Raw genomic sequence first — 108806 nt, 5'->3', positions numbered from 1 at the left:
AGCACCGGCACATAGTCGAGCCTGGCCTTGGACGCCGTCGGCGGATCGGTGATCTGCTGCAGGGCGCGAAGCCCGGAGCGACGCACCGCGTTTTCCTCGCGCACCGTGGTCAGCGCCTCGATGGAAGGCGAGATGCCGTAGGCGTCGCCCTCGTAGCGGCGCCAGTTGAAGATCGAGACCGGGAAAGTGCGGAAGCCCGACTCGCGCACGATCTCCTCCTCGTCCTCGATGACGTGGTAGGAGGCAAACGCCGCGTCGAGATATTGGTAGGAGCCGCCGGAGCGATACATGCGCCGCTCGTCGCGCGGCTGGACGCACTGGATCAGCGAGACCTTTCCCTCGCATTTGGCGGGGTCGTCGACCAACGCCTTGATGCGCGCCGGCAATTTCTCGTAGCCGAGCAGCTGCGCCGCCTGGCGCGCCGTGCGCTCGTAGCGGCGATGAAATGTGTCGACCTGGCCCCAGCGGTTGCGGCTGAGATAACCCTCGACCACGGGAATGGAAGCATAGCGGATCAGCGTGCCCCCAAAACCTTCCTCGGCATAGAGATAGGCCGGGCCGTAGCGCACGACATTCCTGAGGCAGGCCTGCGTCGCCGGCACGAAGTTGGAGTTGGCCGAATAGCGCAGCGCGAACAGGAAATCGCGCAAGGCTTCCGCCCACTCCTTCTCCTCGTCCGTCTCCTCATCGTCCATCTCGGCGGTGGTCAGTCCGTGCCACTTCTCCGACTGCGGGATGATCAGGCTTTCCAGCCCGGCGGCGAGCCGGTTGGCGGCGGAGTTGATGGTGTTGGCGTAGACGCGAGAGCCGCGCCGCTCCTGCCGTTCGGCCTGGCTTTCGCCGCGGCTGGTGCGGCGGCCGGTCCATATGTCGGGCGCATCGGGATCGCAGAACTCCGCCACTGCTTCCCAGACGGGCTCATAGGCGGCGCGTTCGGTCTCGAGTTCGGCCTGTCGCGACAGGATATCGCGGGCGCGGGAATCGGTCATGGGGATCTCGCTTGTTTGGCGGAGCGGCCGGAGCTGCCAATCTCCCCCCTCGTGGGGGAGATGTCCGGCAGGACAGAGGGGGGCGCCGTAGAGCGCCGCTTCTCGATGAAGTCAGCCAGAACACCTGGCCGGGAAACTGGTAAGCGAAACGATGGAGAAGCCGGCGGGACAGCGCCCCCCTCTGCCCTGCCGGGCATCTCCCCCACACGGGGGGAGATAACCTCTTCATGTCATCTTTTGCGCACTTCTGGGTGCTACACACCCGAATGCGGCGGGCACGAGGGAGGTCGAGAATGAGCCTTGCCGGCGCGCTGAAAACCCGAAGCAAACAAGCAGTGAAGCGGCTGATCGGTTACGACAGCCGCAACTGGCTGCGCATCCGCCAGATCGAGGCCTTCACGACCTTCCTCGAGGCGGCCAACCGCAAGTCGCGCGACGTGATCGAGATCTCGCCGGGCTGGAACCGCTACTGGCGGGCGATGTGCCCGGACTACCGGTCACTCGATTTCCCCGACTTCGACATCTGCAAGGATCGCACGGACGAGCAATACTCCATCGTCATTGCCGACCAAGTGCTGGAGCATGTGCAGCGCCCGCTGGCGGCGGCCGCCAACATCCACGCCATGGTGAGGCCCGGCGGCTGGGCGATGGTGGCCACGCCCTTCCTGTTTCGCGTGCATGCCCGCCCGCACGACTACAGTCGCTGGACGCCCGCGGGGCTCAAGCAGCTGATGGTCGAAGGCGGCTTCGCCGAAGACGACGTGCATGCCTTCGGCTGGGGCAACAAGGCCTGCGCCAGGGCCCATATTGGCGGCCCGGTTCGGGCGTACGGGCTCTGGCGGGACCTGAGCAACGACGAGGAGTATCCGGTGATGGTCTGGGCGTTCGCGAAGAAGGGGTGATCGGGTGACGCCCTACGAAATCCACTCTGTGGCATTTTCCAAGCACTTGCTCGGGGACAAGCCCGCTCGCAAATACAGGAAAATGCTTTCTCCCCCACAAGCGGGAAGATAGCGCGCCGCATCAGCGCTCCCGTAGATCTTAAGCGTTGGCAACTAGCGTCGAGGACAGCGCGGCGCCTTTTCTCCCCCTTGTGGGAGAGAAAGCGATTTCAACATCTTAGCGAAGCTAAGTGTTGGAAATCGCAAGAGAAGGGAAAGGCGCCGATGTTGATCAGTGGGATCGCCGCTTCACCAACCGCGCATGCCGTCGCCAATACCACCAATCGAGCACGCGGCGGCGGAAACTGCGTTTCATCGCTGTCATGGCGTCAGACTCCGAGCAGCACGCGGCGCCGGCCGGCAACGTCGCTTGGCGCCAGATCCGTCTTGACCGTGGAGAGGGTGCCCTGGCGCTGCTCGAGCTCAGCCCTGAGCGCCGCTTCCCGCGCCTGCACGTCCTTGTCCTGCATAGTCGGCGCCGGCGGCAATGGCTTCAGTTCCGGCGGTTTTTGAAAGAGACACATGGTTCCAGCTTTCTCTTGTCCAGTCGTAGAGGAAGAAGTCTTCGCCGTTCCTGCCGTAACCCGGCAGGCGGCATCGTTGGGTAGCGCCGAGCCGGTCCAGCCAGCGTAGCGCAAGCTCGTTCTCGGCAAGCGCCCTCGCCTCGACCCGCCAGGCGCCTTTGGCCGCGACCCGGGTCCCAAGCACCGCATGGAAGAAGCGCGTGATTTCCGGCACGCAGCGCTTCATGCGGCGCGTGCCCCAGCTCCAGGCGATCCAAAGGCCGCTCCGCTGCTCGGCCGCGCCGAAGCCGGCCTCTGGATTGCCGTCGAGCTCGGCGACATAGGCAAAGCCCTGCAGCGCCGTCAGCGCCAGCAGCGCCGGCGACCAATGGTCGAGCTGGCAGTCGATCTCGGCCCGGTCCTCGGGACGCAGGTTGGCGGCGATGTAGGAGAGATCCCGCAGCGTTGCGGGGACGATGCGGGTGGGCATGGATGGGCTTTCGTGGTCGAGAGCGAAGCCGTCGCCAGGGGACTCCGTTACCGCAATCTCAGCCCGCGAAGTTGTTGTCCACGAACATTTCGGCAAATTGCTGGGGCGTAAGCGTTACCTTGTTGTTGTGGGCGATTTTGAGATTCTTCTTCCACATATCCCGGATCGCCTCTGGCATCGTGTCGGGCATGTGAAGAGCCTTGGCGATCGCGTCATCCCACCGTCCATCGCCGCCATAGATGGCCTGCAACTTCGGCGCCATGGCGTCCAGGGACTCTTCGGATTCCTGAGACAGTTCTCCAATCGCCTTGAGCACATAAAACTCCAGAAGCCTGAGCAGCGGCTTTCCTTCATAACGCTTGTCGTCCGACATTTACCCCTCACGCATCATAGGTGGCATAATAAATCAGCCTGTCGCAGATCGCCGAGAGGCTGGGCTTTTCCTTCTGCGACGCAATCCATCCCTCTGTAACCTCGATCGCGATGAATATTTCGATGAAGTATGTCAGACCCGCCTTGGCCGCCGCCTTTGGTGGTACCATAGTATCATCGGGCGCGGTCGCAACCATTGCATCAGAGTCTTCGGTCCAAGGCTCCGATACATAGATCGTGTCCTCTTCATCAAAATCCGACAGCCTTTCAACGATATCCAGTAGCTTCATTATTTTCCCCATGATAGCCTCCCCAGATTGAACCAACAAACCACACACGCTATGGGTGCATAGCCTAATGTTTGGCGATGAAGATGTCGATTGCTCAGCAGCGCCGACATCGTTCCGCGAATGTCGCCGGGGGATAACGCCGTGAAAGCAGTCGTGTTCGCACTTGGCTTCTTGATGTTGTGGGCGCCATTTGCTGCGGCCGAGGAAGCCACTAAATGGACAGTTTCCGTCAGCGGCGGAAGCAAAATCGAGATTCCCGCCTTGTTTGCTGACGGGGAGTCTCGATTGCTTGGTGGATTCGCTGAAAACTTAGGCACAGCGTTCGAGCCGGAGAAGTATCCGGGCGTTCAGCTTCGCCAGTACCAAGCCGATACTAATAAAAAGAGCCCCTTCGATTATATCAAGAAGCAGCTCGTAGGTGATACTGACCGAGTTACATATAATCTTGATAAACCATCCGTTGCCGTGATTCCGGTACATCGGCGGATGGCGCAGAAATTTTCTACGGCATGTGCCAGAAAAACCGTCTCGTCACCTGTTTCGATATGCATTGGACCAAGGACAAACAGGCGATGTTTGGGCCAATTGCCGAGCGCATCGGTCGGTCGTTCCACAAGAATCGGTGATCCGCAGATTTTCCACTTCGATGCTCAAACCCTGGGAATCCAACCTCAGAGAATATTCGCCTTTCATGCTTCACACTTAGCCGCTTTAGCGGCGGAGGGTGCCTGAGGCATCACGGCAATTCCTTCAGATAAGGCCTAAGCTTCCTAGCGTAATTTGAATCAGTGGCGTACGCCCGGAACTTACCATGCTGAAGTTCGGTCAGGGCAGATGTCCGTGGCATCGTTAGCCTTGCCGAATCTCCGTTGCATGAAGGCGATGCGATCACGAATGCCTTCTTCGGGCGTGGCATATTTGCGAAAAACTTGTTTAACTCTCACACTGTGGCCATTGATTTCCTCGTGCGTCCAAAGGCGTTGCGTCTCGCCTTTCCAGGATTTTTCGGCCTTTATACCAAAATAGTTGAAGCCAGGAGCATGGTTACCGCTGCCGCTTTCGTGCGCAGGCTGAGCGGCCATCAAACGGGCTTGTGTGTCGGTCAGGCCAGCACTCCTCCCAGCTTGATAGAAGGCGTTAACGAATTTCTTGCGATTGCCTTTAGCGGCGAGGAGATTTGCGGCGAAATTGCAAACCTCAAACCGCTTTCCACCCTCTTCAACACCAAGAGCGGCGACTAGCTTCTCCGGGCTAGGCCTTGCGCTAGCGTGAGTTTCGACGTCAGCGCCATCGTTGCTTGGACGTTCCGCATTTTGTCCGTGCGACGTTTGGGCAAGTTTGCCAAAAACACCAGGAGAGAGATCGGCAAGCCACACATCAGTTGGCAAATCATCCTGAGACGACTGCTTTATTCGTTCATCCGGTGTGAGTTGGGTGACGCTGTCGCTTCTCTCGATCAACCTATCGTAACTATAGGTTTGCTCATGGCCGGAACCATCGTCCTGCCCAAAGCGCCCATTCTCGTGCCCAAAGCGATCGGATCCCGGCGCTTGCCAGCCGGCGCTAGCAAATTGCCGGGACATCGCCAGCTTGACGACCGGATCCGCCGTTCCTGCCAGCAGACCGCTTATCCCGGCCTGGAGGTCTTGCGGCGGCAGTCCGCCGAGGTCTTTCAACACCGATTGCGGCACGGGCTCGGCGTTCTCGACTCCGAGATAGTGTTGGGCGGCAATGGTGAAGGCCAGCGCTTTCTGGACCGTGGCAGGGTGCTGCCAGCCTTGGTCGGCCGCCGCGCGCCGGGCGGCATTGACGGGCGGAAATGCCTTGCCCGCCTCGCCAGCAATTCGATGATGGATAAAAGCCAATTCCAACAAGTCTTGCGATACTTTTTTGAAAAGACCCTTAGAGCCGGCTCGATCACCTCCTCTGGAATTACGGTGACAGTGCACTATTTCGTTCGGCCCATCTAAACAATAGTTAACCTCAAAAAGCTGAGTCGCTTGAGGGATTGAGTGTGCTGATACCGCCAATTCCCATGCTATTCGTCGTCGTAAGGCTCGACAATCGCAACGAAAATGCCCAACGATTCAAGCAGATCAAGAACGCGTTCCGAGATGACGAGGCGGAAGGGCACCGCGATCCCGAAGTCGTCTTGACCCGCCTTTCCATTCACTTTCAACCAAACGAAATGTGGCAGTTCCAGGCCGGGTTGATCCTCTTGAAACTCTTCCGAGGTCGTCACCTCAGCGTCCGCGAACGTCGCGCCTGAAAAGTCCATCTTCTGCAGCGCGCGCTGGGTTTCTTCAGTGACGAGGAAACAAGGAAACGTCGCAACAATCACATCCCCGAACCATGCCTCTACCTTGTAGTGGAGCTTGGTTACGATCGGTGGATGAACGCTCGAGTCGAGAATAGTGCCTTTGCCAATACCACCAGCCACGTGCGGCCGTATCTTAAAATATTGCATCACTCACCTATCGGAGGATTGAACAGATGCCCGTATTTCTTGTCGATGTAACTCACGTAATCCAGAATTTGCTGACGTGTTAGCTGAGGATACGCCTCGTAAAATTCGTCCCACTCGTACCGCAAAATGACCTTGTGCAAAAGGTTATCCAAGCTTTTGGAATGCCACGAAGATTCTGAAGAGAGTGCTCCTCGTTTGCAGCGACGATGCGTGGAAATCTCTCCCATATCTGTCGCTCCGCAGCATGATGTACGACAACTTCTCCCTGCAGATTCGGGTTCGCATCAAGAAATGTTTTGCGGTAGTTTTTGGAGGCAGCCCTCCCGAACGATGCCCCTTGATACTTTACCTTAGAAGGATCTCTTGCGATCGACTTTATGATCTCAAGAACCTCGCCCTTCTTGAGTTTGGCGCCGGTGCCTACACGGTAGGCAGCATCCTCCGCGGCTTTGACCAGAGATTTCGTCTCACCGCTTGGCGAGCCACCGCGGCATCAGCGGCGAGCCCCGACTTGGCGCGCGAACCACTCGTCGCAAACTTCTCGAGCGGCTTGGTAAACTTGGCCGCCCCGTCGCGGACAATCGCCAAGCCTTTTGCAACAGCTTCGCCGGCTGCCTCTGACGCCAAGCGCCCTTCGGCAACAGCCCCCGAGCCGGGGGTGACCGGCAGTTGCTCAAGGAAGTCCCAAGGGGAATCGCGCAGATCCTGCAGAATCAGCCCAATGCCGCGCGGGGCACGGCCAAGGGCCTCAAAGCTCTCGCTGAGGTAATTGCCGAAACCCTCTGCGGCCTGTCGAACTGCAGACTTGGGTTCGCCGGGGGCCGCCGAAGAAGGTGATTGCTCCCCTGTCGCCGCAGTGGTGATCGCATCGATGTCGGTTGGCTGATAAATCCTAGCTTGGTCTAGAGCGGCGGATTTTCATGTGAGTCCATAGCCTGCGGCAGTGAAGTAGTTTCTGCATTCTGTTGGGGAGAACAGATTGCAGATATCGCCGATGGCCTGCCACAGGGCGTCGATGGTTCTGATGGCCTTTGCGCGCAGATGCGCCTTGAGCTTGGCGAAGGCCATTTCGATCGGGTTGAGATCCGGACTGTAGGGCGGCAGGAAGAGCAGCCATGCGCCTCTTGCCCTGATGGCTGCCTCGGCGGCTGGACTCTTGTGGGCGGCGAGGTTGTCAAGGATGACGACATCGCCCCTTGCCAACGTCGGAGCGAGCTGCGTTTCGACGTAGGTCTCGAAGATGCGCCGGTTCATCGGCGCGTCGACGACGAAAGGGGCGGTAAGCCCATGGCAGCGCAGCCCGGCGATGAAGGTCTGCGTCTTCCAATGTCCAAACGGTGCCTTTGAGCGCAACCGCCGACCCTTCAGGCAGCGACCGCGCAAGCGCGTCATCTTCGTCGTGGTTCCGGTCTCGTCGATAAACACCAGCCGATGTGGCTCAAGCCGCATCCGCGGCTGGCGTTTGGCCCGCCACTCCTGGCGCGCCTTGCTGATGTCGGGTCGATCTTGCTCGCTGGCCAGCCGGGTGGCGGGTCGCTGGCGCAAATCAGCACCATGGACAAAATCATAGCAGAGCTGCCCTCACCTGACAAGGCTCTTAGGCAAATTTTCCTAATTATATACTTGACAAAGTACGGCTCAGTTTATAAATTTGCGGCATAAGGGAACGCCGCCATGCAACTCACTCACCCGATCTTCACCGATGCCGAAGCCGCCCGCGTTCATCTTGAGGCGCAGCGCTGGCCGCATGGCCCGAACTGCCCGCATTGCGGCAATGCTCGCGCCGACCGCATTACCAAGATGGAAGGCAAGGCTCACCGTCCCGGCCTGTACAACTGCATGGAATGCCGTGAACAGTTTACCGTCACCGTCGGCACCGTTTTCGAGCGCTCCAAGATCGCCTTGAACAAGTGGCTTCTGGCGACTTTCCTCATGTCTTCATCAAAGAAAGGCATGTCCGCTCACCAACTGCACCGCATGCTCGGCGTCACCTACAAGACCGCTTGGTTCATGGCGCACCGCATTCGCGAAGCGATGGCCGAAGACGTTAACTCGTCCGGCCCGCTTGGTGGCGAAGGCAAGGCCGTAGAGGTTGACGAAACTTACATTGGCAAGCGCGAGACGCCGCGCACGCCGTCGCCGCAGCGTAGGGGCCGTCCGTATCTCAAGTCTGGCGGCAACCAGAAGCGCACCGTTGTCGGCCTTGTCGAGCGCGGCGGTAACGTCCGCATGTTCCATCTCAACGACGCCACGGCTTCAACCGTGCGCGAAGTGCTTGTGCGCAACGTTGACCGCAAGTCGATCCTCTACACCGACGCCTCGCGCCTCTACACGCGCACTGGCGAGGAATACGCCTCGCATAAGACGACCAATCATGCGAACGGCGAATATGTTCGCTACGAAGGTGCCGAGACGATCCACTCCAACACGATTGAGAACGTGTTCTCAGTCTTCAAGCGCGGCATGATCGGCGTCTATCAGCATTGCGGCGAAGCTCACTTGCACCGCTACCTTGCCGAGTTCGATTTCCGCTACAATCGCCGCGCAGCGCTCAAGATCACCGACAACGAGCGCCACGACCAGTTGCTTGCCAAGATCGAAGGCAAGCGCCTTACCTATCGGCGGATTGGTGAAGCCAGTAACGCCTAGGCAGAAGGCGCGCGCTTTGCTGCGTTGGAAAAAACGCTCAAAATAATATCGACCCTACCGCAAATAGGAATCGAGCGCTTGAGGCTAGGCAAAAATATAGCGCTGCAGAACACAGAATTGCAACGCCGTGCGATTTGACGAAATTCTGCGTGGTTGTGCGGTGTGGTAGCGTTGACATAGTAAAAAGCGATATTGCCATCGCGAAGACTGCCCATATCGCTGCATATAGAATGTGAAATTTTTCAAACTCGCCAATCGAAGTACCGGCCAAGGCAACGAACGCGGCAATCCCAGCCAGTATGATGGACGATCCGGTTATGACGGCCCCTAGTTGGGCAAGTATTACCGTCGCCCCTAGGGACCGTTCGTCTGTGTCCCTTTCATTTTCAAAAGCCGGTGCAGATCGCCATGCAGCGTGTGTTGAATAAATAAAATACGTGGCAATAGAAAGGTCGATAACTGGAACAATTACTAAGAACGGAATAAGGTTACTTGGCATTCTTCAAGCTTTCCAAGTCGATAACGTATTTCATATATTCAGCCTTAGTTTGTGGCCATTTTTTTAGAACTTCATCGCTAGCGCTGCCGTCCTTGATCATCTCTGGAAGGGCTACCGCAAGTGGACCTATGCTCTGCCCCAGTGCCATGCGTACCTTTTCACTACCGTACGCCTCCGCAGCTGTGTTCCAAAACGGCTCAGCCAGCGGTGGCTTATTGACAGGCCAGAAACAAAATACGGAGAATGCCGCCCGATAGTCGTCATCCGATGCAGCTTTCCGATCATTCTTAAGGGCTATGGAATTCGCGACTTCGTTTACAGCTGATAGCAGCCCGACATAACGGCCAATATCTTCCAATGAGGCTTGGGCCCAACTGATATGAAGTCGTTCAGCAACCGGAAATTCAGTTGCCAACTGTTGGAGTCGATCCGGAAGAATTATGGGGCCGTCTTCTTGCGCGGCCGCCGTTGACGAAATCGCTATCGAGATCGCGAGTACAACTATTGCCAGTCTCATCGTCTGCCTCCACACCCCAAAATCATATGGTGTGTCGGCCGATATAGAAGAGTCAACGGTTATGTTTTGGGTTGTTTTTTGGCTTCTTGAGCCCCGACCTTGCGGGGAATGTCTTTCTTGTCATGTGGCTTCGGCGGCGTCTTTAGCATCCGCTTCAGCGTCTCGTTGAAGCGCTTCTCGTCTGAATCCTTATCGGGTTTCTCGCCAGCCACCGCCTTTATCCCCAGAAAGCATGGAAACGATTCGGTTTTTCGGGTGGGGACTCTTGTCGCGCCAGAACGAGTCACCTTTCAATAGCCATTCCAGCGCGATGGAGGGGAGTGAGTCGCCCACGAAGCTCTCACACTCCCGCCCCACCGGGCGTCGCTGGATGGCGCACCCCGCTATGGGTGCCTTCCTACCCGAGCCATCCGGGTAGGTCGTAGTGGGGGCGGCTTGGTAGCTGGTCCGGGCTTCCGACCTTGGGTCCAGTGGGTTCGAGTCCCACCGCCTCCACCGCAATCAACATGAATCAAGTCAAGTGATTTGGGAACCCACTTGACTGGATTTCTTTATCCACAGTTCCAGCCTGTCACGCGCCTCTTTGTACCCGAATCGCCCGTACTTTGTCACGTATATAATTAGGCAAATTTTCCTAGCTGCTTGTCTGCAGCCTTGCCGGGAAGCGACTTTCGCTCGCGCACCGATAAATTGTGGAAGTTCCAGAAATTTTTTCTCGGAACCACCTCCGGGCCGAGGGGTTCCACCCTTAGTCGCGACGCGACAGACTCCCGAACAGAGAAACGATCTCGCACAAGAAGGAGAAGATCATGCTCATCAAGATTCTTGCGGCATCGGCTCTGACCATCGGTCTGGCTACGGCTGCGATGGCTCAGAATGCAACGGGCGGTACCGCCGACACGGCGGGCAGCGGCCAGAGCATCACGGTGGACCCCACCACGCCTGCCAATCCGCCGCCTGATCAGATGGCACCCGATACAGGCACGACGGGCAGCATCACCACGGACGGCATGAATTCGAACGCCGATCGGAATTGCCCCGCGACGCCGCAGGGCGCCCAGCCGGATGCAACTCACACGTCGCCTGGCACGGCATCGCCGTCGGTCAACGATAATCATTGCGGCAAGTAGTAACGAGACGCGGCAGTTTCGTCGCGCGAGGGCCGTGGAGTTCCGCTCCACGGCCCTTTGCTTGGAAGGGAACCATGGCGGACGTGAGCCGTTGCAAGGGCGGGCGTGAGCCGTTGCAGAGTTCAGCAAGGAGAGACCCATGGCAGACGATGAAACCAACCAGGGTAAGGATACGAACGCAGCAGCCGCGCGCAACGGCAGCTCGACGTCCCAGGGCGGCGGCACAGAGCGGAGCAATCCGAGCCGCAGCAGCGCTGCCCGCAGCGGCAGCGCTTCGCGTACCAGCGCCAGATCTTCAGCCGCTTCGGAAGCGGCGATGAGGAAGCAGATCGCCGAATTGAAGCGCGAGGTCAGCCGGCTCAACCGCGCGCTTGCCGATCAGGCCGAGGAAGCCGCCAGTGCGACGCAAGGGTGGTACCAGAGCGCGGCCGACCGGGCCTCCGGCCTCTACAGCGGCGCGGCCGACCGAGCTTCTGAATTCTACGGCGGCGCGAGCGATCGCGCCTCACGCGCGGCAAGGCAGTTGCGAAGCCAGGCGCAGAGCGTTTCCGAAACCGTTCAGCAGAATCCCGGCACCGTCTCCACCGCCATGGTTCTCGGCGGCCTCGTCGGCTTGCTGATCGGCATGGCGATGGCGCGCAACTCGGACGCAGACCACGACTGGGCCCGCCCCTGGAGCCGCTAGAGCAATCGTGCCCCGACGGCCGCCGCAGCGCAGGCCGCTGAAGGAGGCCGGGCCCAGAGCCCGGCCTTTCCATAGCGGCGGGTTGGTGTGCCCGGTTGTCGTTGGTGTGCCCGGTTGGGCTGGTCATTAGCCGGACCTTATGGAATCATTCCCCAAGGGGAATCGCGGAGAGCGGGCATGGACAAATCCGCCATGGCATCGGTCTTTCGGATGCGGCATGCGCCAGCAGGTATTTCAGGCGTTCGCAGCCTTGGCCGAGGCCAGGCGGATCCGGTCTTCCATTCGCGCCCGCTTGGCGAGGCCATCCGCTTCATCGCCGAAGCCGACGGCCAATATGATCTGAGCGCCGTGGCCATCTCCTATGGAGATCGCTCGACCCCGCCGCTGGGCGCCCGCGAGATCAAGCAGCTCTGGGCCGAATACGGCGTGCGCCTGATGGAGGCCTAAGGCGCTCCCGGATCGGAAACGCCGCTCATGCGTTTTCAAGCGAGGTCAATGGGAGGAAGCGCCATGAACGTCGCCAATCTGCAACTCGAGGGCCTGCTGATGGCCGTCGCGGCAATCAACCATACCCTGGTGCGCAAGGGGGTGCTGACGGTCGAGGAGATCGACATCGCATTGCGCAAGGCCGAGGCCGTCGAGACAGGCGAGGACCGGTCCGAGGCGATTTCGGCGTCGAACCGCGATGCGATCAACTTCCCGATCCGCCTGCTCGAGCTCGCCAACCAATGCCAGCCGGAAGCGGACATGCCTTCCTTCTCCAAGCTGGCGCGCATGGTCGGGCAGATGAAGGAACCCTATAACGATCAGATGTGAAGTGGCGGCGCCTCACGCCCGGCCCGGCCAACCCTGTCGGACGGCGAGCAACTTGCCCGGCCCATGCACGGCGGCGAAGAAAAGGCCGGCGAGGAAAGTGAAATGATCGACGAAGAAGCCGAACTCGGCCTGGTTGCCGGTCCAGTGCGACGGGCCGTGGAATGAAAAGCCGAGGAAGATCACATAAACTGCCGCGACCAGCGCCGCCGGCGTGAAGAAGGCGCCGGTGAGGAAGGCGATCACCAAAAGCACCTCCAGGATCGCCGCGCACCAGGCGAGAAACAGCGGGAACGGAAACCCGGCGGCGGCGATGTAGCCAGCGGTGGCGCCCATATCCATGAACTTGAAGGTCACGGCCATCGCGAAGACGGCGGCGAAGATCAGGCGAGCGATGAGAATGGCGGCGGTCTGCCAGGCCGATTGCGTTTCCACGTTGTCCCTCCGGTTCGAAGCTGTTGATGCCCCAAGGACGGAGGAAGGGCAATGATTCCGACAGGGGCCGGAATTTTTGCTTCACTTGTTTCCTCACCCCACTGCAGGCCGCGGAGAGTCGCCGCGCAGCAGCCGGTGAGGCGCCGGCGACGCCGGGACGAACCGCCAGACGGCGAGCCCACAGCCAAGCTCGGCGCTCAACGAGGGCGCTCTCCCTCGCGGCTACGCCGCGCCACCTCTCGCCTGTTCGCGCGGGGCGAGGAAAGCTCAGCCCGCCTTCGCCTGCGGCGGGTGGCTGATCGAGTCGCGCACGGTGCCGTAGGCCGCACCCCAGCGGTCGGTCATGTCGCAGCGTATGTCCCAGAGCTCGGGGAAGAAGCGGTGGCGGGCGCCGCCTTCCAGGATCTCCACCGGGCGGCCCTTCAGCGACTTGGCGCCGAGACCGATCGAGCGGTGGATGAGATAGAGGTGGTTGGCGCGGAATTTCTGGAACAGCTCGTCGAACTCGATCAGCGCCTCGGCCACGACATAAGCATCGCCATGATCGTAGTGAGCGTCGTAGACGTCCTCGACGGAAAGCCCGCGGCCGTCGAGATAGGAATGCTTGAAGGCTCGCCAGAGGTCCGGCGGCAGGCGCAGGATAAGCCTGAAGCCTGGCGATTCCTGGCCGCTGCCATTACCGAGCTCGAGGCGGATCTGCTGGTACTCCTTGGGCGACATCGTCTCCAGCAGATCGAGCTGCGCCGTCATCATGCGCACCAGCCGGTGCACGCGGCCCATCAGCGTGACGATGCGGTGCGTGTCCTGCCTCTCCAGATAGTCGAGCACGTCGACCAGCGTGTAGGCGATGAGCTTCATCCACAATTCCTCGACCTGGTGCACGATCTGGAACTGCAGCTCGTCGGCATTGACCATTTGCGAGAGCGGCTTTTGGCAGGCGAGCAGCTGGTCGCATTTGAGATAGACGCCGTAGTCGCGCATTTCGGGCGCCTCGATGCGGGCGTGATAGTCCGACTTGTCCATGGCTCATCCTCCTCGCGCGAGCATGTTCGGCAGGTGGCCCGAGGATAGCGCTTTAAGCTTGAACATTGTTCCTTTCTGTTATCCAATTGACGGGAATTGGAGGACGATTATCGTCCTTTGGCGCGACATTGGAGAACAGACCATGCTTGATGCCCTTGACCGCAAGATAGTGTCAGCGCTCGAGCGCGACGCGCGCATCACCTTCGGCGAGCTGGCCGAAGAGGTGGGACTGAGCAAGACGCCGTGCTGGAAACGGGTGAAGGCGCTCGAGGATCAAGGCATCATCCGCAGCTATTCCACCCGCATCGATCCGGCCGCGATCGGCTTCGACATCGAGGCCTTCATCCAGGTGTCGATCGACTTTGAGGTGTCGGACGCCTTCGAGGCGGCGGTGAGGAAGCACCCGCTGATCCGCCGCTGCTATGCCACGACCGGCGAGGCCGACTATCTGTTGCAGATCGTCACCGTCGACATGCGGGCGCTGGACAGGATGCTGCGCGAGGAACTCAGCCGGCTGCCCGGCGTGCGCCGCACCGTCACCTCGATGGCGATGCGCGAGATCAAGGGCGACATCTCGTTCGCCGATGCAGCGGCGCATGCGCTGCGGTAGTCCGGGCGCGAAAAGATGGAGACGTCGGCGGGACAGCGCCCCCCTCTGTCCTGCCGGACATCTCCCCCACTTGGGGGGAGATCGGATGTCACGCCGGCTTTCGCCAAGTGTAGGAAGATCGCCGGCGGCGGAACTGCTAATCTCCCCCCTTGTGGGGGAGATGTCCGGCAGGACAGAGGGGGGCGCGAAGGAACGCTACGTCAGGTATTTGGATTCCACGTCAGGCTCCCTACGGCCGGCCGGCTCGGGCTGCCGCGCGGCCTTTTCCTTCTCGGCGTCGGCCTTGCGCTTCGGGCACGCCTCGAACTCGTGATCGCGGCCGCCGCAATAGGAGCAGCATTTGGCAGGCTGATCGGGATGGAGCATCGGTGCCATTCCCAAGAATGCACGAAAAGGTTTCCGGTTGCAGCAATTGCGTGAGGTCGCAACCGTTGCTCAGCCCCGTGCCCCCGATTGGTCTTCCATGCAGTTCCGGTCGGAAAACCGGCTGCACGCTTTTCCTGGAATTGTCTTTCAAAGGAGCTCGCCGCTTGCGCGGCGGGCTCCCTTAATCACCGCTCACGCATGCGCGTGGGGATGACGGACGTCCCAGACGGCCCAGGCAGATGCCGCGACCACGAGCACGCCAAGGATGACGTGCGTGAGCATTACGTTCCTGTCCGCCGCGAAGCCCAGCAGCCAGGGCGACACGATCAGCCAGAGCCCGAGCACGAGATTTACCCATTCCTCCCATTCGGCGAACACCGAAAGCGTCGCGAGCGCCAGCGCACCGAGCAGGACGCCAACAATCCAGGCGTTCCACGCGGGCATCATTGCCGCGGTGAATCCGATGACCCAGGGTGAGATGAACAGGCAGATCGCGAGGACCAGGATAACCCAGTCCTTGCTCTTCCTTTCTTCCATCAGTTTGCTTGCCATGACAACCTCCATCGATGAAGCCAGACCAAAGCAACTGCATTCGCGTGCAATGCGCACGCTATGTTACATGATGTAATACATTTTTACGGAGCGACAAGGGAACCTTCCCCGGTAGCCGTATTGCGCGCCGCACAAGCCCCTTACGGCAAATGCCTTCGATTTCCGGAACGGGCCCTCATCCGTAAAAGTCGCTTCCGCTCTCGGCGCCGAGTTGTGGCATGACAATGGCCTCGAGCGGTGCCGTCAGCGACCATTTCAACGCACCGGACGAGCGCTCGAGACTGGAAGAGCCGCTGAGCGACTGCGGGGCCACCCGCTGCAGCACCACCGTGCCAAAACCCTTGCGCGCCGTCTCGTCCGGCTCGCCATTGGCATGGCCATTCGACCTCTCCTGCCAGACAAGGTGAAAGTGGCGCTGCGCCTTCGGGCCGGTCTCGACCGTCCAGGTGATCTCGACGTGCCCGCCCTCGCCCGCCAACGCGCCATATTTCGACGAGTTGGTGCCTAGCTCGTGGAAGGCCATGCCGAGATTCTGCACGGCATTCGACTGCAGCGTCAAAAGCGGGCCGGAAAGCGAGATGCGCTCCTCATGACCGAACGGTTTCAGATGTTCCTGGATGAGGTCGAAGAGACTGGCGCCTGCCCATTCCGAGGTGACCAGCAGATCGTGCGAGCGCGACAGCGCCATGATCCGGGCTCGGATCATCTCCTCGAACTCGCTGGGGCTGGCAGAACGCTTGTTGGTTTCCCTGACCATCGACAGGATCACCGCGAACTGGTTCTTCACACGGTGGTTGACCTCGCGCATCAGGAGCCGGATGCGGCGCTCATTTTCCCTGGCGGCGGTGATGTCGCGCGCGATCGTGGAGGCGCCGACGATCTCGCCCGCAAGGCTCCTGATCGGCGACACCGTTACCGAAACGGCAACGAGCGAGCCGTCCTTGCGCTTTCGCATCGTGTCGAGATTTGCCACGCCCTCGCCCCGGCGGATGCGGCTGATAATGTCGGTCTCCTCATCGTGCATATGCTCGGGGATAAGGAGCAGCATCGATTGGCCGATGGCTTCCTCCGCGCTGTAGCCGAACATGCGTTCTGCCGCGCGGTTCCAGTCGGTGATGATGCTGTTCAGATCCTTGCCGATGATGGCATCGAAGGAAGAATCGACAATGGCGGCCAGACGCGCATTGGCGCTGGCATCTTCAATTTCCCTGCCCCCGGATGTCACCATGGGCATTAGTTAGCGCGGCCGAATCTCATAGCAAGCGGCTAAGCCTTGGAGGGGTCAGGATTTTCGCCATTCCCCTTTGCTGGATCCAGCACGCCGAAATCCTGCGACTTCATGCCGGTCTCGGCGGTCAGGAAACCTTCGGATGCGAGGCCCCTTCGCAGAAGCTCGCGCACGGCGGCCGAGCGGCTCGGCATGCGTTTCTCGAAGCGCCAGTTCTCGACTGCCGCGAGTTCCTCTTCCGTCAACATGATCTGCAGCCTTTGCGGCCGCTCCAATTCAACCACCCTAGCCTCCCGCAGGTCATGACACGAATGAGTATGTCACTCACTGCCAGTAAAAGTAGGATTCGGCTCAAAAGACGTCAAGGTCATGCGAGACAACAAAGGTGGGGGACGCTGGCGGTGCTAACGATATGGCTACACCGCATTTGCCGTTCTATGCTAACTTGTTGATTTTTTTACAGCTTTTCCATTTTTTAGTTGCCAACCGAGCGACGTCGGCGCATTATGGCCGGCAGAGGGATGAACCGCCGCGAAAGGAGGTTTTTCCGATGTTACGAGGATTTTCCGACCGGTTGCGCAACGACGCTCACCACAAGGTCCAGCGGGCTTTGCGGGAAAACGGCATCGTCAACATCATCCAATTGTCGGAAGAAATCAGGCTGATGAATCTCGCCGAGAACATTGCCCGCGAGGATATCGAGAGTCTGGTGATGCAGGTGGCTCAGCTCTATGGCGGAGCCATCGAATTCGACGAAGAGGCGCTGACGGCGCTCGACCTGCCCGACGCCTGCCCGGCTGACAGCCGCAACGACCTGGAAAGGGCGTTGCGGGAACGCTCGCTCCTTTCACCCGAGTCGGCGGATCTGCTGCAGGTGAGCGACAAGGGCTAGGGCAATTCCAGTCACTCGCTGGTCAACTCGTCGAGCAGGCGCAGTCCGTTCTCGTACTTCTCGGGGTCGATGCCCGCTTGGTGCGCCTGCCAGAGATTGTCCTTGAGGTCCGCCTGCTTGACAGGCAGCGCAAGCTCGTTGGACGCCGCACTGCAGACAAAGTCGTGCTCGCTTTCGTCCATTCTTTTCGTCAGCGCGTCAACGGCAGCGACGACCGGAAAGCCGAAGCCCTCGGCCTCGAGCCGATCGAGCGTCCACCCCTCGCCTTTCTCGACCACGTCGTGCAGGTAGGCGACGGTTTTCTCGTCAAGCGTTTCGACCGCATCGGCGACGCGTCTCAGATGTTCGATAAAGGGACGGCCGGTCTTGTCTTTCTGGCCGCGATGGGCCTCTTCGGCGATCTTCGCTGCCTGGTAAAGCATGATCTCCTCGATCTATTGGAAGCCCGCCCCAACGGGACAACGAGACGGGCAGGATTGGGTCCCGACCCGGTCCGCCGGCACGCCTTGCAGGGGACGGCGCGCCATACTGCGGCAGAACATGAGCAGCGTTCAAATGTTCCCTCGTGTCCGGCCGAAAAACAGGAACCCGCGGCCCGCGCAGTCGTTAGCATTTACGCAAACACAAAGGAGGTCTGCACCATGGATTGGAACCGCGTCGAAGGTAACTGGAAGCAGGTCAAGGGCAAGGTGAAGGAACAGTGGGGCAAGCTCACCGATGACGACCTCGACCGCATCGCCGGCAACCGCGAGCAGCTCGAAGGCAAGATCCAAGAGCGCTACGGCATCGAGAAGGATCGCATCCGCCGCGACATCGACGACTGGGCGAGTCGCCAAGGCTGGTAAGATCCGCCGCCGGATGAAATGAGCCCGCAGCCCCGATCGGGGCTGCGGCGTGGAAAGCCAGAATTTTGATTTCAGAACAGGGACGTTATATTAGTTGACTAAGCGATTCGTGGCACGGTGAACCGATGGCCAAGAAGAAATCGAGACCGGCCTTGTCCGTTATCGCCGCAGCCTCGCGATCGGAGGCTTCCGAAGCGATTTATTTTGCCCGCAAATGCGGCCTTACCCCCGATGAAGCCCTGCGGATAATGCGCGAGGCGCTCGTGACCGTGGGGCCCAAGCCTTCCGGCGCCGGAAAGCGGAAGCGCTAGGCGCCATCGCCTCGGGCGATCGGATACCATCTTTCTCAAACCCGCAGCGGACTTCGGCCAGGATCACAAAGTGCTGTGCTCGCCGGCAAAGCCCGGGGTCCAAACCGCTCCGTCCGTGACGCGAGAAAGTTCCGCTTGATGGCAGGGTGACACAACATGTGACCCCGCCGCCAGCGCTTATCCGCAACTCCCAAACCCAGGCCAGCGTTTATAAGCGCGGACCACGCTTTCACTTTCACCTGTCAACGGGAGGGAGAGCTATGGTTTTTCCGGGTTTCCTCAACCCCGAGGATTTGGTCATCCTCGCAGCCGCTCTCGACGACTACTGCCGCACATTTCGCATACCGTCGGACAGTGAGGAGCGGCTTCATGCGGCAAGGCACGCGCTGATTTTGTTTGAGAACGGCTGCCGCGATCCGGTCGAATTGAGTGAAAAGCTGAAGGCCAAACGCAAGTAGCGCAAGCCTGCGCGATCTTTAGGTTCGCCGGCGGCCTGCCCTTGCCGCCAAAATGAAACATACGGCCACCTCGAAAGTTCTTGTCTGAGAGGAGGCGCGCTATGGTTGGAAATGATGGAAAGCAGGTGCAGCAAACGGAGGCCGATGTCCAAATGCTCGCCCACCGGTTGGCAAAGGACGCGGACATTTCGGAAAACGATGCCCTTGAGTTGATCAAGCTAATCGGAACCGACTGGCCTTCGCTGCTGCGCGAAGCTCGGTTCCTCAAAAGCCGACACTGATGCTGCCTCCCGGCCGGGCGTCGCGCGATTCTTTGCGAGCTGCTTCAGCGCCTTGAGAAAGATCGGAGCCGCCAGATCGCATTTGTATTTGGACGGTCCATTGGTCTGGATGACGATCTCAGCCTGCCTTAGGGTCAGGCCGTGCTTTTCGGCGAATTCGAGCGGTTGATAGGCCTGCTCCCAACCTGGCCCTGTCTTTGGCATCGTGACGACTTCCTCCCGCGATTGACACGTGAGGCAACGCATTCGGCTGGACAAGGTTTCAACGGCTCGCACACAGCGGCGAAACTGCTGCCAAGCGCCTGGCCCTGGGTGCATGGAACTTCGGTTGCCGCTGATTGTTGCACCTGAAAGGCGGGCCGGGATGACCATATCGTCGCTGCATCTGCTCAAGGGCATAGGCTATTCGATCTCAACGGTAAGCGTGATGCTGCTGGCGATCGTCAGTTGGGAGCACGTTTCGCAAAATCCGTTGCTGATTGCCTGCCTGCTTGGCGGCGCCGCCACCTCGATCATCGGGATGTTCTGCCGCTGGCTTTCCTACGAAGTCGAAAAGCGTCAGCAGGAGCGACAGGCAGAGAACGGCCAACTCTCGAACCGGCGGCCAGCATCCTCACCCCTGCCGCCAGCGCCGGAACTCCGAGACCAGCACCGTGATCAGGCTGCTGAGGACGATCCATCTGACGACCTCGCCGTCCGGCACGCCCGGTTGCGGTGACCTGCCTGACCTTGACGTTTCGTCGCTGGCCGCCACCACGGGCGCGAGATCCTGCCGGCTGCCGCTCCGCACCGAATAGGCGCGGGTGATCTCGGCACCGAAGAGGAAAATCTGTGCCGAATAGTAAACCCAGACCAGCACGACCATCAGCGCGCCGGCAGCGCCATAGGACGTGCCGATGGCGCTGGTGCCGATGTACCAGCCGATCAGCGACTTGCCGATGGTGAAGAGCAGCGCGGTGACGATGGAACCGACGCCGACGTCGCGCCATTTGAGCCTGCGGTCCGGCAGGACCTTGTAGATCGCCGCGAAGAGCAGCGCGATCAGCACGAAGGAGACGATGGTGTTGATCGCGCTCACGATCAGCTCGCCGAACGGCAGGTGCTGGTTGATGACCTCGCTCAGCGCCGAGATCGCCGTGCTTGCGGCGAGCGACACCAGAAGCATGAAGCCAAGAGCTGCCACCAGCCCGAGGCTTGCCGCCCTCGCCCGCACTAGGCGCGAAAGCGAAACGCCGCTGGGCTTGACCTTCCATATCTCGTTCAACGACTGCTGCATCTCTCCGAAGACGCCGGAGGCGGTGACAAGCAGCGTGATCAGCCCGATGAGGGTGGCCAGCGTGCTGGACCCGCGATGCGCGGCGGTCTCGATCACCGCCGTGAGCAGTTCGGCGCTCTGCGGTCCCATCACCCCCGCGAACTCAGCCGAAAGCGCGAGATGCGCGGCGTCGTTGCCGATGACGACGCCCGCGATCGCTACGACGATCAGAAGGATCGGCGCCAGCGAGGTCGTGGCGTAGAAGGCCATCGCCGCGCCATGGCTCAGCGCATTGTCGTTGACATAGCCGGTAATGCTCTCTTTGAGCACAACCCAGGCTTCCTGGAACCAGCGCTGCATCTTCCTTCCCGTCGGCTGTTTCTCCTCGGCGGCTATTTGGGGCGCGGATCCTCGAGCCCGGCTCCGATGGTCTGGAACGAACCCGCGCGACGCTTCTCGACGGCTTCCGCGAGCGCCAGCGCGGCATTGCGGACTTCCCTCTGCACGGCATGGTCGGCGTCGAGCTCGTCATGGCTCGTCGCATAAGGCTTCCAGTAGCCAATGTAGCGGTCGAGCTCGGCAGCCTCGCCCACCGGATCGAGCTTCATCGAGCGCAGCCAGTCGGCGAGGCTGTGGCGCACCCTTCCGGCACCTTCGGTGTCGCCATGCACGATGACGGAGAACAGCCGGCCGGCGAGATGGCGCGGATAGTCCCAGCCGGCAAGCTCGACCTTCTTGGCGAGCGCGGCATCCTTGCCCTGCGTCAACGAAGGATCGGGATTGCCGCCGTCGGCGCAGACAAGCCGGTCCATCATCAGCTTCACCGGCGAGGAGGAATGATACCAGTTGACAGGCGTGACGATCATGACGCCATGCGCCTCGACCCAGAGCGGGTAGATGTCGTTCATCCAGTCATTGACCTGCCCGAGCGAATGATTGGGGTAGCAGGAGCATGGCCAGTGGCAGAGCGCGGCCGCGGTCGAGAAGCACGCCTTGCAGGGAAAGATCCTGCGGCCGTATTCGGAGGCGAGCCGCGCGAGGTCGAGAACCTCGATCGCAAAGCCCGGTCTTGCTGCAATGGCGCTGCGCGCCAACTCGACAAGACGGAAGCTTTTCGACATTTCGCCCGGGCAGGTGTGCTCGCTGCGCGAGGAGCCGTTTATGAGCAGGATGCGGGACGGCGCGGTCTTGTCCTCGTAGCGGCGCTGTGCCGCTTCGACCGCTTCGTGCGCGGCGAACCAGTCGACGGAGAGATCATAGTCCGGATCGTGGAAGCCCTGTCCCGCCTTTCTGGTGATCGGTGCCTTGCGTTCTTCGCTGTAGGCCTGCCAGGCGATCTCGGCCAGCCTGCCAATGGCATCCGCCTCCGGCTGAAAGGCCGGATCGTAGAATTGTCTCAGATAGCGTGTCTTGAATTCGCTTTCGCCGAGACGCGGGCTCGGCATGCCTTTGCGCGGCTCAGGGCTCTTGCTGAAATCTGTGCTGTTTGCCATGCGCCCACGCCCGAGTTGGGCGGGCCGGGTGGGACAAGAGCTCGACTGCCTTTTCGTTGGCCAGGGTGTGAAGCCGGAGAAACCAAACCCTGTTCTCTTTACCACCAGGTCCGGCTGACGCGGCCCGCTGAGGACAATTCGGCGCGGGCCCGATGGTTCCGTGCTTCGGAGCCGAGAAGATAAGGCACCGAGGCAGGGCGTGCCGGGCCCGCCGCCGGCAAAAAACCGCCCCGGATGGGAGAGCCGGGGCGGCAATTGTGGGAAGCAGTTCGGGTATCCGGGAACTGCACAGGCAGTAACTCGTCCGCGCGGGAAAAGTTTCCTGCCAGACCGATGAGGCGTTCTACTTCGACGTCTGCGGCGGGACCTCGCCCGGCTTGATCACCGGCATCTGGCTGGTGTCGGCCGGCGGAGCGGTAGCGTTCTTGTCGCCGGTGGGCGGAGGCTTCAGCACACCGTCGCAAGGCGCCAGGCTGGCGGTCAGGTTGTTGGACTGATCATTGGCCTGCGCTTTCGGGGCCTGCGTTTTCAGCTGCTCGCCGGTCTGACTAGGGGTCGCATTGGCGTCCGGTTTGACCTGGCAATCCTCGATCTGCGGATTCTCCAGCTGTGTTTGGGCCGCGGCAGTCATTCCCGGCATTTGGCCCGACATCAGAACAATGGCGAAGCCAAGAAGTGCTTTCTTCATCGGAGCCTCCTTATGGATTCGGCAACCGCCGACGATCGGGGAGAGCCGTTCGCCTTGGCAGGCCGACGTCGACTCTGGCCCCGCTCGCCGTGTTTGCCACCGGGTGGCGGTGGGGACCGGGGCATTCGTCATCCCCTTCTCGAGAGACAACGGTATCGAAGAGACAACGCATGCCGGCCGAAAAGGTTGGCTTTCGGTCGAGCCTGCGGTCTCGGAAGGGCGTGGCGCAGGTACATCAAAGTTAAATGCGCGAATGCTGCCGGAGTGCTAGTCGCTCGCAGCTTGGGGGACTCTACGAGGAGAGTCCCATGGAAATTCGAAATCTGATCGGCACACTGTCCAGATCATTTCTGCGCCAGGGTGCCCGGCCTCCCTGGCCGATCCAGTCCTCGCGCGCCGACGTGCCGCTCAGGCCGCGCCCGCCGTACCGCCCGCAGCCGCCCAGCCGGCCGGCGAATAACTAGCTTGCCGCTTCTTCAGCGCCTGCCCGTGCAACCGGTCGGCGGCATCCTCGTTATGACGATCGAAAAAATATGTGGTGGCAACGATGAGACCCTTTCGGACCAACAATTATCTTTTCATTCTGGCGGCAGCGGCGGTGACCGCGGCGCCCTTCGCCGGCCTCGCCTGGCGCGCGCAACAATGGCTTGGATGGTGACCGGGGATGAGTAGATTCCTGCCGCTCACCATCCGCTTCGTCACTGGCGGCTCAATGGTGGTTTCGTCGATCGCCGACGCAAGGAAGGCATTGGACGGAGCCTGGAAGAACAAGGAAGCGCCCGACTATGTCGCGGCGGCACGGCTGGTGAACGACGCCATGGCGGGCATTTGCCGTCCGGCGGTCGCCTTCGACGCTTTCAAGCAGGCCGCCGCCCGGCAGGGCCTGCTGAGGACGGCCGACCCGAGCGCGGCACTCTCGATGCTCGACGCGCTGTGGTCTGGCGACGACCAAGGGCCGCCGCGCTGACGCGTCCTCACCTTGGCTCGTTCCTCATGCTGAGATAGGTCGGGTCGAATTCCGCAATGGCGACCAGACGGTTCCAGTCGAGGATGTCGATCAGGTGGTTGGTCCAGTTGATGACGTTCATGCGCCGCAACGTGCCGATGACCCGATTCATATGGACGACGGACAGACCGAGCACATCGGCGAGTTCGGCCTGCGAAAGCGGCAGATTGAAGCTCATGACCCGCGTCTTCTTCACGGCCTGCAGCCTGACGAAGAGTTCGCATATCAGATGCGCCAGATGCGCGGTCTTGGAGCGGCGTCCCATGGCCACGATCCATTCCCGGTGGATGGCGCCGTCCACCAGCGTGTCCAACCAGAGCAGCCTCGTCAAATGCGGGGCCTTTTCGGTGATTTCCCGCAACTTGCTGTGCTCCGCAGCGATGATATGGCAGGGCGACAGCGCGACGATGCCATGGTCCATGGTCTTCAGGAGAAAAGCGTGCAGATCGACGAAATCGCCGGCAACATGGAGCGCAGTGAACTGCCGGCCGCCGTCCTCCAGCACCTTGTAGCGCGCGGCAATCCCGTCGACGATGAGGGTGCTGAAAGTCGGCCTTGATCCTTCGGCGACGAGATCCTCGCCAGCGACGAAATACTTCTCCACCGATGTGGCGCTGGCCAGCAACGCCTTCTCGCTTTCGGAGAGAGCGTCGTGCTGACCCAGGTTCAGATAAAGGGGTTCCAGCATGCGCGGCCGCCCGTTGTGGATTTTGCAAGGGCCTAACGTTGCAGAGCCGGGCCGGGTTGCAGCGGAACACCACACCGCCAGCCGCCGGCAAGCAGTCCCCGGCCAAAGACGGTCCGTTGGAACCATGATCGCGCGCAGGGATTGAACGTCCAGGTTGCGGCGGATGCTTTCGCGGATGGAACGCTTCTACTTCGATTTGTACAACACCGTGCACACGCAAATGGACAGCGAGGGGCAGCTCTTCTCCTCGCCGGAAAACGCGCGAAAGGAGGCGCTCAGGATCTTGCAGGATGTCGCGCGCGACGAGATGCCGAACAGTGAGAACCTCAAGATCACCATCAAAATGCGCACCGACAAGAGAGGCCAGATATTCGAGGCGTCCCTTACAGTCAAATCCGCCTGGAGCTGACACGGAAGGCGCCCACCGAGAGAAGCCGCGGCCCGAGCAACCATCCCGCCCGGCCGTTCCGCCTGTGGAGCACAAAGCATGTTCGGCGGTTTCGAAAGCGCGGAAGTCGATACGGGCGCGGCACGGACATTCATCCGGACTGCCGGCAGCGGCCCGGCGCTGCTCCTGCTGCACGGCTTCCCCGAAACGCATCTGATGTGGCGCGACGTGGCGCCGAAGCTGATCGACCGCTTTAGCGTCGTCTGCGCCGACTTGCGCGGTTACGGCAAAAGCTCCTGTCCGCCATCCGATCCGGATCATGCGCCCTACGCCAAGCGCGCCATGGCTGCCGACCTCGCGGCGCTGATGACGAAGCTCGGCTTTGTCCGCTTCATGGTTGCCGGCCACGATCGCGGTGGACGCGTTGCGTATCGCCTGGCGCTGGACCACCCGGACCGCGTCGAGAAGCTTGCCGTGCTCGACATCGTACCCACCGCCGATGTCTGGGACAGGGCCGACGCCCGGCTGGCGCTGGGCTATTGGCCCTGGTCGCTCTTGGCGCAAGCCGAGCCGCTGCCGGAGACGATCATGACGGCGGCCGCGGATGCGATCGTCGACAGCGCGCTGGCTGGCTGGGGTTCCTCGCCTGCCGCCTTTCCCGACGAGGTCCGGCAGGCTTATGCCGAGGCCTTGCGCGATCCAGCCCACGCGCACGCCATCTGCGAGGAATACCGTGCGGCAGCGACGCTCGACCGTGAGCACGACCAGGCGGACCGCAAAGCCGGCCGGCGCATCGGCTGCCCGATGCTTGCGCTATGGAGCGGACATGGCGCGCTCGCCGAATGGTACGCACGAGAGGGCGGTCCGCTGGCACTGTGGCGGGAGTGGGCCGACGACGTCAGCGGCGGGGTCAGCGGCGGGACGATGCCCGGCGGGCATTTCTTTCCCGAGGAGGCGCCGGCCGAGACAGCCGCAAGGCTCGGCGAGTTTTTTGCGGCTACAGGCCGTAGGCCAGGGTGAGGTAAATCGCCGGCGCAACGATCAGGCAAAGCGCCATCACAATCACCACGGCATTGCCAAGGCGCTCGGCGCGCCTGGCGATGTCGGTGACATCGTCGTCGTCGTTGAGGAATTGGAGAATCGAGGTGTCGGCGAGGACGGAGAGGCGATTGTCGTTCGCGGGCAGGCTTTCGGGCTCTCGCAGATTGGGCTTTGCAGAAATAAAGGTCAAAACGTCGTCTCGCTTTCGAAGCCGGCCGCGCGACTTCCTGGTTCCAATGATTGTGGATGGTATTGGATGCCCGCCATTTGCGCGGAAACGGCGGGCACCCAAAACGGCGCCGATGAAGGGGACTTCGTCGACGACCGCTACCAACTCGAAGCCTCCGCTTTGGTTGCCGTCGAGGGCCCAATGCGCGAGCCACTCCGACTTCAGTCGTAGGAAAGAGACCGACCGTGGCCCCGGGCCCTGGCGCACGCGCGGACCGGCGACGCACGACAAGGCTGTCGCGGCATGGTCGGGCTAAAGGGATTCACGAAATATTTCGTGGGGGAACATCGATCGCGGGCAGCGGTTCTCATTGCTCAAGGCGGTCGAACCTCCTTGAATCAAACCCCGAAGACCAATCCCCAACAACGGAGCTGCAGATATGCCTAATCAAGGCGGAACTCACCAACAGCACGTCAAAGCAGGCCAGCAGAGCCACAAGAACCGCGACGATCAGCGTCGCGGCCAGCAGCAGGCCGAGGACCGCAACATGCGTCAGCAGGATTCAGGTCAGCACAGGGGCGGCAGCGGCAACTTCGCCGAAGACCGCGAACGTGCATCCGAAGCCGGCCGCAAGGGCGGCCAGCGCTGAGCTCAAGCAGGCGTCCCGCGATCCCTTCGCGGGACGCCGCCCAGAACATCCAATTTGGAACTTCTTCCCGTCCCCTTGGTTCCTCCGAAACCCCGGCGGCTCGGCCGTCGGCAGGACGTTTGAACGGAGGCAACAATGTCCGTGCGCACACTTCACCCCGAACGTGTCGATGAGACACGTATGCAGGCCTATTCGACCTTCGCTCCGCTGCTCATCACCGCGCTGAGCCAGAAGCTGGCGCGCTGCCAAGGCAAGAGCGAGATGGACAAGGTCGAGGCATCCCTCATCCGCGTCATCGAAGAAGCGGACGTCGTCACGGGAGACGTCGAGGCAATGAAGGAGTTCGCGATCGAACTCGTCGTGTCCACGCTGCGCAATGTGCGCGAGCATCCCGACGCCAAACAGGATGTGGAACAGATCGACGGCCGCCGCACGCAAGGACGCTCGGAGAACCCGGACACGCTGGAAGAACAATTGCAGTCCGGTCTCGAAGATAGTTTCCCGGCGAGCGATCCGCCCGCGGTCGTCTCCACCGCCATCAGCGGTGGCGCGAAGGACATCGTCGGCACCGACGAAGTGCTGCGCCGCAAGAAGGAAGCTGCCGAGCGCGGGCACGAAAACGAGAAGGCATAGCCCCGGCCCCGCACGACCGCAGCCGCCCGTTTCAGGCGCCCTGCCTCATCGCGGTCGCCAGCTCGGCGAAGGAACCAGTCCTTTCGCCAAGGGTTGGTTATCGGAAGGAGAAAACGATGGATAAAAGCAAACTTCCACATCGCCCGGGCGCTGGCCGAACGGCACAAGACGCAAGGCTGCCGACCAAGGGCGGCGACGATCCGGACGTGCGGTTCCTGGCCGAGAACACCGACCTTTCACCGAAGCAGGCGCGCGAGCTGATCCGCGAGCACGGGCACGACCGCGACAAGCTGCTTGAAATCGCACGAACCATGAAGGCCGAGGGCTGACCGGCTCTCTGAAAGCGAGGCAATGATGAGCAATTCACCCCGTACCGGACGTCCAGGCACATCCGATCAATGGCCACGTTGGGAAGGTCCGAAAGCCAATCGGCCGAGAGGCTATCTGCCAGCCAAGGACGATCCCGACGAGGATCGCGACGCGGCCGGCGAGAACAACAAGGACCCCGAGCGGTCCGATCTCGGCGACGCGGTCAAAACGAAGAAGGAGCCGTAGCGGCTCCTCTCGGCGCAACAGGAGAAGAAAAATGCCACGCGGAGACAAATCGAAATACACCGACAAGCAGGAGCGCAAGGCCGACCATATCGCCGAGGGCTACGAAAAGCGCGGCGTCTCGGAGAAGGAAGCCGAGCGGCGTGCCTGGGCGACCGTCAACAAGGACGATGGCGGCGGCAAGAAGGCGGGCGGCTCGGGCCGCGGCAAGCACACCGGCCATCCGGCGGCGCACAAGGGCGGCAAGGCCGGCGGCAAAGCGTCAAGCTCGCGCTCGGCGGCCGAGCGTTCTGCTTCCGCCAAGAAGGCGGCGGCGACGCGCAAACGCAACGCGGAGCACCACGTGCATCATTAGGCATGGGTTCACCTTCTCCCTTGCCGGAGACCGGCGGATAGGCGCGCAGCGCCGAGACGATAGGGACGAAACGAGGCGCTGGGAAACTGGCGCCTCATTGCCGCGCGGCGGTCCTTCCAGCAGCATCCGGACGCTTCGCGGCCACCTTCTCCCTCAACGAAAAAGGGAAGATCTAAAGCGGCATCTCCGAAGTCTGCTTGACCGTCTGGCTGGGCACGTCGGTCTTGACGTTCTGCACCCCCTTGATGCGACTTAAGTGCTCCGACTGGAAGCGGCGATAGTCCTCGATGCCCGCCGCCACAACCCGCACCATAGCGTCGCAATCGCCCAGCATCAGATAGCATTCCAGCACCTCGGGCAGCTTGGCCACCTCCCTGGCGAAATGCTCGATCGTGTCCTCGTCCTGCTGCTTCAGCCAGATGCGGGTGAAGAAGGTATGACCGCGACCGATCTTGGCCGGGTTGAGCACCGCGACATAGCGGTCGATGACGCCCGCTTCCTCCAGCAATTTTACGCGCCTCAGACAGGGTGACGGCGACAGGCCGACCTCTCTCGCAAGATCGTTGTTGGCCATGCGCCCGTCGCGCTGCAGGGCGCGCAAAATCCGCTTGTCGATCTCATCCAGCTTCATGGCGTCTGATTCCAATATTGGCTTAATTCTCGCTATCCAATGCCAAATCTTTGCAGAAACCTCGCATCTTCGCAACCCGATTGCGGAGCGTTTCGGCTATGATGGCCAGCGAATAACCGACCATCGAGCAACCGGAGAAGGCCGCCCCGCAAGGCTGGCCGAAGAAGAGCCATGAGCGTTTCCGAGCTAACCCTGGGCCACCCTCCCGCCGAAGCGCGCGGCGCCGAATTCCGGCGGGGCGCCGCCGCCTCGACGCCGGTGCTGCTTGGCATTGTGCCCTACGCACTCGTGCTGGGCGCGCAGGCGGCGCAGAAGGGCTTGAGCGTCGTCGAGGTGCCGTTGATGACGGGCCTCAACTTCGCCGGCGGCTCCGAATTTGCCGCCATCCAGCTCTGGACCTCGCCGCCGCATGTGCTGTTGATCGCCGCCATCACATTGCTGGTCAACAGCCGGCATTTCCTGATGGGCGCGGCACTTGCGCCGTTCCTGCGCCACCTGCCCAAGCGCAAGGCGTTCCCCGCGCTGTTCTTGATGTGCGACGAGAGCTGGGCGCTCGGGCTCGCCGACGCGAAGCGCCGCGCGGCAGGCGGGCTGCGGCCAGCCTTCAGCCTCGCCTATTATGCGGGAACTGCCCTTCCTTTCTATCTTGCCTGGGTGATTTTCACGACCTGCGGAGCGGCGCTCGGGCCGGCGCTTGGCAACGTCGAGCGCTACGGCTTCGCCATGGCCTTTCCGGCTGTGTTCCTGGTGCTGCTGCGCGGCATGTGGAAGGGTTTTGCCGCGGCGCGCCCCTGGCTGGTCAGCCTCGCGGTGGCGGCGGCAACTTATCTCGTCGTTCCGGGCGCCTGGTACGTGGCGGCAGGCGCGCTGTCCGGGCTGGTGTCCGCCTGGCTTCTGGCAGGTGAGAAATGATCGAGCCCTGGACCGTTCTCGCCATCCTTGCCATGGCCGGCGTCACCTATTTGACGCGGATCGGCGGCTATGTCGTGCTCAGGAACCGCACGCTCAGTCCACGCGCCACCGCCGTGATGGAAGCCGCGCCCGGCTGCGTGCTGATCTCGGTGATCGCGCCCGACTTCGTGTCGAAGAATCCGGCCGACCTGGCGGCGCTCGCCATCACATTGCTCGCGGCGACAAGACTGTCGATGCTGCCGACGGTGGTCATCGGCGTGGCTTCGGCCGGGGTATTGCGGTGGGTGATGGGGTAAACGCCGGCGGCCGCCCTCTGCCATGCCGGGGCATCTCCCCCAAGGAGGAGATTGGCTCTCCATCGCATCAACTGCCGTAGACCCCAATTTCGCCAGACGCGATCGAAGCGGCCTTGTCGATCCAGCCCAGATGCTTTTCCAGCGCCGGTCCAGCGGGTCGGGGTCCTGCGGGTCGATGATCGCGGGACCATTGTATCGGGCGAAATGCCGAGCTGATCCAGGCCGAGCTGCTGTTCGATCTCGGCAATCGCGGAGGGTGCTCGCAATTTTAGCCGTGGCTTATTTTGCGACACCCACCCGGGCTTGTGGCTTCTCAGCCGCGGCCCGCGCCACGATCGCCTCCAGCGGCTCTGGCCGGTGCAGGAAATAGCCTTGGCCATAGCCGACGCCCATGCCGACGAGGATCTCCAGCGCGCTTTTCCCCTCGACCTTCTCGGCCACGACGGCGCAGCCCATCGAGCGGGCGATGCCGGCGATTGCCGAGACGATCTCGCGGTCGAAGCGGCTGTCGGCGATGTGCTGGACGAAGGAGCCGTCAATCTTGATCGCATCGATAGGAAAGCGCCGCAGATACTCGAACGAGCTCATGCCGGCGCCGAAATCGTCGAGGCTGACACGGCAATGGCGCAGCCTTGCCCGGCGCACGAATTCCTCCGCTGCGTCGAAATTGGTGACAGCCGCGGTCTCGGTGATCTCGAAGCCGATTGCAGACGGCGGCGCGCCGTTCTCGGCGATCGCCGCGTCGACGAAATCCCAAAGCTGCGGATCGGAGAGCGTCTGCGCCGACAGGTTGAAGCCGAGCGAGACGGCGCCGGAGAGCATCGCCCTGCCATGGCGCGACAGCGCCGTGCGGATGATCCAGCGGTCGAGCCGGGCGGCAAGCCCGAAGCGTTCGGCCACCGGCATGAACTCGCCCGGCAAGATCAGCTTGCCGTTGCGCGCCTCGAGCCGCGCCAGCACCTCGACATGGCGGCTGTCTTGCCAGGGCCTGCCGAGGCGATGGATCTCCTGGCCGAACAGCTTCAACCGGCTGTCCTCCATGGCATCGACCAGATCGGCGGCAAGCCGCGCGGCGTTGAGGCCGCCGGCTCCGGAAGCTGTTTCGGCCGAGAACACGGCGAAGCGGTCGCGCCCGCCGGCTTTGGCGGCGTAGCAGGCATCGTCGGCGCAGGCGAGCGCATCGGTTACCGTCGTCCGGGGATCGCGCACGAAGGCGATGCCGATGCTGGCGGCTAGCCTGCGGGACGACACGGCGGAGCCGAGATCGGCGTCGCGCACCGCCGCGAGCACGGCACGCGCCAGCCGCTCGGCGCAAGCGTCGTTGCAGTTCGGAACCAGCAGCGCGAATTCGTCGCCGCCGAGGCGCGCGGCGTGCGCCGAGGGCGGCAGGCTGGCGCGGATGCCGCCGGCGACGCTCTTCAGCGCGATATCGCCCGCGGCATGGCCGGCATAGTCGTTCAGCGCCTTGAAGTAGTCGAGGTCGACATAGAAGACGGCAAGCGGCAGCCGGTCCGCCGCGCCGATGTTTTCGGCGAGCAGCCGGTCGAAGGCCGAGCGGTTCCACAGCCCGGTCAGCGCATCGTGATGGGCGGCGTAAGCGAGCTCCTCGGCGCGCTTCGTCTCGTCGGTGATGTCGCGCACCGTGCCGAGGATCTGGCCGGCCGAGCCGGCGCCGGCGATCAAACGCACCAGCGACTCGACATGGCGGACCGAGCCGTCGCGCCGGACGATGCGGTATTGCGTGGCGGTGACGCTTTTCGAGCCCGGCGGCGGCAGATGCGCGCGCTCGGTGGCCTCCTTGTCGTCCGGGTGGAGATAGGTGTGCCAGAGATCGGCCGTCACCTCGTCGGTATCGCTGACCAGGCCGAAGATCTCCCTGGTGCGCGGGTCCCAATAGCTCTTGTTGGTGCCGATATCGTAGTGCCAGATGCCGGTGCCGCTGGCGGCGAGCGCGAGCCGCAAGCGGACATTGACCTGCTCAAGCGCGGCCTCGGCCTCCTTCTGCCTGGTGATATCGGTCTGCACGCCCATCAGGCGCAGCGGCTTGCCCTCGGCATCGCGCTCGACGATGCCGCCGCGGTCAAGCACCCAGACCCAGCGGCCGTCCTTGTGCTTCAGCCGTAGTTCCGTCTCGATCGACTCGGTGTCACCAGCGATATGGCGGTCGCCGCTCGCCAGTGCTCGCTCGCAGTCGTCGGGATGAGTGAGCTTCAGCCACAGATCGGAGGTATCGAGCTCGCCCTCGGCATAACCCAGCATCCTCCACCAGGTCGGCGAATAGTAGCAATCGCCCGTCGCGAGATTCCAGTCCCATAGGCCGAGCTGGGCGCGATCGAGCGCCAGCGCCCAGAATTCGCCGTTGCGTTTGTTGTCGTCCGCCATGCCCTCGTTCTTGCCGTCCCCGTTCGGGCATAGTGCATGAAAGCTGACAAGAAAGGGTTACTGGAGTGAAGCTGCCAATCTCCCCTTCTGGGTGCCCTTGGGGGGAGATGTCCGGCAGGGCAGAGAGCGCGAAGGATCGCGGCATTGATTAGCTCGATCAAGCCGGTGACCGATCGGCAGGCATCGCTCTTCGCTGAAAAAGTCGGGGGACAGCGCTCCCCTCTGCCCTGCCGGGCATCTCCCCAAAAACAATGGGCGATGCTAGCCGCCCGCCGCCAGCCTTCGCCTCACCACCGCCGCGTGGAAACGCGCGCCATGCAGCAGGCCTTCATCGTTGAAGTCGTAGGCCGGGTTGTGCAGCGGGGCGGAATTGCCGTTGCCGAGAAAGACGAAACAGCCGGGCACCTCGGTGAGGAAGCGGGCGAAATCCTCCGAGGCGGTCATCGGCTCGGCGGCGATGCCGACGGCATCGCCCGCCAGCACCGTTCGGGCCGCAGCAAGCACATCATCCACCAGCGCCGCGTCGTTGATCAAGGGCACGAACTCGCGCGTGTAAGTAACGTCAGATGCTACGTTATAGGCCTGCGCCGTGCCTTCGGCGATGCGGCGCATCTCCTTCTCGATCGCCGCGCTCACCTCGGGCCGGAAACTGCGGCAGTCGCCAAGGATGCGGGCGAGGCCGGGCAGCGCGTTGCGGGTGCCGTCGGTGATGAGCTCGGTGACCGAGACGACGCCGATATCGACGGGGCTCAGGCGTCGCGAGACGATGGTCTGCAGGTTGACGACCAGCGCGCAGGCGGCAACCAGCGTCTCGCGAGCGTCGTGCGGCCTGGCGGCGTGGCCGCCCAAGCCTTTCAGCACGATCTCGAAATTGTCCTCGGACGACATGATCGGACCGCTCCGGGTTTCGAAGTGGCCGATGGGCAAGCCCGGCATATTGTGCAGCCCGAAGATTTCCTCGAAGGGAAAGCGTTCGATGAGCCCGTCTTCGATCATCGCAAGCGCGCCTCTGCCCCACTCCTCGGCCGGCTGGAAGATGAACCGCACCGTGCCGTCGAAGCCCCCTTCTTCCGCCAGCAGCTTCGCCGCGCCGAGCAGCATGGCGGTGTGGCCGTCATGGCCGCAGGCATGCATGGTGCCGGGCGTCTGGGAGGTCCAGGCTCGCGTCCCTTGCTCGGCGATGCGCAGCGCATCCATGTCGGCGCGCAGCGCAATCGCGCGATTGCCGCTGCCCCTGGCCAGCGTGCCGACAACGCCGGTGCCGCCTATGCCTTCCGCGACTTCGAGCCCGAAGGCGCGAAGCTTCTCCGTCACGAAGGCGGCGGTGCGCTTTTCCTCGAAGCCGAATTCCGGGTGGGCGTGGAGGTCGCGCCGCCAGGCTGTCATCTCGCAATGCAGCTGCTGCTGGTCGAGTTCAGCTATCTTTTCTTCCCCAGCCCTCGTTCCAGGCGAGTGTTCCCGACGTTGCGCTTCGTTTCCATCGATTCCGGAGGAAGCCCGCTTTCCTGAAAATCCTTCAGGCGATCTGCAGCTCCAGCTCCCGCGGCACCGCCCCGACCAGCTCGGTGTAACGGCCGGCGTCGGTCGCGCCTTCCGAATTGATGACGAGCACACGCGACGTCGCATCGAGCCCGAGAGCCGCGCGCATGCCTTTGTCTCCGGCTGCGCGGATCAGCCCGGCAAGCCCCGCGCCGCCGCTCTCGCCGGAAACGATGGCCGGATCGTTGCCCAGGGGCCGGGCCAGCCGGTTCATCACCGCGACCGCGTCGTCTTCGTCAACGGTCATGAAGGCATCGCCGACGCGGGACAGCACCCGCCAGGCGATCAGGGACGGCTCGGCGCATTCCAGCATCGCCATCACCGTCGACCGCTGAGGTGCGATCGTTACGGGACGGCCGGCCTCCACCGAGGCGTAGACGCAAGCCGAGCGCCTCGGCTCGACCACCACGGCCTTCGGCCGCCGCTCGCCGAGCAGAATCGCCATATAGCCGGCAAACGCCGCCGCAAAGCCGCCGACGCCTGCCTGCAGGAAGACGTGCGTCGGCGGTTCGGCCATATGACGCAGCGCCTCGCGCACGATCACCGTGTAGCCCTGCATGACAAGCCCCGGAATGCGCTCGTAGCCGCGCCAGGAGGTGTTGGAGACGATCTTCCAGCCGCGCTCGGCGCCGACCCGGGCGACCTCGCGGACCGCATGATCATAACCGCCCTCGACCTGCACGATCTCGGCGCCGAAGCGGGCAATGGCCGCCACGCGCTCGGCGCTGACGCCGGCATGGACGTAGATGACCGAACGCGCGCCAACGAGGCCCGCCCCCTGCGCGACCGATCGGCCGTGGTTGCCATCGGTGGCGCAGCAGAAGGTCATCTGGGCGGCGATAGCGCGCAGCTTCGGATCGTTGATTTCGCAGATATCGACTTCGCGACCGAAGCGCTTGCCGGCCTCTTCCAGCACCAGCCGCATGACGGCATAGGCGCCGCCCAGCGCCTTGAAGCTGCCAAGGCCAAGACGCTGGCCCTCGTCCTTGACGTGCAGTGCTGCGATGCCGAGGCCATTGGCGAGCGCCGGCAAGGCATAGAGAGGCGTTTCGGCATGGTCGTCGCGCGCCCTGAGATAATGCTCGGCCCGGTCGGCGCCCGCCAGGCCGAGGGCCTCGGCGTCGGCCGGCACCAGCGGCTGGTTGTGTTCGGGGCGCTGGTTGATGAGCAGCATGCTATTCTTTCTTCGATACACTGAACTTTTTTGACGCGCGCGAGAATCGCGCTCCCTGATCTGGCTAGTGATTGAAGTTTGTTTCGATCAGATGTCGCCGGATTCCCGCCTTGGTGGCACGCAACGTTTCGAGATGACTATTTTTGGTGGTGCTTCGCCTGGTAGCACCTGCCGTCGACAACTATAACGTTTGGTTCCGCGATCAGTCGGCTGCCAGCCGGGCGGCGACGCCAAGCAGGACATTGGCGCCGGCAACCAGCTCGTCGGCGGCGGTGGACTCGGCCGGATTGTGGCTGATGCCGCCCCGGCTCGGCACGAAGATCATCGCGGACGGCGCAATACGGGCAATCATCTGCGCGTCGTGCCCCGCGCCCGACGTCATGCGCCGGCAGGATAGGCCGGCGGCTCTGGCGCCATCCTCGATCAGCGAGACGATGCCGGCATCGAACGTCACCGGCTCGAAACGCGCCAGGCTTTCGGCATGGATGGTGACGCCGGCGCTTGCGGCAAGGTCGTCCAGGAAGGCGGCGAGCGCCGCTTCGGCTTCGCGAAGATGCATTTCGTTCGGATCGCGAAGGTCGATGGTGAAGATCGCCCGCGACGGGATGACGTTGATCGCGTTTGGCTCGAAAGCGATGGTGCCGACGGTGGCGACCGTCGGCGTCGGCGAGGCGCTGGCCCGGTCCGCGAGGAAGCTGATCACCCGCGCGGCGGCGACGCCGGCATCCTGGCGCATCGACATCGGCGTGGTGCCGGCATGGTTGGCCACGCCGTCGATGGTTATGCGCTGCCAGGAAATGCCCTGCAGGTTTTCGACTGCGCCGATGGCGATGCCCTCGCGCTCCAGCACCGGTCCCTGTTCGACATGCAGCTCGACATAGACATGCGGCTTGAGGAAGCCGGGCTGATGTCGGCCGGCATAGCCGATGCGCTCCAACTCCTTGCCCAGCACCGAGCCGTCGGTGCCGATCGAGGCCAGCGCCTCTTCGGTATCCCGGCCGCCGGCAAAGACCAGCGAGCCCATCATATCAGGCGAATAGCGCACGCCCTCCTCATTGGTGAAGGCGGCAACAACAAACGGGCGCGCCGGCGCAAATCCTGCCTCCTTCAGGCTCTCGATCGCTTCGAGGCCGGCAAGCACGCCGTAGCAGCCGTCATAGATGCCGGCGTCGATCACCGTGTCGATGTGCGAGCCAAGCATCACCGGTTCCTGGCCGGCATCCGCGTCGCCCTGCCAGATGCCGAAGATGTTGCCGATGCGATCGATGGCGACGTCGAGCCCTGCCTCTTCCAGCCAACCGACAAGGCGGTCGCGGCCAAGCTTGTCCATGTCGGAGGCGGCGACGCGGACGAGCCGGCCCTGCGTATCGCGACCGAGGCTGCCGAGCTCCTCGATACGGCCAAGCAGGCGGTCGGCATTGATCGTCAGATTGCTCATGCCGGCTGCCTCGCCAGCGCAACCTCGTCCGGCGCCATCCCGACCAGCTCGGCATAGCGGCCGGGGTCGGTCGCGCCTTCGGAGTTGATGATGACTACGCGCGACTGGGCATCGAGGCCGAGAGCCCCGCGCATCTTCTTGTCGCCGGCAGCGCGGATCAGCCCGGCGAGCCCCGCCCCGCCGCTCTCGCCGGAAACGATCGCCGGATCAGTGCCTGAAGGTCGCGCCAGGCGGTTCATCACCGAAACCGCGTCGTCCTCGTCCACGGTCATGAAAGCATCGCCGAGCCGCGACAGCACGCGCCAGGCTGCGAGCGACGGCTCATAGCATTCGAGCATCGCCATCACCGTGGGCTTGCTGTGCGCGATCGCGACTGGACGCCCCGCCTTCGCGGTGGCGTAGACGCACGCCGCCCGCGCGGGCTCGACCACGATTGCCGCAGGGCGATCCTCGCCAAGCACGATGGCGAAATGGCCGGCCACCGCCGCGGCGAGGCCGCCGACGCCGGCCTGCAGGAAGACGTGGGTGGGCGACTTCGGCAAGCGCCTCAGCGCTTCGCGCACGATAACCGTGTAGCCCTGCATCACCAGCCCCGGGATGCGCTCATAACCCGGCCAGGATGTGTCGGAGGCGACGGTCCAGCCGCGCTCGGCGGCGACACGGGCGGCTTCCCTGACCGACTGGTCGTAATCGCCGGCGATGCGCACGATCTCGGCGCCGAAGCGGGCAATCGCCGCGACGCGTTCGTTGCTGACGCCCGAATGGACGAAGATGACGGAGCGCGCACCGACCAGGCCGGCGCCCTGCGCTACCGAGCGTCCATGATTGCCGTCGGTCGCGCAGGCGAAGGTCATGCCCGAGGCAATCGCCTTCACGTCGGGCCCATGCAGTTCCGCAACATCGATGGCACGGCCGAGCCGTTTCCCAGCCTCTTCCAGCACCAGGCGGATGACGGCGTAGGCGCCGCCCAGCGCCTTGAAGCTGCCGAGGCCGAGGCGCTTGCCCTCATCCTTGACGTGGAGCGCGGCGATGCCGAGTTCGCCGGCCAGCGCCGGCAAGGCATGCAGCGGCGTCTCGGCATGGTTGTTGCGTGCGGCCAGGAAGCGCTCGGCCTCGGCAGCTCCGGCTAGCCCAAGCGTCGCGGCGTCTTCATCGGTCAGCGGCTGGCGATGGCTCGGGTGGTGGTTAAGCAGGAACATGGATCGGCTTTCTCTGTCTTGTTGGCTGAAATTTATTGCAAGTCCAGCGAGAAAGGCGCTTTGTTTCGGCACCTGAAATGCAATTTTGTTTCGTTTAGATGCCGTCATGTCCATTTTGCCCGACCTCGACGCCTTCGACCGCGCCATCCTCGCCATCCTGCAGAAGGACAACAGCACGCCCCAGCGCATTATCGGCGAGACGGTGAACCTATCGGCGCCGGCCGTGCAGCGGCGCATCAAGCGCATGGAGGAAATGGGCGTCATCCGCGCCAATGTCGCGCTGGTCGATCCGGCCAAGGTCGGCCATCCGATCACCATCTTCGTCGAGGTCGAGGTGGAGAGCGAGCGGGCCGAGCTGATCGACGCCGCCAAGCGCGGCTTCGCCGCGGTGCCGGAAGTGCAGCAATGCTATTACGTGACCGGCGAGGCCGACTTCATCCTGGTCGTCACCGTAGCGACGATGGCCGACTACGAGGCGCTGACCCGGCGATTGTTTTTTGAGAACAACAACGTCAGGCGGTTTCGCACGTTCGTTGCGATGGATCGGGTGAAGGTCGGGCTGGAGGTGCCGGTGGGCGCACCTCACTCAACATGATCCCTCGGGGCATTTCGTATCGCGGCATGATACTCTGCGCTTGATCTCGCAGACGTATCATGCAAAGATACGTTGCGAGGGGCAGTGGATGATACGTTCGTTCACAGACAAGACCACTGAAGCGATTTCGACAGGCAAAGCTCCGAAAGGATTTCCGGCAGATCTCATTCGTGTCGCTCAGCGGAAACTGTTCATGCTGGACAACGCAGCCGAACTCGCCGACCTCAAAGTCCCACCGGGAAATCGGCTTGAAGCGCTGAAGGGCGATCGCGCCGGTCAGTACTCAATCCGTATCAACGACCAATTTCGTGTTTGCTTTCGGTGGACCGATGGAGGAGCGGACAATGTGGAGATCACCGACTACCATTAGCTAAACCAACCAGCTCTGTCCGACAGGAGCGGAACCAATGATCAACCTCGATAAGCCTATTCATCCCGGCGAGATATTGCGGGCCGAGTTCCTTGAGCCACTCGACCTGAAGCCCTACACCCTGGCGAAAAAGCTTCATGTCCCACGTACCCGTATCGAGCGCCTCGCCAACGAGACCACGCCCGTTACGCCGGACACCGCTCTGCGTCTCGCCAAATTCTTTGGCACCACGCCACAGTTCTGGATGAACATGCAAGCCAGTTACGACCTGGCCGTGGAGGGCGCGTCGCTGCAGGAAGAGCTCAAGGAAATTAAACGGTTCGAGGCGGCTGCTTAAGAGCTCTTGCCGCCCTCCCTCCCCAGCAACCGCGCATAGATCTCCCCCACGATCCCGCGCCGGAAGATCAGCACGCAGACCATGAAGATCACGCCGGTCGCTATCGTCACCGGGAAGCCGGAGGTGGCAAGCGTGTTCTCGAGGCCGACGACTAGGCCGGCGCCGACCACCGGGCCGACCATGGTGCCGATGCCGCCAAGAAGCGTCATCAGGATGACCTCGCCCGACATCTGCCAGGTGACGTCGGTGAGGGTCGCGAACTGGAAGACGATCGCCTTCACCGCGCCGGCGAGGCCGGCAAGGGCCGCCGACATGACGAAGGCGGCGAGCTTGTAGCGGCCGACGGAATAGCCGAGCGAAATGGCACGGTTCTCGTTCTCGCGGATCGATCGCAGGATCATGCCGAAGGGCGAGTTGACGATGCGCCAGATGGCGAAGAGGCCGATCAGGAAGATGGCGAGCACGAAGAAATACATGTTCATCGGCACGTTGAGGTCGAGCATGCCGAAGAGATGGCCCCGCGGCACGCCCTGGATGCCGTCCTCGCCTTCGGTGAAGGGCGCCTGCACACAGAAGAAATAGAACATCTGCGCCATCGCCAGCGTGATCATTGCGAAATAGATGCCTTGCCGGCGGATGGCGAGGAAGCCGACCACGAGGCCCATCGCCGCCGCGCCCGCAGTGCCGAGCAGGATGCCGGCCTCGGGCGGCCAGCCCCAGGCTTTCACCGCATAGGCGCAGAAATAGGCGGCGCCGCCAAAGAAGGCGGCGTGGCCGAAGGAGAGCAGCCCGGTGTAGCCGAGGAGCAGGTTGAAGGCGCAGGCGAACAGCGCGAAGCACAGCATCTTCATGACGAAGATCGGATAGATGAGGAAGGGGGCGGCGATGAGCGCCACGACCCCCAGCGCCACAAGCGCCCGTTCCAGCCGGACGGAGGCAGCGGCGCGCTCTGCGTGAAGGGTCGCCTCGCTCATCTTACGCGTCCCTTCCGAACAGGCCCGCGGGGCGGAGCAAAAGCACGATTGCCATGATGACGAAGACCACCAGGTTCGAGGCCTCCGGATAGAAAACTTTGGTCAGGCCCTCGGCGAGGCCGAGCATGTAGCCGGTGACGATGGCGCCGAGGATCGAGCCCATGCCGCCGACCACGACGACGGCGAAGACGACGATGATGAGGTCCGATCCCATCAGCGGGCTGACCTGGTAGACGGGCGCCGCAAGAATGCCGGCCAGCCCGGCAAGTGCTGCGCCCAGCCCGTAAGTGAGCGTCAGCAGCAGCGGCACGTTGACGCCGAAAGCCTGCACCAGCTCGGGGTTCTCGGTGGCGGCGCGCAGATAGGAGCCGAGCCTGGTCTTTTCGATCAGCAGCCAGGTGCCGATGCAGACGATGAGCGAGGCCACCACCACCCAGCCGCGGTAATTGGGCAGGAACATGAAGCCGAGATTGGTGCCCCCGGCAAGCAGGGTCGGCACCGCGTAAGGATTGCCGGAGACGCCATAATAGAAGCGGAACACGCCTTCGATGACCAGCGCAAGGCCGAAGGTGAAAAGCAGGCCATAGAGCGGGTCGAGCCGGTAGAGCCGCGACAGCGCTACACGCTCCACCACGATGCCGAACAGGCCCACGGCCAAAGGCACGATGATCAGCGCCGGCCAGTAGCCGATGCCGAGATGGACGAGCAGCAGATAGCCGATGAAGGCGCCGAACATATAGAGCGCGCCATGGGCGAAATTGATGATGCGCAAGAGCCCGAAGATGACGGCCAGCCCGAGGCTGAGCATGGCGTAAAAAGAGCCGTTGATCAGGCCGACAAGCAGTTGGCCGAGCAAGGCTTGGATGGGGATGCCGAAGATCATGGTCATTTGGCCATCATACCCCCAGCACCTCGTGCAGTTTGTCGGTGTGCGCGGAAAGCTGGCCGACCGGGAAACCTTCCACCACCTTGCCGTGATCCATCAGGTAGAAGCGATCGGCGATGCGGGCGGCGAAGCGGAAATTCTGCTCGACCAAAAGGATGGTCATGCCGCGCTTCTTCAGCGCCGCCAGCAATTCGCCGATGCGCTGGACGATGACCGGCGCCAGGCCCTCGGTCGGCTCGTCGAGCAAAAGCATTTCGACGCCGGTCCTCAGGATGCGGGCGATCGCCAGCATCTGCTGCTCGCCGCCGGAAAGCTTCGTGCCCTGGCTGTTGCGACGTTCCTTGAGGTTGGGGAAGAGCTCGAATATCTCCTCCACGCTCATGCCGCCCTTGGCCACCATCGGCGGCAGGATCAGATTCTCGTCGACGGTGAGCGTGGCGAAGATGCCGCGCTCCTCCGGCACGAAGCCGATGCCCTGATGGGCGACGCGGTGCAACGGCAGGCGGATCAGGTCCTTGCCATTGAAAGTGACGGAGCCTGTCCGCTTGCGGATCAGGCCCATGATGGCGCGCAGCGTCGTCGTCTTGCCGACGCCGTTGCGGCCAAGCAACGTAACCGTCTCGCCGCGCAGGACTTCGAGGTTGACGCCGTGCAGCGCATGGCCCTCGCCGTACCAGGCATGAAGGTCGCGCACGGCAAGCAGCGGCTCACTCATGCTCGGTCCCCATATAGGCGACGCGCACGCGCTCGTCCTGGCTCACAGTCGCGTAGTCGCCGGCGGCAAGCACCTGGCCGCGCTGCATGACGGTGATCCAGTCGCAGAGATCGGCAACGACGGTGAGGTTGTGCTCGACCATCAGCACGGCGCGGTCTTTCGCCAGCGAGCGGATGATGCCTGAGATCGTGCCGACATCCTCATGCCCCATGCCGGCCATCGGCTCGTCGAGCAGCAGAACTTTTGGATCGAGCGCCAGCGTGGTGGCGATTTCCAGCACACGCTTCCTGCCGTAGGAGAGATCGCCCGCCAGCCGATGCGCGGCGTCGTCGAGCCCGACGATGGCGAGCAGCTCGCGCGCTCGGGGCGTCAGCTGGTCCAGCGCCGAGACCGGGCGCCAGAACTGATAGCCCAGTCCGCCCGGACGCTGCAGCGCGACGCGCACATTGTCGAGGACGCTGAGATGCGGAAAGATCGCCGATATCTGGAAGGAGCGTACAAGGCCCATGCGCGCCACCTTGGCCGGCGGCGTGCGGGTGATGTCGGTGCCGAGCAGCTGGATGGTGCCGCTGGTCGGCTGCAGGAATTTGGTCAACAGGTTGAAGATGGTGGTCTTGCCGGCGCCGTTCGGGCCGATCAAGGCATGGATCCTGCCGTGATGGACGTCGAGATCGACATCCTTCACGGCGACGAATCCGGCGAAGTCGCGCCGCAAGCCGCGGGCGGAAAGCACCACCCGCGGCGTCTGGTCGATGCCGTCCCGGCGGACGGCGGTGGCGGTGTCGAGCGTCACTTGCTGACGAGCGGGCAGCCGCTGTCCTCGGCTTTCATGAAGGCCTTGTCGCCGGGAATGGTCGCCAGATAGGTGTAGTAGTCCCAGTCCTTCTTGCTCTCCTCCGGCTTCTTGACCTGGTAGAGATACATGTCGTGCACCATCGAGCCGTCGGCCTGCACCTTGCCGTTCACCGTGAACACGTCGTTGACCGGCATCTCATGCAATTGCTTGGCCACCGCTTCGGTCTCGTCGGTGCCGGCCTTGTCGATGGCCTTCAGATACTGCGTCACCGCCGAATAGGTGCCGGCCTGGACCATGTTGGGCATGCGGTTGGTGCGCTTGAAGAAGCGCTGCGCGAAATCGCGGCTCACATCGTCGCGGTCCCAGTAATAGCCTTCCGTCAGCACAACGCCCTGCGCCGCCTGCAGGCCAAGGCCATGCACCTCGGCCAGCGTGAAGAGCAGCGCCGCCAACCGCTGGCCGCCGGCGACGATGCCGAACTCGGCCGCCTGCTTGATCGAGTTCGAGGTGTCGAGGCCGGCATTGGCTAGGCCGATGATCTTGGCGCCGGAGGACTGCGCCTGCAGCAGGAAGGAGGAATAGTCGGTGGAGCCAAGCGGATAGCGCACCTCGCCCAGCACCTTGCCGCCACTGGATTCCACGAGCTTGGCGGTCTGGTCCTTCAGCGAATAGCCGAATGCATAGTCGACGGTGATGAAATACCAGCTGTCGCCGCCCTGCTGCACCAGTGCGCCGCCGGTGCCGACCGCTTGGGAGTGGGTGTCGTAGGCCCAGTGGAAACCATAGGGCGAGCACTGCTTGCCGGTGAGGTCGGTGGAGGCGGCGCCGGTGACGATGTCGATCTTCTTCTTTTCCTTGGAAAGCCCCTGGACGGCGAGCGCGACGGAAGACGTGGTGAGCTCCATGATCGCATCGACCTGCTCGGTGTCGTACCACTGGCGCGCGATGTTGGAGGCGATGTCCGGCTTGTTCTGGTGGTCGGCGCTGACGATCTCGATCGGCGCGCCCTGCACCTTGCCGCCGAAATCCTCGACCGCCATCTTGGCGGCCTCGACCGACCATTTGCCGCCGAAATCGGCATAGACGCCGGACTGGTCGTTCAAGATGCCGATCTTGACCTTGCCGTCCGAGATTTCGCCAGCCGCCGCCGGCATTGCGGATGCCGCAATGAGCGCGGCGGAGACGAGATAGGATGCTTTCACTGGTAGTTCCTCCCTTGTGGTCAACCACGGGAAACGCGGCGGACCTCGCAATGGTTCAACAGTTCCGTCGGATTGTGGATTGAGGCCTCGATCCCGCCTGCCACTCCTATTCTTGCGGGCCTGCTCCTTTGCGGCTGGGCCGCCGTGCGCCTTGGGTGCACGGGCGCGAGCCTAGCATCACATTTCGCTGGCCGGGAATGCTATTTTCGTAGCATGCGGATGGGTTGGGGGGAGCATGGTGTCCCTTCACCAGGGCAGCAGCTTGCCATCGCTAAAAAGCCGCCGGTCGGACCGTCGGGCAAGGTTGCGGCGCAGACGATGCCGGCCGCGCCTTGCGCGACGGGGCGGCCGCCGGCACCGCCCATGTCGCGACCCAGCCGGGGCAGGTCGAATTGACCAGCAAGCGCCCCCTCCCCGCCAGACACAATCCGGAAACAAGATTCAACAGCCCGGAAAAACTCGCGAAAAGACCGGCTGTCATAAGCGGCACCGGAGCAGCCGAACTACGGCCAGCGACAACCTGATATCGATCTTCGAAAAAGGAATGCCGACTTATGAAAAAGACCCTTCTCTCCGTTCTCGGCCTGGCGGTCGCGCTTGCTTTCGCGGTGCCGGCGCTCGGCACTACCGAAGCCAACGCTGCCGCGACCACGACGGCTGCGACCACGACGACCACCGCGGCTCCGGCTGCGGCCACCGAGACGGCCAAGCCGGACGCCAACGGCCCGCACAAGAAGCATGTCAAGCACCATCGCCGTCACGCCCGCAAGCATCACGTGAAGAAGCACTCGAAGCATCACGCCAAGAAGCATCATGTGAAGCACCACACCAAGAAGCGTACCCACAAGAAGCACGGCAAGAAGCTCGCCGCATAAGGCGCGTCGCCGGCTTTTGGCTTTTCAGCAATTGGCCAAAAACTTCATGACCGGATGATCCCGGACCGCTTCAACAGGGTTCGGGATCATCGCTTCCCGGAAACGCCGTCCCTCAAAGGCGGCGTTTTTGCTTACCAGGTCGCTGGCGCGGTCGTCCGGTCCGGATCGTGCCTTACTTCTTCTGCGGATAGATCGTCTCGCCGCGCTTCAGCATTTCGACGAACGTCTCGATCTTCTTCTTGCGCCCCGCCTCGGTCTTCATGTTGTGGACGCGGAAGGCGAGCGCGAAACGGTTCTGCGCCGAAAGCTTTGCCAGCATCGCTTTGGCCTTCGGTTCGGCATCGATCGCGGCCTGCAGGTCGGGCGGAAATGTCATCTGTTTCGAGCCGCCATAGGCGCGGTCCCAGCGGCCATCGGCTTTGGCCGCCTCGACTTCGCGCAGGCCATGCTCCGTCATGCGGCCCTCTTCGATCAAGCGCGCGACGTTGTCGACGTTGATCCTGCTCCAGATGCTCTTCCTGCCGCGCGGCGTGTAGCGCTGCAGAAAGCTCTTCTCGTCGAGCGACTTGCGCACCGCATCGATCCAGCCGAAGCAGAGCACGACGTCGATCGCTTCCTTCGGCGTGATCGAAGCAAGGCCAGAGCCGACCTTGTGGATCTTGATCCAGACCTCGCTTTCGCCGGCCTGGTTTTGGCTGAGCCAGGCGTAGAAGCTTTCGGCGTCCGAGAACTCGTGGACCTTACTCGAGTCGACCTTGATGGGGGCCATCGGTGTTCCTTCTTGCCTGAGCCGAGGCTCCGATCTCCCCCTTTGTTGGGGAGACGGCCGGCAGACCAGAGGGCGCGCTGTCCCGCCAGCCCTGTCGAGACGCCGCCGCCTTAGCTTATACTCGTGGGAATTTAAGGCCGCGTTTCTTCGCGCCCCCCTGCCCTGCCTGGTTGAATTATCAAAGCCGCGCCAGCCAACCATCGGACTCTCCGATAACACTATCGGTTTCTTCCGTTTCCGCTCCGCCGGCCGGCCTGCCACATCACCGTCCATGCAAAAGAAAGGCATGGACATGGACGAGACAAAAATCCTGATCGTCGGCGGCAGTTCGGGCATGGGGCTGGCGCTTGCCAGGCGCTGCCTCGCCGAAGGCTCCGGCGTCATCATCGCCGGGCGCAATGCAGCGAGGCTGAACGCCGCGCGCGATGAGCTCGGCTGCCCGGCCGCGCTGGAAGCGGCGGTGGTCGACATCAGCCGCGAGGCCGAGGTCGCGGCGCTGTTCGCGCGCATCGGCGGGCTCGAGCATATCGTCAGCACGGCGGTCGACATCGAAGGCGCCTACCGGCTTTTGCCCGAGATCGAGCTTTCGGCGGCGCAAAAAGTTGTCGACAGCAAGTTCTACGGGCCGCTGCTGTTGGCCAAGCATGGCGCGCCGAAACTTTCGGCCAATGGTTCGCTCACCTTCGTCTCCGGCATTGCCGCCTACCGCCCGGCCGCGCGCGGCTCGGTGGTCGCGGCCGTCAACGCCGGGCTCGAAGGGCTGGTGCGGGCCTTGGCCATCGAGCTGGCGCCGATCCGAGTCAATGCCGTCTCGCCCGGCTGGGTCGACACGCCGATCTGGCAATTCGTTGCCGGCGATGCGAAGGACGAGACGCTTGCCGCGATGGCGAAGCGCCTGCCGGCCGGACGGGTCGGACGGCCGGAAGACATTGCGGACGCGATCCGCTTCCTGATGGGCAACGGCTTTACGACGGGAACGACGCTGCATGTCGAGGGCGGGCAGCGGCTGGTCTGACGATCGCGAAGTTTTCGCCCATCGCCGCGAGCAAGAGCTTCAGCGCCGGCGGCTGGACGCGCCGGCGCCGCCAGATCATGACCAGCTCCGCCGAGCGGATCGGGCCCGGCCATGCGATCTCGGCCACCTCGCCGCGATCGAGCGCGGCAGCGACCGCCAGCCGCGGAACAAGGCCGAAGCCGGCGCCGGCCGCCACCAGGCCGGCGATGGCGTCAATGCTGCCAGCCTCGGCCGCGAGCTTCGGTCCGCCGAGGCCCGCCGCGGTGAAGGCCGTGTCGACCATGACGCGGTAGACGCATCCGGTTTCGGTGGCGACGAAACGCTTTTCGGCAAGCTCCGCCAGATCGACATCCGCCCGGTTCTCGCCCGGCGGCGCGATCAGCACCAGCGGCTCGGCCGCGACGGGGCGCCTGGCGAAGCGCTCGTCGGGCTCGCTGGCGCCCGGTCTGTCGAAGCAGAAGGCGACGTCGATCCCACCCTCTCCCAGCCTGCGGCGCAACTCGCCGCTGCCTGCGATTTTCAGCCTGATGTCGATGTCGGGATGAACGGCCTGGAAATCGGCGAGCCAGCCGGGAAGTTTTGCCGAAGCGATCGTCTCGAGCGCGCCGATCGACAGGCTGCCGGCCGTCTCGGCCTTGGTGGCATCGATGGCGGCCCGGGCGTCGTCGGCGAGCGCCAGCAATTCCTCGGCGTAGGCTTGCAGCGCCTCGCCGGCCGGGGTCAGGTCCAGCCCTTGCCGCGACCGTGTGAACAGCGTCGCGCCCAGCTCGGCCTCGAGCGACTGGATCTGGTCGCTGACGCTCGACTGCGCGAGATTGAGCTCGCCCGCCGCGCGCGTGACGTTGCGTGTGCGCGCGACCGCGAGAAAGGTCTTCAGCAGCCTTGGATGCACGTTACTGCAGCTGCGGCTTCTTGAGGAAGGAGTTGCGGTCGGCCGATTTTACGCGAAGCCAGGTCTCACGGCCGTCGCGCACGACGCGCAACGGAATTTCCGCGCCGGCCGGGTTTTGCCAGAGTTTTCGATAGAAGTCGGCGAGACCGTCAACCTCGCCGTCGCGCACGTCGGAGATGATGTCGCCTTGCCGAAGGCCCGCCTTTGCCGCAGGACCACCTTCGGCGACGCTCATCACCACCACCATGCCGTTCGACTCCGCCGAGAAGGCGCCGAGCCACGGGCGCGGCGGCTTGGCGACCTGGCCGCGCTTGACCAGATCGTCGAGGATCGGCGTCAGAAGGTCGATCGGCACGATCATGTTGATGTCGGCAACCTCGCCGGCGCGGCTCATCTGCAGGCGCAGCGAGCCGACGCCGAGCAGCTTGCCGTCACGGTCGAACAGCGCAGCACCACCCCACGACGGATGCGCCGGCGCGGTGAAGATCGCCTCGTCGATGAGATATTCCCAATAGCCGGCGAATTCCTGCTTGGTGACGATGTGGGCGTCGACCTGCTGGCCGATGCCGTCGGCAAGCGTCACGGCGTCGCCGATATTGGCCTTCCTGGCATTGCCGAACTTGACTGCCGGCAGCCCGAGCGGCGCCAGCGCCTGCACCAGGCCGAAGCCGGTCTCCTGGTCATAGGCCAGCGCATGCGCCGCAACCACGCGGCCGTCCTGGTCGGTCAGCCAGACCTCCTCGGCCTCGGTGATGAGATAGCCGATGGTGAGAACCAGCCCGCTGTCGCGGATCACCACGCCGCTGCCCTCGCGGCGCGTGCCCAGCGCATTGGCGGTAAAGGCGTCGTCCGGAACCGTGGCGCGCACGGCCACGACGGAGCGCGAGATTTTTTCGATGGTCATCGTCGATCCTGAATTACGGGTCTTTTTCTATAAGTATGGCCAAAGGGACGCGGTGCAAGGGCATTTGTCCAGGCGGGGCGCTGCTGGCCCAAGCATTAGTTCAACGAAATTTGAACTTTTTTCTTTGACGCCCGCGCAACCGCACCTAAATCTTGCGCAACGAACCCCGCATCCCGCCCACAGCAACAAGGCCTCCCGAGATGAACCAGTACAACCCGCCGAAAGTCTGGACCTGGAACAAGCCGAGTGGCGGCACCTTCGCCTCCATCAATCGGCCAGTCGCCGGGCCGACGCATGAGAAGGAATTGCCTGTCGGCAAGCATCCGCTGCAGCTCTATTCGCTGGCCACGCCCAACGGCCAGAAGGTGACGATCATGCTGGAGGAGTTGCTGGCGCGCGGCCACAAGGGCGCCGAATACGACGCCTGGCTGATCCGCATCAATGACGGCGACCAGTTCGGCTCGGGCTTCGTCGAGGTCAACCCGAACTCCAAGATCCCGGCGCTGATGGACCGCAGCGAGCCGAAGCCGGTGCGCGTGTTCGAGTCGGGCTCGATCCTCACCTATCTGGCGGAAAAATTCGGCGAGTTTCTGCCGACGGAGCGTGCAGCGCGGGCCGAAACCTTCTCGTGGCTGTTCTGGCAGATGGGCTCGGCGCCCTATCTCGGCGGCGGCTTCGGGCATTTCTACGCCTATGCGCCGGAAAAGATCGAATACGCCATCGACCGCTTCGCCATGGAAACCAAGCGGCAGATGGACGTGCTGGATCGGCGGCTGGCCGAAAGCGAGTATCTCGCCGGGCCGGATTACACCATCGCCGACATGGCGGTCTGGCCCTGGTATGGCGGGCTCGCCAAAGGCCGCAGCTACAACGATGCCGCGCAGTTCCTCGCCGTGCATGAATATAAGCACGTGCAGCGCTGGGCCGACGCGATCGACGCCAGGCCGGCGGTAAGGCGCGGCCGCATGGTCAACCGCATCTCCGGCGATCCGGCCTATCAGTTGCACGAGCGCCACGACGCCAGCGATTTCGAGACGAAGACGCAGGACAGGTTGCAAGCGGCGGAGTGAGCTGCTGATCTCCCCGCCTTGCGTGGGAGATGGCCGGCAGGCCAAAGCGGGTCGATGCGCGTGGAGCGCCGACGCCCGACGAACAATAAGAGGGCAAGTTGGCGCATCGTGCGCGCCGACCCCCTCTGTCGCCTTCGGCGACATCTCCCCCTCAAGGGCCTCAAGGGGGGAAGATCAGCTACCTCCCGTAGGTATACGTCACACTGGCCTCCGCCAGCGCCTGGCTCTTCGCCGCGACCGACACCATTTCGGGCGACGGATTTTCCGGCGTGCGCAGCTTCGCCTCACTCAGCGCATAGAGCGTGAAGACGTAGTGGTGCGTGCCGCTGCCGGGCGGCGGACATGGGCCGAAATAGCCGGCGCGACCGACGCCGCCCGTGCCGGAAACCGTGCCCTTCGGCAGGCGCTTGCCGCCTTTGGAGCCGGCGCCTTCGGCGAGGCCCTTGGCGCTTGCCGGGATGTTCCAGGCAAGCCAATGCCAGAATCCCTTGCCGTCGTTGGCGTCGGGATCGAACATGGTGAGCGCGTAGCTCCTGGTGCCCGCCGGCGGGTCCTTCCAGGCAAGCGCGATCGAGACGCTCTTGCCGCCGCATCCGGGCTTGTCGCCGAGATATTTTGCGTCCCACTTGTCGCTGGAAACCGACGGGCTGGAGATCTCGAAGGCGGATGCCTGAGTGGCGAAGGCAGCGAAGGCAAGTCCAATGAGGCCGAGGCGCGAAGTCATGGCTTCACTCCTTCTACTTGATTGCCCAAAGTCTATCCGAAAGGCGCGCCGGAGCCGAGCAACTTTGCGTGACGGGTCAGCAGGCACCGGAGTTGCCGATCTCCCCTACAAGGAACAGATCCGGAGCACTGCCGATGAGCAGTGTCACGCGCGGCGATGCGTGCATGTTATCCCCCTCTCGCCAACGCGGGCGACACGATTTGTTCTTGCCGGCCCTTCCTAAAGGTGCCGCCACCCGATCTCGCTGTCAGGCCAGAATAACAGAGCTATGCGGTTCTTCACGAATTTTTTCAGCCGGAACATCCCCTGGAAAGCTCCGTTGGAAACTTAGTCAACGATGCAAACCAATGGAGATTTCCTGATGATGAAGAAGATTCTCGCAGCTTCCGTTCTTACCCTGGCGCTCGCGACCTCGGGCGCCATGGCTCAGACAGCCGGTGCAAGCGGCGACGCCAGCGGCAGCGTTTCAGGCGGCGTCTCGGGCACGACTGGCGGCGCCTCGGGCAGTGCGACGGGCGGTGCCACAGTCACCACGCCGGCAACCCCTGGCACGGATACGACCACCACGAATTCCACGAATTCCATGAATTCGACGAATTCGACGAATTCGACGAACCAGCCGGCCGGTATGCAGGATCGCTGCAAGGATACGGGCGCCAACGATACCGAGAACAACACGGCCAGCGGCAATACGACCTCGAACATGCAGAACTGCAACAAGTAGCGCCGGATCGCCGACACAAAAAAGCCCCGCCGGTGGAAGCCGTCGGGGCTCTTTCGTTGAGGCCTTGAAGGTGGGACTTCGCTGCCTGCCGATCCAGGGGGTGTTGGATCGGCCGCGACCCTAGCCGAAGAATCGGCGTGGCTATAATCACGGCTGCGCACTACCAATCACGCCTGCGCGAGAAGGAGGTGATAGCCGGCTGTCGATCTCTCTTTGAGGGAAGAGCGCTAGCTCAGCAGCTTCGCCAATCGCGGCACGCCCTCGCCCACCGCGCGGTCGTCGGCCAGCGTGAAGGACATGCGCAGCGTGTTGCGGCCGGTGCCGTCGGCGTAAAAGGCGTTGCCCGGCACGAAGGCGACGCGCGCCTCCTGCACCGAACGCGCCAGCAACGCTGTGGCGTCAGTGCCTTCGGGCAGCGTCAGCCAGACGAACATGCCGCCTTCCGGCCGGCTCCAGGAAATGCCGTCCGGCATGTTTTCCTCGAGGGCGCCGAGCAGCGCGTCGCGGCGACGGCGATAGGCACCGATCAGCTTCTCCACCTGGGCGTCGAAGATGGTCTCGGCAACGCGATGCATGACCATCTGGTTGATCGACGGGCTGTGCAGATCGGAGGCCTGTTTCATCAGCACCAGCTTTTCCACCACATGGCGCGGGGCGCAGACCCAGCCGACGCGCATGCCTGGGGACAGGATCTTGGAGAAGGAGCCGCAATAGAGCGTGCGGGCATTGTCGATGCCGCCCGAGCGGGCGCAATCCAGCGCCAGGATCGGGGGCACCGCCTCGCCGTCATAGCGCAGTGCCCGATAGGCGGCGTCCTCGATGACGGCGATGTCGAGCTCGCCGGCGAGGTCGAGCACCGCCTCGCGCTGCTTGCTATCCAGAGTGTTGCCGGTCGGGTTGGCGAAATCCGGCACCAGATAGGCGAATTTCACTTTGCCGCCGTTAGCCGCGGCGGCCGCGCGATAGGCGTCCGGCGTCATGTTGCCGCCGGCAATGTTCAGCCGGTCGTAACGCGGCTCGTAGGCGTTGAAGGCCTGCAGCGCGCCGAGATAGGTCGGCCAGGTGACCAGCGCGGTGTCGCCGGGCGACAGAAACAGCTTGCCGAGATAATCGAGCGCCTGCTGCGAGCCGGAGGTGATGAAGATGTTGCCCTCGTCGCATCGGATGCCGAGCCTGCCCATATAGCCGGCCAGCCATTTGCGCAGCGGCAGAAAACCTTCGCTGACCTGGTATTGTAGCGCGGCTCCCGCTTCCGCGCCGCCGAGCACGGCCTGATAGGCATCGCCGATGGCCTCGGCCGGAAACAGCGAGGCATCGGGAATACCGCCGGCGAATGAGATGATGTCGGGCTGGTCGAGCAGCTTCAGGAGCTCGCGGATTTCCGAGGCCTTCATGCGCGAGGAGCGCGAGGCCAGAAGGTTCAACAGGGTCAAAGCGCACCTCCCGCAGTGCTTCGTTCAGGGTTTTAGCATTTAGGTCAGCTTCGTTGACCTATTATCAGGCCACGTCCGTCGCGTGAATACACAAAACGGCCATGACGCATCGCTCTGACGACATTTGGCCCACATATCCTGACGGAGATATCTGACACGACGGCGGTCCGCTCATCGCGGGATTGTCGTAATATTAGAATAGGCGCATATTGTCTGAAGCCGAAGCCGTGCTCCGGCTGAACCGCCTGTTGGCCATGGTGCCCGGGCGGTCCGTGACCAGGTCAAATGCCAGTGAAACAACAAGCACCTCGGCTGCTCAAACCATTGAGCAGCCTGAGGCAATGATATTTGGAGGAGATAGCCATGAAGGTCACCATACTGGCAAGTTACGAACCCCATGCCGCCAAAGGGCTGATGCAGGGATCGAACCGCGAAGCTGCAATCCAGGCGCTCTTTGAAAGCGTCGGCGGCAGGATGAGCAGCGTTATGTTCACGCGCGGCATTTACGACGTCGTCGTCAATGGCGAGGTGCCGGATCAGGTCGCCGGGATGGGCATGGCCCTTGCCGTGCGCGCGAGCGGCTCGTTGAGCGAGTTGGTCGTCCTCGAAGAACTCGACATGAAGGCGGTGCTCGCTGCCGCCAACAAGGCTGCCGGCGCCTACAAGCCCGCCGGCTGACGGCCTGGCCAGGCAGCGCGGACGGCGTGTTGGTCGTCCCGTGCTGCCGGCATCACGTCACCGCAGGCCGAGCTTTGCTGACGCATGCCCTTATCCCCAAACCGCTCCGCACTTTGGGCAACATGCATTAGAACGGCAATCGAATCTCGTCGTCCCGGGCCGTATCGGGCCATCCGATGTCCTTGCGGATCTCCGGCGGCAGTTCGTTCAGCTCCCGCGTCGTCCTGCGGCGCCTTCTCGCCTGCGCGAACGCGGCGCGGATTCGGTTAAGGCTCTTAAACATCGCAACCTCCACAAAGCAGCGGCAGAATTGGCGGCCGCCCTCCGGGCGCCGCTTTTGAGGTGCGTCTGTAACCAGGCGATTGCGCGCAAACGGTGAAATGCTTCACGAAGCCGGAGCGGCCTGAAACATTTGTGTGCGAATTAAATTGGGTTTCGACGCCGCGGCATTAGTGGCGAGCGCCAACAGGCGGCGCTGCCGGCTATGACGGGCGCACAATTGCCGACTGCCTTGCTCGCCAAGATAGGCGTCAGGCGTTAGTCCGTACTACCGGAAGGAAGTTGCTGCGCGGTCTGCGCCGAGAGCCGGCCTTTGCGGACGAGCGTCGGCTTCGAATATTCTTTTTTCATGGCGAAATCTCCCCTGCCTCGCCGGAAAATGCGGTACGGCTATCGGACTGTCAAGCAGATGGCAGCCCGGTGAGACCGGCCCGATCGACCACCTTCCCGTCCCTGATCACTTCCCTGCCCGCGCGATACACGGTCCGCTCCTTCGGCACGGCCACCACCGCTTCCGGCACATGCTCGGCCCTGAGCGCGACGAAATCGGCCTTGGCCCCGACGGCGATGCCATAGACTTCGAGCCCCAGCGCCCTGGCGCCGGCATGGCTCACCACGTCGTAGGCGGCTTCCAGCTCGCGATCCTCGTAGAAGCCGGAGCGGTAGCCGATCATGTTGGCGCGGTTCAGCATGTCGCCATCGCCGTAGGGCCACCAGGAATCGCGGATGTTGTCGGAGCCGGCAAAGACCGTGACGCCCGCCTTGCGCAATGCCGCCACCGGCGGGAAAGGATGGTTGCCGGGCGCGTTGGTCATGATGGCGACGCCGGAGGCGGCGAGCAGCTCGCCGGCTTTGGCCAGCGCGTCGGCGGAAATGTCGCCCAGCGCATAGGCGTGGCTGACGGCGACTTTGCCTTGCATGCCCAGTGCCGTGGTCCGCGCGGCGATCTCCTCGATCTCGAACAGGCCGAGGGTGCCGCCGTCATGCAGGTGGATATCGATTCCGGCGCCGTGTTTTTCGGCAAGGCCGAAGACGACGTCGAGATGGCCCTTCACATCGCGGTCAAAGCTTGCCGGGTCGAGCCCGCCGATCAGATCACAGCCGAGCTTCAAAGCCTCGTCCAGAAGCTCGGCGGTGCCGGGCGACGACTGGATGCCGCTTTGCGGGAAGGCGACGAGCTGGATGTCGATCAGCTCGCAATATTTTTCGCGCACGGCAAGGATCGTCTCGACATGTTTCAGCCCGACCGCGGCGTCGACCATGATATGGCTGCGCATCGCGAGGCTGCCATTGCCAACGCAAAGCTCGAGCTGGTTTTTCGCGCGCTCGTCCATCGGCGCGGCCTGCTCGAGGTTCCGCATCTGGAAGGCGACCCGCTCGCGCACGTCGAAGCCGTTGGTGCAGGGAATGTGCGGGCGCCAGACATCGCCATAGAAGGAGGTGTCGAGATGGATGTGGCCCTCGATGAAGGCCGGCAGCACGAGCTGGCCGGCGAGGTCGACGGCGCCTGGCGGCGCGCCGGCGGCATTGGCGGCGGGCGTGATGGCGCTGAAGCGGCCGTCGGCGACGGTGAGGTCGGCCAGGGAGCCGTCGGCGAGTTTTGCGTTGAGAAAGCGGGGCAAGATGCAATCCATCAGCAATGATGCATCAGTCGTCGTCCCTCGGCCGCCAGAGGTCAATGCGGATCGGGATAGAAAGTGTTTCGCCCAAGTTCTCTGTCACCCGCGGTTGGCAGATCGCGCCCGGCCGGCTGCGCCGCCGTTAACCTTAATTCCAAACGGCGGTGGGGAAGTCCCTGTCGCCTGCCTATTCCGCTATCGCGGAAGTTTCGGCACGAGAAAAACATGCCATAGTCCAGGCTGCGGTACGAGGCCGCCTTGGTCGACGCGGACGCCCAAGCACATCCCCAACAATGTCGCCCCCAACGGCCGCGTCGACCTTGTACTGAACGGCGATCTGACCCGGGTCGCCGTTTTGTTTTTGGCCATCAGGCCTGGGACTTTGCGTATTCCGCGACCAGCCCGTCATATTCCTCGAAAGCCGGCAGGGCCGCGTAGCTGTGCAGGGCGGGCGTCTCCGCCCAGGGCAGCTTCTCGCTGGTCCAGGTCTCGACGAAAGGCGTGAACCAGGCGGGGTCGTCCAGCATGGTCGGGCGCAGGTTGACGAACCAGTCGAGCCCCTCCGGCCGGGTGAACATCCAGCTCATGCAGTAGCCGCAGAAATAGTGTTTCGAAGCGCCGCGCAGGCCGCCGATCACCGGCTCGCCCTTGGTGATCTCGAAGCCATCCGCGGGAATGGCGGCGCTCAGCGAATAAGCGCTCGACGACATCTTCTGACAGCCGGTGCAATGGCAGGCCATGGTGAGCAGCGGCTTGGCGGAGATCCTGAGGCGCACGCGGCCGCAGCGGCAGCCACCTTCGGCAGGCAGGGAGGGGATTGGCATGAGCGCTCCTTGGGTTGATTTTCCCTACTCATCCGTCGCCTTCGGCGACACGTTCTTCCCACAAGGAAGAAGGAGGAGCCAAGCCCTCAGCCCCCAATCAGCGCCGCGGTCGTCGTCAGCCGCGCGCCCTGCTCGGCGAAGGCTTTGTTGTGCCGGATGATGATGTCGGGCGCTTTCTCCTCCTCGGAATCGAGCGTCGAATGCGCATCCGAAACGACGGTGACGCCGAGGCCCTGGGCAAGAGCGCCTTTCACCGTGGCGGCAACGCAGAAATCGCTCTGGGCGCCGATGAGCACCACGTCGCGAACGCCCTGCCCCGCGACCCACTGCCCGAGATCGGCGTTGGAGAAGGCATTGCCGACGCTCTTGCCGAAGGTCGGTTCGCCGGCCGCCTGGCCGAGCTGCGGCCATACCGGCCAGCCGGAAGCGCCCGGTGCCAGCGGATCCCCCGCCGGCCCGTCATGACGCACGAAGGCCACCTTGCGGCCGGTTTTGCGCGCCCAATCGATCAATTTTCGCGCGCGCTCGGCAATGACGTCGGCATCATGGATCGGCGGATCGAAACGGCCGTCGAACATGCCGGTCTGCAGGTCGATGACGATCAGCGGAGCGGCGGCCGAGGGAGCGGTGTCTGGCATGGGCGCGAAGATAGCGGAGGTGGGGGGTGGGTCAAGGACGCGGACGAAGCGTGGTCCCCCTGTTGTCGGGGAGATCTGCGATTCCCCCGCCTCAGCCAATCCCGCCGGTCACCACATAAGCCCCGCCAACTCGCCCATCCGGCAGCCTCACGATCGCCGTGACGATCGAGCCGTAGGCGCGGCGCCAGACGCTGTGGAAGCCCTGATGCGTCGCAGCCGGCACGACGGCCCGGCCGGTGTGGCGGTTGCCGCTTCCCTGCATGGCGACCGGTTCGCCGTTGACGTGGACTTTCACGGCTGCATCCGGCCCGGCCTCGCCCGCGTCGATCTCCAGCGCGATCGCGATCTCGTCAGTGTCGTCGCCGGCGTGGATTGTCTCGGCGGTGAGGGCCAGCATAAGCGGCGCTTCGCTGGGGCGGCCCAATGTGCCCCCGCTCGGTTCAAACACATCATCGGCCAGCGGCGGCGTGCGTGGCGGGACGGTGCGGCGCTTGGTGGCGCGCTCGTAGTCGCCGGCCATCGTCAGCAGCGCCACGTCGTCATAGGCCTTGCCGGCAAAGGTGAGGCCGACCGGCATGCCGATATCGGCCATGATGCCCATCGGCACCGTCACCGTCGGGATGCCGAGATGGCGCCAGACCAGATTGCCGTTGGCGACCCAGGTGCCGTTGCGCCAGGCAAGATCGGCGGAGGCCTCGTTGACATCCGCATCGGCCGGGCCGACATCGGCGGCGGCCGGAAGCACCACAGCGTCAAGGCGGTTGGCGTCGAGCCAGATCTCGAAGTCGATGCGGCGCGTCTCTTCCAGCCCCTTGAGCCCGTCCTCGATGGTGGGGATGGCCTCGAGCGGGCTGACCCCGTTCTTCGCCCGCTCGACATAGTCCGCCAGGTCGAAGCCGTCGTCGCCATAGCGGTCGGGCAGCGTGCCCGGCGGCTGTGGAAAGATTTTCGGGCCATCGACCGATGCAAGATCGGGAAGCGCCGGATCAGCATTGGCGCGCAGGAAATCGTCCCACGACCAGATTGACAGGTCCCAGATCTCGCGGTTTGCAAATTCCTCCGGCACCAGGCCGCGATCAACCATGGAGCGCGCGCCCGGACGGTCGCGCTCATAGTTCGATACGACGGGGAAATCGACCTCGACCACCTCGGCCCCGAGTGCCTGCAGGTCATGAGCGGCCTGTCGCCAGAGTTCCAGTACCGAGGCGCGCGTCTCGATCGGCCGGCCGGCGCCGAGATCCTTGCCGATATACATTTTCGGCACGCCGAGCCGCTTGCCCTCAAGCGCGCCTTGCAGGGGAAGCCCGGTATAGCTCGCCGGCCTCAGCGCTGATGCCTTCGGGATCGAAACCCAGGGCTGCACGCGCCAGAAGTCGCCGCGCGTGTCATGGTCGTCGGCGACGATGACATCAAGCAGCTCCAGCATGTCCGGCACGCTGCGCGTATGCGGCACCACCACATCCATGGTCGGCACCAGCGGCCAGTTGCCGCGCACCGAGATCACGCCGCGCGACGGCGTGTAGGCGACCAGCGCGTTGTTGGAGGCGGGCGCGCGGCCGGATGACCAGGTTTCTTCGCCGAGCCCGAAGGCGGCGAAGGACGCGGCCGTCGCCGTGCCCGAGCCGTTCGACGAGCCGGAAGCGAAGGCAGCGGTGAGATAATCCTTGTTGTACGGGCTCTCGGCGCGACCATAGGCGCCGCGCTGCATGCCGCCATTGGCCATCGGCGGCATGTTGGTGAGGCCGATGAGCACCGCGCCCGCGGCGCGCAGCCGGGCAATCGTCAAGGCGTCCTCGCTGGCGATCAGATGCTCGAAGGCCGGCGAGCCGGCCGCCACCGTCAGACCTTTCACCTTGTAGCTGTCCTTGGCGGTGTAGGGGATGCCGTCGAGCGGGCCAAGCGTTTTGCCCGCGCGGCGGCGGCGGTCGGAAGCTGCCGCCTCCTCGAACATCTTTGGATTGAGGATGGGCACGGCGTTGAGCGCTATGCCGTGCCGGTCGTAGTGGGCGATGCGCCGCAGGTACGCGCCGGTGAGCTCGACGCTTGTGACTGTGCCGTCTTCCAGCGCGCGGCGCAGATCGGCGATCGAGGCTTCGACTATATTCATGGCTTGGCGAACCTCTTGTCAGTGACCACGCGTCCGACGAAGGTTGGCTCGAAATTCGTAAGCCGCGATCCGTCACACCCCCCTCTGCCCTGCCGGGCATCTCCCCCGCAAGGAGGGAGATTGGATGTCGCGCAAGCTTTTGCCAAACCGCCGACGTTGCAGGGAGGGCCCCGTAGCCGATCTGCTGATCTCCCCAAAGGTCGGGGAGATGGCCGGCAAGCCAGAGGCGGGCGCTGTCCTGCCGACAATTCAGACGATCGAAGAGGTGCTAGTTCGGTGTTTTGACTTGCGTTCGATCCACCAGTCGTTCTGCCAATCTTCATAGCCGAGAAGCGAGCCCTCCATCCGCTCGAGAGATTCGTTCCAGCCGGTTTTGGCGAACACTTTCGATAATAACAGCAGAAACGCGTCTATCCGCCACTCCTCCCCGGGGAGTGAGAAGAAGGCGCGCCGCCACCCTTGGAAGTCGGGGAAACGGGCGTGCTCGGCTTCGGTAAAGGGAGTATCGATGACATGACGCACCAACCGGCCCGAGCGCACAAACGGGTCGAAGCGAGCCAACGTTTCCGACAGCCATTCCGCCGGATAAGCGTCATGGAAGACTGCCAGCGGCTTGCGACCTTCCAGCATCAGCGGCAGCTCGAAATTCGTATGAACGAGATACGGGACCTCACGGATTGGATGCCAGGACTCGATGCGGTTGAGCCTTCGATCAAGCTCGCGAGGTGGAATGCATATCGCGCCAAGTCGCTCGAGGTCGTCCGGGTCCAAATGCCATGAACCGGATAGCTGTGGACTGTCGCACGCCAGAACCGCGCGAAGCTCTTCCAGGTCTGAGACGCGAATTCGGGCTTCGGCGACCGCCGAACCGGTCGCAGGATCGATCTCCTGCAGGACAAAATAGATGGATTCGGCAGTGTTGCTCACATGGTGACGATGGCTGCTTGGACAATACTTGTACAGGCTTTCTTCAGACAGGCCACATTCCTTCGCTTGCCCCTCTGCCCTGTTGGGCATCTCCCGCAGTTGAGGGGAGGTTGGCTGTCGCGGGCGCTTTCCTCAATCTCCTATTTTGCTACTCCGGCGCGCCGGCGAACAGCACCTTGCCATCCCCGCCTGCCGCCGGCCAGTCGCGGATGGTGCGATCCATGCCGCCGGTCAAAAGCGTGCCGTCGGCGGCGAAGGCGACCGAGTAGATCGGCCCGGTGCCGGGGTCGAACTCGGCGATCTCGGCGCCCGTATCCATATTCCAGATCCGCGCCGTGCCGTCGAGCGAGGCGGAGCCGAGCCGTTTGCCGTCGGCCGATAAGGCGAGCGCATAGACGGTGCCGGAGTGGCCGTCGAAGCGGCGGACCTCCTTGAAGGTGTCGAGATCCCAGAGTTTTATCGTGTAGTCGCCGCTGCCGGTCACCGCATGGTGGCCGTCGGCCAGGAAGAGCGCGCCATAGGCGCCGCGATCGTGGCCGTGCCAGCTGCGCAGCTGCTTGCCCGCAGGGATGTCCCAGAGCTTCAGTTCGCCGTCGATGCTGCCGGTGAGCGCCCTGGCGCCGTCAGGCGAGATGGCGACGGAACTCACCGACCAATCGTGGCCCGGCAGGACATGCAGCACCGTGCCTTTCTGCAAATCCCAGACGACGACGGAACCGGTGTCGTGGCCGCTGACGGCGAGCTTGCCGTCGGGGCTGATCTTCAGTTGCCGGACGCCGCCGTTCGCTCCGGACGAGAAGACATGCAGCACTGTGCCATCGGAAAGCTGGCGCAGCACGATCTCGCCGTCGTCGCCGGCGGTGAGCGCGCTTCTGCCGTCGGGCATGAAGAGCGCGCTGCGCGCCATGTCCTTGTGGACGCCGAGGTCGCGGATCAGCCGCTTGCCGTCGATATCCCAGAGCTTGATCATGCGATCGGTGCTGGCGCTCATGATCTGGTGGCCGTCGGCCGACACCGCCAGCCAGACGACGGCATCGCGGTGGCCTTCCGGCGCGGTCGGCTGGGCTGGGGCGGTGGCCGAGGCGGCGCCAGCGTCTGCGGCGGCGTGGCCGGCGCCAGCGCGGTCTGCTGGGCCGGCGTTGTTGCAGGCTGCGCCGGTGCGGCGGGCTGCGGCGGAGCGACCGCCGGCTCGGACGGTGCGGCCGTGGGCGCCGGCGCGACAGGCGCGGAGGCCGGCTCGGTCTCAGGCTCCGCCGGAGCGACGGCGACTTCCCTGGCCGGCGCGGCCGCATCGCCCTCTGTTTCCCGCCACCGGCCGAACTGGTCGGCAAGGATGACGACAAGGGCAATGAGCGGCACGGCAAGCGCGATGCGGCGCAGCCGCGGGCGCCCGGCCGGCACGGTCGCAGCGTCGCGGCCGAACAGCGGCGCCGAAGGCTGATGCCTTGGCGCGCCCGGCAGCAGGCCGGCAAGGAGCGAAAGCCCGGCGAGAATCGAAAGCATGCCCGCCGCGCCGAAGATCCCGGCGCTCGCCGCGGCCGGGGGCGTGCCCCCCAGCGCCAGATAAAGCTTGGCGAAGCAGGCGAAGCCGACGACGAGCATCGCCAGCGCCAACAGCCTGTCGGTCGATCTTTTCATCGGCATCCCCCAGGCGCCTTCACTCCAACTGGCGGAAGGCGCATCGGCCATTCTAGCCGAGCTTTTCGCCGGGGCTAAGTGCAAGACATCACACGAAGAACGATAAACGTGCTTTGGCGCGGCGTGACTTCTTCAATCCCGCCGCCGGCCGAATTTCGGCTTTACTCATCCGGCCGGCCAATATCTCGATGCTCCGAACCGAAGCGTGATGTCTTTCGCTCCATAAACAAGCGGCACGTGGGCAGAAAGCCACACTCCCCAAGAATAACAAGCTCGACTACCCGCACTGGTTGACAGCAAACGCTCTTATGACATTATCCGCCCGGGATTTTCAGGAGAGCCACAGCATGAAGAAGATTTACGAGAAGCCTGTGTTGGTCCGCAAAGGCAAGCTTTCGATGGTCGTCGCGGGTTCGACACCGGTCCCGGGTTGATTCGGGGACAGCTCGATCAGCTTCATTGATGTTTGAGGCCAGCGGTCATCCTGGCTTGTTGCGTGACAAGGCGGCTGATTATCGTCTTGTCAGTTCGAATGGTTAACGGGGGTTCAATCATGAAGAAGACTTACGAGAAGCCTGTGTTGGTCCGCAAAGGCAAGCTTTCGACAATTGTCGCCGGCGGTCCTTCTACTGTTATCAATGGCGGCGGCGCGCCGAGCTGATCTGCCGGACAATCTGCTGTTGATGCCTGCCGATCCTGGCTCCTTCTTGCGATCCAGGAAATTCGGGGAACCGGCCATGAAGAAAGCATATGAGAGACCAAGGCTGGTCAAGAAGGGCAGGCTTTCGGCAGTCACCGCCAACGGCGCCACTTCGTTCACGTTCTAAGCATTACAGCGCGTTGCACCGAAATTCAGGCAACGCGCTCTAATTCTTCGTTTGATGCAGGTCTTTCTGCCGAAGCTGCGGCATCCTTTGGGCGACATAGTTCGTCTTTGCTTGACACATATCTCGCCCATAAGCCGTCGCCCTTTGGCCGACAGGGATCAGAGCGCCAGCACCAGATCGTCCAGCACCATCTGCCAGTGATGCTTGGTCGACAGACGCACGCGCGTCACCGCCTTCAGCATCGGCGCGTATTGAACCGGTGCCAGCGCCGATAGCGCGACCTCGTCGCGCGCGATCAACTCGTCCCCCAGCCAGCTTTCGACCCACGCGCTCTCCCCTTCCGAGCGCAGCCATGCGGCGCTCAGCATCACCGAATGGAAGCCGAAAGGCGCCGCACGGCCGAACTCTGCCGGATGGCCGCTGCTGGTATAGGCAATATAGGCGCCCGAGACGTTGCCGTTTACGTAGCCTTCGCTGTTCCTGGTGTGGTCACGCGACATGGCGTTGAGATTGTGCCAGTCGAGCCCGGCGTACCCGGAAGGGATCTTGCTCAGGCCGCGCGTGGTGAGGTCGTCGAAGCCGATGGTGCTGAGCGCCGCATCGGGCTGAAGCGCCCCGGGCGCTAGCAAGCCGAGATCGACCGGATAGGCCGACAGCGCGAGGCGCCGGTCGAGCCCGCCGCCGGCGATCACGACCTGATCGGCCTCGGCGGCGAGCGGGAAGCCGAAGGTGGTGGCCGCGCAGAGCGGGTAGCTTTCGAGCAGCTGGCCGTTGCCCATCACGGATAGGGTTGCCGTGGCCGCGGCCGGCGTCCTGCCGCTCACTATGCGCGCAGGGCTAAGGCCGACGGGCCTTGGCAGACCCTCCCCAGCCAAACCGACAAGCGAGCCGGGCGCATCCGTCACGCGCACAGACTGGTTCTCGTTGGCGCCGCTGGCGCGCCAGCCGGGCGGCACGGAGACCGAAAAGCGAAACGTTCCAGGCGAGCGGATCACGGCGCTGCGCCGCGTCGACGACATCGGGAAATTGGCAAAACCGGCAGCGTTGCTTCGCGCCGCGACGATGAAGCGGCCGGACTGGTCGAACAGCCGCACCACGATGCCGGCCATCGGGCGGTCGGCCTGACCATAGGTTCCGTCGCCGTCGACATCCATGAAGACGAAGGATGAAAAGTTCAGCTTGCCGGATGTCGGACCCCAGGCGGTGCGGGGTGCATAGTCGCCGGCCGGATTGGCACTGCCGCGCGCCCTGCGGCGCTTGCGCCGCCAGCGCAAAGCGAGCGCGATGAGGGCAATGGCGCCGGCGATGACAAGGACGGAGATAAAGAGGACGAGGGCGTTGTCAGCCACGGCGGGGAAGCGTTGGCTGGAGAAAAATACTCAAGCTGAAAAGCATAAGGTCCGCACCCCCTCGTAGTCCTGCAAAAGCTAACGCGAGCCGTCGTTGCTGCACAGACATTATTTGCGAGAGACTGGCATCAAACGTAGAGACGCCGGCGGACAGCGCCGCCTTTCCTTTTTTCCGTGGAGAAGGTCAGGTCGCCAGTTCCACCCACACCGGCGCGTGGTCGCTGGCGTTTTCCTCGCCCCGCACCTCCCGATCGATGCCCGCTCCTTTCAGCTTCCGCGCCAGCTTCTTCGACAACAGAATGTGGTCGAGCCGTAGGCCGGCGTCGCGCGGCCAGCGGTTCCGGCGGTAGTCCCAGAACGTGTAGAGCTTCTCCTCCTTCGGGAAGACCTTGCGCAGCGCATCCGTCCAGCCCTGATCGATCAGCGCCGCAAAGGCGGCGCGACTTTCAGGCTGCACCAGCGCGTTGTCGTCATAGGAGCGGGTGGCGTAGATGTCGCGCGGCTCGGGCACAACGTTGAAGTCGCCGGCAAGCACCACCGGCAGGCCGGTGTCGAACAATTCGCTTGCATGCGCCGCGAAGCGCTGGTGCCAGGCGAGCTTGTAGGTGAACTTAGGCCCGGGCTGCGGGTTGCCGTTCGGCGCGTAGAGGCAGGCAATCACGATGCCATTGACCGCCGCCTCGATGTAGCGCGCCTGGCGGTCGGCATCGTCGCCGGGCAGCGCGTCGCGTGTCAGCACCGGCTCGGCGCCGCGAGCCAGGATCGCGACGCCGTTCCAGGTCGGCTCGCCCTTCCACACCGCGCCATAGCCGGCCTTCGCCAGCCGGGTCAGCGGAAACTGCGTGTCGCGGGATTTCAGTTCCTGCAGGCAGACGACGTCGGGCTTGGCTTTGACGAGCCAAGCCAAAAAGTTTTCCAGCCGGCTGTTGATGTTGTTGATGTTGAAGGTGGCGAGTTTCATTTGCCGAAGACGCCTCTTCATTCGTCATCCTCGGGCTTGACCCGAGGATCCATGCCGTGACCATCGCCGTGGAACCCTGCGGGGGCAAAATTCTGAGCTGTTGCAATGCCAGCGTTACGGCATGGATCCTAGGTCTGCGCCGCGTCGCTTCGCTCCTTGCCTCGCCCTATGATGACGAAGCGAGAGGCGCCATCCGAGCTTTTATCGTCTCCGCCACCGTCTTCAGGTGATCCGCCACCGAAAAACCCGACACCGCCTTGCGCGGCTTGAGATCGTGGTCGCCGTCCTCCAGCCAGACCACCTCTATTGCCGCTGACAGGCCGTAAGTCGCGACCTCGTCCTTGGTGCCGAACTCGTCGCGCGTGCCCTGGAAGATCAGCGTCGGCGTCTTCAGGTCGGCAAGATGTTTTGTCCGCAGTTGCTCCGGCTTTCCGGGCGGATGGAAGGGGTAGCCCAGACAAACCAGCCCGGCGATCTCGCCCTTGGCAAACATCTCGTCGGCGACCATCGAGGCGACGCGCCCGCCCATCGACTTGCCGCCGATGATGAGCTTGCCGGTCACGCCTTTGGCGCGCAGATCGGCGATCGCCTTGACATATTCCGGGTTCACGGTCTCGGCGCGCGGCGGCGGCTTGCGATGGCCAAAACGGCGCGCAGCCATGTAGTGGAACTCGAAGCGCGCGACGCGGAAGCCGGCGGTGGCGAGAGCCTTGGCGGTGGCGGTCATCGAGGGAGAGTCCATCGCCGCACCCGCGCCGTGCGCGAGCAGGACGGTGACAGGGGCGGAGTCGGGGCCGTCGAAGAGGAAGTAGGTCATCGGGCGGGCTTCCTGGCAAGGCCGCACTCCGTCTCAAGCGCGAACATCTCGCTCACCGGCCATGTGCAAATCCACGAACTGGATTCCCTTCTGCGCCAATCTTGCCCATTCGGACTCCGCGTCGAGCTCCAGATAGCGCGCCCACAGCCGGCGGGCTTCGGCCAGATTGCCGGCGTCGAACTCCAGCCGGGCCAGATTGAAAACCGGGTCGGCATAGGCCTTGTCGAGCGCGATCGCCTTCTGCAGGTGCCGCCGCGCCGAGGCGACCTTGCCTTCGTCGCCCACCAAGCCGGCGAGGTTGAACCAGGCTTCGACGAAGCCTGGATCGAGCTTTATCGCGCGGGCATAATCATGCGCGGCTTCCGCTGCGCGGCCGGCGCCGCGCAGGCAATTGGCGCGATTGAAGGCGGCGATGGCATCTTTCGGATCGATCGCCATGCAGCGCTGGTAGAGCGTTGCGGCCTCGTCGTGCCGCCCCTCCTCTTCCGCGGCTTCCGCCTCGGCGAACAGCTCCTCCAGCGTGTCGTCTTCCGGTGAGCCGAGGTCGAACAGAAGCTGGCCGTCGAGCTCGCTGCGGCCCTCGTCGAGATAGATCGCGTCCGGCCGGCCATGCTGCGAACCGAGATTGAGCGACTTGGCAGTGAGCGAGGCGACCGGTCCGGAGCGATGCACCGAACGCGCGATCGCGCCCCACGTCGCGCCGCTGGCGATCAGCCCGGCATATTTTCTGGCCAGGATCAGGTCGCGGAATGAATAGGGTTCGCCGTCATGTTCGAAGGCGTCGAACAGCGACAGCATGTCGAGATCGCTGGCGGCAAGCCGCGACTGGTCGATCAGCGACTGCCGGGACAGCGACGACGCCTGAGGCGCCTTCAACAGACCGAGCAAGCGCAGGAAGCCGTTTTCGCTGACCAATTCGCGCCCGGCTTCGCGCTCGGCCTGAACGCGGCGCTCGATGTCGGCATCGCCCGTTCTTGCCGTGGCCGCCTTGGCCAGCAGCGTGCGGCCGAACACGACATGGGTGGTGCGACGGGTGACGCCGCGCCTCAATTCGGCATGGCGGCGCTCGACCTCGCGCGCGGCGAGCCTGAGCGGAAACGCGGCCAGCGGGCCGACGGCGCCGAACACGGCGCCGGGGAGGATCACCGGCCCTCCCGTCACTTCTTGCTCTTGCCGACGGCTTTCAACAGGTTCGCTTTCAGCGGGTTCTCAGGCGCGCCGCCGCCGGCGGCCGCCTTCTTGGCGGGCTTGGCCGGCGCCTCCTCGGCCTTGCTCTTCGACTTGGCCGGCGGCTTGGCCGACTGCGACAGGCTCGCTTTCAGCGCATCCATCAGGTTGATGACATTGCCGCGTTCGGGCGCCGCCGCGATGATCGGCTTGTGGCCTTTGAGCTTCTCGCGGATCATCCCCATCAGCGCCACTTCGTAGCGATCCTCGTAATTCTTCGGATCGAAATGAGTTTCCTTCTGCTTGATCAGCGCCTGGGCGAGATCGAGCATTTCCGGATCCGGCTTGCCGGCCGGGATGTTGCCGAAATATTCAGCCGTGCCGCGCACTTCGTTGGGGTTCCTCAAGGTGCAGACGAACATGCCGTTCTCGCGCGGGCCGATCGTCACCACGCGCTCGCGGCTGGAAAGGACCAGGCGGGCGATCGCCAGCTTGCCGGATTTGCGCATCGCTTCCCGCAGCACCGCGAAGGTCTCCTCGGCCATGGCGCCGTCCGGGGCAAGGTAATAGGGCGAGTCCTGGTAGATGACGTCGACCTCATTCTCGTCGACGAAGGCCTCGATGTTCATCGTGTGGTTGGATTCGATCCGGACCGCGTCGAGATCGGCATCATCGATGATGATGTACTGCTTGTCCTCATACTCGTAGCCCCTGACCAGGTCCGAGCGTTCGACCAGGCCGAGTTCGGGATCGACCGGCTTCATGTTGATGCGGTTGTGGGTCTTCTTGTGCAACTGGTTGAACGAGATGCGCTCGCTCGCGCTGGTGGCCGGATAAAGCCGGACCGGACAGCTGACGAGGCTGAGCTTGAGGTAACCTTTCCAACTTGCCCTGGGCGCCATGATGAACTCCTACGCGGCCATGCACTGACAGTTACTTTTTTGGAAGCATGATTTTAGCCGAACACCGGTCCGACTTTTCGCGATCATGCTCCCGGCGCTTCGTCCGAAGGACGGTTGGCGCTCCGGAAATCCTACACCGACCCTTGATGGTACATGCAAATTGCTGACGAAGTGTTCTTGGGCCGGTTGGCGCGAAGGATAATTCAAATTGTAGGAAGCGTCGATGGAGATGGATTGGGCTTGGGACTGGGCGAAAGTCTAGCAAGGAGCGAAGCGACGCACCCTAGGATGACGAGAAATGGGACGGCAGATCCCTGGCGGCCTCGTCGATCTCCGCCCATGGATCGCCCGAGGTCTCCAACAGTCCCGGCAGCGAGGCGTAGTTCAGATCCTCGGGCGCGTCGATCGCCTCCAGATCGGTCCAGCTCATCGGGGTTGAGGCCGGCAGGTTGGTGCGGGCGCGCAGCGAATAGGGAGCGGCGGAGGTGTGGCCGCGGGCGTTCCGGTGGAAGTCGATGAAAATGCGCTTCTTGCGGTTTTCCTTGCCCATGACTGTGACGAAAGTGTCGGGCGCGCTTGCCGCGAGCAAAGTGGAAATGGTGCTCGAGGCCTGGTGCAGTTTCTTCCAGTTCTGCTTGCGCGTCACCGGCACGGTGATGTGGATGCCCTTGCCGCCGGAGGTCTTTGCAAACGGCACCAGGCCGAGGCTCTCCAACCCGCCCTTGATGTGGACGGTCGCCTCGACCACCTCGCGCCAGGAAATCCCCTCGCCCGGGTCGAGGTCGAAGACGATCTGGTCGGGCCTGTCGAGCTTGGTGCGCTGCGTGCCCCAGGTGTGGAACTCGACGACGCCGAACTGCGCCAGCGCCAGATAGCCCTTGGCGTCCTCGACCGAGAGGTAGGTCTTGGTCTCGCCTTCCGAACTGATGCTCTCGAACACCGCCACCGAGGGCGGCATGCCGGTGAAGGCGTGGCGCTGGAAGAAGCAGTCCTGCGGCCGTCCCGTCGGGCAGCGCACCAGCGACACCGGGCGGCCGATGATGTGCGGCAGCATGAAATCGCCGACCAGCGCGTAATAGACGGCAATGTCGAGCTTGGTCGGCCCGGTCTTGCCGAACAGCCGCCGCTCCGGATTGGTGACCCAGATGGTGGCGAGGTCGGACTCGGCGATCAGCCGCTTGCGCTTGACCGCAACCGGCGTCGTCAGGCCGCCGACATCGCGCAGGCCGCGGAAGACGCCGTGGCGGATCGCATTGTCGGCGGTGCGGTTCGAATAGCGGACGCGTGCCGACAGCAGCGGCTTCACCCAATGCATCTCGCGCATGATCTCGCGCGGCACGCCTTCGGGCGGCGTGGCGCCGGCGGTCAGCCGCTCCAGCCGGGTCAGCAGGTCGGTCGCCATGTCGCGGTCGAAGCCGGTGCCGACCTTGCCGCGATAGTGCAATTCGCCGTCGACGAACTCGGCCATGCCGAGCGCCGCAAGCCCTTCCGCCCGGTCGGAGACGGTGTAGCCGGCGATGACGAAATCATCCGTCTTTTGCGCCTTGACTTTGGTCCAGCTCTTGGTGCGGCCGCTCATGTAGATGGCATCGGCGCGCTTGGAGACGACGCCTTCCAGCCCAAGGTCCGAGGCCTGGTCGTAAAGCCCGCGGCCATCGCCCTCGACGTGGTCGCTGTACTGGATGGCGGAGTTGGCCGCCTGGCCGGCGAGCAGTTCGGCAAGCAGCGCCTTACGCTTCTGCAGCGGCGCCCTGCGCAGGTCCCAGCCATCGAGATGCAGGAGATCGAAGGCGTAGAAATGCAGCTTCGAGCCGGCGCCCTGGGCCAGCGCGTCCTGCAGCAGCGCGAAGCGCGAGATGCCCTTGTCGTCCAGCACCATGATCTCGCCGTCGATGATCGCCCGGCTGACCGGCAGGCGCGAAAAGGCTTGCGAGAGGTCGCCGTAGCGCTTGGTCCAGTCGAGGCCGCCACGGGTGATCAGCCGCACATGCCCGTCCACGACATGCGCCATGGTGCGGTAGCCGTCGAATTTGATCTCGTGCAGCCAGAGCGTGCCGGTGTCCTCGCCACCGGGCGGCTCGCTCACCTGCGCGGCGAGCTGCGGCTCGATGCGGCTTGGCGGGTCTGCCTTGACCGCGCCGGGCAGCGCGCCGGGTTTCAGCGAGCCAGGTTTCGGCGGCAGGCGCTGCGGCTTTTTCGGCGGCGCGGCCAGTTCCTCGATGCGCCGGCCCGACTTGACGCTTTCCGGCCGCGCTTCGAGAATGTCGAGCTCGGTGTCGGAGGCGAGATCGCGCTCCTTGAAAAGCAGCCAATTCTTCTTGTTCTCGTCCTCGCCGGGCTTGGGCTTCAGCCGGGTCAGCATCCAGCCGCCATTGAGCTTCTGGCCGGCGAGCCGGAACTTGAAGGCGCCGGTGCGCAGGCTTTTGTCCACATCCTCCATCGGCGCCCAGGTGCCAGTGTCCCAGACGATCATCGGCCCGCCGCCATACTCGCCCTCGGGGATGACGCCCTCGAAGTCGATATATTCGATCGGGTGATCCTCGGTCTCGACCGCGAGGCGCTTGTCGGCCGGGTTGAGCGAGGGGCCGCGCGGCACCGCCCAGCTCTTCAGCACGCCGCCGACTTCGAGGCGCAGATCGTAATGATCGGCGGTGGCGTGGTGCTTGTGGATAACGAAGCGGTTGCTGACTTCGCCTGCCGTGCCGCCCGCCGGTTCTGGGGTGCGGGAGAATTCGCGCTTGGCGCGGTAGGTTTTGAGTTGGGGAGCCGGCATGGGTTAGGTGCCGAAGCGCGTAGCCGACAGTGGCAAGGGCTGCGATCCTTCGCGCCCCCGAGCCCGCGCGGTCGTCATCCTCGGGCTTGACCCGAGGATCCATGCGGTGATCTTTACCGCGGAGTGCAGCCGAGCAGAACTTGGACCGTCGTGACGCGTCCACGTCACGGCATGGATCCCAGGGTCTCCGCGACGTCGCTTCGCTCCTGCTCCGCCCTGGGATGACGAAGGCACTACACTCAATCGTCGGTCGCCGGCGTCAATTCCAGCTCGGCCGGCGTCAGACCCTGCCGCAGCTGCGAGAGCCGGAACTCGTCGACCCAATAGGCTTCACCGTCGACCAGCACACGGGCGCTGTAAGTGCCGCCGGAAAAGCTCTGCGCGGTGACATAGACCTTGTGGCGGTCGAGCGCCTTCTTCACCGCGGCGCGGCGGGAATTTTCTCTGGCGACGGGACTGGCCATGGCTCACTCTGTACACGCTGGCGCTGAACAGTCTCTAAGGATGAATGAGAGCGGGGGGCGAGTCAATTTGGCGGGGCGACCGGAGCGCCAATCTCCCGTCAAGCGGGGGAGACGGCGGCAGGCTAAGACCAGAGAGGCACGCAAGGGAACGAGGCGTTTGAGCCAATAAGGGCCGCCGCTTTGCTGCTATGGATTTCCGAACAAAAAACTACGATGCGCCGGCGGGACAGCGCCAACCTCTGCCCTGCCGGCATCTCCCCCACAACGAGGGGGAGATTGGCTGTCGCGAGCGCCGCGCCCTATCTTGGAGTGCAACGAGGGAAGCAACATGTCCCACATCCGGGCGATGACGAAGAACGATCTGCCAGCCGTCTCGCGGCTGCTGGGAGGATCCTGGCGGCGGACCTATTCGCCGATCATGGGTGAGGAAACCGTGGCCCGGCTCTCCGACGAAAAACATGCGCCCGACAAGCTCGCCGAAGAGCTCGCCGACGACAACAAGATGTCGTTCGTGGCCGAGCGGATCGACGGCTCGATCGCCGGGTATGCGATGGCGGCGATGGACGAGAGGGGCGATGTCATGCTCGACCGGCTGCATGTCGAGCCGGAAGAGTTCGGCAGCGGCCTCGCCGTCGACCTCTTGCACGCGGTGCTTGCAGCCCATGCCGGCATTCCAAGCATCGCGCTGGAGGTGATCGAGGGCAATGAGCGGGCGATCGCCTTCTACCGCAAGCACGGCTTCGAGTTGGTCGAGCGCCGGCCGGCCGCGCATGGCGTCGGCGGCCATGCCTCGCTGATCATGCGCAGGATGCTGCCGATGGCTTGAGGCCGCGCTGGACGCATCGCCTCCCGGCCTGTAGTTTCGCGGCTGCTAATTTCTTACCGGAGACAGATGGATGAGCCTGGGCAAGAAGAAACTCGGCAGCCAGGGGCTCGTCGTCTCTTCCATCGGCCTCGGCTGCATGGGTATGAGCCAATCCTACGGCCCGGCCGATGAAGCGGAGTCGATCGCGACGATCCACCGGGCGATCGAGCTTGGCTGCACCTTCCTCGACACGGCCGAGGTCTACGGGCCTTTCATCAACGAGGAGCTGCTTGGACGCGCGCTGAAGGGCCGGCGCGACGAGGTGACGATCGCGACAAAATTCGGCTTCCGCATCGTCGACGGCAAGCAGGATGGCACCGGGCGTGACAGCCGGCCGGAGCATATCCGCGACGTGGTCGAGGCTTCGCTCATGCGGCTCGCGACCGACCGCATCGACCTGCTCTACCAGCACCGCGTCGATCCTGATGTGCCGATGGAGGATGTCGCGGGCGCAGTCGGCGAGCTGGTTGCGGAGGGCAAGGTGCGCTTCTTCGGCCTGTCGGAGGCGGGAATTTCCAACATTCGCCGCGCCCATGCCGTGCACCCGGTCTCGGCGCTGCAGAGCGAATATTCGCTGTGGGAGCGCAACCTCGAGCCCGAGATCATCCCGGCGCTTGCGGAATTGGGCATCGGCCTGGTGCCGTTCGCGCCGCTCGGCCGCGGTTTTCTCGCCGGCGACGTCAAGCGGGCGGAAGACTATCCCGAAGGCGATTTCCGGCGCGGCGACCCGCGCTACCAGGGTGAGAATTTCGACGCCAATGTCGCCGCGGCCGCCACGGTCCGCGAGATCGCCGTCGCCAAGGGGGTCAAACCCGGCCAGGTGGCGATCGCCTGGCTGCTGGCCAAGGGGCCGGAATTCGGCATCGACATCGTGCCGATCCCCGGCACCAAGCGACGGACTTATCTGGAGGAGAATGTCGCCGCCGCCGGCATCAAGCTCGATGCCACCGAGATGTTGGGGCTCGACATGGCGCTGACGCCTGAGAAGGTATCGGGGCCGCGGTATAACGAGCGGACGATGTCGATGGTGGATCGGTAGGGGTGAGGTAATCTCCCCGCTCTGGGGCCCTCAAGGGGGAGATCAGCTCGGTCGATCCTACTGCTTATTGCAATCCGCCAGCGCCGCCATCGCCTTCTTGGCCTCGGCCTCGCTGGCGTATCTCTTCTTGCCCAGATCGACGACCAGCGTTCCGTCGGGCTTCTTCGGCACGATCTCGCACTGTTTCGAAACGGCGTCCCTGGCGACCCACCATTCCTCGGCCGCGACAGCAGGCAGGCTGGCAATGCCGGTAGAGAGGATAGCGATAGCGATGGTGCGAACCATTCCTGGCCTCCATTGTCGGTTTGCTGGAAAACAGGCCGGCGCTGCCGGCGCCGTTCGTCGACGGAACAGCACACTGCCTTGGGCAAACGCCCTCCCGGGCCTTCTGTTCCGGCGGTCGGCCATGATCTCGGGAGTCACACGCCCGCATGCTGGCGTCCAATCTAACTTTTTGTGAGGATATCGGCGCTAACCTTCGCGCGAGGCAACCAGAGGTTTCACGTGCACGCCCTCGTCGACGATTTTTCCGAGTACCATGTCCCGCCGCGACGCATCCTGATGCACCATCCGCGGCATGGTTCATCGCTGAAGATGCTGTCGCAGGAGCGGCTGGTCGAATTGAACTTCCTCGACCTGCCGCATGTCGAGGAATTCTATGCCGAGTACGATGCCTTCGCCGCGTTGGTCGCAAACCATGTCGAGACCCTCTACCTCGAGGACGTGCTCGGCGATCACGTGCCGTACCGATCCGAGTCATCCGTCAACCCCAACCTGATCTTCATGCGCGACAGTTCAGTGACCCTGCCTTGGGCGCCGACGAAATTCATACCCACACGCCCTGCTCTGCCCAGCCGGGCTGCCGAGGCCGGGATCGTCAGCCATGCGCTGAAGCGGCTCGGCATGGCCCCGCTCACGCATCTGGAGAACGACGAATATCTTGAAGGCGGCGACGTCCTTCCGGTGACGTTCGACGAGCGCCGCGTGCTGCTCGTCGGCTTCGGCGTCAGGACGACCAAGGCGGCAGCTATCAAACTTGCGCTCGATCTCATCCCCGACCATGTCGACTACATCATCGGCCTCTCGCACGATCCGGCGTTGCTGCATCTCGACACCGGCTTCACCGTGCTGCCCAACAAGGTGATCCTGGCCGCCGCGGGCATGTTCGGCGCCGGCTTCCTGATCGATGAGAACCGGCGGCTCAACCCCGTCAATCCGCTCGCCTATGCCGAAGCGCTCGGTTGCTCAATCGTGCGCTGCGACAAGGCCGACGCCATCGCCCATGAACGCTGCAACCTCCTGCCGCTGGGCAACCGCCGCTACCTCGCGTTCGACATGCCGGCAGAACTCAAGGCAACGCTGGAGCAGGCGGCAGGCGTGACCATCGAGCGAGTCAAGGGCACCGAGATCGCCAAGGCCACCGGCGGTGTGCACTGCCTGACGAGGCCGCTTTACTGCTGACGCCGGCGCGGCTCGGACCTTGAATCATCGCGCGGCTCGCAACGACTGTTTTGTCCTTTTCCGATGAAACCGCTGTGCGGCTTCGACGAACCCGGCAGCCGAGACAGCTGCCCGGCGACGACTGCCAGGCTCTCAAAGCTTGTCGTATTTGATGTTCGAGGCGACGTACTCGTTCTTGAGTCGGCGTTGGCCGCCTTCGAACGGTCCGGTGTTGAAGGCGAACACCCTGAGCTCGGGCATGTTGTCGGCAGTGGCCGTCCGCTTCCAGGCGTTGAGAAAATCGCCGTTCATGGCGGCCAGCTTCTCGAACACCGTCTCCTGCAACATCTCGGCGGGAAACGGCAGCGTCGCGCCCTCCACCAGTTCGACCGCCACCTCCATGCGCTTGTTGTGCGCGGCGTCTTCGTAGGAAATGAGGCGAAAGGTCGACAGTACCGGCGCCAGCACGTCGAGGCCGAACAGGATCTCTCGCAGGCTGTCCGGCGTGACCTTGGCTCCGTAATACTCGATCGACATATCGGAGCGGCCGTAGATGAACAAAAGCGGCAGGTCGAGGATACGGCCGCTGTTCTTCAAAATGCTGCTATGCCCGGCTTCGCGCAGGATGCGCTTCAACTCGCTGAAGCGCAGCACGTGGCCGCGATCGTGGATGTTATAGCGGATCTTGGGCGAGATGTTGTAAGGCCGAGAAATGGTTGCCACCAATTCGCCCTTGGCGTTCTCCTCCAGGTAGTAGGCCAGCGGATTGTACTGGAAGATCATCGGCGTGACGCCGTATTCCGTCCGCACGATGGCCTTGCGCAGCCGCTCGTCGCCGAGCAGCGCGCGGCGCAGGTTGATGGTGAGTTCGCTTTCGAGCGCCAGGTTGACCTCAAGATCGGAGGCGCCGTAGCTGCCGATCACACGCCGGAATTTCTTCAAGAGATAGCCACGGAGGCTCTCCGAGACGCCTTCGCCGCCGAAGGCCGCATCGATGGTATATTTCGACCAGTCCAAACGCGGGTCGTCGACCAGCGTCTTCAGGAACGGCGGATAGCCCATCACAACATAGCGGAAGCGCGGCCCGAACTCGTTTATGGTGTTGACGATCTTATCGAGGTTCGGCCCCGTCGATTTCAGGATTGTCGTCTCGGTCAGCGAGATCGCCACATTCATCCCTGTCGCCCACGCGCCGAGCGCGAACGCATTGAGGATGAACAGGGTCTCGTCCTCGCCGGTGATGCGCAGGAACGTCATCTGCATCATCTGCTTGGTGATCATCCGCTCGGTCTTGCCGCGCACCCAGCTGGTCGGCATGCCACTGCTGCCGGAGGACTCGTCGACCATCACGCCCATCGACGGCAGCTTGCCATCCAGCAGACGTTCCTCCTGCGAATACTTCTTGACGTACGATTCCTTGTCCATCTCCGGAATGGAAGTGAGGTCGGGCTTCGTCACATGATCGAGCATGATCTCGGGCTTGCCGCCGAGCCGGTCGATATAGTCGCGATAGGCCGGAACCCGCCTGTAGGCATGATAGAAATTCGCCCAGGCGCGCCACGCGCCGATGCCCCAGCGCAGCCGCTCGAAGCCGGGAATGAGCAATATCTTGTAAGCATGCCGCGAAGACGCGAATGCCCGCTCGACGACGTTGACCAGCGCGACAAGCGCAAGGAAAAAGGGCCGTACCGCCCGCTTGATCAGCCGCATAGGATGATGTCCTCGTAGGGGAGCCGATAGCTCAGCGGCGGCGGCTGGCTCTTGCCCAGCCGGAGCAGCAGCCAGACCATGTCGGCGCCTCCCTTTTCGTCCGGCATCCTGAAATAGCCGATCATGTTGGTGCACGCCTCGTCTGAGGTGATGACCGAGCCATAAGGCTGCCAGTAATAGCCATGGCGAGTAACGATGAGCCACAGCCGGAACATGGTCGTGCCGGCACGAAACCAGTCTTCCATGGTGACGTAAGGACCGCGCAGCCAGCCGATGGTGCCGACGCCCTTCATGCTGCGGCCGTAGATGAGGCCCACGAGGCTCTTGATGCCGGGCAGGGTCCAGAAGCCAGGCCTGGTGAAGAAGCTTTTGAGCAGAAACGCCGAGAAGCCGAGGCAGCGCGCCGAGAGGCCGTCGCCGGTGATGTCTTCCTCGCGCGTGCCGAAACGCAGCCACCGCACCAGCTCCTTGCGGATGGGCACGTTCTCCATGTCGTGGAAAAGCGCCTGGCGATTGAGCTCGATCACCCAGTCGATCGCCTCGGCGTCGTTGCGCGCCTCGAAGCGATGGCCGGTTCGAAGGGCTTCGGCCTGCATCTCGCCAAGCAGCGTCTGCGGGATCGCGCGACCGTCATAGGGAAGCCGGGAGGTGTGGCGGTCGAGGATCAGCCGGGGATCGAAATCCGCAATCGGCGCGATCGCCGGGCGCAGCGTCAGCCTCGATATGACCTGGGGCGTCTGGGTGTCGCCACCCTTGTACATCGGAGAGAAGTCGGTTGCGCAGTCGAGCTCGAAGCCCAGGCCATGCGCTGCGATTGAACATATCTCGGCAAAGATGCCAGCGGTGAGCCAAGTGAAGCGGCCCTCCGGGTCGGCCACATAAAGTCCACGCCGCGGCAGGAACACGATCTCCGCCTCGCGATCGTTTAGGATACGGAGCCGGAAAGGCTGCGTGTTGTGCGGGCTGGGGCAGCTCACCGCATAGCGGGCAATCTTCCGCCATTGTTCCGATGACTTCGCGTCGTCTTCCTGCACGCTATTGCGCTCCGCCAATTTCGACCAGGCAATAGCAAACAAACAATACGAGAGGGTAAGTTCAAATGGCTAATGAATACTTTTGAAACACCCTACATCATTCCGGGGCAGCGCCTGACAAGCGGCACCCCGTTTCGTGCCCATCAACCGCCCGAATGCGGGTCGATGCTGTAGGGATGGACGGGGTAGCCTGAGCCGATCGTCCCGCTCACCCGATCGATCCAGGCGCTGACCGCCGGATAGTCGGCAAGCGAAAAGCCGCAATCCTCGGCGCGATGGCCGTAGGCATAGACGGCGATGTCGGCGATGGTGAGTGAGCCGCCGACAAGGAACGGCGTGTCCTGCAGGCCGCGCTCGAGAGCGTCAAGCGCGCGGGCGCCCGCCTCACGCTTGCCGGCCACCAGCGGCTGATTGCGCTCCAGCCGCCCGGTCAGCGACCAGAAGCGCAGCGAGCCGATGACCGGCTCGACATAGTACTGCTCGAAGAACAGCCACTGCATGGCCTTGGCGCGCGCGAGCCTGTCCGCCGGCAGGTAGGGCGTCCCCTCCGCGACGCAGGCGAGGATGGCGTTGGATTCGGCGATCGCCGCACCATTCTCCACGGCGAGCACGGGAACGGCGCCGGCCGGATTGAGTTTCAGGAAGGCTTCCGTGCGGCTCTCGCCCTCGAAGATCGAGACAATGCGGGTTTCATAAGCGATGCCGAGCAGGCCGAGCAGGACACGAACCTTCCAGGCATTTTGCGACGGCAGATAATCGTAGAGCGTGAGCATGGCTGGGCCCCTCCTTGGCCAGGCTGGCTTCGCATGGGGCATGCGCGGACGCCACCCGATTTATGCGTGATCTCCCCGCCTTGAGGGCCCGCAAGGGGGAGATGTCGCCGAAGGCGACAGAGGGGGTCGTCTCCCGTAAACCGCCAGCGTCGTGTTCGCGGCGGACCGCGTAAGGCGCTGCGACCCCCTCTGGTCTTCCGACCATCTCCCCCTCAAGGGGGGAGATCGGCAGTTCCGCCACGCCTCACCCCGCAATATCCCTCGCCACCGCCTGCGCCTCGATGCCGATCTCGCGCAGCAGGCCGGTGACCGGATTGTAGAAGCCGACGAGGTAGACACCCAGCGCCGTCGCCCGTGGATTCACTCCACTCTTCCCCGGCCGCAGCTCCGCCGGCAGGATGCCGTCATAGCCAGGACGGTAGCCGGTGGCGAAGATTACGGCGTCGAAGTTTTGTTCCTGCCCGCCGGCGAATGTTGCGCCGTCCTCGGTGAAGCGGACGATATCGGGGAGAATGCCGATCCTGCCCGCCTTGATCGCCGCTACAGTGCCGACATCGATGACCGGAATGCGGCCGGCGTCGATCTGCTTGAGGATGCCTTCCTTCGGCCTGACGATGCCGTATCTCTCCAGCCTGCCCAGCGCAAGGTCGAGGATTTTCGGGAACATCCAGTCGTTCAGCGCCCGCGGCATCGGCCGGGTGGCGATGCCGACCATCTGGATCGGCACGCCGAAGAGCTGGCGCGGCACGATGTGGACGCCCTTGCGCACCGAGATCGTCGGATGCGCGCCGCTCTCGGCAAGATCGAGCGCGATCTCGGCGCCGGTGTTGCCCATGCCGACGACCAGCACGTTCTTGGCCGTATAGGTCGTGGCCTCGGTGTAGGCGGCGCTGTGCAGCACCTCTCCCTTGAAGGTTTCGATGCCGGCAAAGGCCGGCGTTATCGGCTCGGCATTGTTGCCGGTGGCGATCACGATCTTGCGGGCGTTGAAAGGACCGGCATCGGTCTCGACCACGACTTTTTCGCCCGCCCGGCGGATCGATTTCACCGTGACGCCGGAGCGCGGCTCCAGGCTGAAACGCGCGGCATAGGCATCGAGATAGGCGACCACCTTTTCACGCGGAACGTAGCGTGGGTGGCTTTTCGGGAACGGCAGGAAAGGCAGTGACGAGAAGGACTTCACCGTGTGTAGGTGCAGCCGCCGGTAATGCCGCCGCCAGGCCGGCGCCAGCTCGCTCGCCTTTTCGAGGATGATGAAATCGACTCCGGCCCGCTTCAGGCAGGCCCCGACAGCCAGCCCCGCCGGTCCCGCGCCGACAATGACGACATTGGTATCCAAGGCAGCTCCCTCCCCCAAGGCAGGAAGAAGCTATGCCCGAGGTGTCGGAGGAGCAAGTAGGGGAATCACCTAGACTTGCGGGACAGGGTGCACCGAGCGAAATCGGATGAATGGCCGAGCGAGGCGCCGGAGTCTTATCTCGCTCCTTATCGGGAAATGTCGCCGAAGGCGACGGAGGGATCGCTGCGCGTGAAGTGCCGGCGCGTTTGCGCGGAGGAATACAAAGTCGGCGATCTGCGTGAGACGACCCCTCAGGCGGCTTCGCGGCCATCTCCCCGTCGAGGGCCGTCGAGAGGCGAGATTCAGGACCGCGCTCTACTCCGTCCCGCTCGGCGCTTCGGCCTCGTCCTCGGGCGGCTCGAGAATCTCGATCAGCCGCGCTACCCTGGCGCCCGGCATCGCGCGACCCTCGTTCATCAGCGCCTCGTCGGCGCCGATCCAGGCGAAGGCCTCGCGCAATTCCTCGAGGCTGGCGCCGGTGAGCGCGACGTCGGCGATGACGGCCTCGTCGACAGGGCCAAGAACGGAAATGATCTCGTTGCGGGTCATCCTTGTCTCCCTGGGGCGGAACGATGACAAGGAAACGGCGGACGGGTGGAGCGGGTTCCGACGGCGCCGGCGCGTTGTCTCCGCCTTGCGGGAGAAAGCGCCGCGCCGTCTTTGCTCTTGCGCCGACAACCGCTATGCACGGAGGCTCGTCCCGGAATTCTGCCGAGTCATCATGAAATCCGTCTTGCTGCTTTCCGCCCTGCTCCTCTCCTCACCAGCCCTCGCCCAATGGAAGCCGAGCGAAAAGGTCGAGACCTATGCGATCTCAGGACAAAGCGTGGAGGCGCTCTATGTCTCGATCGGCGAGAAAGGCCCTGTGATCGGCAGGGACTCGGCCGGCAACGGGCGGCGGGCAATCGCGCAGACCAACTTCAAGCTGACCTGGCAGCGCGATTATCAGACCGAAGGCGGCGCCTGCGTGCTGAAGACCGCTCGCCCGAAGCTGATCATCACCTACACGTTGCCCAAGCCCGCCGCAAAACTTGGCCCCGCCGTGCAGGCGCGGTGGGACGCGTTTGCCGCCGGCCTCGCCGCACACGAGAAGGTCCACGGCGCCGGCATCGTCGACATGGTGGACAAGATCGTCGCCTTCAGCACCGGCCTCACCGTTGCCGACGACCCCGGCTGCACCAAGATCAGGGCGGAGCTGACGAATTATCTCGACCAGCTTTCCAAGGCGCAGCGCCGGGCCAGCCGCGACTTCGACAAGGTCGAGTTCGGTCCGGGCGGGAACTTGCAGAAGCTAATTGCGGCGTTTCTGATCGGCGGGTGAACACGGGCAAGGAGCGGCTGCGCCCTTCCCGCGGTGGCAGCAGGGCCACACCGGAAGCACTGCTATCAGCATTACCGCATCTCGAATGGCATAGCTGCCAATCCCGTCTGCGCGGAAACGGGAACTGTCGGCTCTTTCCCGGCCAGGTTGAAACACCTTAGTACTTGCTAATGCGCATTCAGCCTTCTTCGCCGACCTGATTAGTGGCCATCCGGCACAGCCCTGGATTGACTTAGCTCACGGCAGGCTGGCTCATTTGTCCTTTGAGACGAAAGTCTAAGGGCATGCGCCGCAGCTTTACAGGCGGGTTTGGTAGCGCTACCGTTTCACAGTCGCGTGACCCGGGGGGAGCTGGGGCAAACGTCGCCGACGCCAGTGGTGGATGCTTGCCGGCATCCGTTTCAGCCACACCTTGATTGGAAACGGCTCCCCGCGAAACCCGCAGGGACCATCGGGAGGAGTTCGATGGCGTCTGTCGCGATTGGCGATGTCTACAAGTCGTTCGGAGCCACCCAGATCCTGCACGGCGTCAGCGTCGATATAGAAGACGGCGAGTTCGTCACGCTGGTCGGGCCGTCGGGATGCGGAAAATCGACGCTTCTGCGGATGATTGCCGGGCTGGAAAAAATCTCCCGCGGCCATATTTCGATCGGCAGCCGTGTCGTCAACGATGTTGCGCCGAAGGAGCGCGACGTGGCCATGGTCTTCCAGAACTACGCGCTCTATCCGCACATGACCGTGGCCGAGAACATGGCGTTCTCGCTCATGCTGAAGGGAGTGGCCAAGGCGGAGAGCGATGCCGGGGTGAAGCGCGCGGCCGAGATCCTCGGGCTGGTGCCGCTTCTGTCGCGTTATCCGCGCCAGCTTTCGGGCGGCCAGCGGCAGCGCGTCGCCATGGGCCGGGCGATCGTGCGCAATCCGCAGGTGTTTTTGTTCGACGAGCCGCTCAGCAACCTTGACGCCAAGCTCAGGGTCCAGATGCGCGCCGAGATCAAGGAACTGCACCAGCGGCTGAAGACGACGACGATCTATGTCACGCACGACCAGATCGAGGCCATGACGATGGCCGACAAGATCGTCGTTATGCATGACGGCCTCGTCGAGCAGATCGGGCCGCCGCTCGAGCTCTACGACCGGCCGAACAACCTCTTCGTCGCGAGCTTCATCGGCTCGCCGGCCATGAACCTGCTCAAGGGCACATTCGCCAATGACGGCGCGCCGTCGTCGTTCCGGGGCGCGGGTGGCGTCTCCGTGCCTCTGTCGAAACCGCCCGCGATCGGCAACGGCGAAGCCGTCGTGCTCGGCGTTCGGCCCGAGCATCTGCGGCTGGCCGAGGACGGCATTCCGGTCACCGTGGTGGTGATCGAGCCGACCGGCTCGGAAGTGCAGATCATCGGCCGGACGGCCGGCGGAGAGGATATCGTCGCCAATTTCCGCGAACGCCATTCCTTCGCGCCGGGAGAAACCATCCGGCTGTCGGTGGAACCCGGCCCCATTCATCTGTTTCACGGCGAAACGGGCCAGCGGATCGAAGCGGCGCCATAGACCACGCAACGAGGAAACCCACAGGAGGAGACGAGCATGAAGTTCACCAGACGCGACGTGATCCGCACGACCGCCGGCGCGGCCGCCGGGGCCTTGGGCAGCCGCTTCGTCGGCTCGAGCGCCTTCGCCCAGGAGGGCCTCACCTACAAGCCGGAGGAAGGCGCCAAGCTCCGGCTGCTGCGCTGGTCGCCTTTCGTGCAGGGCGACGAGGACCAATGGCTGAAGAATACGAAGCGGTTCACCGAGGCGACGGGCGTGGAGGTGCGCGTCGACAAGGAGAGCTGGGAAGACATCCGGCCCAAGGCGGCCGTCGCCGCCAATGTCGGCTCCGGTCCCGACCTGATGTTCGTCTGGTTCGACGACCCGCACCAATATCCAGACAAGCTGCTCGACGTGACCGAACTCGGCGACTATCTCGGCAAGAAGTATGGCGGCTGGCACGACGGCCCGAAGCAGTATGCGACGCGCGAGGGCAAGTTCCTCGGCCTGCCGCTCGCCACCATCGGCAATGCCATCGTCTATCGCGAAAGCTGGGTGAAGGAGGCCGGCTTCTCGGAATTCCCGAAGGACACGGCGGGTTTCCTCGACCTGTGCAAGGCGCTGAAGGCAAAGGGCCATCCCGCCGGGTTCACCCATGGCCACGGCGTCGGCGACGGCAACAACTATGCGCATTGGCTGCTATGGAGCCATGGCGGCCAGATGGTCGACGAAGCCGGCAAGGTGACGATCAACAGCCCCGAGACGCTCAAGGCGATCCAGTATGCGCAGGAGCTCTACAAGACCTTCATCCCCGGCACGGAAAGCTGGCTCGACGTCAACAACAACCGCGCCTTCCTGGCCGGCGAAATAAGCGTGATCGCCAACGGCATCTCGGCCTACAACACCGCCAAGGTCAACAAGGACAATGACCCGAAGCTGGCCGAAATAGCCAAGGACATCCGCACCACCAATCTGCCGATCGGTCCGGTCGGGAAATCGGTCGAGCTGTTCCAGGTGACCACGGCCGTCATCTTCAACTACACGCCCTACCCCAACGCGGCCAAAGCCTATCTGCAGTTCATGTTCGAGGACCCGCAGATGTCGGACTGGATCACGTCGTCGGCCGGCTATTGCTGCCAGACGCTGAAGGCTTTCGACAACAATCCGGTGTGGAAGGCCGACCCGAACAACGCCGCTTACGCGAAAGCTTCGGCGACGCTGCGACCCAACGGCTATGCCGGGCCGCTCGGCTATGCCTCGGCCGCGACCATGGCCGACTATGTGCTGGTCGACATGTTCGCCAAGGCGGTGACAGGACAGGCGACACCGCAAGAGGCGATGGAAGAGGCCGAAAAGCGCGCCAACCGCTATTATCGCGTCTGATCCTGCCGGGCACCTGAAGCAAGGGTGGCCGCGTCGGGATCTTCCGGGGCACGGAAGGACCACGCGGCCACCACCACTCCACCGCATGTTGCGAGGAATTCGCGCCCATGGCCGTGCCATCCGTTGCCGTTCAGCGGCGTCCGTCGATGCTTTCGCGACTTGCCGAGAGCCGGAACACTCTTGGTCTCGGCTTCATGCTGCCGGCGGCGGCGCTGCTCCTGGTCTTTCTCACCTATCCGCTGGGACTCGGCGTCTGGCTTGGCTTCACCGACACGCGTATCGGCCGGCCCGGCATCTATATCGGCGTCGAGAACTATGAATATCTCTGGAGCGACAGCGTGTTCTGGCTGTCGGTCTTCAACACCGTGCTCTACACGGTCAGCGCTTCGATCCTGAAATTCGTGCTCGGCCTCTGGCTGGCTCTCATCCTCAACGAGAAGCTGCCTTTCAAGTCGTTCTTCCGCGCGGTGGTGCTGCTGCCCTGGGTGGTGCCGACGGTGCTGTCGGCCATCGCCTTCTGGTGGATCTACGATTCGCAGTTCTCGATCCTGTCCTGGGCGCTGCAGCAGATGGGCCTGATCGACCACCGCATCAACTTCCTCGGCGATCCAACCAACGCGCGCGCTTCGGTCATTGCGGCCAATGTCTGGCGCGGCATCCCGTTCGTCGCCATCACGCTGCTTGCCGGCCTGCAGACCATCCCGCAGTCGCTCTACGAAGCCGCCACGCTCGACGGCGCCAGCCGCTGGCAGTTGTTTCGCCATGTGACGCTGCCGCTTTTGACGCCGATCATCGCCATCACCATGACTTTCTCGGTGCTCTTCACCTTCACCGATTTCCAGCTGATCTATGTGCTGACCCGCGGCGGGCCGGTGAACGCCACCCACCTGATGGCGACATTGTCCTTCCAGCGCGGCATTGCCGGCGGCCAGCTCGGCGAAGGCGCGGCAATCGCCGTTGCCATGATCCCCTTCCTGCTGGCGGCGATCCTGTTCAGCTATTTCGGCCTGCAACGCCGCAGGTGGCAGCAAGGCGGCGGAGACTGACATGGCCGCGATCAGAGAAGTCGAGCGCCTGGACACCGACGAAGGCGGCATGGGCTACCTGCAGAGCCTGCCGCGCCGGGTGGTCACGGTCTATCTGCCGCTGCTGGTGTTTCTCATCGTGCTGCTGTTTCCATTCTACTGGATGACGATCACGGCGGTTAAGCCCAATGTCGAGATGACCGATTATGTGAACTACAATCCGTTCTGGGTCGTGCATCCGACGCTGGAGCACATACGCTATTTGCTCCTGGAGACCTCCTACCCCGGCTGGCTGCTCAACACGGTGATCATATCGACGGCGGCCACCTTCCTGTCGCTGGCGGCTGCGGTGCTCGCCGCCTACGCGATCGAGCGACTGCGGTTCTCAGGCGCCCGTCAGGTCGGCCTTGCCGTCTTCCTCGCCTATCTGGTGCCGCCTTCGATCCTGTTCATCCCGCTGTCGGTGATGGTGTTCAACCTCGGTCTCTACGACACGCCCTTCGCGCTGATCCTCACCTACCCGACCTTCCTGATTCCGTTCTGCACCTGGCTGTTGATGGGCTACTTCCGTTCGATCCCCTTCGAATTGGAGGAATGCGCGCTGATCGACGGCGCCACCCGCTGGCAGATCCTGACCAAGATCGTGCTGCCGCTGTCGGTGCCGGGCCTGATCTCTGCCGGCATCTTCGCCTTCACGCTGTCCTGGAACGAATTCATCTACGCGCTGACCTTCATCCAGTCGTCGGAGAAGAAGACGGTTCCGGTCGGCGTGCTCACCGAGCTCGTCCGCTCGGACGTCTATGAATGGGGAGCGCTGATGGCAGGCGCGCTGATCGGCTCGCTGCCAGTGGTGGTGCTTTATTCGTTCTTCGTCGAGCACTACGTCTCCTCGATGACGGGCGCGGTGAAGGAATAGCTTCCGCTTTGGCGGTCATGGCCATTGCACGAGGCACCCGCCGATCGATGGATTTTAGCGGATCGGCACCAGCATGGCCGCCTCGCGGATGACGCGGATGGCGTCCGGATTGGTGACGGGATAGCACCGGCCGCGATCGACAGCGGCGCCAAGCGGCATTTCGAGGAAACGAAGCTGCAACTCATCGCCGCCGGTTTCGAAGTCATGCCTGCCGATGCCCAGCCCCGATGCTCCGACGAGGTGGCGAGCAAGTAGCCGAGGGGGTTGTGCGTCGCGCTATCTCCCCCCTTGTGGGGGAGATAACGGCGCCCGCCGCCGCGCCAAAAACTGATCTCCACCGCCGGCGCACTACGCTTCGCCTCGCCATGAAACACCGCCTCGATGTTGCTGCCGTCGGGGTCGAGCAGGAAGGCGGCGTAGTAGCCGGGGTGGTAGGGACGCTCGCCCGGGGCGCCGTTGTCCTTGCCGCCGGCGGCAAGGCCCGCGTGGTAGAAGGCGTCGACCATGGCGCGGTCCTTGGCCTGGAAGGCGAGATGGTGACGGCCGGTGAGCACGCCCTGGGCCGCGCGGCTATCGGCGCTGGAAACGAACAGTTCGTCCGCCCAGAAATAATCCTCGGCCTCGCCGCCGATCGGGACGCCCAGCACCTCGAGCACCGCGCCGTAGAAACGCCGGCTCGCCTTGACGTCGCGCACTACCAGATGAAGGTGATCGATGAGCCGGCCGCGGTAGAGTTGCATGGCGTTTGCTTCCTCCCGATTGCTGCGGCTCAATCTAGAAGGGCCTGATGCGCGGTCAATGTGGGTGCGGAAGACTGCTGACAGTTAAAGAGGGTCGGCGCGAGGCACCCCCCTCTGTCCTACCGGACTGTCCGGCAGGACAGAAGGGGGTGTGAAGGAACGCCAGAATAAGGCGATCGGCCAACATCCCCCAAAAATCCGGATAAAAAATGCAACCAGATTGTAGGATTGGTGTCCGCCGCGGCGTCCTTCGGACGCAAGCGGCGCGATGGACCTGGAAAAACCGTGCCGCATCAAACAGGATGCCTTAGGGCACGGGAGAAAATCATGAATCCTTCCTATCGTTGGGTCATCGTCGCGGCCGGCGCGCTGATGACCTGTGTGGCGCTCGGCGCGATGTTCTCGCTGGCGATCTTTCTCGAGCCGATGTCGATCGACACCGGCTGGTCGCGCGCCGGCATTTCCAGCGCCATGACGCTAAATTTTCTGGTGATGGGCGTCGGCGGCTTCGCCTGGGGCGCGATCTATGACCGCGTCGGTGCCCGCCCCGTCGTGCTTGCCGGCGCGGTGCTGCTCGGGCTGGCGCTGGTGGTGGCGAGCCGAGCCAACTCGCTGCTGATCTTCCAGCTCAGCTACGGCGTGATCGTCGGGCTGGCGGCCAGCGCGTTCTTCGCGCCTATGATCGCGCTCACCACCGCCTGGTTCGACACCAACCGCAGCCTTGCCGTGTCGCTGGTTTCGGCCGGCATGGGAGTGGCGCCGATGACCATCTCGCCCTTCGCGCGCTGGCTGATCTCGGCCTATGACTGGCGAATCGCCATGTTCGACATCGGCGTCATGGCCTGGGTGCTCCTGCTGCCCGCCGTCTTCCTGGTACGCCAGCCGCCGGCGGCCGGCGCGGCGGCCGACGGCGGCATGCCGGCGCGTGCCGCCGACGACCCCGGCATGAGCGTCAGCCAGGCGCTGCGCTCGCCGCAATTTCTGGTGCTGGGCATGACCTTCTTCGCCTGCTGCGCGGCGCATTCGGGGCCGATCTTCCACATGGTCAGCTATGCGATGGCCTGCGGCGTTGCGCCGATGGCTGCCGTCTCGATCTATAGCGTCGAGGGCCTTGCCGGCCTTGGCGGACGCCTGCTCTACGGCGTGCTCGGCGACCGGCTGGGGGTCAAGCCGGTGCTGATCACCGGCCTTGCCATCCAGGCCGCCGTGATCGCCGCCTATCTCGCGGTCGGCCGGCTCGAGCAGTTCTACGTGCTGGCCGTCATCTTCGGCGCCACCTACGGCGGCGTCATGCCGCTCTATGCGGTGCTGGCACGCGAATATTTCGGGCCGCGCATCATCGGCACGGTGTTCGGCGCCGCCACCATGCTCTCCAGCCTCGGCATGTCGTTCGGCCCGCTCGCCGGCGGCATGATCTACGACGCCTATGCCAGCTATTCCTGGCTGTTCATCGGCTCGGCGCTGGTCGGCCTGGGCGCCGCCGGCATCGCGATCGCCTTCCCGCCGCAGCCGAGCCGGCAGCGGCTGCAGATGGCATAGCGAGATGAATCTCCCTCCTCGAGGGGGAGATGTCGCCGAAGGCGACAGAGGGGGTCGCGGCGCGTCAAGCGCCGACGCCCCTCTCCGTCGCATGGGGCGCCGGCGATCCACGCTCGGACCTGCCCTGCCGGCATCTCCCCTCGAGTTGCCCGCACCGCCGACGCGAAATCCATTGCCCGACGACGGCGAGTGTGAAACTCTCCGCGAGAGAAAGACGCTGCATCTGAATGCCGGCCGGGCCGGCGCCATCCGCGGTCGGGGATATTGCAGTGGACACAGGCCTGGAAGCCGCAGAAGCAAGGAATTGGTCCCGTCTGCTGGTCGCGGCCGAGAGCGGCGATGCCGAAGCCTCGCGCGCGGAGCTCGCGGCGGGCGCGGATATCAACCAGACCGATGAAGACGGCTGGTCAAGCCTGCACCTTGCGGCGCATAACGGCCGCACCGCCGTGGTCGAAACCTTGATCGGCCACCCGGCGGTCGACGTGAACTGCAGAAACAAATGGAAGAGCACGCCATTGAGCCTGGCCGCGGCCAGGGGTCACCTCGCCTGCATCCAGTCGCTGCTGAAGCATCCGCAGATCGATATCGACGCCCGCGCCGACTATTACGGCAGGACGCCGCTCATCGAAGCGGCAACGAACGGGCATCTCGCTATCGTCAAGCTGCTGGTCGAGCATGGCGCCGACGTCAATCTCGCCGACAAGACGGGACGCAACAGCGCGCTCATCGAGGCGATCAAGGGACGCCACTTCGAAGTCGCGCAATATCTGCTGGAATCCCGCAAGGTGAACTTCCTCAACAAGGACATGCGGCTCAATGCGCTGATCTGGGCCGGCAGCACGCGCAACGCCGAGCTCATCGGCAAGCTGGACGCCGCGATCCATCGCTTTTTCGAAGGCAAGTGAAGCGCGCCCTCAGCTGTTGGAACCGTCAGGCCGAAGCTGCCCTCAGCCCGTGCCCGTTCCCGAACGCAGCGCCTCCCTGCCCTCGTCGTCGCGGCGCAGCCGCGCGTCGGAGATCAGCATCACCGGGCATGGGCAGCGTTGCAGCACGCCGCTCGTCGTCTCGCCGAAGATGAGCTCCTCGCCCGGCCGCCGCGCCACGCCCATGACGATCAGCGCCACGTTCCTGCCCGCCTGACGGGCAATGGCATCGGCGGCGGCGGCCCTCGAGCGGATGGCAGTCTCGATCTCGACGCCATAACGGTCGGCAAGCGCGACAATGTCCTTCAGCACAGCCTCCCTGCGGCGATGCGAGACGGTGTCGCGCGGTTCGTCGCGACCCGGACGCGCGACATAGAGGACCTTGACCGGCGCGCCGGTGACCGAGGCGACGGCAAACGCAAGTTCCGCGCCGCGGCGTGCATTCGCCGTGCCGTTGACCGGCACCAGGATCCTGCCGGATCCCGGCCCAAGGCGCGGCATCTGCCGGCCGGCGCCGGCCGGCTTCAGCACCAGGCAGAGCGGGCCCTCGAAAGCGCCGGCGACCTCGTTCAGCCGGCGCGAGAAGCCGCCCTTCGCGGTCACCGCCCGGCCGAGGCCGATGAGCAGCATGCCGTAGCCCTTGCGCGCCTCCTTGGCGACCGCCTCGGCGGAGAGCGGAGCGTCATGCGTGCGACGCGTGAGGGGGGCTTCATGCGCGGGCTCCTCGTCGGCTTCCTTCGCCGCCTCGCGGCCCTGCTCAGCGCCTTTCTCGATCTCGTCCAGATGCGCCGCCTCGACGGGGTCGGCTTCGCTTTCGCCGCTTGTACGGAGCACGGTCGTCGGCTTGCCGGCTCCGATGACACCGGCGAGGTAGGCGGCGAAGCGGCCGACGACGCCCTCGTCGACCACCACCAGCAGCCGCTCCAGATTGGTGATGAAGCCGCGCTGGTCGACCTCCTCGCGCTCCAGCCTTTTCTTTTCCGCCTCGCCCATCGGCAGCCGCCCCAGCGCCCAGCGCAGCGTCGGCGGCATGGCCAAGGTGGTGATGACGGCCATGGTGACGATCATGGTGAAAAGCGTGTGCGAGATCACGCCGATCGACAGACCGATCGAGGCGACGATGACCTCGGTCGAGCCCCGCGCATTCATGCCGCAGCCGACGGCGATGCCCTCGCTGCGGCTCATGCCCGCGGCCTCCGCGCCGATGAAGGCGCCGCCGAACTTGCCGAGGCTGGCGATCGCCACCAGCGCCACGGTGAGCAGTGCAAGCTCGGGATCGACGAGCACTGTCAGGTCGGCCGAGAGACCGGCGACGCCGAAGAACACCGGCATGAAGAGTGCCGTGATCACGCCGCGCAATTGCCCCTCGATGTGGCGCGACAGGATCGGCGACTCGCCGACCAATATGCCGGCGACGAAGGCACCAAGCACCGTATGCACGCCGATCAGGTCGGTGACCAGCGCCATGCCGCCCATGATGGCGAGGATGACGGTGACCACCGCGTATTCCGAGCGGAAGGTGTCGTTGGTCCAGCGGATGGCGTCGAAGACGATGCGGCGGCCGAGCGTGAAGGAAAAGGCCATGAAGGCGGCGACGCCGGCGAGCGTGAAAGCGAGGCTGGCGAGCTCGATGCGGCCATGCGTGGCGATGCCGATGGTGATGGCGATGATCACCCAGCCGATCGTGTCCTCGATGATGGCCGAGGAGACGATGATCTGGCCGAGGTCGCGGCGCATGAAGTTCATCTCGCGCACCACCATGGCGACGATCTTGACCGAGGAGATCGAAAGCGCGGTGCCGAGGAACAGGCCGGAGACGATGCGCTCGCTGCCGGTGGCGAGCAGCGAGGCCGGCATGAACTGCGCCGCCACGAAGCCGAGCGCGAAGGGCACGGCGACGCCGGTGGCGGAGATGGAAAAGCACGCGCGGCCGACCCGGCGCACCAGCCTCAGGTCCGTCTCCATGCCGGTCAGCAGCAGAAGCATCAGCACGCCGAACTGGGCGATGGCGTTGATCATCGACTTCTGCGCGGCATCGCCGGCAAAGACCAGCCGCTCGGCCGCGGGCCACAGCCAGCCGAGCAGCGAGGGCCCGAGCAGGATGCCGCCGATCAGCTGTCCCATCACCGCCGGCTGGCCGAGGCGCTCCAGCAATTCGCCGATGCCTCGGCCGACGACGAGCAGCAAAATGACTTCGAGAACGAAGATGCCTTCGCTCGACATGCCGGTTTTTTCGGCGGCGAAGGCGGCGGCCGGCATCGATGCAAGCGCCGCCGCCGCAAGCGCGAGACAAACCGGCCGGCGCCGGTTGGGCATGAAGGACAATTGCCGCACCCCTCGATTATCCTCGCCATAACGGTTTCGCACATGCATCGGTTGCACGGCGGTGGAACTGCCACTCTCTCCCGTTGTGGGGGCGATGTCCGGCAGGACGGAGGGGGCGCCGTGGAGGGCCAACGTCGATTCAACCTATCTCCAAAGCAAGTCACTTTTAACCGCCATGGAGGTGCCTGCAAGGGCTGGGATGCCGGTGGGACAGCGCCTCCTCTACCCTGCCGGACAACTTCCTCACAGGCGCGGAGGGATCGGGCAGTTCCGGCTCCGCCCGCCTCTCTCAAGCAGCTTCGACGTCGCGTACAATTCGATTCAAATGCCGCCGCCCATCTTTGCTTGTCGGTAAAGCGACTCACGCATGGTCGCGGCACGGCGGGGCAATAAGGAGAAGCTAATGAAAAGCGACTTTGCCGCCGCCCACCTGCACCTCGACAGGGCCTGCCATTATCTGCGCGGCGACGACGAGACAAGCCGCACGGCGCTTGCGGCGCTCGACCTTGTGATCGAGGCGGTCGCGACCGCCCTCTATGCCCGGCCCGAGGCCGAAGTGGTGCCGTTTCCCATATCAGCCGCTCAGCGATAGGAAGCATCCATGACCGGCGGCCGGCAATGCTGATTAACGGCCGATCAGATCGGTCATCGCCTCGATGACCTTGCCGGCCGCCGCCCCCGTCGCCGACCGATCATTGACGATGATCGAGATGCGAAACGGAATGTCGAACTGGATTGGCCTGAGTGCCAGTCCGAACTCGGAATAGAAGCCCGCAGTGAACGGATCGACCACAGCCAGCGAGCGGCCGCCCCTGACCAGCGCGCAAGCCAAGAATGACTGGAAAATGTCGGCGACGGTGTTGACCGCGGTCACTTCGAGCAGCCTCGCGCCGTCGCGGCTGCGGCGGAAATAGAGCTCGCCCAGCGACACGAAAGGATAACGCGAAAAATCTTCCAGCCGGACCCGCTCGCTCTCGGCGAGCGGATGCTTCTGGTCCATGACACAGACGCTATTGCGCTCGAAAGTGGCGACGCATTTGGCATCCAGGAAGGAAACGCCCGCGTCCACCAGGCCGACGTCGGTCAGGCGCGAGGCGACGGAGGAGACGATCTCCGTCGAGCTGCGCACCGCGATGGTGGTCCTTGCCTCCGGAAAGCGCATCCGAAGCTGCTGGATCGCTTCCGGCACGATGTTGAAGGACATCGCCGCCAGCGTGCCGATGCGCACGACGCCGCGCTTCAGTTCCCTGATCTCCTGCGCCGCCATCATGAGGTTGCGCACGCCATGAAACGTCTTGCCGACCTCGCCGTAGAACAGCAGGCCCTGCTCGGTCGGAACGAGCCGACCGTGCGAGCGATCGAACAGGCTGAGGCCGGTATCGATCTCCAGCTCCTGCAGCAGCCGGCTGACGCTCGGCTGCGAGACGTTGAGCGCGATCGCAGCGCCCGACACGGAGCCGGCCACCATCGTTGCCTCGAAAGCCTCCAGTTGACGAACGCTGAGCCCGGAAAAACGCATCTCGTCCTCCCGGTATAGGATTAGCACATACCGGACCAAAATCTTGATCTTTGATTTCGCTGCGTTTCGGGCCCTAGCTGCAAGCTTGGCAGAAACTGACGGAGCCGTCGTGAAGCGAGCCAATGTCATCTTCATCTGTGCCGACCAGATGCGCTACGACGCGCTCTCGGTCACCGGCAACCGCGTCGCCCATACCGCAAACATCGACCGCATCGCCGCGCGCGGCGCAACCTTCCATCGGCACTTCACGCCTAACCAGATTTGCTCGCCAAGCCGAGCGACCATGGCAACAGGGCTCTATCCACGCCATCACGGATTGTGGCGCAATGGCGTGGCGCTCGACGATCGGCTCCCTAATCTGTGGCAGGCGCTGTCGCTTGCCGGATACGCCACAAAAGGCGTCGGAAAGCTGCACTTTCAGCCACTGCTCGCGCCCGTCGAACGCGACATGCCGGAATCGCTTGCCTATTGGGAAAGGCCGGGCTGCGAGGACTGGCACGGTCCCTATTTCGGCTTCGATGCCGTCGACCTCGTCATGGGCGAAGCCAACGAAGCCACTCGCGCCGGCCACTACGCCGCCTGGCTCAAGCGCAACCACCCCGAAGTGGTGGACCTCTACGAGCCCGACGCCAGTCCCGACAGCCGGGCGCAGGATCTGAACGAAGTCTGGAAAAGCGCGGTGCCGCCCGAGTTGCACTACACCAGTTGGATCGCGGATCGGGCGATCGACTTCATCGAGCGCCAGGGCAAGCAGGCAGAGCCGTTCGGCCTGTTCGTCTCGTTTCCGGACCCGCACCACCCCTTCGCCCCGCCCCGGCCCTATTGCGACCTGTTCCGACCGGAGCAAATGCCCACGCCGACCATCCGGGCGGGCGAGTTGGAGCGGATGCCGGCCTATCTCGGCGAAGGCGACGATCCGACGAAAGTGCCCTACATCGCCTCCGGCGAGCAGCCGCGCGAGCAGGGCTTCCTCCTGCGCACCGACGATATCTCCGACGAAACGCTGGCCATCGCAATCGCCCACACGCATGGCATGATCCAGATGATCGACGATGCCGTCGGGCGGCTGCTCGCGGCCCTGGACGACGTTGGCGTGCTCGATGACAGCTTCCTGCTGTTTACCGCCGATCATGGCGAGTTGCTCGGCGACCACGGGCTGCTGCGCAAGGGGCCGCCGCCCTACCGACAACTGCTGCAGGTCCCGCTGGTTCTTAGCGGTCCAGGCATCCGCGCCGGAACAAACCTCGATGCGCTGACCAGCCACCTCGACCTGTTCGCGACCATCGCATCGCTGCTCGGCCTGCCGGCGCCCGCGACCGACGGCACCGATCTCAAGCCGCTGATCGACGGCCGGGTCGCCGACGTCCGCGACTTCCTGTTCGGTGAATATCATCCGCGACGTGACGCCTGCCTCTACAACCAGTCGATCATCTCCAAGGAGTGGCGGTTCACCCGCTATCCCAACCAGCCGGCCTGGGGGGAGCTGTTCGATCTTCGCGAAGACCCCTGGGAGCACTGGAACCTGTTCCCCGAGCGAGCACTGGGCGCGCAGGCGCGCGCACTGAGCTCGGTTCTCGACCGGCGGCTGCCGCCACAGCCGCTGATGGGCAACGAAGTCCTTGGCGCCTACTGAACCAATGGGAGAATGACATGAACGACAGAAGCGTCTTCTCGAGCCTGGACAGCATGAACCGCCGCAGCTTCATCAAGACGGCCGCTGCGGCTGCCATTCGCCACGGCGGCGTTTCCACATAGCGGCCTTGCCGAGGCGCCGCGCAAGGGCGGCGCTCTGCGCCTTGGCCTCAACGGCGGCAGCTCCGCCGACACGCTGGACCCGACGCAGCTGATCGGCACTTTTTCCATCAACGTGTCGCGGCAGGTCTACAACACGCTGGTGGAGATCGGCGATGACGGCAAGCCGGCGCCGGAGCTCGCGGCAAGCTGGGAAGCCAGCGACGGCAACAAGCGCTGGATCCTGAATCTCAGGCAGGGCGTGCAGTTTCACAACGGCAAGACGTTCGACGCCGACGACGTCAAATACTCGCTTGGCCTGCATATCGGCGACAAGACCAAGTCGAAGGCCAAGGGTCTGGTCGCCGACGTCGCGGAAGTGCGGGCCATCTCGCCGACGCAAGTCGAGATTCTGCTCAAATCGGCAAATCCCGACATGGATTATGTGCTGTCGGATCTGCATTTCGCCATGGTGCCGGCAGGCTTCGCCGACTGGTCGAAAGCGATCGGCACCGGTCCGTTCAAGCTCACCGCCTTCCAGCCCGGCGTGCACGCCACCGCCGCACGCAACGAGACCTACTGGCGCGGCGATCGCGGCCATGTCGATACGGTCGAGACGGTCGTGATCAACGACGCCGCGGCACGCGTCTCGGCTCTTCAAGGCGGCTCGGTGCACATCGTCAACGGCATCGACTACAAGATCGCTCCACTGCTCAAGAAGGACCCGCGCGCCTATCTGCTGGTCACCGAAGGCAAGCAGCATTTCTCGCTGCCGATGGACGCCACGAAGGAGCCGTTCAACAACCCCGATGTCGTGCTGGCGCTCAAGCACGCGCTCGACCGCGAGCAGATGGTGAAGCTGCTGATGGCCGGCTTCGGACGGGTCGGCAACGACCATCCGATCGCTGCCGGCGATCCGAGCTTCAATCCGAACATCGCGCAGCGCGGCTACGATCCGGACAGGGCCCGTTTTCACCTCAAGAAGGCCGGCAAGAGCGATCTTACCCTCGAGCTGCACGCCGCCCCCGTGGCGTTCGAGCAGGCGGTCAACACGGCCGAGCTTTTCGCGCAATCGGCCAAGCCCGCCGGCATCACCATCAGCGTCAAGCGCGAGCCCGATGACGGCTACTGGAGCGACGTGTGGCTGAAGAAGCCATGGGTGGCTTCCTTCTGGGCCGGGCGGCCGTCGGCGAGCATGATGTTTTCCTCTGTCTACGCCTCGGGCGCGCCGTGGAACGAAACGCATTGGAAGAACGACGGCTTCGACAGAAAGCTGACGGAGTCGCGCTCATTGGCCGATCCGGCAAAACGCCGCGAGGTCTATTTCGAGCTGCAGCAGATGATCCATGACGAGTGCCCGACCATCATCCCGGCCTTCGCCAGCTGGATCGACGCGGCGCGCAAGGAGGTAAGGGGTTTCGTTCCCAACCCCAACTTCCTGCTCAGCGATCATCGCGTGGCCGAACGGGTCTGGCTGAGCGCATAAGAGCTTCCGTCGGAGAGCGTCAGCAGGAACATTTCTGCCGGCCCCACATTGTGCTATATGGGGTGTGGCCGGCTCAACGGCCGGCCACGGCGGGAGGCACGTGGCAAGGGGATGTCGCAGGTCCAGACCGTAAAGCCAGCCGAAGCAGCGGCGCCGCCAAGGGGCTCCGATGCATTCGCGCTGAAGCTCACTTCCTCCGAATTCGCAACCACCATGTCGCATTTCCACCGCGCGGAGATCGGGCGCATGGCGGGCTGGCGCGACCGGCTCGACCGCACCAGCAATTGGGCGATCACCGTGGTGGCGGCGATGCTGTCCGTATCGCTGTCGACGCCCTCGGCGCATCACGGCGTGCTGCTCTTCGCCATGCTGCTCATCACGCTGCTTCTATGGATCGAAGCGCGGCGCTACCGGTTCTTCGACGTCTATCGGGCGCGGGTGCGTCAGTTCGAGCGCTATTACTTCGCGCAGATTTTTTCGCCGCAGCCGGACTTCGCCTCCAACTGGCTGGCCATCCTCGGCGAAGGCCTGCGCTCGCCGCGCTTCCTCATCTCGCAGCGCGCGGCACTGGTCCGGAGGCTGCGCCGAAACTACGTCTTCATGTATACGATCCTGATGCTTGCCTGGGTCTTGAAGATCACCACGCCCAGCCTGCAGCGCGAAGGCTCGCCGATCGGCTTCAGCGCCTCGCTGCTCGACACCTTTCGCGTGGCGACGCTCGGTCCCATCCCCGGCGTCGTGGTGGTCTGCGGCGTCGTCGTATTCTATCTCGCGATGCTTGCCGCCGCCTTCCTGATGCGCGCCGACGACGGCGAACTGTCGTTCGGCGACGTGCATGTTTGAGCCCTGGGGCGGCGGCCCTTGGTTTTTCTGGCAGCCCGCCGTTTCCACGCGCTCACAATCCCGGTGGCCTGACGAAACCGTCGGTGAGACGCGCCAGCGCTTTCGCCACGGCGAGCAGCTTCATGTCCGAATGGCGGCGGCCGACCAGCTGGGCGCCGATCGGCAGGCCCTCCCGGTCGACACCGATCGGAATGACGGCGGCCGGATGCCCGGTCAGGTTGAAGCGGCAGGCGTGGCTGAGCCCGCTCCAGTAGGGCGTCTCGATGCCGTCGACGGGGATCGGCGCACCCATTTCGCGGTGGCGGAAGGCCGTGCACATCATCGCCGGACAGACCAGCACGTCCCACCCGTCGAAGAAGCGCTCCCAGGCAGCGATGAATTCATCGCGCCGGTTGAGCGCCTCGAGATAGGCGGCCAGCGAGGGCGAGGTTTCGCGCGGCTGCCGGAAGACCTGCGAATACCAGGTGATGAGATCGGAAAACAGCGCCCGCTCGGCCGCGAAATCGTGCTGCGGCAATGCCTGCCCTACCCGCGCGCCGCCGACCTCGATGGCGCCCGCGAAGCCGGCGATCGCGTCGGCGATGTCGAGCGCCGTCGGCACTCCGGGAAATTCAGGCGCGAAGGCAACCCTGAGCGTCCCCAGCGGCGGCTCCGGCGCCTCGTCCGTCGCCACCGGCGGCACTTCGGTGTCGAGACCGTCGGCCCCGGCGATGATGCGGTGGGCCAGGATGAGATCGTCGACATCGCGGGCCAGAGGCCCGATGTCGAACAGCAGGCGGAAGCTGCGCGGCAGGTCGGGCGGATCGGCGTAGCTGCCGGTGATCGGCACCGTCGCCTGCGTCGGCTTGAAGCCATAGACGCCGCACAGATGCGCCGGCATCCGGATCGAGCCGCCGGCATCGCTGCCGATCTCGAGCGGCACCAGCCCGGCGGCGACCGCGGCCGCCGCGCCGCCGCTGGAGCCGCCGGATGTGCGGGTAACGTCCCACGGATTGACGGTGCGGCCGAAGATCGGATTGTCGGTCTGCAGGTCGCGCAGCCGGGGCGGCACGTTGGTCTTGCCGATGATGATAGCGCCGGCCTTGCGCAGCCGCGCGGCAATCGTGCTGTCCATCGGCGGGACATGATCGGCAAAGGCTTCCAAACCGACGGTGGTGCGCATGCCGGCTGTGGCATGGCCGTCCTTCAGCGTGACCGGCACACCGTTGAGCGGACCGACGGCCTCGCCGCGCGCGACCGCCATATCCGCGGCCTTCGCTCCGGCGCGGGCCGCCTCCTCGTCGAGGGTGACGATGGCGTTGAGCAGCGGGTTGACGACAGCGATGCGGGCAAGCTGCGCCTCCATCGCCTCGACAGCGCCGACCTTCTCCTCGCGGATCGCCGCCGCCAGTTGCGAGGCGGTCAGGAAGGTGGTGTCCAAATGGCTCGTCATGGTGGTGTTCCTTCCTGCGGAACGGAAATAGGGGAGTAGGGGAGTAGGGGAGTAGGGAAGATCAGACTTCGTGAACTCCGCACATCGGATGCCAATACCTTTTTCCCCTATTCCCCTCCCTTCCCTTCAATTCAACGAAAGCGCCGTCCGGAACTCCTTCGTGGTGTTGCGGTTGGGATAGGGCTCGTCCGGCACCGGAACGCCGAGATGGGCGCAGAGCGGCGCCCAGCCGTCGCCCAGCTTGTGAACCAGCAGGCGCTCGGCCGGCACCGTCTTCAGCACCGCTTCGATATTGGCCTCATAGACGGCAATCGCATGCGCGCGGTCCTGCGGGCGGCCGCCGAAAACCTGCTTCGTGACAAGGGCGACGCCTAACGACTCTTGATCCTGGCTGTCAATGACGGCCGGCAGGATGGTTTTTGCGAAACTCTCCCACCAGCTTTCCGGCGAGCGCCAGGTGAGGATGACGCGCGCTTGCGGAAAGACTTCGATCAGCTCGCGCCAGTAATGCACCGAGGGCCAGTCGACGCAGGATTTATAACCGGCAAAGAGCCGATTCCAATCCGGCGCGGCGCCTTGGGCAAGCGCTCGCCAGAGCCGCTTCTGCTCCGCATGCGCCATGACCTCCGTCATGTGATGGCACGGGCCGAAGCCGAGCATGGTCAGCGCCTCGCGCATCGAATCCGTGCCGGTGCGGCCGAAGCCGGTTCCTATCACCCTGATGGTCATTCTCCCCTCCTCCCACTTGTCTTCCCCAATGGTCCGCTGCGGCGCGATCAACCTTCCCGAAGCACGAACCGCAGCCTATTGCCCTCCGGATCCGCGGTTTCCACGGCACCGGCGATCTTTTTCGGCGGCAGGTTGGCGGCATCGAGCCTGCGTTCCAGCGCAGCCAGCTCCTCGACCGATGCAAGCTCAACCGTGAAATGGTCGAGGCCGGCGGCACCCGGCGGCGGCTCGCGCAGCTCGTCACGCGCCCAGATATTGAAGGCGACCATATGCGGCCGGGTCCCGGTGCCGAAGTCGAACATACCGAAGCTTCTCGACTGGATGTGCGGGCGGAAGCCGAGCACGCCGACATAGAATTCCATCAGTTCTTCCGGCGCGCGGGCGCGCATATGGATGTGGCCGACAAAGGCGTTCGCGGCCATCCTCTGCTCGACATGGCCGGAATTGCCGAGGTCGCGCAAAAGGCCCGGGAGATCGAGCGGCTCGAGCCCGGAATGCGCGCTGCCGTCGGTGCCGATCAGCGCCACGCGGCCATCGGCCGACACCTCGCGGCGCAGACAGCGTTCCGGCGTGTCGAAGCAGATCTCGATGCCGTTGCCGGACGGGTCGGAAACGTAGAGCGATTCCGAAACCAGGTGGTCCTGGGCGCTGTAGCGCAAGCCGGAAGCCTTAAGCCGGGCGGCGGTGTGCGCGAGGTCGCGGCGGCTCGTCACATGGATGGCGACATGGAAGAGGTCGCGCGATTTCTGCGGCAGGGCGATCTGCGCTCCGGCGTGGAGCACGATAAGCTTCCGCCCGCCGGCGCCGAGCTCCGCCGTGGCGGCATCCTCGCCGAGGACCGCCAATCCGAGCGTATCGCGCCAGACGATCAAGGCAGCCGGGATGTCGGTTACCCTGAGATGGACCGGCCCGAGACGGGTGGCTTGAGGCAACCCTTCGTCCATCGTCGTCCGTCCGATTGCGGTCGGCGAACATATTAGCCGTGAACGATATTTCTGTCTCGCGCCAAGTTCGGGTTGACCCCTCCCCGGCGGGCGGCGACTATTGCCGCGAAGCTTCTTGGGAGGAGACCACATGGACGAGACCGACCACTGGCGCAACATGGCGAGCGCGCCGCGGGACGGCAGTCGCATCCTGGTGACGGTGCGCTCGTCCGAACAGGGACCGGCCGAGGTCGACATGGCCTACTGGTCGCGCGCCGACCAGTTCGGCGAGGAAGGCTGGCGGGCGTCGGATTCATCGCCCGGACGCATCGTCGAATATGCCGAGCCGGAGTTGAGATGCTGGATGCCGCTGCCCACGGCGGGGCGAGGTTCGTTGCCGAGCCCCTGGGAAGGAGAGGACGTCCCGCTGGTGGATGGCGAGGGGATTTAGCGCCTCTTTCCTTCTCCCCTTGTGGGAGAAGGTGTCGCCGAAGGCGACGGATGAGGGGTGCTGGACGGAGTGAGGCGCTGGGGAATGTCGCTGCGCTGTCGTCGTGGCCGCCAAGCTGGAACACCCCTCATCCGTCTCGGCGCTGCGCGCCGATCCACCTTCTCCCACAAGGGGAGAAGGGGGAGCTTTTCACCCCACCGCCACCATCACCGCTCCCGCCTCGATCTTGGCCGGATAGGTCCTGAGGTTGATGCATGGCGGCAGGCGCTTGGCGGCTCCGGTGCGATAGTCGAAGGCGCCGGCGTGCTTTGGGCATTCGACCTCGTAGTCCATGACCAGGCCGTCGGCGATGTGCACCGCCTCATGCGTGCAGAGCCCGTCGGTGCAGAAGACCTCGTCGTCGGGCGAGCGAAAGACGGCATAGGTCTTGCCGCCATGGTCGAAGCGGCGGGCGCCTTCCTGTTCGATGTCGTCGAGCCCGCAGGCCCTGATCCAACCGGTCATTTTTCTTCCCTTCAGATCTGTCTTGCTTTCAGATCGCGCGAACCCATCGGGGCGGCGAAGAGCCGCCCCGATGATCCGGGTCTAGTTCTTGTTCAGGTATTCCGCCGCGTTGGCGGACGTCACCAGTTCGAACGGCACATAGACGACGCGGTCGACCTTCTCGCCTTTGGCGAGCGCGAGCGCGGCATCGACACCGCCGCCGCCCTGGCCCTTGGCGTTCTGGAACACCGTGACCGATAGCTCGCCGGCCTTCATCGCCTGGAGCCCGTCCTGCGTGGCATCGATGCCGCCGACCACGACGTTCTTCAGGTCGACGCCGTTGGCCTTGAGCGCCAGGATGGCGCCGATGGCGGATTCGTCGTTGTTGGCGATGACGGCGTCGGGCGCCGGGCCGGCAGTCAGCCAGTTGGTCATCAGGTTCTGCGCATTGTCGCGCGACCATTCGGACGACTGCTTGTCGGTGACCTTGATGAAATTGCACATGTCGGTCGAAAAGATCTGCTCGACATCCTTGGTGCGCTGGAGCGCTGCCTGATGCACCAAGCTGCCCATGATGATGTAGGCCGTAGCGCCGGCCGACTTGCCCTTGGCGCGCAGCATCTTGCAGACCTCGAAAGCTTCCAGCGTGCCGGACTCGACCTCGTTCGAGCCGACATAGACCTGCTTCTCCGGCAGGTTCTTCATGTCCGATGGCTCCAGGTTGACGAAGACCAGCGGAATGCCGGCTTTGGCGGCTTCCTCGCTGATGGTCTTCGAGGCATTGGTGTCGACCAGCGTGACGATGATGGCGTCGACACCGCTGGCGATGAAATTCTTGACCTGGTCGAGCTGTTTGGCGACGTCGTTTTGGGCATCCTCGACCTGGATGTCGGCGCCCTTCTCCTTGGCGCGGGCCTGCATGCCATGCATCAGCAGCGTCTGGAAATTGTTGTCGAAGTTGACGATCGAGACGCCGAGCTTGGCGGCGAAGGCGCCGGTCGAGACAGTCGCGAACGCGGTCGTCATCAAAGCGGCGAGCGCCGTCGAGATGAGAAGTTTCTTCACGGGTTTCCTCCCTCTGGATTTGGAGTGCCGGCTCACTCCTGTCTTGTTCGCCGGCCCTTTCGGGATCGTTGAAGTAGGCGGCTCAGGCCGGCCACGTGGCTTTCCATGCGGCTGTCATTTCGCGGCGGCGTTGGCGCGCGCCTTCTTCTTCTCGTAGCGGGCCTGCATGCGCGCCTCGCCGTCCTTGCTGCCGTCATGGAAAGTGCCGAACCAGCGGTCGAACGGGATCAGGCCGTCGCCGTAGTTCACCTCGAAATATTTGTGGTGCAGGTAGTGGATATAGGCGTGGCTATCGACCGATCTGTCCTCCGTCAGTTCCACCTTGTCGAAGCCGACATGGCCCGGGATCGCGCCGAAGCCGGCATAGTGGAGCTGGTAGAGCGCCAGCAGCGGGTTTGACGGAATGATCAGGTGCCAGAAGGCGACGCCGAGATAGCCGAGCTGCTCCACCGGATGCATCGACAGCGACGACCAGGGCGACGGGTTGACCGAATTGTGGTGCACCGAATGCACCCATTTGTAGAGCGGCCCCAAATGGATCGTCCGGTGCAGCAGGAAGAAATGCGTCTCGTGGATGATCGGCACCACCAGCGCCAGACAGAACAGGTAGATGGGGTTCTCGGCGAAGGTCAGCCACGGCACATAGCCGTTGGCGTAGGCGTAGAGGATCGCCACCTCGATCGCCGTCCAGATCGGCATGCCGGTGCCGAAGGTGCGCAGCATGTTGTCGATGTTCTGGTTCTCGAAGAAGAAGGCTTTGCTCTTCTGCTCCGAGGGCCATTTGCCGTTGTATTTGAAGCGGTTGCCTTGGGTTCTCAAAATGTAGAGTCGAAGCTCGAAAGCGCCGAAGAAGACAAGCAGCGCCGCGCAGTTGACGATGAAAAGGCGCAGGATCCAGCCGATGGCGAGCGTCTTCATCGTCTCGACGTCCGGCAGCACGTAGCGCCACCACACCACTGCCGAGAGGGCGAAGAGCACGTTGTAGGGCAGGAAATAATGCGGCAGCCACTTCAGCAGCGCCAGCGGTCGCGGCGGAAACGCAAAGAGCGGCGCGGTGCCGGCCGGTTCGTTCGGGGCCCAATCGCCTCTCTTGTTGCGCGTGCCGTATTGCAGGTCGTCCATGGCTGGTCTCACAGCGATTGAGAAAGCGTGAGGAAGCGGTCATAGGCGGCATCGTCCATGTCCACCTGGTGCTTCGCTTCCGGGTAGCTGCCTTCGGCGACGTCGCGGCCGAAGGCGCGGAAGGCATTGATGCGCTTTTCCTGCAGCTCGGCCTCCAGCGTGACGAAGTCGGCATGGCGCTTGGCATGGCGCGGATAGTGGCCGGTGTGGGTGCCCAGCACGTCGCAGGAGAAGAGATACTGCGTGTCGCAGGCAGTGCCGCAGCCCATGCCCATGGTGATCAGCGGCGTCGAGCGGGTGATGTGGTCGGCGAGCCTGACCGGCACCACCTCGACCTCGATGCAGGCCGCACCCGCATTCTCCAGGTCCTTGGCCGCGCGCAGCACCTTGAAGGCCTCTTCCGCCGTGCGGCCGACGGCTCGGAAATTCGTCCAGGTGACGCGGTTCGGCACCAGGCCGACATGGCCGGTGACGGGAATGCCTTCCGCCGCCATCGCTTCGATGAAGCGCGGCGAGTGCGATGAATAGACGGCGTCGGCGCCGCGCTTCATCATGGCGAAGCCCAGCCGCACCGCCTCGTCCGGCGACGCGACCGCGCCATGCGGCATGCCGACGGAGAGGAACGCGTGAGGCGCCGCTTGGCGGATCGATTCCAGATTGTGGTCGGGCTCGCAGGAGAGGATGACGATGTCGCAGGCGACCGCGGCCGCCGCCTCGGCCGGCGTGTCGACATGCAGCTGCAGCCATTTCCTGCTGCCCTTGGCGCTTTGCAGGTCGTAGGCCGTCAAGCGTCTTGTCACCGATGATCTCCCGTTCGCGGGCCGACGATCAGGCTTGTGAAAGCTCCCCCTCACCCGGATTGCTCGCCGAATTGCGAAGCGCAATTCGGGGCCATCCGACCTCTCCCCAGGGAGAGAGGAGCCAGGCTGCGTCGGTGCCGGCCCTCTTCTCCGCTCGGGAGAAGGTGGCCGCGCAGCGGCCGGATGAGGGGGAGAATTCGCACATGCTCGTCTCCCGTTCGCGGACGAGTTAGCACCGCGATGCCGGCCAAGGCTCGCGCAACCTTGATCAAATCAGATCAAAGGTTCTCGGCGGTGAAGGTGATGAAGCGGATCGGCGGGTTGTCGACCGGCAGGTCGTGCAGGTTGAGCGCCGCCAGCACCAGGTCGATGGCGCGGCGCGCTTGCGCCTCCGGGGCCTGGTCGAGCACGACGTCCATCGTGCCGTCACGCAGGCCGCGCGTGCTGCGCTCGGTCAGTTCATGGCCGACGAAGAAGACGTCGCGACCGCGTGGGTGCCGGCGCAGCACTTCGTTCAGCGCCGTGTTGGAGCCACCGGCATTGTACAGGCCGGCAAGGTCGGACCAGCGCACAAACGCCTCATGCAACTGCTCGGCATTGCGGTCGCCGTTGTCGAAACCGAACAGGGTGGCGATGGGCTCGAAATCCCGCCCCTCGTCGATCAGATAGTCGAAGAAGCCCCGCACGCGGTCGCGGTGGACGCGATAGATCTGGCTGTGACAGATCGCGACCACCTTGCCCGGCCGCCGCTGCATCTTCGCCATCAGCAGCCCCGCCATGCGGCCGGCGGCGTAATTGTCGATGCCGACATAGGTGCTCTTGGTGCCGGAGATCTGGGTGACGATCTGCACCGTCGGGATGTTTTCCGCCTCCAGCTTCGCCACGGCCGCGCTCACCAACGGATGGTCGGGCACGGCGAGGATCAGCGCGGCGCGCCGCATCTCCGGTTCGAGGATGCGCTTGGCGATCGCCGCCGGATTGGCCTCGTCGAGAAAGGTGCGGTGGACGGCGATCGAGCGGTCGAGCGTCGCGGCGATGCGTTCGAAGGCACGGGAGAGGCGCGCGAAGAAGGTGGCGTCGGGCCTGACCAGGATCACCTCGATGCGGATGACGCCCCGATGCGCTTCGGGGAGCCGGCGCGGATAATCGAGCGAGCGCGCCGCCGCCACCACTTTCTCGACCGTCTCGGGGCGCACCCCGCCCCTGCCGTTCAAAACGCGCTCCACCGTCGCCGTGCCGACCCCGGCGCGGCGGGCGATTTCGAGGAAGGTGGGCTTTGGAATGGGTGGGCTCCTGGGGGTGCTGAGTTGGTAAGAAGACAAAGTATCCAGGCGCCAATCGATTTCCAAGAACAGGTAGCGCGCCCCTGCCCTGCCGGTCATCAGGAGATGGCGCCTTCGGCGAAGCTGCCAATCTCCCCCCTCATGGGGGAGATGTCCGGCAGGACAGAGGGGGGCGCCGTAGAGTAGAAGCCTTGGCGAAACAACCTCAGTCCCACCGCTCGAGCATGCCGCATACGCCTTTACCACCCAGACATCGCGCCAATGCGAAATCGATGCGCAAGGTTATGACCGACGCAGAGCTGAAGCTCTGGAACGAACTTCGCGCGCATCGGCTGATGGGCCTGGGCTTCCGCAGGCAGTTTCCGATCGCAGGCTACATCGTCGACCTCGCCTGCCCGGAGAAGAGGCTGATCGTAGAGGTGGATGGATCGCAGCATGGCGATGCTGGGCGTGCGGATGCTGATGCGATCCGGACGAAGCGACTGGAACAGGACGGTTGGACGGTGCTGCGCTTCTGGAACGACGATGTCCTCCGCGACATGGACAATGTCTGTCAGCACATCGTTATCGCGGCGGGATTGGCTGGACCGACCTGAGACGCCGGCGGGACAGCGCCCCCCTCTGTCCTGCCGGACATCTCCCCCACGAGGGGGGAGATTGGCAGCTTCAGCGCCGGTTTCCAGCAGGGCGCTCCAACGTCTCACAACATAAACGCCGCCGTCGCCGGGTTTGGCCCCGTTCGGCCGTCGGCGCCGCCCAGGCCGCACTATCCTGCGAACGTCTCGACGATGATGCGGGCCACATCGGCGTGGACTGCCTCGCGCGAGGCCCGCGGCGCAGTGGACCCGGTGTAGTAGACGGCCGCGAGAATGGGGGCGCCCTCGGGCGGCCAAAGGATTGCGACGATGTTGGTCGTCCCATTGTCGCCGCTGCCGGTCTTGTCGCCGATGCCCCACGTTGCGGGCAGCCCGGCACGGATTCGCGCCGCGCCAACCTTGTCTTCGATCAGCCAGGCCTCGAGCCGTTTGCCCGATGCCGGCGACAGCGCGTCGCCCAACAGGATGCGCCTGGCGTCGCCGAGCAGGGCTCGCGGGCTGGTCGTATCGCGCTTGTCGCCGGGGATGGCCGTGTTCAGCGTCGGCTCGGTGCGGTCGAGCCGGGTGACGTCGTCGCCGAGCGTGCGTGCGAAACGAGTGAGGCCCTGCGGCCCGCCAAGCACCCTGAGCAAAAGGTTGCCGGCGGTGTTGTCGCTCCACACAACCGCCGCGGCGCAGACATCCTCAAGCGTCATGCCCTCGCCGGAGTGCTCCTTCGTGACCGGCGAATAGCCCGGTTCGACATCGGATGCGGCATAGACGATGCGGTCGTCGAGCTTGGCCTTGCCGTCATCGACGGCCTTGAGCACGCCCGCGGCGGCGAGGAACTTGAAGGTGCTGGTCATCGGAAACAGTTCGTCCGCCCGGTACTCGATCGCGGCGTTGGTCCCGACATCGAGAATCATGACGCCCAGGCGCCCGCCATTCCTGGCTTCGAGCGCTTCGACCGCCTTGGTCGCGGCCACCACATCGGCCTTGCCCGGCCGCGTCGCCGCCTGGATACGGACGATCGGCAAGGATGCGAATGCGCCGGCAAGCGCTGAACGCCGGGTGATCGAGGTCATCTGTTTCTCCATTTTGGGCAGGTTTTTTTGGGGCGCAGGCGGAGCGCCGGTGAAAAGTGCATTGGCCAAGGAGCGCCGAAGCGATCGGACGCGCGGCTAGTCGGTGAGCCGCGACAGCACCTGGTAGGCCGCCCTGACTCGCGCCTCATTCGGGTAAGCCTTGTTCGCCAGCATGACGATGCCGATCTTCCTCGACGGGACATAGGCGACATAGGCGCCGAAGCCGTTCGTCGAGCCGGTCTTGTTGAGCACCACGTCGGCGCGTGGCGCCATCGGCGGCTCGATCGCAGTTGCAGGGATCGGCTGAAGCATACTGGGCGCATTCCCGGCGACGATCTTCGCCAGGTCGACCGGATAGGGATACTGCTCCCAGATCAGATCCTGGATGAGTTCGCCAGCGCGGAAATAACCGGTGTGGGTGGCTTCGAGCGCGCGTGCGACATCGTCCGGCACCTTGCCGATGCCCATGTTGGCCTCGATGAAGCGGATCATGTCGACTGCGTTCGACTTGATCCCGTAGGCCTCTTCGGCGAGCAATGCCGGGGTGACGCGGACGGGCTTGTCGTTGCGGTTATAGCCCCAGGCATAGGATTTCATCTGTGCGGCCGGGACGTTGACGTAGGTTCGCCGCAAGCCGAGTTCCGGCAACAGCCGTTTTTCCATCAGCGCCGGGAAGCTCGCGCCCATCGCCTTGGCGGTGGCCATCCCGAGCAGGCCGATGCTCGGGTTGGCGTAGGTGCGGGTGGTGGCGGCCGCGAATTGCGGCTTCCATTGGCGATAATAGGCGATGAGCTGTTTTTGCGTCTTCACCGTATCGGGCAGCTGTAGCGGGAAACCGCCGGCCGTGTGCGTGGCGAGGTCGAGCAGCCTGACATCGCCTAGCGCGCTGCCCTGAAGCTCGGGCATGTGCTTGCCGACCTTGTCGCCAAGCGCGAGCTTGCCCTCGACCTCGGCATAGGCCGCGAGCGTCGCGGTGAAGATTTTGCTGATCGAGCCGAGCTCGAACAATGTATCGCGGGTGACGGCGGCCCTGGTGTCCTTTTCGGCCACGCCATAGTCGATGAAGAAACGCTCGCCGTTCACGGACACGGCGACGGCCATCCCCGGAATGTCGTACTGAGCGATCACCGGCTTCACCGACTCATCGACGAGGTGCCTTATCTTGGCGTCCTGATCGGCGGCGCGAGCGCCCGACAGGCTGCCCGGCGCGCAGGCGAGGACGACGGCAGCGATGGTGAAGCGAAGCCGGCTGCACATGATCTGCTCCCTCTGGATCGGACGATTGCGGGTTTATGACCCCTTCGAACCGGCTACAAACGATGATAAATCGCAACAGCTATAAGATAATCTTGGGCATCGATGGTTCGACCTTACCTGCCGCTCAATGCATTGCGGGCCTTCGAGGCGTCGGCCAGGCATCTCAGCTTCACACGCGCCGGCATCGAGTTGGCGGTGACGCAGGCCGCCGTTAGCCAGCAGGTTCGATCGCTCGAACAGCGGCTCGGCGTGCAGCTGTTTCGCAGGTTGCCTCGCGGCCTCAAGATCACGGCGGAAGGCGAGGCTCTGCTGCCGATCGTCGGCGACGCCTTCGACCGCCTGGCGCGATCGCTGGAGCGGGTCGGATCTGGAAAACTGCGCGAACCGCTCGTCGTCGGCGCCGTCGGAACCTTCGCCGTCGGCTGGCTGCTTCCGAGACTGGAAGACTTCCGGCGCACCCATCCGTTCGTCGAGCTGCGCCTGTCCACCAACAACAACCGCGTCGACCTGGCGGCCGAGGGATTGGATTTTTCGATCCGCTTCGGCAACGGCGCCTGGCATGGACTTGATGCGACGGAACTTTTCGAAGCACCTCTGACGCCGCTTTGCACGCCGGAACTGGCGGCGACGCTTCACGCGCCGCAGGACCTCGGCGCGCTTACCTTGCTGCGCAGCTACCGTCAGGACGAATGGAGCCGCTGGTTCGAGGCCGCCGGCATGGAAGCGCCGGCGAACTTCGCGAGCGCGATCGTCTTCGATTCTTCACTGGCGATGATGGAAGCCGCCGAACAAGGGGCAGGCGTTGCGCTGGCTCCGGCGCTGATGTTTTCGCGACAACTGAGCAAGGGGTCGATAAGGCGCCCTTTCCAGGCCTCAATATCGCTCGGCAGCTATTGGCTGACCAAGTTGAAGTCCAGGGAACCGACCGCCGCGATGTCGGCCTTTGCGGACTGGATCACCAGCTTGGAACCGGACAGACGAAGCGCGCTCAGCTAGCGGTGCTTCAGCCGGCTTTCGCCGCCTCCGATGCCCCGAACCTCAGCCCATCCATCAAGAGCTTCACCAGCCGCCCCGAGCGGTCCCGCCAGTCGGGCGTGTTGGGGGCGGAGTAGATGCCGCCCAGCGCATGCAGCACGTCCGACGCATCGACGTCGGCGCGGATCTTCCCCGCAGCTGCGGCCTGTTCGACCAGCCCCTTCAGCGCGCCGGATACGCGGCCCGAGGTATCGGAGAACAGCGTCGAGTTGGTGGTGAGCAACAGCCGCAGGCTTGTCGCCAGACCGCGCTTGGTGGCGATGTAGTCGACGAAGCGCTGCATCCAGAGTTCCAGCGCCACATCGGGCGGATGAGCGCCGGCAAGTTCCTCGGCCGCATGGCAGAGCGCTTCCACCTCGCGGCGGTAGACCACCTCGAGCAGATGCTCGCGCGTCGGGAAATGCCGGTAGAGCGTGCCGATGCCGACTCCTGCCCGCTTGGCGATCTCCTCCAGCGAGGCATCGACACCCTCGGCGGCAAACGCCTGCGCCGCCGCCTCGACAAGCTTGTCGCGGTTGCGCCGCGCGTCGGCGCGCAGCGGCTTTGGCGCCGGCGTTTCAGGCTTTTCGGCAGGCTCCGAGGGCTGTTCAGTCAGCTTTTTCTCCACTCTCGCAGTATGGGGCTTGAACCCATGCGGGTCAGCCCCCACGTAAATAAACGGAGGCGCCTCCGTTTTAGTGGAGTTGTCTTATCATATAATCAGGGGAAGCGATATGTCACGGGGTAAGCGCCTAATCTCCCCCCTCGAGGGGGAGATGTCGCCGCAGGCGACAGAGGGGGTCGCCGCGCGTGAAGCGCCTTGCTGGCGCGCGACGCGCGAGGACGTTGGCGCTCGACGTGAGACGACCCCCTCTGCCCTGCCGGGCATCTCCCCCGCAAGGGGCAGGGGAATCGCAGATAAGTTGATTGGCTATTGCCAAGCCGCAAAAGAAGGATTCTTGAGAGGCTTTCTCGTAGCAGAGGAGGCCCGAGTGCGGCTTGTTTTGTCGATCCTGCAAGCAGTTCG

General features: G+C 63.9%; 124 protein-coding genes, 1 tRNA gene and 2 pseudogenes (1 of these 127 running past the window's edge). 54 read left to right on the top strand and 73 right to left on the bottom strand.

The features are described from left to right. Positions 1–989, bottom strand: partial view of a portal protein gene (locus tag CK221_RS31080; RefSeq protein ID WP_348628438.1) — the 5' portion only. 433 nt of this gene lie to the left of the window's left edge; 989 of the gene's 1422 nt are visible here — the first part of the coding sequence; its start codon is at positions 987–989; its stop codon lies beyond the left edge, outside the window. Positions 990–1282: 293 nt separating this feature from the next. On the opposite strand from CK221_RS31080, the gene CK221_RS15220 reads away from it, so the two are divergent. Continuing rightward, positions 1283–1891, top strand: a complete 609-nt coding sequence (locus CK221_RS15220; protein WP_095778287.1) for a methyltransferase domain-containing protein — start codon at positions 1283–1285, stop codon at positions 1889–1891. Between the two features lie 368 nt (positions 1892–2259). On the opposite strand, the gene CK221_RS31075 is transcribed toward CK221_RS15220, so the two are convergent. Genes CK221_RS31075 through CK221_RS15205 form a run of 4 tightly spaced genes read right to left on the bottom strand, consistent with a single transcriptional unit; the run spans position 2260 to position 3585 of the window. Then, the gene (locus CK221_RS31075; RefSeq protein ID WP_278075763.1) at positions 2260–2385 is read right to left on the bottom strand and encodes a hypothetical protein; all 126 of its coding nucleotides are present in this window, start codon (positions 2383–2385) and stop codon (positions 2260–2262) included. After that, positions 2354–2923 (bottom strand): hypothetical protein, encoded by a 570-nt coding sequence (locus CK221_RS15215; protein ID WP_095778286.1) that lies wholly within the window; start codon positions 2921–2923, stop codon positions 2354–2356. Before CK221_RS15215 ends, CK221_RS31075 begins: the two co-directional genes overlap by 32 nt. 58 nt (positions 2924–2981) lie before the next feature. Further along, positions 2982–3296: a hypothetical protein gene (locus CK221_RS15210; protein ID WP_066999353.1), complete on the bottom strand. Its 315-nt coding sequence runs from the start codon at positions 3294–3296 to the stop codon at positions 2982–2984. A gap of 7 nt (positions 3297–3303) precedes the next feature. Continuing rightward, positions 3304–3585, bottom strand: coding sequence for a hypothetical protein (locus tag CK221_RS15205; protein ID WP_127240782.1), 282 nt, complete (start codon positions 3583–3585; stop codon positions 3304–3306). Positions 3586–3726: 141 nt separating this feature from the next. Between CK221_RS15205 and CK221_RS29795 the strand changes: the two genes are divergently transcribed. After that, on the top strand, positions 3727–4317 hold the full coding sequence (locus CK221_RS29795) for a hypothetical protein (RefSeq protein ID WP_143749046.1): 591 nt from the start codon (positions 3727–3729) through the stop codon (positions 4315–4317). A gap of 74 nt (positions 4318–4391) precedes the next feature. On the opposite strand, the gene CK221_RS15200 is transcribed toward CK221_RS29795, so the two are convergent. From CK221_RS15200 to CK221_RS15190, 3 genes and pseudogenes are all read right to left on the bottom strand, one after another. Beyond that, positions 4392–5456 carry a glucosaminidase domain-containing protein gene (locus tag CK221_RS15200; protein ID WP_143749045.1) on the bottom strand — a complete coding sequence of 355 codons (1065 nt, stop codon included), beginning with the start codon at positions 5454–5456 and terminating at the stop codon, positions 4392–4394. A 167-nt stretch (positions 5457–5623) separates the two neighbouring features. Beyond that, the gene (locus CK221_RS15195; RefSeq protein ID WP_245430649.1) at positions 5624–6025 is read right to left on the bottom strand and encodes a hypothetical protein; all 402 of its coding nucleotides are present in this window, start codon (positions 6023–6025) and stop codon (positions 5624–5626) included. Positions 6026–6970: 945 nt separating this feature from the next. Continuing rightward, a pseudogene (locus tag CK221_RS15190) lies at positions 6971–7588 on the bottom strand (IS630 family transposase); the annotation flags it as partial. Positions 7589–7726: 138 nt separating this feature from the next. Here CK221_RS15190 and CK221_RS15185 point away from each other — a divergent pair. Next, entirely contained in the window at positions 7727–8701 is a 975-nt protein-coding gene (locus CK221_RS15185) for an IS1595 family transposase (RefSeq protein WP_095778282.1), read from the top strand. Between the two features lie 488 nt (positions 8702–9189). Here CK221_RS15185 and CK221_RS15180 read toward each other — a convergent pair whose 3' ends face one another. Next, complete coding sequence (locus CK221_RS15180; RefSeq protein ID WP_095778281.1) at positions 9190–9717, bottom strand: hypothetical protein; 528 nt, start codon at positions 9715–9717, stop codon at positions 9190–9192. Between the two features lie 59 nt (positions 9718–9776). Continuing rightward, positions 9777–9929, bottom strand: coding sequence for a hypothetical protein (locus tag CK221_RS30275; RefSeq protein WP_179295137.1), 153 nt, complete (start codon positions 9927–9929; stop codon positions 9777–9779). Between the two features lie 214 nt (positions 9930–10143). Here CK221_RS30275 and CK221_RS30270 point away from each other — a divergent pair. The 5 genes from CK221_RS30270 (at position 10144) to CK221_RS15160 (ending at position 12348) form a co-directional block, all read left to right on the top strand. Further along, a tRNA-OTHER gene (locus CK221_RS30270) sits at positions 10144–10212 on the top strand. 314 nt (positions 10213–10526) lie between these two features. Beyond that, positions 10527–10847 carry a hypothetical protein gene (locus tag CK221_RS15175; RefSeq protein ID WP_066999384.1) on the top strand — a complete coding sequence of 107 codons (321 nt, stop codon included), beginning with the start codon at positions 10527–10529 and terminating at the stop codon, positions 10845–10847. Between the two features lie 139 nt (positions 10848–10986). Then, on the top strand, positions 10987–11532 hold the full coding sequence (locus CK221_RS15170; RefSeq protein WP_143749044.1) for a hypothetical protein: 546 nt from the start codon (positions 10987–10989) through the stop codon (positions 11530–11532). Positions 11533–11709: 177 nt separating this feature from the next. Beyond that, complete coding sequence (locus tag CK221_RS15165; protein ID WP_095778279.1) at positions 11710–11979, top strand: hypothetical protein; 270 nt, start codon at positions 11710–11712, stop codon at positions 11977–11979. 63 nt (positions 11980–12042) lie between these two features. Further along, positions 12043–12348: a hypothetical protein gene (locus tag CK221_RS15160; protein ID WP_066999393.1), complete on the top strand. Its 306-nt coding sequence runs from the start codon at positions 12043–12045 to the stop codon at positions 12346–12348. A 12-nt stretch (positions 12349–12360) separates the two neighbouring features. Here CK221_RS15160 and CK221_RS15155 read toward each other — a convergent pair whose 3' ends face one another. Together CK221_RS15155 and CK221_RS15150 are read right to left on the bottom strand one after the other, a co-directional pair. Then, positions 12361–12780: a DoxX family protein gene (locus CK221_RS15155; RefSeq protein ID WP_067325191.1), complete on the bottom strand. Its 420-nt coding sequence runs from the start codon at positions 12778–12780 to the stop codon at positions 12361–12363. Positions 12781–13047: 267 nt separating this feature from the next. Beyond that, positions 13048–13803 carry a tryptophan 2,3-dioxygenase family protein gene (locus CK221_RS15150; RefSeq protein WP_095778278.1) on the bottom strand — a complete coding sequence of 252 codons (756 nt, stop codon included), beginning with the start codon at positions 13801–13803 and terminating at the stop codon, positions 13048–13050. 142 nt (positions 13804–13945) lie between these two features. Here CK221_RS15150 and CK221_RS15145 point away from each other — a divergent pair, with 142 nt between their 5' ends. Continuing rightward, the gene (locus CK221_RS15145; protein ID WP_095778277.1) at positions 13946–14413 is read left to right on the top strand and encodes an Lrp/AsnC family transcriptional regulator; all 468 of its coding nucleotides are present in this window, start codon (positions 13946–13948) and stop codon (positions 14411–14413) included. Between the two features lie 195 nt (positions 14414–14608). Here the strand turns inward: CK221_RS15145 and CK221_RS30265 are convergent, their stop codons facing one another. The 4 genes from CK221_RS30265 to CK221_RS15125 all read right to left on the bottom strand — a co-directional run bounded on the left by CK221_RS30265 (position 14609) and on the right by CK221_RS15125 (position 16843). Beyond that, positions 14609–14779 carry a hypothetical protein gene (locus CK221_RS30265; RefSeq protein ID WP_179295136.1) on the bottom strand — a complete coding sequence of 57 codons (171 nt, stop codon included), beginning with the start codon at positions 14777–14779 and terminating at the stop codon, positions 14609–14611. A 192-nt stretch (positions 14780–14971) separates the two neighbouring features. Beyond that, positions 14972–15331, bottom strand: coding sequence for an SPW repeat protein (locus CK221_RS15135; protein WP_066999436.1), 360 nt, complete (start codon positions 15329–15331; stop codon positions 14972–14974). A 175-nt stretch (positions 15332–15506) separates the two neighbouring features. Then, entirely contained in the window at positions 15507–16565 is a 1059-nt protein-coding gene (locus CK221_RS15130; RefSeq protein WP_245418869.1) for a PAS domain S-box protein, read from the bottom strand. Between the two features lie 32 nt (positions 16566–16597). Continuing rightward, on the bottom strand, positions 16598–16843 hold the full coding sequence (locus tag CK221_RS15125) for a hypothetical protein (RefSeq protein ID WP_067325210.1): 246 nt from the start codon (positions 16841–16843) through the stop codon (positions 16598–16600). A 128-nt stretch (positions 16844–16971) separates the two neighbouring features. On the opposite strand from CK221_RS15125, the gene CK221_RS15120 reads away from it, so the two are divergent. Continuing rightward, the gene (locus CK221_RS15120; protein WP_143749043.1) at positions 16972–17451 is read left to right on the top strand and encodes a hypothetical protein; all 480 of its coding nucleotides are present in this window, start codon (positions 16972–16974) and stop codon (positions 17449–17451) included. 11 nt (positions 17452–17462) lie between these two features. On the opposite strand, the gene CK221_RS15115 is transcribed toward CK221_RS15120, so the two are convergent. Next, positions 17463–17873, bottom strand: a complete 411-nt coding sequence (locus CK221_RS15115; protein WP_095778274.1) for an HD domain-containing protein — start codon at positions 17871–17873, stop codon at positions 17463–17465. A gap of 219 nt (positions 17874–18092) precedes the next feature. Between CK221_RS15115 and CK221_RS15110 the strand changes: the two genes are divergently transcribed. The 5 genes from CK221_RS15110 (at position 18093) to CK221_RS29790 (ending at position 20064) form a co-directional block, all read left to right on the top strand. After that, positions 18093–18296 carry a CsbD family protein gene (locus tag CK221_RS15110; protein ID WP_066999415.1) on the top strand — a complete coding sequence of 68 codons (204 nt, stop codon included), beginning with the start codon at positions 18093–18095 and terminating at the stop codon, positions 18294–18296. Between the two features lie 125 nt (positions 18297–18421). Beyond that, positions 18422–18607 (top strand): hypothetical protein, encoded by a 186-nt coding sequence (locus tag CK221_RS15105; protein ID WP_067325223.1) that lies wholly within the window; start codon positions 18422–18424, stop codon positions 18605–18607. A gap of 260 nt (positions 18608–18867) precedes the next feature. Beyond that, positions 18868–19065 (top strand): hypothetical protein, encoded by a 198-nt coding sequence (locus tag CK221_RS15100; RefSeq protein WP_066999420.1) that lies wholly within the window; start codon positions 18868–18870, stop codon positions 19063–19065. 101 nt (positions 19066–19166) lie between these two features. After that, positions 19167–19346, top strand: coding sequence for a hypothetical protein (locus CK221_RS15095; RefSeq protein ID WP_095778273.1), 180 nt, complete (start codon positions 19167–19169; stop codon positions 19344–19346). Between the two features lie 328 nt (positions 19347–19674). Then, positions 19675–20064, top strand: a complete 390-nt coding sequence (locus tag CK221_RS29790) for a hypothetical protein (RefSeq protein WP_141245584.1) — start codon at positions 19675–19677, stop codon at positions 20062–20064. Here the strand turns inward: CK221_RS29790 and CK221_RS15090 are convergent. The 3 genes from CK221_RS15090 to CK221_RS15080 form a co-directional block, all read right to left on the bottom strand. Further along, the gene (locus CK221_RS15090) at positions 19960–20961 is read right to left on the bottom strand and encodes a YihY/virulence factor BrkB family protein (protein ID WP_095778272.1); all 1002 of its coding nucleotides are present in this window, start codon (positions 20959–20961) and stop codon (positions 19960–19962) included. The genes CK221_RS29790 and CK221_RS15090 overlap by 105 nt on opposite strands. A gap of 32 nt (positions 20962–20993) precedes the next feature. Further along, entirely contained in the window at positions 20994–22094 is a 1101-nt protein-coding gene (locus CK221_RS15085) for a flavodoxin family protein (protein WP_095778271.1), read from the bottom strand. 343 nt (positions 22095–22437) lie between these two features. Then, entirely contained in the window at positions 22438–22782 is a 345-nt protein-coding gene (locus CK221_RS15080; protein WP_245430648.1) for a hypothetical protein, read from the bottom strand. 308 nt (positions 22783–23090) lie between these two features. On the opposite strand from CK221_RS15080, the gene CK221_RS30260 reads away from it, so the two are divergent. Then, a complete protein-coding gene (locus tag CK221_RS30260; protein ID WP_179295135.1) occupies positions 23091–23246 on the top strand; it encodes a hypothetical protein in 156 nt (51 codons plus the stop codon). Positions 23247–23446: 200 nt separating this feature from the next. Next, positions 23447–23749, top strand: coding sequence for a DUF982 domain-containing protein (locus tag CK221_RS15075; RefSeq protein WP_066998392.1), 303 nt, complete (start codon positions 23447–23449; stop codon positions 23747–23749). A gap of 7 nt (positions 23750–23756) precedes the next feature. On the opposite strand, the gene CK221_RS15070 is transcribed toward CK221_RS15075, so the two are convergent. Then, positions 23757–24476: a Crp/Fnr family transcriptional regulator gene (locus CK221_RS15070; RefSeq protein WP_066998395.1), complete on the bottom strand. Its 720-nt coding sequence runs from the start codon at positions 24474–24476 to the stop codon at positions 23757–23759. Between the two features lie 175 nt (positions 24477–24651). Here CK221_RS15070 and CK221_RS15065 point away from each other — a divergent pair, with 175 nt between their 5' ends. Continuing rightward, a complete protein-coding gene (locus tag CK221_RS15065; RefSeq protein ID WP_066998532.1) occupies positions 24652–24885 on the top strand; it encodes a hypothetical protein in 234 nt (77 codons plus the stop codon). A gap of 78 nt (positions 24886–24963) precedes the next feature. Next, positions 24964–25884, top strand: coding sequence for an alpha/beta hydrolase (locus CK221_RS15060; protein WP_095778270.1), 921 nt, complete (start codon positions 24964–24966; stop codon positions 25882–25884). On the opposite strand, the gene CK221_RS15055 is transcribed toward CK221_RS15060, so the two are convergent. Then, positions 25862–26095 carry a hypothetical protein gene (locus tag CK221_RS15055; RefSeq protein ID WP_067322613.1) on the bottom strand — a complete coding sequence of 78 codons (234 nt, stop codon included), beginning with the start codon at positions 26093–26095 and terminating at the stop codon, positions 25862–25864. The two genes, CK221_RS15060 and CK221_RS15055, sit on opposite strands and share 23 nt — an antisense overlap. Before the next feature lie 418 nt (positions 26096–26513). Here CK221_RS15055 and CK221_RS31260 point away from each other — a divergent pair, with 418 nt between their 5' ends. From CK221_RS31260 to CK221_RS15025, 5 genes are all read left to right on the top strand, one after another. After that, positions 26514–26723 carry a KGG domain-containing protein gene (locus CK221_RS31260; protein WP_066998404.1) on the top strand — a complete coding sequence of 70 codons (210 nt, stop codon included), beginning with the start codon at positions 26514–26516 and terminating at the stop codon, positions 26721–26723. 180 nt (positions 26724–26903) lie between these two features. After that, positions 26904–27356, top strand: coding sequence for a hypothetical protein (locus CK221_RS15040; RefSeq protein WP_245430647.1), 453 nt, complete (start codon positions 26904–26906; stop codon positions 27354–27356). Between the two features lie 116 nt (positions 27357–27472). Beyond that, positions 27473–27685: a hypothetical protein gene (locus tag CK221_RS15035; RefSeq protein ID WP_066998409.1), complete on the top strand. Its 213-nt coding sequence runs from the start codon at positions 27473–27475 to the stop codon at positions 27683–27685. A gap of 22 nt (positions 27686–27707) precedes the next feature. Continuing rightward, positions 27708–27911 carry a hypothetical protein gene (locus CK221_RS15030; RefSeq protein WP_066998411.1) on the top strand — a complete coding sequence of 68 codons (204 nt, stop codon included), beginning with the start codon at positions 27708–27710 and terminating at the stop codon, positions 27909–27911. A 31-nt stretch (positions 27912–27942) separates the two neighbouring features. Beyond that, complete coding sequence (locus CK221_RS15025) at positions 27943–28263, top strand: plasmid stabilization protein (protein WP_095778268.1); 321 nt, start codon at positions 27943–27945, stop codon at positions 28261–28263. Positions 28264–28435: 172 nt separating this feature from the next. Here the strand turns inward: CK221_RS15025 and CK221_RS15020 are convergent, their stop codons facing one another. Further along, positions 28436–28894 carry an Lrp/AsnC family transcriptional regulator gene (locus CK221_RS15020; protein WP_095778267.1) on the bottom strand — a complete coding sequence of 153 codons (459 nt, stop codon included), beginning with the start codon at positions 28892–28894 and terminating at the stop codon, positions 28436–28438. A 171-nt stretch (positions 28895–29065) separates the two neighbouring features. Between CK221_RS15020 and CK221_RS15015 the strand changes: the two genes are divergently transcribed. Both CK221_RS15015 and CK221_RS15010 read left to right on the top strand, forming a co-directional pair. Further along, on the top strand, positions 29066–29806 hold the full coding sequence (locus CK221_RS15015) for an AzlC family ABC transporter permease (RefSeq protein WP_095778266.1): 741 nt from the start codon (positions 29066–29068) through the stop codon (positions 29804–29806). After that, positions 29803–30102: an AzlD family protein gene (locus tag CK221_RS15010; protein ID WP_067322590.1), complete on the top strand. Its 300-nt coding sequence runs from the start codon at positions 29803–29805 to the stop codon at positions 30100–30102. The genes CK221_RS15015 and CK221_RS15010 overlap by 4 nt, the downstream gene beginning before the upstream one ends. 279 nt (positions 30103–30381) lie before the next feature. Here the strand turns inward: CK221_RS15010 and CK221_RS15005 are convergent, their stop codons facing one another. The 5 genes from CK221_RS15005 to CK221_RS14985 all read right to left on the bottom strand — a co-directional run bounded on the left by CK221_RS15005 (position 30382) and on the right by CK221_RS14985 (position 37834). Further along, on the bottom strand, positions 30382–32484 hold the full coding sequence (locus tag CK221_RS15005) for an EAL domain-containing protein (protein ID WP_095778265.1): 2103 nt from the start codon (positions 32482–32484) through the stop codon (positions 30382–30384). A gap of 261 nt (positions 32485–32745) precedes the next feature. Continuing rightward, positions 32746–33870, bottom strand: a complete 1125-nt coding sequence (locus tag CK221_RS15000) for a M20 aminoacylase family protein (RefSeq protein ID WP_095778264.1) — start codon at positions 33868–33870, stop codon at positions 32746–32748. Positions 33871–34000: 130 nt separating this feature from the next. Beyond that, complete coding sequence (locus CK221_RS14995; RefSeq protein WP_095778263.1) at positions 34001–35197, bottom strand: diaminopropionate ammonia-lyase; 1197 nt, start codon at positions 35195–35197, stop codon at positions 34001–34003. A 202-nt stretch (positions 35198–35399) separates the two neighbouring features. After that, positions 35400–36635, bottom strand: a complete 1236-nt coding sequence (locus CK221_RS14990) for a Zn-dependent hydrolase (RefSeq protein WP_095778262.1) — start codon at positions 36633–36635, stop codon at positions 35400–35402. After that, entirely contained in the window at positions 36632–37834 is a 1203-nt protein-coding gene (locus CK221_RS14985; RefSeq protein WP_095778261.1) for a diaminopropionate ammonia-lyase, read from the bottom strand. Before CK221_RS14985 ends, CK221_RS14990 begins: the two co-directional genes overlap by 4 nt. Before the next feature lie 106 nt (positions 37835–37940). Here CK221_RS14985 and CK221_RS14980 point away from each other — a divergent pair, with 106 nt between their 5' ends. The 3 genes from CK221_RS14980 (at position 37941) to CK221_RS14970 (ending at position 39136) form a co-directional block, all read left to right on the top strand. Next, positions 37941–38429 (top strand): Lrp/AsnC family transcriptional regulator, encoded by a 489-nt coding sequence (locus CK221_RS14980; protein ID WP_066998440.1) that lies wholly within the window; start codon positions 37941–37943, stop codon positions 38427–38429. A gap of 88 nt (positions 38430–38517) precedes the next feature. Then, positions 38518–38799, top strand: coding sequence for a type II toxin-antitoxin system RelE/ParE family toxin (locus CK221_RS14975; RefSeq protein WP_095778392.1), 282 nt, complete (start codon positions 38518–38520; stop codon positions 38797–38799). A gap of 37 nt (positions 38800–38836) precedes the next feature. Continuing rightward, a complete protein-coding gene (locus tag CK221_RS14970; RefSeq protein ID WP_067322571.1) occupies positions 38837–39136 on the top strand; it encodes a HigA family addiction module antitoxin in 300 nt (99 codons plus the stop codon). On the opposite strand, the gene CK221_RS14965 is transcribed toward CK221_RS14970, so the two are convergent. The 5 genes from CK221_RS14965 to CK221_RS14945 are packed head-to-tail and all read right to left on the bottom strand — an operon-like array spanning position 39133 to position 43709. Further along, positions 39133–40110: a branched-chain amino acid ABC transporter permease gene (locus CK221_RS14965; protein WP_095778260.1), complete on the bottom strand. Its 978-nt coding sequence runs from the start codon at positions 40108–40110 to the stop codon at positions 39133–39135. The two genes, CK221_RS14970 and CK221_RS14965, sit on opposite strands and share 4 nt — an antisense overlap. A gap of 1 nt (position 40111) precedes the next feature. Next, positions 40112–40999: a branched-chain amino acid ABC transporter permease gene (locus CK221_RS14960; RefSeq protein ID WP_066998448.1), complete on the bottom strand. Its 888-nt coding sequence runs from the start codon at positions 40997–40999 to the stop codon at positions 40112–40114. Positions 41000–41006: 7 nt separating this feature from the next. Then, a complete protein-coding gene (locus CK221_RS14955; RefSeq protein WP_095778259.1) occupies positions 41007–41711 on the bottom strand; it encodes an ABC transporter ATP-binding protein in 705 nt (234 codons plus the stop codon). After that, positions 41704–42504, bottom strand: a complete 801-nt coding sequence (locus tag CK221_RS14950; RefSeq protein ID WP_245418863.1) for an ABC transporter ATP-binding protein — start codon at positions 42502–42504, stop codon at positions 41704–41706. The genes CK221_RS14955 and CK221_RS14950 overlap by 8 nt, the downstream gene beginning before the upstream one ends. Then, positions 42501–43709, bottom strand: coding sequence for an ABC transporter substrate-binding protein (locus CK221_RS14945; protein WP_066998453.1), 1209 nt, complete (start codon positions 43707–43709; stop codon positions 42501–42503). The genes CK221_RS14950 and CK221_RS14945 overlap by 4 nt, the downstream gene beginning before the upstream one ends. A 554-nt stretch (positions 43710–44263) precedes the next feature. Between CK221_RS14945 and CK221_RS14935 the strand changes: the two genes are divergently transcribed. After that, on the top strand, positions 44264–44584 hold the full coding sequence (locus CK221_RS14935; RefSeq protein WP_095778258.1) for a hypothetical protein: 321 nt from the start codon (positions 44264–44266) through the stop codon (positions 44582–44584). A gap of 172 nt (positions 44585–44756) precedes the next feature. On the opposite strand, the gene CK221_RS14930 is transcribed toward CK221_RS14935, so the two are convergent. Beyond that, positions 44757–45353: a YdeI/OmpD-associated family protein gene (locus tag CK221_RS14930; RefSeq protein WP_095778257.1), complete on the bottom strand. Its 597-nt coding sequence runs from the start codon at positions 45351–45353 to the stop codon at positions 44757–44759. A 286-nt stretch (positions 45354–45639) separates the two neighbouring features. Between CK221_RS14930 and CK221_RS14925 the strand changes: the two genes are divergently transcribed. Next, positions 45640–46368, top strand: coding sequence for an SDR family oxidoreductase (locus CK221_RS14925; protein ID WP_095778390.1), 729 nt, complete (start codon positions 45640–45642; stop codon positions 46366–46368). Here the strand turns inward: CK221_RS14925 and CK221_RS14920 are convergent. Beyond that, positions 46319–47260 carry a LysR family transcriptional regulator gene (locus CK221_RS14920; protein ID WP_095778256.1) on the bottom strand — a complete coding sequence of 314 codons (942 nt, stop codon included), beginning with the start codon at positions 47258–47260 and terminating at the stop codon, positions 46319–46321. The genes CK221_RS14925 and CK221_RS14920 overlap by 50 nt on opposite strands. A gap of 1 nt (position 47261) precedes the next feature. Next, on the bottom strand, positions 47262–48164 hold the full coding sequence (locus CK221_RS14915) for a S1C family serine protease (RefSeq protein WP_095778255.1): 903 nt from the start codon (positions 48162–48164) through the stop codon (positions 47262–47264). A 200-nt stretch (positions 48165–48364) separates the two neighbouring features. On the opposite strand from CK221_RS14915, the gene yghU reads away from it, so the two are divergent. Further along, entirely contained in the window at positions 48365–49234 is an 870-nt protein-coding gene (gene yghU, locus CK221_RS14910; RefSeq protein ID WP_095778254.1) for a glutathione-dependent disulfide-bond oxidoreductase, read from the top strand. A 178-nt stretch (positions 49235–49412) separates the two neighbouring features. On the opposite strand, the gene CK221_RS14905 is transcribed toward yghU, so the two are convergent. Then, complete coding sequence (locus CK221_RS14905; RefSeq protein WP_095778253.1) at positions 49413–49958, bottom strand: YbhB/YbcL family Raf kinase inhibitor-like protein; 546 nt, start codon at positions 49956–49958, stop codon at positions 49413–49415. Between the two features lie 361 nt (positions 49959–50319). Here CK221_RS14905 and CK221_RS14900 point away from each other — a divergent pair, with 361 nt between their 5' ends. Continuing rightward, positions 50320–50682, top strand: a complete 363-nt coding sequence (locus CK221_RS14900; RefSeq protein ID WP_095778389.1) for a hypothetical protein — start codon at positions 50320–50322, stop codon at positions 50680–50682. A gap of 227 nt (positions 50683–50909) precedes the next feature. Here CK221_RS14900 and CK221_RS14895 read toward each other — a convergent pair whose 3' ends face one another. Further along, positions 50910–52076, bottom strand: a complete 1167-nt coding sequence (locus CK221_RS14895; protein WP_179295147.1) for a PLP-dependent aminotransferase family protein — start codon at positions 52074–52076, stop codon at positions 50910–50912. A 402-nt stretch (positions 52077–52478) separates the two neighbouring features. On the opposite strand from CK221_RS14895, the gene CK221_RS14890 reads away from it, so the two are divergent. Continuing rightward, complete coding sequence (locus CK221_RS14890; protein WP_066998476.1) at positions 52479–52793, top strand: GYD domain-containing protein; 315 nt, start codon at positions 52479–52481, stop codon at positions 52791–52793. Between the two features lie 127 nt (positions 52794–52920). On the opposite strand, the gene CK221_RS14885 is transcribed toward CK221_RS14890, so the two are convergent. The 8 genes from CK221_RS14885 to CK221_RS30770 form a co-directional block, all read right to left on the bottom strand. Then, positions 52921–53076 (bottom strand): DUF1127 domain-containing protein, encoded by a 156-nt coding sequence (locus CK221_RS14885; protein ID WP_082953795.1) that lies wholly within the window; start codon positions 53074–53076, stop codon positions 52921–52923. A gap of 397 nt (positions 53077–53473) precedes the next feature. Continuing rightward, the gene (locus CK221_RS14875; RefSeq protein ID WP_095778251.1) at positions 53474–54706 is read right to left on the bottom strand and encodes an amidohydrolase family protein; all 1233 of its coding nucleotides are present in this window, start codon (positions 54704–54706) and stop codon (positions 53474–53476) included. A 353-nt stretch (positions 54707–55059) separates the two neighbouring features. Beyond that, a complete protein-coding gene (locus tag CK221_RS14870; RefSeq protein ID WP_067322530.1) occupies positions 55060–55515 on the bottom strand; it encodes a GFA family protein in 456 nt (151 codons plus the stop codon). An 86-nt stretch (positions 55516–55601) separates the two neighbouring features. Continuing rightward, complete coding sequence (locus tag CK221_RS14865) at positions 55602–56153, bottom strand: isochorismatase family protein (RefSeq protein ID WP_066998484.1); 552 nt, start codon at positions 56151–56153, stop codon at positions 55602–55604. 91 nt (positions 56154–56244) lie between these two features. Then, entirely contained in the window at positions 56245–58260 is a 2016-nt protein-coding gene (locus CK221_RS14860; RefSeq protein ID WP_095778250.1) for an amidase, read from the bottom strand. 249 nt (positions 58261–58509) lie between these two features. Next, complete coding sequence (locus CK221_RS14850; protein ID WP_095778249.1) at positions 58510–59187, bottom strand: hypothetical protein; 678 nt, start codon at positions 59185–59187, stop codon at positions 58510–58512. Between the two features lie 148 nt (positions 59188–59335). Continuing rightward, complete coding sequence (locus CK221_RS30775) at positions 59336–60202, bottom strand: WD40 repeat domain-containing protein (protein ID WP_245430646.1); 867 nt, start codon at positions 60200–60202, stop codon at positions 59336–59338. Next, complete coding sequence (locus CK221_RS30770) at positions 60175–60825, bottom strand: hypothetical protein (RefSeq protein WP_245430645.1); 651 nt, start codon at positions 60823–60825, stop codon at positions 60175–60177. Before CK221_RS30770 ends, CK221_RS30775 begins: the two co-directional genes overlap by 28 nt. Positions 60826–61378: 553 nt before the next feature. Here CK221_RS30770 and CK221_RS14835 point away from each other — a divergent pair. After that, entirely contained in the window at positions 61379–61486 is a 108-nt protein-coding gene (locus CK221_RS14835; RefSeq protein ID WP_095778248.1) for a hypothetical protein, read from the top strand. 76 nt (positions 61487–61562) lie between these two features. Continuing rightward, the gene (locus tag CK221_RS29785) at positions 61563–61652 is read left to right on the top strand and encodes a lasso RiPP family leader peptide-containing protein (protein WP_143749041.1); all 90 of its coding nucleotides are present in this window, start codon (positions 61563–61565) and stop codon (positions 61650–61652) included. Between the two features lie 158 nt (positions 61653–61810). On the opposite strand, the gene CK221_RS14825 is transcribed toward CK221_RS29785, so the two are convergent. From CK221_RS14825 to CK221_RS14795, 7 genes are all read right to left on the bottom strand, one after another. After that, entirely contained in the window at positions 61811–63001 is a 1191-nt protein-coding gene (locus CK221_RS14825; RefSeq protein WP_066998495.1) for a hypothetical protein, read from the bottom strand. A 184-nt stretch (positions 63002–63185) separates the two neighbouring features. Next, the gene (gene xth / locus CK221_RS14820; protein ID WP_066998497.1) at positions 63186–63962 is read right to left on the bottom strand and encodes an exodeoxyribonuclease III; all 777 of its coding nucleotides are present in this window, start codon (positions 63960–63962) and stop codon (positions 63186–63188) included. Positions 63963–64128: 166 nt separating this feature from the next. Then, complete coding sequence (locus tag CK221_RS14815; RefSeq protein ID WP_095778246.1) at positions 64129–64779, bottom strand: alpha/beta family hydrolase; 651 nt, start codon at positions 64777–64779, stop codon at positions 64129–64131. A gap of 33 nt (positions 64780–64812) precedes the next feature. Beyond that, on the bottom strand, positions 64813–65925 hold the full coding sequence (locus tag CK221_RS14810; protein WP_095778245.1) for a tetratricopeptide repeat protein: 1113 nt from the start codon (positions 65923–65925) through the stop codon (positions 64813–64815). A gap of 11 nt (positions 65926–65936) precedes the next feature. Beyond that, positions 65937–66848 carry a Ku protein gene (locus CK221_RS14805; RefSeq protein ID WP_095778244.1) on the bottom strand — a complete coding sequence of 304 codons (912 nt, stop codon included), beginning with the start codon at positions 66846–66848 and terminating at the stop codon, positions 65937–65939. A gap of 283 nt (positions 66849–67131) precedes the next feature. Continuing rightward, the gene (gene ligD / locus CK221_RS14800) at positions 67132–69621 is read right to left on the bottom strand and encodes a DNA ligase D (RefSeq protein ID WP_095778243.1); all 2490 of its coding nucleotides are present in this window, start codon (positions 69619–69621) and stop codon (positions 67132–67134) included. 239 nt (positions 69622–69860) lie between these two features. Next, entirely contained in the window at positions 69861–70085 is a 225-nt protein-coding gene (locus tag CK221_RS14795; RefSeq protein ID WP_066998505.1) for a hypothetical protein, read from the bottom strand. 328 nt (positions 70086–70413) lie between these two features. Between CK221_RS14795 and CK221_RS14790 the strand changes: the two genes are divergently transcribed. Together CK221_RS14790 and CK221_RS14785 are read left to right on the top strand one after the other, a co-directional pair. Beyond that, on the top strand, positions 70414–70911 hold the full coding sequence (locus CK221_RS14790; RefSeq protein ID WP_095778242.1) for an N-acetyltransferase: 498 nt from the start codon (positions 70414–70416) through the stop codon (positions 70909–70911). A 70-nt stretch (positions 70912–70981) separates the two neighbouring features. Next, positions 70982–71989 carry an aldo/keto reductase gene (locus CK221_RS14785; RefSeq protein WP_095778241.1) on the top strand — a complete coding sequence of 336 codons (1008 nt, stop codon included), beginning with the start codon at positions 70982–70984 and terminating at the stop codon, positions 71987–71989. Positions 71990–72046: 57 nt separating this feature from the next. Here the strand turns inward: CK221_RS14785 and CK221_RS14780 are convergent, their stop codons facing one another. Further along, entirely contained in the window at positions 72047–72274 is a 228-nt protein-coding gene (locus CK221_RS14780) for a hypothetical protein (protein ID WP_095778240.1), read from the bottom strand. Between the two features lie 219 nt (positions 72275–72493). Between CK221_RS14780 and CK221_RS14775 the strand changes: the two genes are divergently transcribed. Continuing rightward, positions 72494–73450 (top strand): arginine deiminase family protein, encoded by a 957-nt coding sequence (locus CK221_RS14775; RefSeq protein ID WP_095778239.1) that lies wholly within the window; start codon positions 72494–72496, stop codon positions 73448–73450. 132 nt (positions 73451–73582) lie between these two features. Here CK221_RS14775 and CK221_RS14770 read toward each other — a convergent pair whose 3' ends face one another. The 5 genes from CK221_RS14770 to CK221_RS14750 all read right to left on the bottom strand — a co-directional run bounded on the left by CK221_RS14770 (position 73583) and on the right by CK221_RS14750 (position 78834). Further along, positions 73583–75139, bottom strand: coding sequence for a CoF synthetase (locus tag CK221_RS14770; protein ID WP_095778238.1), 1557 nt, complete (start codon positions 75137–75139; stop codon positions 73583–73585). Next, positions 75130–76173: a hypothetical protein gene (locus CK221_RS14765; protein ID WP_143749040.1), complete on the bottom strand. Its 1044-nt coding sequence runs from the start codon at positions 76171–76173 to the stop codon at positions 75130–75132. Before CK221_RS14765 ends, CK221_RS14770 begins: the two co-directional genes overlap by 10 nt. 143 nt (positions 76174–76316) lie before the next feature. Next, positions 76317–76946, bottom strand: a complete 630-nt coding sequence (locus CK221_RS14760) for a glutathione S-transferase family protein (protein ID WP_095778236.1) — start codon at positions 76944–76946, stop codon at positions 76317–76319. Positions 76947–77190: 244 nt separating this feature from the next. Next, on the bottom strand, positions 77191–78285 hold the full coding sequence (locus CK221_RS14755) for an NAD(P)/FAD-dependent oxidoreductase (RefSeq protein ID WP_095778235.1): 1095 nt from the start codon (positions 78283–78285) through the stop codon (positions 77191–77193). A gap of 315 nt (positions 78286–78600) precedes the next feature. Further along, entirely contained in the window at positions 78601–78834 is a 234-nt protein-coding gene (locus CK221_RS14750) for a hypothetical protein (RefSeq protein WP_067001193.1), read from the bottom strand. A 172-nt stretch (positions 78835–79006) separates the two neighbouring features. On the opposite strand from CK221_RS14750, the gene CK221_RS14745 reads away from it, so the two are divergent. The 5 genes from CK221_RS14745 to CK221_RS14725 all read left to right on the top strand — a co-directional run bounded on the left by CK221_RS14745 (position 79007) and on the right by CK221_RS14725 (position 84454). After that, positions 79007–79606, top strand: a complete 600-nt coding sequence (locus tag CK221_RS14745) for a DUF922 domain-containing protein (protein WP_095778234.1) — start codon at positions 79007–79009, stop codon at positions 79604–79606. 465 nt (positions 79607–80071) lie between these two features. Next, the gene (gene ugpC / locus CK221_RS14740) at positions 80072–81151 is read left to right on the top strand and encodes a sn-glycerol-3-phosphate ABC transporter ATP-binding protein UgpC (protein WP_067001190.1); all 1080 of its coding nucleotides are present in this window, start codon (positions 80072–80074) and stop codon (positions 81149–81151) included. A gap of 36 nt (positions 81152–81187) precedes the next feature. Next, positions 81188–82513 (top strand): ABC transporter substrate-binding protein, encoded by a 1326-nt coding sequence (locus tag CK221_RS14735; RefSeq protein ID WP_095778233.1) that lies wholly within the window; start codon positions 81188–81190, stop codon positions 82511–82513. 107 nt (positions 82514–82620) lie between these two features. After that, positions 82621–83559 (top strand): sugar ABC transporter permease, encoded by a 939-nt coding sequence (locus CK221_RS14730; RefSeq protein WP_067001186.1) that lies wholly within the window; start codon positions 82621–82623, stop codon positions 83557–83559. A gap of 1 nt (position 83560) precedes the next feature. Continuing rightward, the gene (locus tag CK221_RS14725; RefSeq protein WP_067001185.1) at positions 83561–84454 is read left to right on the top strand and encodes a carbohydrate ABC transporter permease; all 894 of its coding nucleotides are present in this window, start codon (positions 83561–83563) and stop codon (positions 84452–84454) included. Between the two features lie 323 nt (positions 84455–84777). Here CK221_RS14725 and CK221_RS14720 read toward each other — a convergent pair. Then, positions 84778–85194 (bottom strand): annotated as a pseudogene (locus CK221_RS14720) (VOC family protein); the annotation flags it as partial. Positions 85195–85521: 327 nt separating this feature from the next. Here CK221_RS14720 and CK221_RS14715 point away from each other — a divergent pair. Beyond that, positions 85522–86733, top strand: a complete 1212-nt coding sequence (locus tag CK221_RS14715; protein WP_095778232.1) for an MFS transporter — start codon at positions 85522–85524, stop codon at positions 86731–86733. A gap of 269 nt (positions 86734–87002) precedes the next feature. Continuing rightward, entirely contained in the window at positions 87003–87638 is a 636-nt protein-coding gene (locus CK221_RS14710) for an ankyrin repeat domain-containing protein (RefSeq protein WP_095778388.1), read from the top strand. Between the two features lie 42 nt (positions 87639–87680). Here CK221_RS14710 and CK221_RS14705 read toward each other — a convergent pair whose 3' ends face one another. Further along, positions 87681–89990 carry a cation:proton antiporter gene (locus CK221_RS14705; RefSeq protein ID WP_245430644.1) on the bottom strand — a complete coding sequence of 770 codons (2310 nt, stop codon included), beginning with the start codon at positions 89988–89990 and terminating at the stop codon, positions 87681–87683. Between the two features lie 394 nt (positions 89991–90384). On the opposite strand from CK221_RS14705, the gene CK221_RS14700 reads away from it, so the two are divergent. After that, positions 90385–90573 carry a hypothetical protein gene (locus CK221_RS14700; RefSeq protein WP_067322650.1) on the top strand — a complete coding sequence of 63 codons (189 nt, stop codon included), beginning with the start codon at positions 90385–90387 and terminating at the stop codon, positions 90571–90573. 33 nt (positions 90574–90606) lie between these two features. Here the strand turns inward: CK221_RS14700 and CK221_RS14695 are convergent, their stop codons facing one another. Beyond that, entirely contained in the window at positions 90607–91500 is an 894-nt protein-coding gene (locus CK221_RS14695) for a LysR substrate-binding domain-containing protein (protein WP_179295134.1), read from the bottom strand. 109 nt (positions 91501–91609) lie between these two features. On the opposite strand from CK221_RS14695, the gene CK221_RS14690 reads away from it, so the two are divergent. The 4 genes from CK221_RS14690 to CK221_RS14680 all read left to right on the top strand — a co-directional run bounded on the left by CK221_RS14690 (position 91610) and on the right by CK221_RS14680 (position 95560). Next, positions 91610–93133: a sulfatase-like hydrolase/transferase gene (locus CK221_RS14690; RefSeq protein ID WP_067001172.1), complete on the top strand. Its 1524-nt coding sequence runs from the start codon at positions 91610–91612 to the stop codon at positions 93131–93133. Between the two features lie 17 nt (positions 93134–93150). Further along, a complete protein-coding gene (locus CK221_RS29780) occupies positions 93151–93255 on the top strand; it encodes a twin-arginine translocation signal domain-containing protein (protein ID WP_143749039.1) in 105 nt (34 codons plus the stop codon). A 112-nt stretch (positions 93256–93367) separates the two neighbouring features. Further along, positions 93368–94717, top strand: coding sequence for an ABC transporter substrate-binding protein (locus tag CK221_RS14685; RefSeq protein ID WP_179295133.1), 1350 nt, complete (start codon positions 93368–93370; stop codon positions 94715–94717). A 111-nt stretch (positions 94718–94828) separates the two neighbouring features. After that, positions 94829–95560 carry a DUF2270 domain-containing protein gene (locus tag CK221_RS14680; RefSeq protein WP_082980653.1) on the top strand — a complete coding sequence of 244 codons (732 nt, stop codon included), beginning with the start codon at positions 94829–94831 and terminating at the stop codon, positions 95558–95560. Positions 95561–95612: 52 nt separating this feature from the next. Here the strand turns inward: CK221_RS14680 and CK221_RS14675 are convergent, their stop codons facing one another. The 3 genes from CK221_RS14675 to CK221_RS14665 all read right to left on the bottom strand — a co-directional run bounded on the left by CK221_RS14675 (position 95613) and on the right by CK221_RS14665 (position 98665). Next, on the bottom strand, positions 95613–96992 hold the full coding sequence (locus CK221_RS14675) for an amidase family protein (RefSeq protein WP_095778227.1): 1380 nt from the start codon (positions 96990–96992) through the stop codon (positions 95613–95615). Positions 96993–97118: 126 nt separating this feature from the next. Next, a complete protein-coding gene (locus CK221_RS14670) occupies positions 97119–97721 on the bottom strand; it encodes a sulfotransferase family protein (protein WP_095778226.1) in 603 nt (200 codons plus the stop codon). Positions 97722–97768: 47 nt separating this feature from the next. Continuing rightward, a complete protein-coding gene (locus tag CK221_RS14665) occupies positions 97769–98665 on the bottom strand; it encodes a VOC family protein (RefSeq protein ID WP_095778225.1) in 897 nt (298 codons plus the stop codon). A 130-nt stretch (positions 98666–98795) separates the two neighbouring features. Between CK221_RS14665 and CK221_RS14660 the strand changes: the two genes are divergently transcribed. Next, positions 98796–99095 (top strand): hypothetical protein, encoded by a 300-nt coding sequence (locus CK221_RS14660; RefSeq protein ID WP_067001327.1) that lies wholly within the window; start codon positions 98796–98798, stop codon positions 99093–99095. Positions 99096–99284: 189 nt separating this feature from the next. Here CK221_RS14660 and CK221_RS14655 read toward each other — a convergent pair whose 3' ends face one another. The 5 genes from CK221_RS14655 to CK221_RS14635 all read right to left on the bottom strand — a co-directional run bounded on the left by CK221_RS14655 (position 99285) and on the right by CK221_RS14635 (position 103848). Continuing rightward, entirely contained in the window at positions 99285–99599 is a 315-nt protein-coding gene (locus CK221_RS14655; protein ID WP_095778224.1) for a MocE family 2Fe-2S type ferredoxin, read from the bottom strand. Positions 99600–99680: 81 nt separating this feature from the next. Beyond that, complete coding sequence (locus tag CK221_RS14650; RefSeq protein ID WP_095778223.1) at positions 99681–100643, bottom strand: substrate-binding domain-containing protein; 963 nt, start codon at positions 100641–100643, stop codon at positions 99681–99683. 114 nt (positions 100644–100757) lie between these two features. Then, positions 100758–101765 (bottom strand): sterol desaturase family protein, encoded by a 1008-nt coding sequence (locus CK221_RS14645; protein ID WP_095778222.1) that lies wholly within the window; start codon positions 101763–101765, stop codon positions 100758–100760. 8 nt (positions 101766–101773) lie between these two features. Beyond that, on the bottom strand, positions 101774–102565 hold the full coding sequence (locus CK221_RS14640) for a 3-methyl-2-oxobutanoate hydroxymethyltransferase (protein ID WP_095778221.1): 792 nt from the start codon (positions 102563–102565) through the stop codon (positions 101774–101776). Positions 102566–102843: 278 nt separating this feature from the next. Beyond that, the gene (locus CK221_RS14635; RefSeq protein ID WP_179295146.1) at positions 102844–103848 is read right to left on the bottom strand and encodes a LacI family DNA-binding transcriptional regulator; all 1005 of its coding nucleotides are present in this window, start codon (positions 103846–103848) and stop codon (positions 102844–102846) included. Between the two features lie 224 nt (positions 103849–104072). Between CK221_RS14635 and CK221_RS14630 the strand changes: the two genes are divergently transcribed. Continuing rightward, positions 104073–104444, top strand: coding sequence for an endonuclease domain-containing protein (locus tag CK221_RS14630; protein ID WP_095778219.1), 372 nt, complete (start codon positions 104073–104075; stop codon positions 104442–104444). Between the two features lie 170 nt (positions 104445–104614). Here the strand turns inward: CK221_RS14630 and bla are convergent, their stop codons facing one another. Continuing rightward, positions 104615–105508, bottom strand: a complete 894-nt coding sequence (gene bla, locus CK221_RS14625) for a class A beta-lactamase (RefSeq protein ID WP_095778387.1) — start codon at positions 105506–105508, stop codon at positions 104615–104617. Between the two features lie 96 nt (positions 105509–105604). Then, entirely contained in the window at positions 105605–106765 is a 1161-nt protein-coding gene (gene ampC, locus CK221_RS14620; protein WP_095778218.1) for a class C beta-lactamase, read from the bottom strand. Between the two features lie 102 nt (positions 106766–106867). On the opposite strand from ampC, the gene CK221_RS14615 reads away from it, so the two are divergent. Then, positions 106868–107761, top strand: coding sequence for a LysR family transcriptional regulator (locus tag CK221_RS14615; RefSeq protein WP_095778217.1), 894 nt, complete (start codon positions 106868–106870; stop codon positions 107759–107761). A 7-nt stretch (positions 107762–107768) separates the two neighbouring features. On the opposite strand, the gene CK221_RS14610 is transcribed toward CK221_RS14615, so the two are convergent. Continuing rightward, complete coding sequence (locus CK221_RS14610; RefSeq protein WP_095778386.1) at positions 107769–108395, bottom strand: TetR/AcrR family transcriptional regulator; 627 nt, start codon at positions 108393–108395, stop codon at positions 107769–107771. Positions 108396–108806 lie beyond the last annotated feature (411 nt).

The sequence above is a fragment of the Mesorhizobium sp. WSM3868 genome (assembly GCF_002294785.1).
Taxonomy (GTDB): Bacteria; Pseudomonadota; Alphaproteobacteria; order Rhizobiales; family Rhizobiaceae; genus Mesorhizobium.
The sequence above is the reverse complement of the archived record's forward strand: the minus strand, read 5'-3'. Positions and strand labels throughout refer to the sequence as shown.

Coding starts and splice junctions, on each gene's coding strand:
- CK221_RS14900 (WP_095778389.1), top strand. CDS start 50,320: ATGATGAAGAAGATTCTCGCAGCTTCCGTTCTTACCCTGGCGCTCGCG.
- CK221_RS15160 (WP_066999393.1), top strand. CDS start 12,043: ATGAACGTCGCCAATCTGCAACTCGAGGGCCTGCTGATGGCCGTCGCG.
- CK221_RS15015 (WP_095778266.1), top strand. CDS start 29,066: ATGAGCGTTTCCGAGCTAACCCTGGGCCACCCTCCCGCCGAAGCGCGC.
- CK221_RS14885 (WP_082953795.1), bottom strand. CDS start 53,076: ATGTTTAAGAGCCTTAACCGAATCCGCGCCGCGTTCGCGCAGGCGAGA.
- CK221_RS15105 (WP_067325223.1), top strand. CDS start 18,422: ATGGCCAAGAAGAAATCGAGACCGGCCTTGTCCGTTATCGCCGCAGCC.
- CK221_RS14655 (WP_095778224.1), bottom strand. CDS start 99,599: ATGACCGGTTGGATCAGGGCCTGCGGGCTCGACGACATCGAACAGGAA.
- CK221_RS15135 (WP_066999436.1), bottom strand. CDS start 15,331: ATGGCAAGCAAACTGATGGAAGAAAGGAAGAGCAAGGACTGGGTTATC.
- xth (WP_066998497.1), bottom strand. CDS start 63,962: ATGAAACTCGCCACCTTCAACATCAACAACATCAACAGCCGGCTGGAA.
- CK221_RS15005 (WP_095778265.1), bottom strand. CDS start 32,484: ATGGCGGACGACAACAAACGCAACGGCGAATTCTGGGCGCTGGCGCTC.
- CK221_RS15150 (WP_095778278.1), bottom strand. CDS start 13,803: ATGGACAAGTCGGACTATCACGCCCGCATCGAGGCGCCCGAAATGCGC.
- CK221_RS14735 (WP_095778233.1), top strand. CDS start 81,188: ATGAAGTTCACCAGACGCGACGTGATCCGCACGACCGCCGGCGCGGCC.
- CK221_RS14770 (WP_095778238.1), bottom strand. CDS start 75,139: ATGCGGCTGATCAAGCGGGCGGTACGGCCCTTTTTCCTTGCGCTTGTC.
- CK221_RS14700 (WP_067322650.1), top strand. CDS start 90,385: ATGAAAAGCGACTTTGCCGCCGCCCACCTGCACCTCGACAGGGCCTGC.
- CK221_RS15180 (WP_095778281.1), bottom strand. CDS start 9,717: ATGAGACTGGCAATAGTTGTACTCGCGATCTCGATAGCGATTTCGTCA.
- CK221_RS15080 (WP_245430648.1), bottom strand. CDS start 22,782: ATGAAGAAAGCACTTCTTGGCTTCGCCATTGTTCTGATGTCGGGCCAA.
- yghU (WP_095778254.1), top strand. CDS start 48,365: ATGAACCAGTACAACCCGCCGAAAGTCTGGACCTGGAACAAGCCGAGT.
- CK221_RS14970 (WP_067322571.1), top strand. CDS start 38,837: ATGATCAACCTCGATAAGCCTATTCATCCCGGCGAGATATTGCGGGCC.
- CK221_RS14805 (WP_095778244.1), bottom strand. CDS start 66,848: ATGGCGCCCAGGGCAAGTTGGAAAGGTTACCTCAAGCTCAGCCTCGTC.
- CK221_RS14985 (WP_095778261.1), bottom strand. CDS start 37,834: ATGTTCCTGCTTAACCACCACCCGAGCCATCGCCAGCCGCTGACCGAT.
- CK221_RS15030 (WP_066998411.1), top strand. CDS start 27,708: ATGATGAGCAATTCACCCCGTACCGGACGTCCAGGCACATCCGATCAA.
- CK221_RS15095 (WP_095778273.1), top strand. CDS start 19,167: ATGGTTGGAAATGATGGAAAGCAGGTGCAGCAAACGGAGGCCGATGTC.
- CK221_RS14915 (WP_095778255.1), bottom strand. CDS start 48,164: ATGACCATCGAAAAAATCTCGCGCTCCGTCGTGGCCGTGCGCGCCACG.
- CK221_RS14835 (WP_095778248.1), top strand. CDS start 61,379: ATGAAGAAGACTTACGAGAAGCCTGTGTTGGTCCGCAAAGGCAAGCTT.
- CK221_RS14795 (WP_066998505.1), bottom strand. CDS start 70,085: ATGGCCAGTCCCGTCGCCAGAGAAAATTCCCGCCGCGCCGCGGTGAAG.
- CK221_RS15090 (WP_095778272.1), bottom strand. CDS start 20,961: ATGCAGCGCTGGTTCCAGGAAGCCTGGGTTGTGCTCAAAGAGAGCATT.
- CK221_RS14925 (WP_095778390.1), top strand. CDS start 45,640: ATGGACATGGACGAGACAAAAATCCTGATCGTCGGCGGCAGTTCGGGC.
- CK221_RS15085 (WP_095778271.1), bottom strand. CDS start 22,094: ATGGCAAACAGCACAGATTTCAGCAAGAGCCCTGAGCCGCGCAAAGGC.
- CK221_RS14745 (WP_095778234.1), top strand. CDS start 79,007: ATGAAATCCGTCTTGCTGCTTTCCGCCCTGCTCCTCTCCTCACCAGCC.
- CK221_RS31260 (WP_066998404.1), top strand. CDS start 26,514: ATGCCTAATCAAGGCGGAACTCACCAACAGCACGTCAAAGCAGGCCAG.
- CK221_RS14995 (WP_095778263.1), bottom strand. CDS start 35,197: ATGCTGCTCATCAACCAGCGCCCCGAACACAACCAGCCGCTGGTGCCG.
- CK221_RS15035 (WP_066998409.1), top strand. CDS start 27,473: ATGGATAAAAGCAAACTTCCACATCGCCCGGGCGCTGGCCGAACGGCA.
- CK221_RS14695 (WP_179295134.1), bottom strand. CDS start 91,500: ATGCGTTTTTCCGGGCTCAGCGTTCGTCAACTGGAGGCTTTCGAGGCA.
- CK221_RS15170 (WP_143749044.1), top strand. CDS start 10,987: ATGGCAGACGATGAAACCAACCAGGGTAAGGATACGAACGCAGCAGCC.
- CK221_RS14975 (WP_095778392.1), top strand. CDS start 38,518: ATGATACGTTCGTTCACAGACAAGACCACTGAAGCGATTTCGACAGGC.
- CK221_RS14905 (WP_095778253.1), bottom strand. CDS start 49,958: ATGACTTCGCGCCTCGGCCTCATTGGACTTGCCTTCGCTGCCTTCGCC.
- CK221_RS15020 (WP_095778267.1), bottom strand. CDS start 28,894: ATGAAGCTGGATGAGATCGACAAGCGGATTTTGCGCGCCCTGCAGCGC.
- CK221_RS14725 (WP_067001185.1), top strand. CDS start 83,561: ATGGCCGCGATCAGAGAAGTCGAGCGCCTGGACACCGACGAAGGCGGC.
- CK221_RS14990 (WP_095778262.1), bottom strand. CDS start 36,635: ATGAGCAATCTGACGATCAATGCCGACCGCCTGCTTGGCCGTATCGAG.
- CK221_RS14865 (WP_066998484.1), bottom strand. CDS start 56,153: ATGCCAGACACCGCTCCCTCGGCCGCCGCTCCGCTGATCGTCATCGAC.
- CK221_RS15215 (WP_095778286.1), bottom strand. CDS start 2,923: ATGCCCACCCGCATCGTCCCCGCAACGCTGCGGGATCTCTCCTACATC.
- CK221_RS14960 (WP_066998448.1), bottom strand. CDS start 40,999: ATGACCATGATCTTCGGCATCCCCATCCAAGCCTTGCTCGGCCAACTG.
- ugpC (WP_067001190.1), top strand. CDS start 80,072: ATGGCGTCTGTCGCGATTGGCGATGTCTACAAGTCGTTCGGAGCCACC.
- CK221_RS14815 (WP_095778246.1), bottom strand. CDS start 64,779: ATGACCTACTTCCTCTTCGACGGCCCCGACTCCGCCCCTGTCACCGTC.
- CK221_RS15205 (WP_127240782.1), bottom strand. CDS start 3,585: ATGAAGCTACTGGATATCGTTGAAAGGCTGTCGGATTTTGATGAAGAG.
- CK221_RS15025 (WP_095778268.1), top strand. CDS start 27,943: ATGCCACGCGGAGACAAATCGAAATACACCGACAAGCAGGAGCGCAAG.
- CK221_RS14785 (WP_095778241.1), top strand. CDS start 70,982: ATGAGCCTGGGCAAGAAGAAACTCGGCAGCCAGGGGCTCGTCGTCTCT.
- CK221_RS14750 (WP_067001193.1), bottom strand. CDS start 78,834: ATGACCCGCAACGAGATCATTTCCGTTCTTGGCCCTGTCGACGAGGCC.
- CK221_RS14675 (WP_095778227.1), bottom strand. CDS start 96,992: ATGACGAGCCATTTGGACACCACCTTCCTGACCGCCTCGCAACTGGCG.
- CK221_RS15185 (WP_095778282.1), top strand. CDS start 7,727: ATGCAACTCACTCACCCGATCTTCACCGATGCCGAAGCCGCCCGCGTT.
- CK221_RS15220 (WP_095778287.1), top strand. CDS start 1,283: ATGAGCCTTGCCGGCGCGCTGAAAACCCGAAGCAAACAAGCAGTGAAG.
- CK221_RS30260 (WP_179295135.1), top strand. CDS start 23,091: ATGGAAATTCGAAATCTGATCGGCACACTGTCCAGATCATTTCTGCGC.
- CK221_RS30770 (WP_245430645.1), bottom strand. CDS start 60,825: ATGAAAAGATCGACCGACAGGCTGTTGGCGCTGGCGATGCTCGTCGTC.
- ligD (WP_095778243.1), bottom strand. CDS start 69,621: ATGCCGGCTCCCCAACTCAAAACCTACCGCGCCAAGCGCGAATTCTCC.
- CK221_RS15175 (WP_066999384.1), top strand. CDS start 10,527: ATGCTCATCAAGATTCTTGCGGCATCGGCTCTGACCATCGGTCTGGCT.
- CK221_RS14680 (WP_082980653.1), top strand. CDS start 94,829: ATGTCGCAGGTCCAGACCGTAAAGCCAGCCGAAGCAGCGGCGCCGCCA.
- CK221_RS15040 (WP_245430647.1), top strand. CDS start 26,904: ATGCAGGCCTATTCGACCTTCGCTCCGCTGCTCATCACCGCGCTGAGC.
- CK221_RS14730 (WP_067001186.1), top strand. CDS start 82,621: ATGGCCGTGCCATCCGTTGCCGTTCAGCGGCGTCCGTCGATGCTTTCG.
- CK221_RS14780 (WP_095778240.1), bottom strand. CDS start 72,274: ATGGTTCGCACCATCGCTATCGCTATCCTCTCTACCGGCATTGCCAGC.
- CK221_RS14930 (WP_095778257.1), bottom strand. CDS start 45,353: ATGGCCCCCATCAAGGTCGACTCGAGTAAGGTCCACGAGTTCTCGGAC.
- CK221_RS14965 (WP_095778260.1), bottom strand. CDS start 40,110: ATGAGCGAGGCGACCCTTCACGCAGAGCGCGCCGCTGCCTCCGTCCGG.
- CK221_RS15145 (WP_095778277.1), top strand. CDS start 13,946: ATGCTTGATGCCCTTGACCGCAAGATAGTGTCAGCGCTCGAGCGCGAC.
- CK221_RS14875 (WP_095778251.1), bottom strand. CDS start 54,706: ATGGATTGCATCTTGCCCCGCTTTCTCAACGCAAAACTCGCCGACGGC.
- CK221_RS14935 (WP_095778258.1), top strand. CDS start 44,264: ATGAAAAAGACCCTTCTCTCCGTTCTCGGCCTGGCGGTCGCGCTTGCT.
- bla (WP_095778387.1), bottom strand. CDS start 105,508: ATGACCTCGATCACCCGGCGTTCAGCGCTTGCCGGCGCATTCGCATCC.
- CK221_RS14665 (WP_095778225.1), bottom strand. CDS start 98,665: ATGGACGAAGGGTTGCCTCAAGCCACCCGTCTCGGGCCGGTCCATCTC.
- CK221_RS15000 (WP_095778264.1), bottom strand. CDS start 33,870: ATGACAGCCTGGCGGCGCGACCTCCACGCCCACCCGGAATTCGGCTTC.
- CK221_RS15075 (WP_066998392.1), top strand. CDS start 23,447: ATGAGTAGATTCCTGCCGCTCACCATCCGCTTCGTCACTGGCGGCTCA.
- CK221_RS15130 (WP_245418869.1), bottom strand. CDS start 16,565: ATGCCCATGGTGACATCCGGGGGCAGGGAAATTGAAGATGCCAGCGCC.
- CK221_RS14860 (WP_095778250.1), bottom strand. CDS start 58,260: ATGAATATAGTCGAAGCCTCGATCGCCGATCTGCGCCGCGCGCTGGAA.
- CK221_RS14630 (WP_095778219.1), top strand. CDS start 104,073: ATGCCGCATACGCCTTTACCACCCAGACATCGCGCCAATGCGAAATCG.
- CK221_RS14660 (WP_067001327.1), top strand. CDS start 98,796: ATGGACGAGACCGACCACTGGCGCAACATGGCGAGCGCGCCGCGGGAC.
- CK221_RS14645 (WP_095778222.1), bottom strand. CDS start 101,765: ATGGACGACCTGCAATACGGCACGCGCAACAAGAGAGGCGATTGGGCC.
- CK221_RS15070 (WP_066998395.1), bottom strand. CDS start 24,476: ATGCTGGAACCCCTTTATCTGAACCTGGGTCAGCACGACGCTCTCTCC.
- CK221_RS29785 (WP_143749041.1), top strand. CDS start 61,563: ATGAAGAAAGCATATGAGAGACCAAGGCTGGTCAAGAAGGGCAGGCTT.
- CK221_RS15165 (WP_095778279.1), top strand. CDS start 11,710: ATGGACAAATCCGCCATGGCATCGGTCTTTCGGATGCGGCATGCGCCA.
- CK221_RS15120 (WP_143749043.1), top strand. CDS start 16,972: ATGGCTACACCGCATTTGCCGTTCTATGCTAACTTGTTGATTTTTTTA.
- CK221_RS15065 (WP_066998532.1), top strand. CDS start 24,652: ATGGAACGCTTCTACTTCGATTTGTACAACACCGTGCACACGCAAATG.
- CK221_RS14890 (WP_066998476.1), top strand. CDS start 52,479: ATGAAGGTCACCATACTGGCAAGTTACGAACCCCATGCCGCCAAAGGG.
- CK221_RS14615 (WP_095778217.1), top strand. CDS start 106,868: ATGGTTCGACCTTACCTGCCGCTCAATGCATTGCGGGCCTTCGAGGCG.
- CK221_RS14895 (WP_179295147.1), bottom strand. CDS start 52,076: ATGAAGGCCTCGGAAATCCGCGAGCTCCTGAAGCTGCTCGACCAGCCC.
- CK221_RS14870 (WP_067322530.1), bottom strand. CDS start 55,515: ATGCCAATCCCCTCCCTGCCTGCCGAAGGTGGCTGCCGCTGCGGCCGC.
- ampC (WP_095778218.1), bottom strand. CDS start 106,765: ATGTGCAGCCGGCTTCGCTTCACCATCGCTGCCGTCGTCCTCGCCTGC.
- CK221_RS14980 (WP_066998440.1), top strand. CDS start 37,941: ATGTCCATTTTGCCCGACCTCGACGCCTTCGACCGCGCCATCCTCGCC.
- CK221_RS15060 (WP_095778270.1), top strand. CDS start 24,964: ATGTTCGGCGGTTTCGAAAGCGCGGAAGTCGATACGGGCGCGGCACGG.
- CK221_RS14760 (WP_095778236.1), bottom strand. CDS start 76,946: ATGCTCACGCTCTACGATTATCTGCCGTCGCAAAATGCCTGGAAGGTT.
- CK221_RS15010 (WP_067322590.1), top strand. CDS start 29,803: ATGATCGAGCCCTGGACCGTTCTCGCCATCCTTGCCATGGCCGGCGTC.
- CK221_RS14670 (WP_095778226.1), bottom strand. CDS start 97,721: ATGACCATCAGGGTGATAGGAACCGGCTTCGGCCGCACCGGCACGGAT.
- CK221_RS14790 (WP_095778242.1), top strand. CDS start 70,414: ATGTCCCACATCCGGGCGATGACGAAGAACGATCTGCCAGCCGTCTCG.
- CK221_RS14715 (WP_095778232.1), top strand. CDS start 85,522: ATGAATCCTTCCTATCGTTGGGTCATCGTCGCGGCCGGCGCGCTGATG.
- CK221_RS14955 (WP_095778259.1), bottom strand. CDS start 41,711: ATGAGTGAGCCGCTGCTTGCCGTGCGCGACCTTCATGCCTGGTACGGC.
- CK221_RS30265 (WP_179295136.1), bottom strand. CDS start 14,779: ATGCTCCATCCCGATCAGCCTGCCAAATGCTGCTCCTATTGCGGCGGC.
- CK221_RS15210 (WP_066999353.1), bottom strand. CDS start 3,296: ATGTCGGACGACAAGCGTTATGAAGGAAAGCCGCTGCTCAGGCTTCTG.
- CK221_RS15100 (WP_066999420.1), top strand. CDS start 18,868: ATGGTTTTTCCGGGTTTCCTCAACCCCGAGGATTTGGTCATCCTCGCA.
- CK221_RS15115 (WP_095778274.1), bottom strand. CDS start 17,873: ATGCTTTACCAGGCAGCGAAGATCGCCGAAGAGGCCCATCGCGGCCAG.
- CK221_RS15110 (WP_066999415.1), top strand. CDS start 18,093: ATGGATTGGAACCGCGTCGAAGGTAACTGGAAGCAGGTCAAGGGCAAG.
- CK221_RS29780 (WP_143749039.1), top strand. CDS start 93,151: ATGAACGACAGAAGCGTCTTCTCGAGCCTGGACAGCATGAACCGCCGC.